This is a genomic window from Streptomyces sp. NPDC093109, from assembly GCF_040701725.1.
In the GTDB taxonomy this organism is placed as follows: Bacteria; Actinomycetota; Actinomycetes; order Streptomycetales; family Streptomycetaceae; genus Streptomyces.
In genome coordinates, this window is record NZ_JBFBEZ010000006.1 from 113,518 (window position 1) to 227,870 (window position 114,353).

At 69.0% G+C, this 114,353-nt stretch carries 104 protein-coding genes, 1 tRNA gene, 1 pseudogene and 1 riboswitch (2 of these 107 only partly in view); of the genes and pseudogenes, 57 read left to right on the plus strand and 49 right to left on the minus strand.

The features are described from left to right. A protein-coding gene (locus tag AB0389_RS08760; RefSeq protein ID WP_366394603.1) for an AI-2E family transporter crosses the window boundary here: on the minus strand, window positions 1-154 show its 5' portion. Its footprint begins 899 nt before the window's first position; only the first 154 of its 1,053 coding nucleotides appear in the window; its start codon is at window positions 152-154; its stop codon lies beyond the left edge, outside the window. 127 nt (window positions 155-281) lie between these two features. Between AB0389_RS08760 and AB0389_RS08765 the strand changes: the two genes are divergently transcribed. After that, the gene (locus AB0389_RS08765; RefSeq protein WP_366394604.1) at window positions 282-977 is read left to right on the plus strand and encodes an RDD family protein; all 696 of its coding nucleotides are present in this window, start codon (window positions 282-284) and stop codon (window positions 975-977) included. 13 nt (window positions 978-990) lie between these two features. On the opposite strand, the gene AB0389_RS08770 is transcribed toward AB0389_RS08765, so the two are convergent. Further along, entirely contained in the window at window positions 991-1,938 is a 948-nt protein-coding gene (locus AB0389_RS08770; protein ID WP_366394605.1) for a pirin family protein, read from the minus strand. Between the two features lie 146 nt (window positions 1,939-2,084). Continuing rightward, entirely contained in the window at window positions 2,085-2,555 is a 471-nt protein-coding gene (locus AB0389_RS08775) for an SseB family protein (RefSeq protein ID WP_114660136.1), read from the minus strand. Between the two features lie 217 nt (window positions 2,556-2,772). On the opposite strand from AB0389_RS08775, the gene AB0389_RS08780 reads away from it, so the two are divergent. After that, window positions 2,773-4,599 (plus strand): acyl-CoA dehydrogenase, encoded by a 1,827-nt coding sequence (locus AB0389_RS08780; protein ID WP_366394606.1) that lies wholly within the window; start codon window positions 2,773-2,775, stop codon window positions 4,597-4,599. A 323-nt stretch (window positions 4,600-4,922) separates the two neighbouring features. Beyond that, window positions 4,923-6,242, plus strand: coding sequence for a M18 family aminopeptidase (locus AB0389_RS08785; protein ID WP_366394607.1), 1,320 nt, complete (start codon window positions 4,923-4,925; stop codon window positions 6,240-6,242). Window positions 6,243-6,292: 50 nt separating this feature from the next. Here the strand turns inward: AB0389_RS08785 and AB0389_RS08790 are convergent, their stop codons facing one another. Next, on the minus strand, window positions 6,293-8,185 hold the full coding sequence (locus AB0389_RS08790; protein WP_366394608.1) for an NHL domain-containing thioredoxin family protein: 1,893 nt from the start codon (window positions 8,183-8,185) through the stop codon (window positions 6,293-6,295). 140 nt (window positions 8,186-8,325) lie between these two features. Between AB0389_RS08790 and AB0389_RS08795 the strand changes: the two genes are divergently transcribed. Beyond that, window positions 8,326-8,820: an LURP-one-related family protein gene (locus AB0389_RS08795; protein WP_366394609.1), complete on the plus strand. Its 495-nt coding sequence runs from the start codon at window positions 8,326-8,328 to the stop codon at window positions 8,818-8,820. Window positions 8,821-8,948: 128 nt separating this feature from the next. On the opposite strand, the gene AB0389_RS08800 is transcribed toward AB0389_RS08795, so the two are convergent. Continuing rightward, window positions 8,949-9,803 (minus strand): carbon-nitrogen family hydrolase, encoded by an 855-nt coding sequence (locus AB0389_RS08800; RefSeq protein ID WP_366394610.1) that lies wholly within the window; start codon window positions 9,801-9,803, stop codon window positions 8,949-8,951. A gap of 357 nt (window positions 9,804-10,160) precedes the next feature. On the opposite strand from AB0389_RS08800, the gene AB0389_RS08805 reads away from it, so the two are divergent. Further along, on the plus strand, window positions 10,161-10,985 hold the full coding sequence (locus AB0389_RS08805) for a maleylpyruvate isomerase family mycothiol-dependent enzyme (protein ID WP_366394611.1): 825 nt from the start codon (window positions 10,161-10,163) through the stop codon (window positions 10,983-10,985). Between the two features lie 139 nt (window positions 10,986-11,124). On the opposite strand, the gene AB0389_RS08810 is transcribed toward AB0389_RS08805, so the two are convergent. The 4 genes from AB0389_RS08810 to AB0389_RS08825 form a co-directional block, all read right to left on the minus strand. Continuing rightward, the gene (locus tag AB0389_RS08810; RefSeq protein WP_366394612.1) at window positions 11,125-12,438 is read right to left on the minus strand and encodes an MFS transporter; all 1,314 of its coding nucleotides are present in this window, start codon (window positions 12,436-12,438) and stop codon (window positions 11,125-11,127) included. Then, on the minus strand, window positions 12,435-13,130 hold the full coding sequence (locus tag AB0389_RS08815) for a GntR family transcriptional regulator (RefSeq protein ID WP_366394613.1): 696 nt from the start codon (window positions 13,128-13,130) through the stop codon (window positions 12,435-12,437). The genes AB0389_RS08810 and AB0389_RS08815 overlap by 4 nt, the downstream gene beginning before the upstream one ends. Window positions 13,131-13,284: 154 nt before the next feature. Beyond that, window positions 13,285-13,695, minus strand: coding sequence for a hypothetical protein (locus tag AB0389_RS08820; protein ID WP_366394614.1), 411 nt, complete (start codon window positions 13,693-13,695; stop codon window positions 13,285-13,287). A 383-nt stretch (window positions 13,696-14,078) separates the two neighbouring features. Then, window positions 14,079-14,810: a hypothetical protein gene (locus AB0389_RS08825; RefSeq protein ID WP_366394615.1), complete on the minus strand. Its 732-nt coding sequence runs from the start codon at window positions 14,808-14,810 to the stop codon at window positions 14,079-14,081. 1,220 nt (window positions 14,811-16,030) lie between these two features. On the opposite strand from AB0389_RS08825, the gene AB0389_RS08830 reads away from it, so the two are divergent. Further along, window positions 16,031-16,882: an FkbM family methyltransferase gene (locus tag AB0389_RS08830; protein ID WP_366394616.1), complete on the plus strand. Its 852-nt coding sequence runs from the start codon at window positions 16,031-16,033 to the stop codon at window positions 16,880-16,882. Window positions 16,883-17,173: 291 nt separating this feature from the next. Here the strand turns inward: AB0389_RS08830 and AB0389_RS08835 are convergent, their stop codons facing one another. Then, the gene (locus tag AB0389_RS08835; RefSeq protein ID WP_366394617.1) at window positions 17,174-17,578 is read right to left on the minus strand and encodes a hypothetical protein; all 405 of its coding nucleotides are present in this window, start codon (window positions 17,576-17,578) and stop codon (window positions 17,174-17,176) included. Then, window positions 17,575-18,312 (minus strand): GntR family transcriptional regulator, encoded by a 738-nt coding sequence (locus tag AB0389_RS08840; RefSeq protein WP_366394618.1) that lies wholly within the window; start codon window positions 18,310-18,312, stop codon window positions 17,575-17,577. The genes AB0389_RS08835 and AB0389_RS08840 overlap by 4 nt, the downstream gene beginning before the upstream one ends. A gap of 911 nt (window positions 18,313-19,223) precedes the next feature. On the opposite strand from AB0389_RS08840, the gene AB0389_RS08845 reads away from it, so the two are divergent. The 3 genes from AB0389_RS08845 (at window position 19,224) to AB0389_RS08855 (ending at window position 21,787) form a co-directional block, all read left to right on the plus strand. Beyond that, entirely contained in the window at window positions 19,224-19,979 is a 756-nt protein-coding gene (locus AB0389_RS08845; RefSeq protein ID WP_366394619.1) for a GntR family transcriptional regulator, read from the plus strand. Window positions 19,980-20,261: 282 nt separating this feature from the next. Further along, complete coding sequence (locus AB0389_RS08850; RefSeq protein ID WP_366394620.1) at window positions 20,262-20,738, plus strand: hypothetical protein; 477 nt, start codon at window positions 20,262-20,264, stop codon at window positions 20,736-20,738. Between the two features lie 5 nt (window positions 20,739-20,743). After that, window positions 20,744-21,787 carry a hypothetical protein gene (locus AB0389_RS08855; protein ID WP_366394621.1) on the plus strand — a complete coding sequence of 348 codons (1,044 nt, stop codon included), beginning with the start codon at window positions 20,744-20,746 and terminating at the stop codon, window positions 21,785-21,787. Window positions 21,788-22,159: 372 nt separating this feature from the next. Here AB0389_RS08855 and AB0389_RS08860 read toward each other — a convergent pair whose 3' ends face one another. Next, a complete protein-coding gene (locus AB0389_RS08860) occupies window positions 22,160-22,930 on the minus strand; it encodes a glycosyltransferase (protein WP_366394622.1) in 771 nt (256 codons plus the stop codon). Beyond that, a complete protein-coding gene (locus tag AB0389_RS08865) occupies window positions 22,927-23,715 on the minus strand; it encodes a GntR family transcriptional regulator (protein ID WP_366394623.1) in 789 nt (262 codons plus the stop codon). The genes AB0389_RS08860 and AB0389_RS08865 overlap by 4 nt, the downstream gene beginning before the upstream one ends. Window positions 23,716-23,953: 238 nt before the next feature. Between AB0389_RS08865 and AB0389_RS08870 the strand changes: the two genes are divergently transcribed. From AB0389_RS08870 to AB0389_RS08925, 12 genes are all read left to right on the plus strand, one after another. Continuing rightward, window positions 23,954-24,229: a hypothetical protein gene (locus AB0389_RS08870; protein WP_366394624.1), complete on the plus strand. Its 276-nt coding sequence runs from the start codon at window positions 23,954-23,956 to the stop codon at window positions 24,227-24,229. Continuing rightward, on the plus strand, window positions 24,226-25,191 hold the full coding sequence (locus AB0389_RS08875; protein WP_366394625.1) for a DUF2637 domain-containing protein: 966 nt from the start codon (window positions 24,226-24,228) through the stop codon (window positions 25,189-25,191). Before AB0389_RS08870 ends, AB0389_RS08875 begins: the two co-directional genes overlap by 4 nt. A gap of 95 nt (window positions 25,192-25,286) precedes the next feature. Further along, window positions 25,287-27,470, plus strand: a complete 2,184-nt coding sequence (locus AB0389_RS08880) for a cell division protein FtsK (RefSeq protein WP_366394626.1) — start codon at window positions 25,287-25,289, stop codon at window positions 27,468-27,470. Between the two features lie 141 nt (window positions 27,471-27,611). Continuing rightward, the gene (locus tag AB0389_RS08885; protein ID WP_366394627.1) at window positions 27,612-27,866 is read left to right on the plus strand and encodes a hypothetical protein; all 255 of its coding nucleotides are present in this window, start codon (window positions 27,612-27,614) and stop codon (window positions 27,864-27,866) included. A 42-nt stretch (window positions 27,867-27,908) separates the two neighbouring features. Next, window positions 27,909-28,103: a hypothetical protein gene (locus tag AB0389_RS08890; protein WP_365390269.1), complete on the plus strand. Its 195-nt coding sequence runs from the start codon at window positions 27,909-27,911 to the stop codon at window positions 28,101-28,103. Window positions 28,104-28,152: 49 nt separating this feature from the next. Further along, complete coding sequence (locus tag AB0389_RS08895; RefSeq protein WP_366394628.1) at window positions 28,153-28,410, plus strand: hypothetical protein; 258 nt, start codon at window positions 28,153-28,155, stop codon at window positions 28,408-28,410. 102 nt (window positions 28,411-28,512) lie between these two features. Further along, a complete protein-coding gene (locus AB0389_RS08900) occupies window positions 28,513-28,896 on the plus strand; it encodes a hypothetical protein (protein ID WP_366394629.1) in 384 nt (127 codons plus the stop codon). Window positions 28,897-29,089: 193 nt separating this feature from the next. Further along, window positions 29,090-31,051, plus strand: coding sequence for a DUF3987 domain-containing protein (locus AB0389_RS08905; protein ID WP_366394630.1), 1,962 nt, complete (start codon window positions 29,090-29,092; stop codon window positions 31,049-31,051). Between the two features lie 289 nt (window positions 31,052-31,340). Further along, the gene (locus AB0389_RS08910) at window positions 31,341-31,481 is read left to right on the plus strand and encodes a helix-turn-helix domain-containing protein (RefSeq protein ID WP_114625163.1); all 141 of its coding nucleotides are present in this window, start codon (window positions 31,341-31,343) and stop codon (window positions 31,479-31,481) included. Continuing rightward, window positions 31,475-32,899: a site-specific integrase gene (locus AB0389_RS08915; RefSeq protein ID WP_366394631.1), complete on the plus strand. Its 1,425-nt coding sequence runs from the start codon at window positions 31,475-31,477 to the stop codon at window positions 32,897-32,899. Before AB0389_RS08910 ends, AB0389_RS08915 begins: the two co-directional genes overlap by 7 nt. Window positions 32,900-33,251: 352 nt before the next feature. Next, window positions 33,252-33,917 (plus strand): hypothetical protein, encoded by a 666-nt coding sequence (locus AB0389_RS08920; RefSeq protein WP_366394632.1) that lies wholly within the window; start codon window positions 33,252-33,254, stop codon window positions 33,915-33,917. Between the two features lie 24 nt (window positions 33,918-33,941). Further along, window positions 33,942-35,030 carry an XRE family transcriptional regulator gene (locus AB0389_RS08925; RefSeq protein ID WP_366394633.1) on the plus strand — a complete coding sequence of 363 codons (1,089 nt, stop codon included), beginning with the start codon at window positions 33,942-33,944 and terminating at the stop codon, window positions 35,028-35,030. A gap of 604 nt (window positions 35,031-35,634) precedes the next feature. Here AB0389_RS08925 and AB0389_RS08930 read toward each other — a convergent pair. Together AB0389_RS08930 and AB0389_RS08935 are read right to left on the minus strand one after the other, a co-directional pair. Then, a tRNA-Ser gene (locus tag AB0389_RS08930) sits at window positions 35,635-35,721 on the minus strand. Window positions 35,722-35,776: 55 nt separating this feature from the next. Further along, the gene (locus AB0389_RS08935) at window positions 35,777-37,243 is read right to left on the minus strand and encodes a trypsin-like peptidase domain-containing protein (protein ID WP_366394634.1); all 1,467 of its coding nucleotides are present in this window, start codon (window positions 37,241-37,243) and stop codon (window positions 35,777-35,779) included. 217 nt (window positions 37,244-37,460) lie between these two features. Between AB0389_RS08935 and AB0389_RS08940 the strand changes: the two genes are divergently transcribed. The 3 genes from AB0389_RS08940 (at window position 37,461) to AB0389_RS08950 (ending at window position 40,397) form a co-directional block, all read left to right on the plus strand. Continuing rightward, window positions 37,461-38,405 carry a glycerophosphodiester phosphodiesterase family protein gene (locus AB0389_RS08940; protein ID WP_366394635.1) on the plus strand — a complete coding sequence of 315 codons (945 nt, stop codon included), beginning with the start codon at window positions 37,461-37,463 and terminating at the stop codon, window positions 38,403-38,405. A 107-nt stretch (window positions 38,406-38,512) separates the two neighbouring features. Then, a complete protein-coding gene (locus AB0389_RS08945) occupies window positions 38,513-39,283 on the plus strand; it encodes an ATP-binding protein (protein WP_366394636.1) in 771 nt (256 codons plus the stop codon). A 148-nt stretch (window positions 39,284-39,431) separates the two neighbouring features. Beyond that, window positions 39,432-40,397 (plus strand): DUF5926 family protein, encoded by a 966-nt coding sequence (locus AB0389_RS08950; RefSeq protein WP_366394637.1) that lies wholly within the window; start codon window positions 39,432-39,434, stop codon window positions 40,395-40,397. A gap of 447 nt (window positions 40,398-40,844) precedes the next feature. Here the strand turns inward: AB0389_RS08950 and AB0389_RS08955 are convergent, their stop codons facing one another. After that, window positions 40,845-41,531 (minus strand): bifunctional DNA primase/polymerase, encoded by a 687-nt coding sequence (locus AB0389_RS08955; RefSeq protein ID WP_366394638.1) that lies wholly within the window; start codon window positions 41,529-41,531, stop codon window positions 40,845-40,847. 660 nt (window positions 41,532-42,191) lie between these two features. Between AB0389_RS08955 and AB0389_RS08960 the strand changes: the two genes are divergently transcribed. Both AB0389_RS08960 and AB0389_RS08965 read left to right on the plus strand, forming a co-directional pair. Next, window positions 42,192-43,925: a PP2C family protein-serine/threonine phosphatase gene (locus AB0389_RS08960; protein WP_366394639.1), complete on the plus strand. Its 1,734-nt coding sequence runs from the start codon at window positions 42,192-42,194 to the stop codon at window positions 43,923-43,925. Between the two features lie 130 nt (window positions 43,926-44,055). After that, entirely contained in the window at window positions 44,056-45,528 is a 1,473-nt protein-coding gene (locus tag AB0389_RS08965) for an aminopeptidase P family protein (RefSeq protein ID WP_366394640.1), read from the plus strand. Between the two features lie 111 nt (window positions 45,529-45,639). Here the strand turns inward: AB0389_RS08965 and AB0389_RS08970 are convergent, their stop codons facing one another. After that, on the minus strand, window positions 45,640-46,140 hold the full coding sequence (locus tag AB0389_RS08970) for an ATP-binding protein (RefSeq protein ID WP_366394641.1): 501 nt from the start codon (window positions 46,138-46,140) through the stop codon (window positions 45,640-45,642). A gap of 283 nt (window positions 46,141-46,423) precedes the next feature. Between AB0389_RS08970 and AB0389_RS08975 the strand changes: the two genes are divergently transcribed. The 9 genes from AB0389_RS08975 (at window position 46,424) to AB0389_RS09015 (ending at window position 56,666) form a co-directional block, all read left to right on the plus strand. After that, complete coding sequence (locus AB0389_RS08975; RefSeq protein ID WP_366394642.1) at window positions 46,424-47,248, plus strand: hypothetical protein; 825 nt, start codon at window positions 46,424-46,426, stop codon at window positions 47,246-47,248. A gap of 227 nt (window positions 47,249-47,475) precedes the next feature. After that, a complete protein-coding gene (locus AB0389_RS08980; RefSeq protein ID WP_366394732.1) occupies window positions 47,476-48,213 on the plus strand; it encodes a YcnI family protein in 738 nt (245 codons plus the stop codon). Between the two features lie 113 nt (window positions 48,214-48,326). Next, window positions 48,327-48,983, plus strand: coding sequence for an SCO family protein (locus AB0389_RS08985; protein WP_366394643.1), 657 nt, complete (start codon window positions 48,327-48,329; stop codon window positions 48,981-48,983). A gap of 50 nt (window positions 48,984-49,033) precedes the next feature. Beyond that, window positions 49,034-49,459 carry a copper chaperone PCu(A)C gene (locus AB0389_RS08990; protein WP_366394733.1) on the plus strand — a complete coding sequence of 142 codons (426 nt, stop codon included), beginning with the start codon at window positions 49,034-49,036 and terminating at the stop codon, window positions 49,457-49,459. Window positions 49,460-49,479: 20 nt separating this feature from the next. Continuing rightward, a complete protein-coding gene (locus tag AB0389_RS08995; protein ID WP_366394644.1) occupies window positions 49,480-51,543 on the plus strand; it encodes a copper resistance protein CopC in 2,064 nt (687 codons plus the stop codon). Between the two features lie 126 nt (window positions 51,544-51,669). After that, window positions 51,670-52,929: an iron uptake transporter deferrochelatase/peroxidase subunit gene (gene efeB / locus AB0389_RS09000; RefSeq protein ID WP_366394734.1), complete on the plus strand. Its 1,260-nt coding sequence runs from the start codon at window positions 51,670-51,672 to the stop codon at window positions 52,927-52,929. A gap of 41 nt (window positions 52,930-52,970) precedes the next feature. Next, window positions 52,971-53,906 carry a prephenate dehydratase gene (gene pheA, locus AB0389_RS09005; protein ID WP_366394645.1) on the plus strand — a complete coding sequence of 312 codons (936 nt, stop codon included), beginning with the start codon at window positions 52,971-52,973 and terminating at the stop codon, window positions 53,904-53,906. Between the two features lie 613 nt (window positions 53,907-54,519). Then, entirely contained in the window at window positions 54,520-55,797 is a 1,278-nt protein-coding gene (serS, locus tag AB0389_RS09010) for a serine--tRNA ligase (RefSeq protein ID WP_366394646.1), read from the plus strand. After that, a complete protein-coding gene (locus AB0389_RS09015) occupies window positions 55,794-56,666 on the plus strand; it encodes an HAD family hydrolase (RefSeq protein ID WP_366394647.1) in 873 nt (290 codons plus the stop codon). The genes serS and AB0389_RS09015 overlap by 4 nt, the downstream gene beginning before the upstream one ends. A 326-nt stretch (window positions 56,667-56,992) precedes the next feature. Here the strand turns inward: AB0389_RS09015 and AB0389_RS09020 are convergent, their stop codons facing one another. The 5 genes from AB0389_RS09020 to AB0389_RS09040 form a co-directional block, all read right to left on the minus strand. Next, window positions 56,993-57,688 carry a hypothetical protein gene (locus AB0389_RS09020; RefSeq protein ID WP_366394648.1) on the minus strand — a complete coding sequence of 232 codons (696 nt, stop codon included), beginning with the start codon at window positions 57,686-57,688 and terminating at the stop codon, window positions 56,993-56,995. Between the two features lie 273 nt (window positions 57,689-57,961). Next, the gene (locus tag AB0389_RS09025) at window positions 57,962-58,681 is read right to left on the minus strand and encodes an ABC transporter permease subunit (protein ID WP_366394649.1); all 720 of its coding nucleotides are present in this window, start codon (window positions 58,679-58,681) and stop codon (window positions 57,962-57,964) included. A 25-nt stretch (window positions 58,682-58,706) separates the two neighbouring features. Continuing rightward, on the minus strand, window positions 58,707-59,618 hold the full coding sequence (locus AB0389_RS09030) for an ABC transporter ATP-binding protein (protein WP_366394650.1): 912 nt from the start codon (window positions 59,616-59,618) through the stop codon (window positions 58,707-58,709). Further along, window positions 59,615-60,514 carry an ABC transporter permease gene (locus tag AB0389_RS09035; protein WP_366394735.1) on the minus strand — a complete coding sequence of 300 codons (900 nt, stop codon included), beginning with the start codon at window positions 60,512-60,514 and terminating at the stop codon, window positions 59,615-59,617. The genes AB0389_RS09030 and AB0389_RS09035 overlap by 4 nt, the downstream gene beginning before the upstream one ends. A gap of 25 nt (window positions 60,515-60,539) precedes the next feature. After that, complete coding sequence (locus AB0389_RS09040; RefSeq protein WP_366394736.1) at window positions 60,540-61,580, minus strand: ABC transporter ATP-binding protein; 1,041 nt, start codon at window positions 61,578-61,580, stop codon at window positions 60,540-60,542. Window positions 61,581-61,932: 352 nt separating this feature from the next. Between AB0389_RS09040 and AB0389_RS09045 the strand changes: the two genes are divergently transcribed. The 5 genes and pseudogenes from AB0389_RS09045 (at window position 61,933) to AB0389_RS09065 (ending at window position 66,474) form a co-directional block, all read left to right on the plus strand. Beyond that, window positions 61,933-62,490 carry an RNA 2'-phosphotransferase gene (locus tag AB0389_RS09045; protein ID WP_366394651.1) on the plus strand — a complete coding sequence of 186 codons (558 nt, stop codon included), beginning with the start codon at window positions 61,933-61,935 and terminating at the stop codon, window positions 62,488-62,490. Window positions 62,491-62,526: 36 nt separating this feature from the next. Next, complete coding sequence (locus tag AB0389_RS09050) at window positions 62,527-63,429, plus strand: LLM class flavin-dependent oxidoreductase (protein ID WP_366394652.1); 903 nt, start codon at window positions 62,527-62,529, stop codon at window positions 63,427-63,429. A 540-nt stretch (window positions 63,430-63,969) separates the two neighbouring features. After that, a pseudogene (locus tag AB0389_RS09055) lies at window positions 63,970-64,314 on the plus strand (helix-turn-helix domain-containing protein); the annotation flags it as partial. Between the two features lie 341 nt (window positions 64,315-64,655). Then, window positions 64,656-65,450: a VOC family protein gene (locus AB0389_RS09060; protein WP_366394653.1), complete on the plus strand. Its 795-nt coding sequence runs from the start codon at window positions 64,656-64,658 to the stop codon at window positions 65,448-65,450. Window positions 65,451-65,559: 109 nt separating this feature from the next. Beyond that, the gene (locus AB0389_RS09065; RefSeq protein WP_366394654.1) at window positions 65,560-66,474 is read left to right on the plus strand and encodes a Cof-type HAD-IIB family hydrolase; all 915 of its coding nucleotides are present in this window, start codon (window positions 65,560-65,562) and stop codon (window positions 66,472-66,474) included. Between the two features lie 49 nt (window positions 66,475-66,523). On the opposite strand, the gene AB0389_RS09070 is transcribed toward AB0389_RS09065, so the two are convergent. From AB0389_RS09070 to hisC, 5 genes are all read right to left on the minus strand, one after another. Next, window positions 66,524-68,356 (minus strand): GAF domain-containing protein, encoded by a 1,833-nt coding sequence (locus AB0389_RS09070; protein WP_366394655.1) that lies wholly within the window; start codon window positions 68,354-68,356, stop codon window positions 66,524-66,526. Window positions 68,357-68,376: 20 nt separating this feature from the next. Next, window positions 68,377-71,922, minus strand: a complete 3,546-nt coding sequence (cydD, locus tag AB0389_RS09075; RefSeq protein ID WP_366394656.1) for a thiol reductant ABC exporter subunit CydD — start codon at window positions 71,920-71,922, stop codon at window positions 68,377-68,379. A 66-nt stretch (window positions 71,923-71,988) separates the two neighbouring features. Beyond that, a complete protein-coding gene (gene cydB / locus AB0389_RS09080; RefSeq protein ID WP_366394657.1) occupies window positions 71,989-72,993 on the minus strand; it encodes a cytochrome d ubiquinol oxidase subunit II in 1,005 nt (334 codons plus the stop codon). Between the two features lie 14 nt (window positions 72,994-73,007). Then, on the minus strand, window positions 73,008-74,516 hold the full coding sequence (locus AB0389_RS09085; RefSeq protein ID WP_366394658.1) for a cytochrome ubiquinol oxidase subunit I: 1,509 nt from the start codon (window positions 74,514-74,516) through the stop codon (window positions 73,008-73,010). A 255-nt stretch (window positions 74,517-74,771) separates the two neighbouring features. Further along, complete coding sequence (hisC, locus tag AB0389_RS09090) at window positions 74,772-75,851, minus strand: histidinol-phosphate transaminase (RefSeq protein ID WP_366394659.1); 1,080 nt, start codon at window positions 75,849-75,851, stop codon at window positions 74,772-74,774. Between the two features lie 418 nt (window positions 75,852-76,269). On the opposite strand from hisC, the gene AB0389_RS09095 reads away from it, so the two are divergent. The 3 genes from AB0389_RS09095 (at window position 76,270) to AB0389_RS09105 (ending at window position 79,797) form a co-directional block, all read left to right on the plus strand. Then, window positions 76,270-77,382: a LacI family DNA-binding transcriptional regulator gene (locus AB0389_RS09095; protein ID WP_366394660.1), complete on the plus strand. Its 1,113-nt coding sequence runs from the start codon at window positions 76,270-76,272 to the stop codon at window positions 77,380-77,382. A 282-nt stretch (window positions 77,383-77,664) separates the two neighbouring features. Further along, window positions 77,665-78,804, plus strand: coding sequence for a metallophosphoesterase (locus tag AB0389_RS09100; protein WP_366394737.1), 1,140 nt, complete (start codon window positions 77,665-77,667; stop codon window positions 78,802-78,804). A 168-nt stretch (window positions 78,805-78,972) separates the two neighbouring features. Next, window positions 78,973-79,797, plus strand: coding sequence for a hypothetical protein (locus AB0389_RS09105; protein WP_366394661.1), 825 nt, complete (start codon window positions 78,973-78,975; stop codon window positions 79,795-79,797). 122 nt (window positions 79,798-79,919) lie between these two features. Here AB0389_RS09105 and thiC read toward each other — a convergent pair whose 3' ends face one another. Next, window positions 79,920-81,806 (minus strand): phosphomethylpyrimidine synthase ThiC, encoded by a 1,887-nt coding sequence (thiC, locus tag AB0389_RS09110; RefSeq protein WP_366394662.1) that lies wholly within the window; start codon window positions 81,804-81,806, stop codon window positions 79,920-79,922. Further along, window positions 81,799-81,943, minus strand: a riboswitch (TPP riboswitch). Its footprint overlaps the gene before it by 8 nt. A gap of 71 nt (window positions 81,944-82,014) precedes the next feature. Between thiC and AB0389_RS09115 the strand changes: the two genes are divergently transcribed. Further along, a complete protein-coding gene (locus AB0389_RS09115) occupies window positions 82,015-83,523 on the plus strand; it encodes a YibE/F family protein (RefSeq protein WP_366394663.1) in 1,509 nt (502 codons plus the stop codon). 50 nt (window positions 83,524-83,573) lie between these two features. On the opposite strand, the gene AB0389_RS09120 is transcribed toward AB0389_RS09115, so the two are convergent. The 4 genes from AB0389_RS09120 to AB0389_RS09135 all read right to left on the minus strand — a co-directional run bounded on the left by AB0389_RS09120 (window position 83,574) and on the right by AB0389_RS09135 (window position 85,910). Continuing rightward, complete coding sequence (locus AB0389_RS09120) at window positions 83,574-84,008, minus strand: SsgA family sporulation/cell division regulator (protein ID WP_114660181.1); 435 nt, start codon at window positions 84,006-84,008, stop codon at window positions 83,574-83,576. Window positions 84,009-84,109: 101 nt separating this feature from the next. Continuing rightward, on the minus strand, window positions 84,110-84,880 hold the full coding sequence (locus tag AB0389_RS09125) for a helix-turn-helix domain-containing protein (protein WP_366394664.1): 771 nt from the start codon (window positions 84,878-84,880) through the stop codon (window positions 84,110-84,112). A 321-nt stretch (window positions 84,881-85,201) separates the two neighbouring features. Next, on the minus strand, window positions 85,202-85,423 hold the full coding sequence (locus AB0389_RS09130; RefSeq protein WP_366394665.1) for a DUF5326 family protein: 222 nt from the start codon (window positions 85,421-85,423) through the stop codon (window positions 85,202-85,204). Window positions 85,424-85,592: 169 nt separating this feature from the next. After that, window positions 85,593-85,910 carry a cupin domain-containing protein gene (locus AB0389_RS09135; RefSeq protein ID WP_366394738.1) on the minus strand — a complete coding sequence of 106 codons (318 nt, stop codon included), beginning with the start codon at window positions 85,908-85,910 and terminating at the stop codon, window positions 85,593-85,595. Between the two features lie 15 nt (window positions 85,911-85,925). On the opposite strand from AB0389_RS09135, the gene AB0389_RS09140 reads away from it, so the two are divergent. The 4 genes from AB0389_RS09140 (at window position 85,926) to AB0389_RS09155 (ending at window position 89,065) form a co-directional block, all read left to right on the plus strand. Continuing rightward, window positions 85,926-86,306, plus strand: a complete 381-nt coding sequence (locus tag AB0389_RS09140) for a phage holin family protein (protein ID WP_366394666.1) — start codon at window positions 85,926-85,928, stop codon at window positions 86,304-86,306. Next, complete coding sequence (locus AB0389_RS09145) at window positions 86,299-87,435, plus strand: cystathionine gamma-lyase (protein WP_366394667.1); 1,137 nt, start codon at window positions 86,299-86,301, stop codon at window positions 87,433-87,435. The genes AB0389_RS09140 and AB0389_RS09145 overlap by 8 nt, the downstream gene beginning before the upstream one ends. A gap of 204 nt (window positions 87,436-87,639) precedes the next feature. Then, a complete protein-coding gene (locus tag AB0389_RS09150) occupies window positions 87,640-88,533 on the plus strand; it encodes a LysR family transcriptional regulator (RefSeq protein ID WP_366394668.1) in 894 nt (297 codons plus the stop codon). 52 nt (window positions 88,534-88,585) lie between these two features. Beyond that, entirely contained in the window at window positions 88,586-89,065 is a 480-nt protein-coding gene (locus tag AB0389_RS09155; RefSeq protein ID WP_366394669.1) for an NUDIX hydrolase, read from the plus strand. 32 nt (window positions 89,066-89,097) lie between these two features. On the opposite strand, the gene AB0389_RS09160 is transcribed toward AB0389_RS09155, so the two are convergent. Both AB0389_RS09160 and AB0389_RS09165 read right to left on the minus strand, forming a co-directional pair. After that, complete coding sequence (locus AB0389_RS09160; RefSeq protein WP_366394670.1) at window positions 89,098-90,987, minus strand: globin domain-containing protein; 1,890 nt, start codon at window positions 90,985-90,987, stop codon at window positions 89,098-89,100. Between the two features lie 319 nt (window positions 90,988-91,306). After that, complete coding sequence (locus tag AB0389_RS09165) at window positions 91,307-91,948, minus strand: HAD-IB family phosphatase (protein ID WP_366394671.1); 642 nt, start codon at window positions 91,946-91,948, stop codon at window positions 91,307-91,309. A gap of 140 nt (window positions 91,949-92,088) precedes the next feature. On the opposite strand from AB0389_RS09165, the gene AB0389_RS09170 reads away from it, so the two are divergent. Together AB0389_RS09170 and AB0389_RS09175 are read left to right on the plus strand one after the other, a co-directional pair. Further along, window positions 92,089-92,994, plus strand: coding sequence for a GNAT family N-acetyltransferase (locus AB0389_RS09170; protein ID WP_366394672.1), 906 nt, complete (start codon window positions 92,089-92,091; stop codon window positions 92,992-92,994). A gap of 68 nt (window positions 92,995-93,062) precedes the next feature. Next, the gene (locus AB0389_RS09175) at window positions 93,063-93,515 is read left to right on the plus strand and encodes a GNAT family N-acetyltransferase (RefSeq protein ID WP_366394673.1); all 453 of its coding nucleotides are present in this window, start codon (window positions 93,063-93,065) and stop codon (window positions 93,513-93,515) included. Between the two features lie 51 nt (window positions 93,516-93,566). Here AB0389_RS09175 and AB0389_RS09180 read toward each other — a convergent pair whose 3' ends face one another. The 5 genes from AB0389_RS09180 to AB0389_RS09200 all read right to left on the minus strand — a co-directional run bounded on the left by AB0389_RS09180 (window position 93,567) and on the right by AB0389_RS09200 (window position 97,153). After that, window positions 93,567-94,949, minus strand: a complete 1,383-nt coding sequence (locus tag AB0389_RS09180) for a serine hydrolase domain-containing protein (protein ID WP_366394674.1) — start codon at window positions 94,947-94,949, stop codon at window positions 93,567-93,569. A gap of 42 nt (window positions 94,950-94,991) precedes the next feature. Further along, the gene (locus tag AB0389_RS09185; RefSeq protein WP_366394675.1) at window positions 94,992-95,717 is read right to left on the minus strand and encodes a VOC family protein; all 726 of its coding nucleotides are present in this window, start codon (window positions 95,715-95,717) and stop codon (window positions 94,992-94,994) included. Between the two features lie 248 nt (window positions 95,718-95,965). Then, window positions 95,966-96,361, minus strand: a complete 396-nt coding sequence (locus AB0389_RS09190) for a hypothetical protein (protein ID WP_366394676.1) — start codon at window positions 96,359-96,361, stop codon at window positions 95,966-95,968. A 103-nt stretch (window positions 96,362-96,464) separates the two neighbouring features. Then, window positions 96,465-96,821, minus strand: coding sequence for a hypothetical protein (locus AB0389_RS09195; protein WP_366394677.1), 357 nt, complete (start codon window positions 96,819-96,821; stop codon window positions 96,465-96,467). Then, a complete protein-coding gene (locus tag AB0389_RS09200; RefSeq protein ID WP_366394678.1) occupies window positions 96,818-97,153 on the minus strand; it encodes a hypothetical protein in 336 nt (111 codons plus the stop codon). The genes AB0389_RS09195 and AB0389_RS09200 overlap by 4 nt, the downstream gene beginning before the upstream one ends. Before the next feature lie 199 nt (window positions 97,154-97,352). Between AB0389_RS09200 and AB0389_RS09205 the strand changes: the two genes are divergently transcribed. After that, on the plus strand, window positions 97,353-98,594 hold the full coding sequence (locus AB0389_RS09205; protein WP_366394679.1) for a hypothetical protein: 1,242 nt from the start codon (window positions 97,353-97,355) through the stop codon (window positions 98,592-98,594). A 325-nt stretch (window positions 98,595-98,919) separates the two neighbouring features. Continuing rightward, window positions 98,920-99,069 (plus strand): hypothetical protein, encoded by a 150-nt coding sequence (locus AB0389_RS09210; protein WP_366394680.1) that lies wholly within the window; start codon window positions 98,920-98,922, stop codon window positions 99,067-99,069. 80 nt (window positions 99,070-99,149) lie between these two features. On the opposite strand, the gene AB0389_RS09215 is transcribed toward AB0389_RS09210, so the two are convergent. The 4 genes from AB0389_RS09215 to dnaB all read right to left on the minus strand — a co-directional run bounded on the left by AB0389_RS09215 (window position 99,150) and on the right by dnaB (window position 102,922). Next, window positions 99,150-99,602: a TniQ family protein gene (locus AB0389_RS09215; protein WP_366394681.1), complete on the minus strand. Its 453-nt coding sequence runs from the start codon at window positions 99,600-99,602 to the stop codon at window positions 99,150-99,152. Further along, the gene (locus tag AB0389_RS09220; protein WP_366394682.1) at window positions 99,599-100,480 is read right to left on the minus strand and encodes a helix-turn-helix domain-containing protein; all 882 of its coding nucleotides are present in this window, start codon (window positions 100,478-100,480) and stop codon (window positions 99,599-99,601) included. Before AB0389_RS09220 ends, AB0389_RS09215 begins: the two co-directional genes overlap by 4 nt. Window positions 100,481-100,551: 71 nt before the next feature. Next, complete coding sequence (locus AB0389_RS09225) at window positions 100,552-101,259, minus strand: TnsA-like heteromeric transposase endonuclease subunit (protein ID WP_366394683.1); 708 nt, start codon at window positions 101,257-101,259, stop codon at window positions 100,552-100,554. Window positions 101,260-101,458: 199 nt separating this feature from the next. Next, window positions 101,459-102,922, minus strand: coding sequence for a replicative DNA helicase (gene dnaB, locus AB0389_RS09230; protein ID WP_366394739.1), 1,464 nt, complete (start codon window positions 102,920-102,922; stop codon window positions 101,459-101,461). A gap of 440 nt (window positions 102,923-103,362) precedes the next feature. On the opposite strand from dnaB, the gene AB0389_RS09235 reads away from it, so the two are divergent. Continuing rightward, the gene (locus AB0389_RS09235; RefSeq protein WP_366394684.1) at window positions 103,363-104,700 is read left to right on the plus strand and encodes an MATE family efflux transporter; all 1,338 of its coding nucleotides are present in this window, start codon (window positions 103,363-103,365) and stop codon (window positions 104,698-104,700) included. Window positions 104,701-104,833: 133 nt separating this feature from the next. On the opposite strand, the gene rplI is transcribed toward AB0389_RS09235, so the two are convergent. The 4 genes from rplI to rpsF all read right to left on the minus strand — a co-directional run bounded on the left by rplI (window position 104,834) and on the right by rpsF (window position 106,552). Then, window positions 104,834-105,280 carry a 50S ribosomal protein L9 gene (gene rplI / locus AB0389_RS09240; RefSeq protein ID WP_114660199.1) on the minus strand — a complete coding sequence of 149 codons (447 nt, stop codon included), beginning with the start codon at window positions 105,278-105,280 and terminating at the stop codon, window positions 104,834-104,836. Between the two features lie 18 nt (window positions 105,281-105,298). After that, window positions 105,299-105,535, minus strand: coding sequence for a 30S ribosomal protein S18 (rpsR, locus tag AB0389_RS09245; RefSeq protein ID WP_003967857.1), 237 nt, complete (start codon window positions 105,533-105,535; stop codon window positions 105,299-105,301). 43 nt (window positions 105,536-105,578) lie between these two features. Beyond that, the gene (locus AB0389_RS09250) at window positions 105,579-106,187 is read right to left on the minus strand and encodes a single-stranded DNA-binding protein (RefSeq protein WP_366394685.1); all 609 of its coding nucleotides are present in this window, start codon (window positions 106,185-106,187) and stop codon (window positions 105,579-105,581) included. Window positions 106,188-106,261: 74 nt separating this feature from the next. Continuing rightward, window positions 106,262-106,552, minus strand: coding sequence for a 30S ribosomal protein S6 (gene rpsF, locus AB0389_RS09255; protein ID WP_006604399.1), 291 nt, complete (start codon window positions 106,550-106,552; stop codon window positions 106,262-106,264). Between the two features lie 277 nt (window positions 106,553-106,829). Here rpsF and AB0389_RS09260 point away from each other — a divergent pair, with 277 nt between their 5' ends. The 3 genes from AB0389_RS09260 to AB0389_RS09270 all read left to right on the plus strand — a co-directional run bounded on the left by AB0389_RS09260 (window position 106,830) and on the right by AB0389_RS09270 (window position 109,502). Further along, complete coding sequence (locus AB0389_RS09260; protein WP_366394686.1) at window positions 106,830-107,144, plus strand: hypothetical protein; 315 nt, start codon at window positions 106,830-106,832, stop codon at window positions 107,142-107,144. A 131-nt stretch (window positions 107,145-107,275) separates the two neighbouring features. Continuing rightward, a complete protein-coding gene (locus tag AB0389_RS09265; RefSeq protein ID WP_366394687.1) occupies window positions 107,276-108,394 on the plus strand; it encodes a peptidoglycan bridge formation glycyltransferase FemA/FemB family protein in 1,119 nt (372 codons plus the stop codon). Between the two features lie 76 nt (window positions 108,395-108,470). Further along, window positions 108,471-109,502 carry an alanine racemase gene (locus AB0389_RS09270; RefSeq protein WP_366394688.1) on the plus strand — a complete coding sequence of 344 codons (1,032 nt, stop codon included), beginning with the start codon at window positions 108,471-108,473 and terminating at the stop codon, window positions 109,500-109,502. A 77-nt stretch (window positions 109,503-109,579) separates the two neighbouring features. Here AB0389_RS09270 and AB0389_RS09275 read toward each other — a convergent pair whose 3' ends face one another. Continuing rightward, window positions 109,580-111,070, minus strand: coding sequence for a glycosyltransferase 87 family protein (locus AB0389_RS09275; RefSeq protein WP_366394689.1), 1,491 nt, complete (start codon window positions 111,068-111,070; stop codon window positions 109,580-109,582). Window positions 111,071-111,206: 136 nt separating this feature from the next. Beyond that, window positions 111,207-113,867, minus strand: coding sequence for a transglycosylase domain-containing protein (locus tag AB0389_RS09280; RefSeq protein WP_366394690.1), 2,661 nt, complete (start codon window positions 113,865-113,867; stop codon window positions 111,207-111,209). A gap of 368 nt (window positions 113,868-114,235) precedes the next feature. On the opposite strand from AB0389_RS09280, the gene AB0389_RS09285 reads away from it, so the two are divergent. After that, window positions 114,236-114,353 carry the start of a PadR family transcriptional regulator gene (locus AB0389_RS09285; protein ID WP_366394691.1) on the plus strand. The gene runs 599 nt beyond the window's last position, so the window shows 118 of its 717 coding nt (coding positions 1-118); the start codon lies at window positions 114,236-114,238; the stop codon falls past the right edge of the window.

The window sequence follows — 114,353 nt, forward strand, 5'->3', positions numbered from 1 at the left end:
TGGCGAGCAGGACGGGGGTGACGGCCGTCTTGAAGGTGACGCACAGCCAGACCGCCACCGCGACCACACCGGAGACCAGCAGCAACACCCCGCACCAGGCGGCGAGCCGCCGAGCACTCTCGGGCAGAAGGGAGGGCGTCGACGGCGTCCGCATCCCCCCACCCGAGCACGCCACCACGCCCCTGTCCTCCGGGACAGCGCCGCCCGGGTGACGTGCCGTCACACGGGCCGGGGGAATATCCGCTGGAACCGGGGACGCGGCTCCTGATCTCCTAGCCGACGTGAGCGACGACCCAGCGCAGATACCTCCGCAGCCGCCGACCCCACCGCGGCACCCGCCGCAGGACGGGCACCCGGCGCCCCCTTCGCCCCCGTACGCCGCGCAGCCGTGGACCGGCTACGGTCCACAGCCGTACGCCGCGCAGCCGCCGTACGCCGTGCCGCCGCCGTATCCCTCGTCCCCGTACGCCTCTCAGCCCTGGACGGGCTACGGTCCGCCCGTCATGCAGCCGCCCCCGCCCGGTCAGGGGCCGCCGCTCTCGCTGCTTCCGCCGCCCGGGGTGCGGCTCGGGGCGCGGCTCGTCGACGGCGTCATCCTGCTCCTCGCGCTGGCCGTGCTGGCGGGAGGCGCGGGGCTGGTTCAGTACGCCGTCGGGATGGACAGCGGGGCCTCCAAGGCGGTCGCCGTGGTCATCTACGCCGCCCTGCTCGCGCTGCTCCTCGGCTACGAGCCGTACATGACCTGGCGCTACGGCGGCACGTTCGGGAAGCGCCTCTTCAAGCTGCGCGTGGTCCGGCTCCAGGACGGCGAACGGCTGTCCTTCCTCCGGGCCCTGGGGCGGTACTGGGTGACGTTCCCCATGGCGCTCGTGCCGTTCCTCGGCACGCTGAACGTCCTGTGGTGCTGCTGGGACAAGCCGTACCGCCAGTGCCTGCACGACAAGGCCGTCTCCAGCGTGGTGATCACCCAGCGGTAGCGGGCGGCACCACCTACGCCGCCGGGACCGTCCCCAGACGCCCCGCCTGGAAGTCGTCGAACGCCTGCTTGAGCTCGGCGTGGCTGTTCATCACGAACGGGCCGTAGTGCGCCATCGGCTCCCGGATCGGCCGCCCGCCGAGCAGCACGACCTCCAGGTCGGGCGTGTTCGCGTCCTGCGTGCCGTCCGCCCGTACGGTGATGGCGCCGCCCGCGCCGAACACCGCCGTCTGCCCGGTGCGCACCGGGCGCCGGTCCGTACCGACCGAGCCGCGGCCGGCCAGGACGTACGCGAGGCCGTTGAAGTCCTCGCGCCACGGCAGCGTGACCTCCGCGCCGGGCCGCAGCGTCGCGTGGATCATCGTGATCGGGGTGTGCGTGATGCCGGGGCCCTCGTGCCCGTCCAGCTCGCCCGCGATCACCCGCAGCAGCGCGCCGCCGTCGGGCGAGGTCAGCAGCTGGACCTGGCCGCCGCGGATGTCCTGGTAGCGGGGGTCCATCATCTTGTCGGACGCGGGGAGGTTCACCCAGAGCTGGAGCCCGTGGAACAGCCCGCCCGACATGACCAGCGACTCCGGCGGGGCCTCGATGTGCAGGAGGCCGGAGCCGGCCGTCATCCACTGGGTGTCGCCGTTCCTGATGGTCCCGCCGCCACCGTTGCTGTCCTGGTGGATGAAGCTGCCGTCGATCAGATACGTGACGGTCTCGAAGCCGCGGTGCGGATGCCAGGGGGTCCCTTTCGGCTCGCCCGCCGCGTACTCCACCTCACCCATCTGGTCCATCATGATGAACGGGTCGAGATGTTCGTACCGTATGCCCGCAAATGCGCGCCGCACCGGGAAGCCCTCGCCCTCGAAGCCGCTGGGCGCGGTGGTGACGGCGAGTACGGGACGGGCCACGGCGTCGGCCGGAGCCGCCACGCGGGGCAGGGTCAGCGGGTTGTCGACGGTCACTGCGGGCATGGTGGGCCTCCTCGGTCTCACCACCAATTTAGTTGAATGCTGAACATCCTGCAAGCGGTCCCCCGGGGCGCACCCGCGCCCGGACACGCAGAGGGCCCGCTCCGGCGTGCGCCCGGAGCGGGCCCTGAGAAACGAGAAGGGAGAGGTCAGCCGTACATGCGGCGCATCGCGAAGTCCACCATCTGCTCGACCGCCTTCGCGTCGAACACCATCCGGTGATCGCCCTCCATGTCGAGCACGAAGCCGTACCCCGTCGGCAGCAGGTCGATCACCTCCGCACCCGTGATCACGAAGTACTTCGACTCCTTGCCCGCGTACCGCCGCAGCTCCTTGAGCGTCGAGAACATCGGGATCACCGGCTGCTGGGTGTTGTGCAGCGCAAGGAAGCCCGGGTTGTCGCCGCGCGGGCAGTACACCTTCGAGGTGGCGAAGATCTGCTGGAAGTCCTCGGCCTGGAGCGACCCCGTCGTGAACGCCCGGACGGCGTCACCCAGCGACGGAGGCGACGGCTCCGGATACAGCGGCTGCTCGCCGTAGCCACCCATGGGCTGCTGCGGCTGCTGGGTCTGCTGCGCGTACTGCTGCTGGGCGCCAGGGCTCTGGTCGTAGCCGTACATGAGCGCAAGAGTAGCCGTCGGGCGCGTCACAGAAACCCGGACGGGGTTGCATCTTATTACCCATGGGTAGCATCATCGTAGCTACTACCCAGTACCTCTCTCGGTACTGCCGGGTCCATGCCGGATCCACCCGACCGATCACCGACCGATCACTGACCGATCACTGACCGATCTGACCGGTCTTCCTTACCTTCCCGGACCATACGGAGTCGTCGCCATGGGGCACTACAAGTCGAATCTCCGCGACATCGAGTTCAACCTCTTCGAGGTTCTCGGGCGCGACAAGCTGTACGGGACGGGCCCGTTCGCGGAGATGGACGTCGAGACCGCGAAGAGCATCCTCGAAGAGGTCACCCGCCTCGCGGAGACCGACCTCGCCACGTCGTTCGCGGACGCGGACCGCAATCCGCCGGTCTTCGACCCGGAGAGCAACACCGCTCCCGTACCGGCCGCCTTCAAGAAGAGCTACCAGTCCTTCATGGACTCCGAGTACTGGCGCCTCGGCCTCCCCGAGGAGATCGGCGGCACCCCCGCCCCCCGCTCGCTGATCTGGGCGTACGCGGAGCTGCTCCTCGGCGCGAACCCCGCCGTGTGGATGTACGCGTCCGGCCCGGCCTTCGCGAGCATCCTCTTCGAGGAGGGCAACGAGGCGCAGAAGAAGGCCGCCGCGATCGCCGTCGAGAAACAGTGGGGCTCCACGATGGTCCTCACCGAGCCGGACGCCGGCTCGGACGTCGGCGCGGGCCGCACGAAGGCCGTCGAGCAGGAGGACGGCAGCTGGCACATCGAGGGCGTGAAGCGCTTCATCACCTCCGGTGAGCACGACATGTCGGAGAACATCCTTCACTACGTGCTCGCCCGCCCCGAGGGCGCCGGACCCGGCACGAAGGGCCTCTCGCTCTTCCTCGTACCGAAGTACGAGTTCGACTGGACGACCGGCGAACTGGGCGCGCGCAACGGCGTGTACGCGACGAACGTCGAGCACAAGATGGGCCTCAAGGCGTCCAACACCTGCGAGATGACCTTCGGCGACCGCCACCCCGCCAAGGGCTGGCTGATCGGCGACAAGCACGAGGGCATCCGCCAGATGTTCCGGATCATCGAGTTCGCCCGCATGATGGTCGGCACGAAGGCCATCGCCACCCTCTCCACCGGCTATCTGAACGCGCTGGAGTACGCCAAGGAGCGCGTCCAGGGCCCCGACCTGGCGCAGTTCATGGACAAGGCCGCGCCCAAGGTCACCATCACGCACCACCCGGACGTGCGCCGCTCGCTGATGACGCAGAAGGCGTACGCGGAGGGCATGCGCACGCTCGTCATGTACACCGCCTCGGTCCAGGACGAGATCGCCGTCAAGGAGGCCGAGGGCGAGAACACCAAGGCCCTGCACGGCCTGAACGACCTGCTGCTGCCGATCGTGAAGGGGTACGGCTCCGAGCGGTCGTACGAGCAGCTCGCGCAGTCCCTCCAGATCTTCGGCGGCTCCGGCTACCTCCAGGAGTACCCGGTCGAGCAGTACATCCGGGACGCCAAGATCGACACGCTCTACGAGGGCACCACGGCGATCCAGGGCCAGGACTTCTTCTTCCGGAAGGTCGTCCGCGACCAGGGCCAGGCGCTGAACACCCTCTCCGAGGAGATCAGGACGTTCCTCGCGGTCGGCACCGGCGGTACGGAGCTGGCCCCGGCCCGCGAGGCGCTCGCTACCGCCGCCGGCCACCTGGAGGCGATCGTCGGCGCGATGCTGGCCGACCTGACCGCCACCGGCGACGACGTCAAGAACATCTACAAGGTCGGGCTCAACACGACGCGCCTGCTGATGGCCTCGGGCGATGTGGTCGTCGGCTACCTGCTGCTGCGCGGTGCCGCGGTGGCCGCGGAGAAGCTGGAGACGGCCGCGGCGAAGGATGTGGCGTTCTACCAGGGCAAGATCGCCGCGGCGAAGTTCTTCGCGGCGAACGTGCTGCCGGGGGTCGCGACGGAGCGGGCGCTGGCGGAGAGCGTCGACAACTCGCTGATGGAGCTGGACGAAGCGGCCTTCTGAGACGGCCGGTCACGGCCCCGTCGGTCTCATCGGCCTCGTCAGTCCCATCGGTCCCGTCGGTCTCATCGGCCTCGTCAGTCCCATCGGCCCTGTCGGTCCCGTTGGCACCCCGAGTGCGGGCGCTCCTCCAGGGGAGCGCCCGCACCTCCGCCGTATCCGCACCACTTGCGCACCACTTGCGCACCACTCGTGCACCGCATCCGCACCGTATCCGCACCGCGGGCGCACGATGTCGGCCCGCGACCGCCGCGTACCGGCCTTGGCACATGCCGTTACCGCCGGTGCCAAGGCCGCTGTCCGACCCCGTCGTTATGGTGAACCCCATGAGCACTTCCGTCCGCTTCGACCGCGGCCACACCGACGACCTCATGACCTTCCTGGCGGCGAGCCCGACGCCGTACCACGCCGTGGCCAACGCCGCGGAGCGCCTGGAGAAGGCGGGCTTCCGCCAGGTGCGGGAGACGGACGCGTGGGACGGGTCGACGGGCGGCCGGTTCGTACTGCGCGGCGGGGCGCTCATCGCCTGGTACGTCCCGGAGGGCGCCGAGCCGCACACCCCCTTCCGGATCGTCGGCGCGCACACCGACTCACCGAATCTCCGCGTGAAGCCGTTGCCGGACACCGGTTCGTACGGCTGGCGCCAGATCGCCGTCGAGATCTACGGCGGGACGCTGCTCAACACCTGGCTCGACCGCGATCTCGGGCTGGCGGGCCGGATCAGCCTGCGGGACGGCACGCACCGGCTGGTGAACGTCGACCGGGCGCTGCTGCGCGTTCCCCAGCTGGCCGTGCATCTGGACCGTTCGGTCAACACCGAGGGCCTCAAGCTGGACCGGCAGCGGCACATGCAGCCGATCTGGGGGCTCGGGCAGCCCGAGGAGGGCGATCTGATCCGCTTCGTGGCCGAGGAGGCGGGGGTCGACGCGGAGGACATCACCGGCTGGGACCTGATGCCGCACGCCATCGAGCCGCCCGCGTATCTCGGCCGCGACCGTGAGCTGCTGGCCGGGCCGCGGATGGACAACCTGATCTCGGTGCACGCGGGTACGGCGGCGCTGGCGGCGGTGGCGACGGCCTCGGAGACGGCGGGCGCTGCCGCCACCGCGCCGCTTCCGTACATCCCGGTGCTGGCCGCGTTCGACCACGAGGAGAACGGCTCGCAGTCGGACACGGGCGCCGACGGCCCGCTGCTCGGCACCGTGCTCGAACGTTCGGTGCTGGCGCGCGGCGGCTCCTTCGAGGACCGCGCCCGGGCCTTCGCAGGAACGATCTGCCTGTCGTCGGACACCGGCCACGCCGTGCACCCCAACTACGTCGACCGACACGACCCGACGCACCACCCGCGCGCCAACGGCGGCCCGATCCTCAAGGTCAACGTCAATATGCGGTACGCGACGGACGGCAGCGGCCGGGCCGTCTTCGCCGCCGCCTGTGAGCGGGCGGGCGTGCCGTGGCAGACGTTCGTCTCCAACAACTCGATGCCGTGCGGCACGACGATCGGCCCGATCACCGCGGCGAGACACGGCATTCAGACCGTCGACATCGGGGTGGCGATCCTGTCGATGCACAGCGCGCGCGAACTGTGCGGCGCGGACGACCCGTTCCTGCTGGCGAACGCGCTGGTGGCGTTCCTGGAAGCCTGAGCAGCACCGGCCGCCACGGACAAGCCTCCCGAACACGGGGAGCCGGGCGGCTACGCGTCGAGCCCGGCGAGAACAAGCCCGAGCCGGGAGACCCCGTCGCCGCTGACAGTGACCGGAACGCCCCAGTCCTGCTGGTGGACATGGCAGGCCGGGTACTCGTTCAGCGGGTCGTCGTCGCAGGAGGCCGCCATCGCGGAGACGTGCAGCACCCCTTCCGTGACGCCGTCGGCGAGGACGAGGTCGCGGCTCAGATCCGTACCGGCGCCCGAGCCGTCCGCCAGCAGTTCGGGCGGGGTGGCGGAGACGAGCAGCCGGGTCGAGGGGCCGTAGCGGGTGTCGAGCTTCTGGCCGGTCGGCGCGGTGAAGACGATGTCCAGCCGGAGCGCGCCGGGGGCGACCTCGGTCGCGGCCCGCCGGGTGCGGTGCGCGACGGACTCGACGCGTACCGCCTCGTCGGGCAGCCGCAGCCGGGTCAGCCGGTGGCGGGCGGACTCGACGACCAGGATGTCGTCGCCGACAAGGACGGCGTCGCTCGGCTCGCGCAGGTCGGTCGCCAGCGTGGACACCTCGCCGGAGGCGGGGTCGTACCGCCGCAGGGCGTGGTTGTACGTGTCCGCCACGGCGACGGAGCCGTCCGGGAGCGCCGTGACGCCCAGCGGGTGCTGGAAGAGCGCCTGGCCGGCGGCGCCGTCGCGGTGCCCGAAGTCGAAGAGCCCGGTGCCGACGGCGGTCCGCACGACGAAGGTGTCCCCGTCCCTCTCGTCCCCCTGGTCCCTCTCATCCCTCTGGTCCTTCTCGTCCCTCTGGTCCCTCTCGATGTACCGCAGCGCGCTGGTCTCGGAGTCGGCGACCCACAGCCGGTCGGCGGCCGGGTCGGCCGCGAGCCCGGACGGCTGCGCGAACCACGCCGCGTCGGCCGACCCGTCCACCAGGCCCTCGTTCGTCGTACCGGCCGCGACCTGGACCGTCCCGGTCGCCGGGTCGTACGTCCACAGCTGGTGGACCCCGGCCATGGCGATCCACACCCGGTCCGCCCACCAGGCGACGTCCCACGGCGAGGAGAGATCGACCTCCCGCGCGGGCCCGGCGGACGGCGAGCCCTGCCACCACTGCCGGCCGGTCCCTGCGACGGTCTCGATCGCGCCGCTGACCGGGTCGTACGTACGCAGCGCGTGGTTCACCGTGTCGGCGACGATCACCTTGCCGTCGGGCAGCAGCGCGAGCCCCTGCGGCTCGCTGAAGGCGTCGGGCCCGAAGCCGCGCTCCCCGCTGCCGATCCGCCGTACGACGCTCTCGCCGTCCGCCGCCAGCTCGACCAGCTGATGCCGGGTGGAGTCCGAGACGAGGAACGTCCCGCCCGGCAGCGCCAGCACCTTCCCCGGGAACCGCAGATCGCTCGCGACGGGCTCCGGCGGCACATACGGCCCGTCCCCGCGCCGCAGCGTCCCCTTGGCGGCGTGCTCCGCCTCCAGCTCCTGGACGAGCCTCTCAATGGCGTGCGCATGCCCCTCGCCCGCGTGCTGCGCGACGACGTACCCCTCGGGATCGATCACGACCAGCGTGGGCCAGGCCCGCACGGCGTACTGCTTCCAGGTCGCCAGCTCGGGATCGTCCAGCACGGGGTGGTGCACCTCGTACCGCTCCACGGCATCGACGACGGCCCGGTGCTCGGCCTCGTGCACGAACTTCGGCGAGTGGACACCGATGATCACCACCGTGTCGCGGTGCTTCTCCTCCAGCTCCCGCAGTTCGTCGAGCACATGCAGGCAGTTAATGCAACAAAACGTCCAGAAATCCAGAATGACGATGCGTCCCCGCAGGTCGGCGAGGGTGTAGGAGGCGTCACCCGTGTTGAGCCAGCCGCCCTTGCCGATCAGCTCGGGGGCACGGACACGGGCGCGGCGGGACGCGGAGGGAGCGGGGGCGGGAGTCGCATCGGTCATGGAACAAGGGTGCCACCCACCACCGACAGCCGCCGCGCCCCCTCCGCGCACCCCACACCCCACACCCCGCGCCCTGCGCCGTCCGCGTGCACCTGCCCCGGGGCGGCCATGACCGCCCGCCGCCGGGGTACCCGTACCGCATGAAATATCTCGTACGCGACAAGATCTTCGCGATCGGCGACGACTACTGGATCGAGGACGAGCACGGCCGGCACGCCTATCTCGTCGACGGCAAGGCGCTGCGGCTGCGTGACACCCTGGAGCTGAAGGACCCCGACGGCCGGGTGCTGGTCACGCTGCGGCAGAAGCTGCTCAGCCTGCGGGACGCGATGACCATCGAGCGGGACGGCGAGACGCTCGCGACCATCCGTAAGAAGCGCCTGTCGCTGCTGCGCAACCACTACCGCGTGAGCCTGGCCGAGGGCACCGAACTGGACGTCAGCGGCCGGATCCTGGACCGGGAGTTCGCGGTCGAGTACGACGGCGAGCTGCTGGCACACATCTCGCGGCGGTGGCTGCGGGTGCGGGAGACGTACGGCGTGGATGTCGTACGGGAGGACGCGGACCACGCGCTGCTCATCGCGGTGGCGGTGTGCGTGATCCGGATGGCGGAGAAGGAGCGCGAGGAGGGCTGAGCGCGGAGGAACAGGGCGCAGAGGAACCGCACTCGGAGGAACAGCCCCTGAGGACCCCACACAGCCTCAGCGCGCCACTTCAGCTCCGGCTACGGCTCCGGCGCCCGCGCCCGCGCCCGCGCCTACGCTTACGCCGTCGTCCCGGGCGCGGCCAGCCCCAGCCGTCGGTCCCTGAGCACCGGGAACCGCTCGCGGGTGCGCGCGACGTTCGCCAGGTCCAGCTCGACCGTCAGCACCTCCTCGCCCGTCCCCGCCTCCGCGAGCACCTCGCCCCAGGGGTCCACGACGACGCTGTGCCCGGACTGCTCCACGCCCGCGTGCGTGCCGGCGGTGGCGCAGGCGAGGACGTACGTCTGGTTCTCGACGGCGCGCGCCCGCGTCAGCAGCGACCAGTGCGCGCGCCGGCGGGCGGGCCAGCCGGCCGGGACGACGAGGACCTCGGCGCCCGCGTCGGTGAGGCCGCGGAAGAGCTCGGGGAAGCGGAGGTCGTAGCAGGTGGCGAGGCCGAGGGTGGTGCCGGGGCCGCGCGGGGTCGGCGGCAGCGCGACGGTGACGAGTTCCTCGCCGGCGTCCATCAGCGTGGCCTCGCCCTTGTCGAAGCCGAAGCGGTGGATCTTGCGGTACGTACGGACGAGTTCGCCGGCGGGGGAGATGACGAGCGAGGTGTTGAAGAGCCGCCCGTCGGCAGTCCGTTCGACGACGGAGCCGGCGTGCAGCCAGACGCGGGCGTCGCGCGCGGCGGCCGACATCGCTTCGTACGTAGGCCCATGGACCGGTCCGTCAACCGCTACCGCTTCCGACACCGCTACCGCTTCCGCTTCCTCGGCGAAGGACTCGAACGAGAAGGCGCCGACCGGCCAGAGCTCCGGCAGAACGACGAGATCGACGCCACGTTGGCCGCGTACCAGCGAGGCGACCCGCGCCCTACGGGAATCGACCGATTCGTCCAGGTCTACCGCGATCTGAAGCAACGAAGCGCGCACAGTACCACCGTCCTGGCATTCGAGCCGTCAACACGGGCCTACGATCGTCACACGAAAGCACTGCCGGGGTGCCATCGGGCAGCGTAACTTGGACCGACCGTCACATGGGGGGTGGGTAAAGGAGCGGGGGTGGGTGCGTGTGGCTGCAAGGCGGAGGATTGAGGCATGGCGGAGCCATGGTGATTGACGACAACGCCGCAGACGCGCGTGACCGGCCCCGTGACGCCGCCCCCCATGTGACGGTCGGTCCAAGCTGCCGAGCCTCCCCGCAGCAGCCGACGCCGCAAGCCGTAGCCAGCAGCCCGCCAGCCCGCCTGACAAGCCAGCCCGCGTACCGCAGAACCGCCGAGGGGTCCCGTGACCGTCCATCCCAGCCTTCAAAACTACGCCGATGCCTGGGCCCATTCCATCGAGGCCATATTCGAGTTGGTGAAGCCACTCGTCGACAGCGACTGGAACCGGCGCACACCATGCCCGAGTTGGTCCGTGCGGGACGTGGTCTCTCATGTCATCGGCATGGAAAGCGAGATGCTCGGGGATCCACGGCCCATCCACTCCCTGCCCCGCGATCTCTACCACATCCAGAGCGAGTCGGCCCGCTACATGGAGCTCCAGGTGGATGTGCGGCGCCATCACACGGCGCTGGAGAACGTCTCCGAGCTGGAGTACACGATCATCCGGCGCAACCGGCAGTTGCGGAACGAGAGCCGCTCCCCCGACACGATGGTCCCGGCGCCGCTGCGCAAGCAGCAGACGCTGGAGAACGCGATGCGGGCGCGGGCGTTCGACGTATGGGTGCACGAGCAGGATCTGCGGTACGCGCTGAACCGGCCCGGCAACATCGACTCCCCGGGCTCGCTGATCGTCCGGGACGCGCTGCTGGCGGCGCTGCCGAAGGTCATCGCGAAGGACGCGGGCGCGCCGCCGAATTCGGCGATCGTGATCGATGTGACGGGCCCGCTGGAGTTCCTGCGTACGGTGCGGGTGAACGCGGACGGGCGCGGCACGATCGACGGTTCGCCGTCGCTCGGTCCTGTGGTGACGCTGGCGACGGACTGGGAGACGTACTACCGGCTGGCGTGCGGGCGGGTGCGGCCGGCGGCGGTGGCGCATCTGGTCAAGCTGGACGGTGACGAGGAGCTGGGGGCCGCGATTCTGCGCGAGTTCGCGGTTACGCCGTAAGGACGGGGCAGAACAGGGCGACGAGAGGGGGCTGCACGCACCCGGCCTCACACGGGTACGTGCACGACCTCGCACAGGTGCAGGCGCCGCGACCTGCGCCGCTACCTGCACTGCTACCTGCACTGCTACCTGCGCCCCCTCACACAGGTACGTGTACGGCCTCCACCCGGCTCGCGACCAGCCGTTCCCGCTCCCTGCGCGCTGTGCGGGAGCGCAGCCGCAGAATCTGTACGACCCCGACGGCTTCGAGGACGAAGACGGACGAGAAGGCGATCCGGTAGTTGTCGCCGGTCGCGTCGAGCAGCACCCCGACCGCGAACAGTGTCGTCATCGAGGCCGTGAAACCACCCATGTTGACGATTCCGGAGGCCGTTCCCTGACGCTCCGGCGGGTTGGCGGGCCGGGCGAAGTCGAAGCCGATCATCGAGGCGGGGCCGCAGGCGCCGAGGACGGCGCAGAGGGTGATCAGCAGCCACATGGGGGCGTGTTCGCCGGGGTGGAGGAGCGTGATCGCCCAGGCGAGCGCGGTCGCCGCGACCGTACCGAGGGCGAGCGGGGCTCTGGCGGCGTGGTGCCGGGCGATGACCTGCCCGTACACGAGCCCGACGACCATGTTGGAGAGCACGATCAGGGTGAGCAGCTCGCCCGCGACGGCGCGGGACAGGCCCTGGGCCTCGACGAGGAACGGCATCCCCCAGAGCAGCAGGAAGAACATGGCGGGGAACTGGGTGGTGAAGTGCACCCACATCCCGAGCCGGGTGCCGGGTTCGCGCCAGGACGCGGCGATCTGCCTCCGTACGAAGGCGACGCCCGCGTGTTCGGCCGGCGGCGGCTCGTGCCCTTCGGGGTGGTCCTTGAGGAAGGCCAGCAGGAGGACGAGCACCACGACCCCGGCGAAGGCGCTGCCGGCGAAGGTGGTGGTCCAGCCGAGGCCGTGCAGGGTGCGGGAGATGAAGATGGTGGAGACGAGGTTGCCGGCCATCCCGAAGAGCGCGGCGATCTGCGCGATCATCGGGCCGCGCCGGGCGGGGAACCAGCGGGTGCCGAGCCGCAGCACGCTGATGAACGTCATCGCGTCACCGCAGCCGAGCAGGGCGCGGGAGGCGAGGGCCGTGCCGTACGAGGGGGAGAAGGCGAAGCCCAGCTGTCCGGCGGTGAAGAGCACCACGCCGAGCGTGAGGACCCGGCGCGTGCCGAACCGGTCGACCATGAGGCCGACGGGTATCTGCATGCCCGCGTACACGAGCAGCTGGAGTATCGAGAAGGTCGACAGGGCCGAGGCGTTGACCTGGAACCGGTCGGCGGCGTCGAGTCCGGCGACGCCCAGGCTCGTACGGAAGATGACGGCGACGAAGTAGACGGCGACGCCGATGCCCCAGACCCAGACGGCGCGCCGGCCGCCGGGGGGATCGCCGGGCAGGCTGACGGCGGCGGAACGGTAACCCGAACTCACCGGTCCTCACCCCGGACCAGCACCTTGACCCGGCCGACATGGCGCCGTACGCACGCGGCGGCGCCGTCCGCGTCGCCCGCCCGGATGGCTTCGAGGAGCTCGGCGTGTTCGGTGACGTTCTTGGCGATCCGGTCGGGGTGCGCCTCCATGACGGCGACGCCCATCCGCAGCTGCCGGTCCCTGAGCTGGTCGTACAGCTTGGAGAGAATCTGGTTGCCGGCGTTGCGCACGATCTCGGCGTGGAAGCTGCGGTCGCTCACGGCGACGGCCGCGAGATCCCCGTCCTCGGCCCGCCCGCGCTGCTCGTCGAGCAGCTCCTCCAGCCGCGCCAGAAACGGCGCGGACGCCGGCACGGCCTTCCGTACGGCGAACTCCTCCACCAGCAGCCGCGTCTCGACCACGTCCGCGATCTCCTGCGCCGACACGGCGAGCACGAGCGCGCCCTTCTTCGGATAGAGCTTGATCAGCCCCTCGACCTCCAGTTTCAGCAACGCCTCCCGCACCGGCGTACGCGAAACCCCCACGGCCTCGGCCAGCTCCCCCTCGGTCAGCAGGGTCCCCCCTTCATACCGCCGGTCGAGCACGGCCTCCTTGATATGGCTGTAGACACGGTCGGCGGCGGGCGGTTGCTTGACGGAGACGACGGGAACGGCGACGGGAACGGCGGGCGCGGGCGCAGGCGCGGATGGCATGCGCACAGCATAGATACAACACAGGTACAACAGAAATCCCCGTCCGCCATCCGGACATCCAGGCGACCGCCCCCGTACGCACGGAGCCGCCGCCCACGAGAAGTGAGCGGCGGCCCTGTGTCGCGGACCTGCTTCAGCCGGTCAGTCGACCGAGTCAGTACCAGGCACTGCAGATGGTCCGGTGACCGCTGGTGTCACCACACGCCCGCACCTTGTGCGGTGAGCCGTCGTACAGCAGGTTGTTCTGCGGCGTCTGCGTCGACCTCGACGAACTGGTCGTGTACTGACGCGCGGTCCAGTTCTTCCCGCCATTGATCGAATCGTCCAGCCACACCCGCGCCTTGGAGGCACTGGCGCTGCCGGAGATGATCCCCTTGACGTAGTCGTGCCCGTCCGGGCACCGCCAGACCTGAAGGATGACGGTGTCCCCGCTGCCCGAGGCCGTCCTCTCCTTCGAGTACGAACACTCCCCGGTGGAGTACGCACTCGCCGTACCCCCGGCAGCCACCACGCCACCAACGGCCACAGCGAAAGCTATGGCGATCCTGCCGATTGCCCTCTTCATCTCGACCCCGTTCCTCATCACACATCGCGCGAAACCCCCGGGCCAACTCCCGGACCACCTGAGGGGCTTCGCCCGATCGTAACCCCCAGAAATCATCCAATTGCCCCCGGGCCTCAACCAAAGCCACCTCGTACGACAACCCCCGGCGATAAAACACAGAAGGGGCACCCCTCACCGAGGGGCACCCCTTCTGACCTGCGCCTACGTTGACCTGCTGCGGTGGGTGTGGGATTTGAACCCACGGTGACATCGCTGCCACGACGGTTTTCAAGAGGATCCAGCGCCCGACTCCCACGCGCCCCTGACCAGCACGAACACCACGTCACGGGCGGCTCCGAACCCCCGTGGGGGACAACAGGGGGACAGCCAGGCGCGGTACGGCCTCACCCCGCCGCCCCTTCACCTGCCGACCGCTCCCCCTCGCGCTCACCCTCAGCGCGCCGAGCGGTCGGCAGCAGGAGATCCCGCTCGGGATGGTTCTCGCCGGTGACCTTGCCCTGAACCCCGAGGTCCACCCGAGCCGCCTCATGGAACTCGTTGATCTCCCGGAACGCGACCCGGTTCCGCTCCCGCCACTCGTCAAGGGTGCCCTCGATCTTCCCGGTCGCCTGCCAGTCAACGGCACGGACCGCGGCATGCAGCTCATGAGCCGCTTCCACCACCTCGTCACCACCGAGCAGCATGATCTGCTCGAACGACCGCCCACGCTGCCGCTCGGCCTCCGCCAGCTCCGCCCGCATCTCCACCTCGGGCTGCTCGCTCCGCCGGAGCCCCTCCCTGTGCTCGTACAACTGCACAGCCAGAAAGATCCCCGCCCGCACCCGGTCGACGTATCCCCCGTACGCGTCCAACTTCCGGTCGTCCCACCGGGTCAGCAGCTCCCGCTGATGCCGGCTCCGCTCCATCACGTAGTTGGTCAGATGCGTCGTGAACGCGCCCAACAGCACGGCAGCGATGGTCACGAGCTGCTCGCCGGTCCCCAACCTGTCCCCCCAGCCAACCGAGTCATCTAGATCTCTGGAGGATTTTAGGAGTACGGCAGACAGGCGCAAGTGGGCCTCATCCACCGACGCCCGACGGACAGGCTTTTCCCTGTCGAACTTCTCCTCAAGCACATGTCAACTGGCGAATTGACGGATCCCAGCTCTCCCGCCAGAAGATAGGAGAGGATTCAACATTCTCGCCAAAGAGGGGGCGCAAAGGGCGCATTGATGGGGCGCATTGATGGGGCGCAAAGGAAGGGGGATAACTGCGAATTAACCTTTCGCCTGTGATTTAGGCAACGTTGGCGCCGGGAACCGGGTACCAGAAGCGGACGTCCCGTCAGGTCGCACACCCGCAAGGCTGTTGGCGCACTTGGGATTTGAGCCAACAGCGATCTTGGCGCTCTCCTTGGCGGCACATCCGTGCCCCACACACTCTTTAGCGCACAGAAGTTACGCCATCCATGCACCCCCCACCGCCCGGGTACAGTACGCGTACCAAACCACCTCATGGGATCCGGACGCGTTTCGCGAGCCCGTCCCGCGGGAGCTCACGAATGGCGTGACTCCGGAACCGGAACGAGGTGGGCCGGATGGCCTGTTGGCCTGACGGACGGTGCTGCTGTGGCAAAGCCGGGCGTAACTACAAGTGGATTCGCCTGCCAGGTCTGATCTACGCGATCTACAAGATCGTGCGGGATCTTCTGGACCTGTAAAGCGAAGACCCCGACCTAACGGCCGGGGTCACGCCACAGACAGCGGATTCAAAGAGGGCCCCACTCAGAGCTTGCCGGCGACGGGTGGGGCCTTCGCCATGTCCGCCCAATGGTTACTGTCGCGTAATTAAGACAGATTAGCAATATGTGACTGTCGCCACATAACGGCTACGCGACGGTCCCCATCTTGCCCTGCACAGCCGCACTCTCGCGACCGACGTCCCCATATTGCCCCCTGCCCAAAAACGCACACCCCCAAGAGTCCAGCTCAGCGCCCTAAGGTTACCCTCGGCGTGATGTACGTCACTCACCGTAGGTGACTCAAAGCACATGCGACCGAATTCCGGAATGCACCTTTTGTTGAAAATTAATGCTCACGCGAGGCTAATTTCCAAGTGCGCGGAGGCAAGATAACGGGTGGGTCCGACAACGACGATCGCGCCTCCTGCGTTGTGCCCGGTGCCGAGGAACCGGACAGCCACAGCTGCCCGCACAAGCAATCGCCCATCGCACCTCTGGCAGATGGGCGCTACCGTTCGCGGAGACCAAGCGGAGGGCAAACGGATGAGCAACCCCACGTCACGGGCGATCAGTCTGGGAAGCCGCTACATACGTCGTGCGCCTGATGTCCTGAGCATGCCTTCACCGCTCGTTGTTGGTCTCAATCGCTCGCTGCGGAAGCACCCGCTACGGCGTGGTGTCCGCTCGCGGTTCGGGGCTCGGTTCGCCGTGGACACTCGGGATCTGATCCAGCGGTACCTGTACCTGTTCGGAGTGTGGGAGCCGCACATGACGCGGTGGCTTCAGGCGCGGCTGCGGCCCGGGGACACGTTCGTCGACGTGGGCGCGAACATCGGGTACTACAGCGTGCTCGCGGCTGGGCTGGTCGGGGCCGAGGGCCGGGTCGTGGCCATCGAGGCGTCCCCGGCGTTCCATGAGCGGCTGCTGCAACACGTACGGCTCAACGACTTTGGCGACAACGTGCGGGCGGTCAATGGGGCGGTGTCCGACAGCCGGAAGACGCTGACGTTCGTGTTGGCCAGTTCGGCGAACATGGGGGCGAACAGCATCGTCCCGTACGACGGGCCGGCCGAGTCGTCGTTCGAGATTGAGGCGCTGCCGCTGCCCGAGCTGCTGACGGCCGAGGAGATCGCGAGCGCCCGCGTGATCAAGATCGACGTCGAGGGGGCCGAGGGGCCGGTCGTGCGCGGGTTGGTGCCCCTGCTCGACCGGCTGCGGCCCGACGCCGAGATCACGGTCGAAGTGACCCCCGACCGGATGGCGCTCCTCGGCGACTCCGCCGAGGAGCTGCTGCGGACGATGCGAGACCACGGTTTCCACGTCTACCGGCTCGCCAACGACTACGCGCCCGAGAGCTACCCGGCTGCGATGCGGGACACGGCCGTCGTGCCCGTGCGGTGGCGGGGCCCCCTCGACGGCGAGAGTGATCTGATCTTCTCCCGGATCGACGCGGAGACGCTCCGGTGACTCCCCAAACTCCCCAGACGTACGCACCACGCGGCAACGTGACTGCGGGCCGGCTCCCTCCGTACGAGGGAACCGGCCCGCAGTCATCAGGGTGGCGCTGTCACCAGCGGATGGGTTCCAGCGTTCCGCCCGCGCATACCGGGCAGGGGACTTGATACGTGCCGAGGCACGTATCGCAGCCCGTGAAGCCGAAGCAGCCCGGGCACCAGACGACTTGGTGTCCGATGCAGCATCCGCAGTAGGTGGTGGGGCGTTGCCTCTCAGACGGGGACCGGGCTGCCGCGGCGGCGGTCATACGGCGGTCGCCGTCGGCATCTCGGGGCCGCCGTCCTGGTCCGCGTCGTCGTCATCGTCCGGCAACGGCAACCGCGCCCCTCGGCTCTCCGCCACCCGCAGCACATCCCCCAGCGCCTCCGTCACCCGCGCCAGCGCGAGGCGGAGGTCACCCGCGCGCGCCTTCCGGTTGGTGAGAACGGCGATGGCGTCGTCCCGCATCTCCGCCGCCACGCTGGTCTGTGCTTCCTCCACATCGTCAGCGAGGCGGGAGACCGTGCCACCGCGGTCGTCGGTGCTCAAGAAGCACGGTTTCCCATCGGGGCCGGACCACGGGAGCAGCCGAAGGGAGTTGCCGCGTAACGGCGTCGGCGTCGGCTCCACCATCGGCGTCGGCGTGTTGTTGTCCTGCTGGTCGGTCATCCCGTCGCCTCCAACTTGTCGGCCGCGGAACGGCCCGTGTACAGAATTTCGCTGCGGTCGCCGGGCAGTACGAGGAGCGCCCCCTCGACCACGCGCCCGTCCACGTCGGTCGCGACGCGTTCCAGGGCGAGCACCGGCGACCGCCGGGTGATGTGCAGCAGCTGCGCTTCGTCGCCCGTGGGGAACCGGGCCGTGGCGCGCTCGGTCGTGGCCGCGACCCGTACGCCGGCTGCGGCGAGCAGATCGCGTACGTCGTCACCCCACGGCGACGTTCCGACCGGCCCCACCGCGCCGAGCCGCGCCACCGCGTACGGCACGTACACCCGGGCCAGACTGCGCGGCGAGGCGCCCTGGTAGCCGACGAAGATGTACTCCGTCACCGGGCTGTCCACCCGTACCGCCAGGAGCCGCGCCAACCGGGCGTCCGCCTTCGCCGCACTCCAGTCGTGGCTGACGCTGAGGCCGGAAGCGACGCCGACACCCGCGTCGGCCGCGCGTTCACTCGCGTACGTGAGGCGCTGCCCGGGGCGGCGGACGAAGTTGCCGGCGCCGTGGCGCTTCTCGACCAGACCCTCGCTCTGGAGAACTTCGAGTGCGTTGCGCAACGTCGGCGTACTGACCCGGTAGCGCGCGGCGAGCTTCTGCTCGGCCGGCAGCTTCTCGCCGGTCGGCCACGTACCCGCAGCGATCAGGCGGCGGAGGTCGTCCGCGATGTGGTGGTATCGATTACCCATGCGTGCGCTCCTCAACAGCCCGCAAATGGCACGCGCAGACGCACGCCTCATAGACGATCGGCACGTCCACCGGCGGTGTCTTGGGCTCCGCCTCCCCGCAGTCGGTGTGCGTACCGACGCGGCAGGCGCGCGAGTAGTACGGCACCACCGCGGCCCGGGACGGCGCTTGTTGATGGCGGATGGACTTCACCGGACCTCCGCGACATCAAAATGCGGGCGAACCAGGAGCGCGCGGTGGCGAGGCGTGCGCCACAGGCGCGCTCGTTCCTCGCTGGTCAGTACGTACGGGCGGACGAGGAGGTTGTCCTCGGCCCGGAGCGGTGCCGCGTGCTTGGGGTACCGCGTGGGACGTGACGGACGATACGGACGAGGAGCGGGCGGTGCCGCATGCGGCACGGGCGGCCTGTTGGAGACGCGCGCCCCTGCCCGATGCACGGACGACGGCCGTCGCCGCCGATGCCGCGAAGGTGGAACGAACTGCCGTCTAGTCCAAGCGGCAGCACGCCGGATAAAGTCGAACACGCTGATCAGCTCCCTATAGCTGATGGCTGTGCCCCCGGACGCCGCTGGCTGTCGCGGGGGCATTTTTGCTGACTGCGGCCCATGCGATGCGGCCCCCGGCGCTGGTGACGGCAAGCCCGAACCAGTCGGCCGTCTCCAGTACCGATAAAAGCTCCTGCCAGGAATCGGCCCTGGTCAGGACCGATTCCGGTACCTCCGTCTCCACACACAGGTGGCCGGAGTGATCCAGCACGCGTACGGCAAGCCCGAGCCCAAGCCCGGCGTCGGAGAGACGTGCGGCCATCCGGTCAGCACGAATTCGAGGTGAGGGCACACGGCCTCCGTCGCCACGGGATCACTTTACGTGAAGCTAGTTAACTAGATTAGAGCTAGTGGACTAGATTTTCCATATGCGAGAGCAACCGCCCTACCTCCGGATCGCCGACGTGCTGCGGCAGCGCATCGCCGACCAGGAGTGGACGCCGGGTGACCGGCTCCCGTCCCGTGCTCAGCTCGCACAGGAATGCGAGGTGGGAGAGAACGTCATCCGCCGCGCGCAGGAGCTGCTCATCTCGCTGGGCGTCCTCGAAGGGCGTACGGGATCCGGTACGTACGTGGCCGAGCCGCGCGAGCGGCTGCGCATGGTCCGCTCGCAGTACCGCGAGCAGCGCGGCGGCTCACCGTTCCGCGCGGACATGTCGGCGCTCGGCAAGCGAGGTACATGGGAGAGCCGTACGGACGCGAAGGTTCCGGCCCCGGCCGACATCGCGGCGCGGCTCGGCATCGCCGAGGGGGACCTCTGCGTCCGTACGTCGTACGAGTTCCTGGTCGACGGCAAGCCGGTTCAGGTGTCGACCAGTTGGGAGCCGTACGACCTCACGTCCGGCACGCTCATCGTGCTGCCCGAGGGCGGACCGCACGCCGGCGCGGGAGTCGTCGACCGTATGGCCGAGATCGGCATCACGGTCAGCCACGTAGTGGAACAGCCCGAGCCCGGACAGGCGGACGCTGAGGAAGCAACGCTCCTCGGCGTACAGCGCGGCGCGCTCGTGACGCGCATCCGGCGGACGTACTACAGCGACGAATCGCGACCGGTCGAGACGGCGGACATCGTCATCCCGGCCGCCACCTGCGAGATCGTGTACGAGGTGCCGGTCCGGAACTGAGGCACAGGCAGCCTGCACTCTCCCGGCCAAGCTCCAACTCGGCGGTGGCCAAGCCGACGTGGACGTGAAACGCATTGCCCCGACCACGCCGACGCGTTTTTGGCAGCCTCCACCGGCCGGAGCAGCCTGGACCGAGTGATTCATGGCCTATCGCTCACTCCACATCCAGTCCAGTTCCTCACTCGTGCACTGCTGCAGAGACTTTGACCGTGCGTCACCCAGGGGAGACGCATGGGTTAGCGTGGAAGATTCGCGGAGTCGCCAAGAACGGGGAGGGAAATCATGTCCTTCGATCAAGAGTGGGCTGAACTCAAGAAAAATGCCGCAGCACGCACTCGATTGAACAGCGCCCCGATGCTGGAGACCAACCCCACACAGACCCTCAACGAGGATCTCATCGTCAACGACGAAGAGTTGGGAAAAATCGGACACGCCGCATATGTGCTGCACGGAAAGCTCATGGCCGATGGAAAACATGCCCAACAACAGAGCGAGACAGCGGGCGATAGCTTGCAGTCTGACGGATTCGCTACAGGCGTCGCACTGAACAAGTTCAGCAAAGCATGGAAAACGCAAGTCAAGACACTACTCGATGGATGCGCCCATATTTCCAATCATCTGGACTACTCAATCAAGTCGAAAAGAGAGGAGGACGAACAGATCGGAACCACCATACGCGCATCCAAGATTGCCGACTATTTCGACGTGCAGAATAAAGAGAACACAACAAGGACGCAAAGTGACGGGCCGATAATGTAATAACTATGGAAGATACCATTGCGTCTGGATTCGGGATCGCGAAACGAGACAGGATGCCCATGCTGTCATTTGAATCACTTCTCAACGTAAAACTCGACCCGCTCAAATCGGCGTACGACGACTGGTCCGAGGTGGTGAGAAGGCTCAAGCAACTCGCAGAAGAGGCCCAGGACATGGGCACCTACGCCCAGGGGACAAGGTGGAAGGGGGAGAATGCAACCATCACAAAACCCTTCGTGGTGCGAATATCACAGGAATTTCAGGACGCAGCCACCGAGGCCGAAAGCGTTCGAAACCTCCTGAGGGAGGCCTACCGAGAGATAAAGGCAGCCCAAAGTGAGCTGACAGAAATATACGAGAATCCACCCAGGGGCATCAATATATCTCCCGACGGGCTTTTGCGAAGTGCAATATATCCTTCTCCTAAAGGTGAGGGCACGACGGACACCGGCCCCACAGAAGCGGAAGTCAACGCTCTCCTGAAAAGAATAGAAGCTATCCTTAACCGTGCAGCCGAGGCAGATGAGGCATGCGCCTGGGCCCTCGGAAATCTGGCAAAGGAAACTCACGAATTCAGCAGCACATACTACGGATCACTGCAGGACGCGGGCGCCACCGCCAGACTGGCGCAGAAAACTGAAATCAGCTCTGTGGAGTACACACGCCCGGAAAAGTTCGGCAGCAAAATCATCAAACCCGTCGCCGAGTTCCTCAGCTACCGTTCCTGGATGAACGCAGGCGAAAAGTTTGTACTCGGCGATTTCAACAAATCATGGAAGTACTTCGTCGGAGGCACCCCGGCTGCTGCAGCAGGGGAAGCCAGCAAGCATCTCGAAAAGGGATCCATTCTGAGTGACGTAAAGGGAGTTCATCACAAGCCGACGTTCGTGAACGGTATCGGAAAATTTGGCGGAAAAATATTTGGGGCACCGGTGGCAATCGTGGCTACAGCTGTCGATTTCTATTACACTCCGCCCGGCCAGAACAAGGAAGAGGGAAGTACTCGGGTAGTCACTCCCAAGGAAACCGGACCAGTGAGGTACAAGTGACACATTCTCGCGATGATCACTCCCGACGGAATTACCAGTTCCGCCCTTGGCACTGGTTCAAACCGCGTGGATCACGCATGTTCGTCCTCGGAATATGCGCGTCTGTCGGCGGTATTGCCGGATCGGTAAGGGGGGCAGCAGAGGGGATAGGAATCATCAAGGTCCTCGGACTGCTCGGAATAGGAATTCTTGGAATACTGCTAACCGTCGCTTACATCATAAATTACTCGAAGGAAAGGTAAGGGTCGACTACGAAGAAACAGCACGACGCAAAACCGATCCGCCGCAGGGAGCCACCGCCCGGTTTCCTGGTTGGCTCCCCCAGGTCGGTGGAACCGCGCCTCAAAGCCATACACGCGGGACAGCGTCAGCTCAGTCGACCGGTGGGTAACTCCACCGCAGAGCGGTGAGCGCCCGCGCCCGCGCCTCCACCACCGCCATCCGCGCATCCCGCTCCGCCGGGTCCACGTGCGCGGCCTGGCCGGTCGCCTGGCCGGGCCACTTGCGGTAGAGGAGCCCCACCTCGGGGGTGAACCAGCCGCGGCTGACCGCGTCCAGCGCGAGCAGGAGCCCGGTGTCCTCCGAGGCCGGCAGCGCCATCCACCCACCGAGCGCGAGCACCAGCTCGCGGCGCGCGAAGAGGGTCGCCGGGTGGACGGGGGCGCGGTAGTTGTTGGCCGACCAGTACGCCAGCACGGCGCCGCGGGCGAGGGGGCCCGCGTCGGGGTCGCCCGGGAAGCCGGCCGTGGAGCCGTCCGGCAGCAGGTCCAGTACGCGCGACGTCGCCCAGCCGATCGTGGGGTCGGCTTCGAGCGCGGCCAAGTCTCGGGCCAGCGCGCCCGCCGGCAACTGATCGTCGGCGTCCAGGACCTTCACGTACTCGCCGTCCGCGTGCGCGAGCGCGAGCGTACGGGCGGTGCCGGGGCCGCCGGGCCGTCCCTGCGTGAAGGTCACGCGCGGATCGTCGGGTACGTGCGGCGCGACGTCGTCACTCCGGCCGTCCTCCTGGATCAGCCAGTGCCACTCCCACCCCTCCGGCAACTCCTGCACGCAGAGAGACTTGTACGCGTCCGGCAGGAAGTGGGCGGAGGGCGCGTGGACAGCAGTGATGACGATGATGCGCCGGTTGCTCACGGCACTCACCACCTTTCCAGGGGAGTGACGAAGAGCATTTCCGTACGGTCACCGGGGAGCGTGACGTCGGACATCTCAACGACGCGGTCGTTGAGGTCGAACGAGGTTTTCCGGAGAAGCAAGACCGAGGTTCCGGGGGGTAGTTCCAGCTCCTCCGCCTCCTCCGGGGTCGGCGGACGCGCGGTGACGCGTTCCTCTATACGGTCCAACTCGATCCCGACCGAGAGCAGTTGGCTCTGCGTGCCGCCGGGCCAGGGCTCGTTGGCCGCGTCCAGGAGGTCAGGGTTCGACTCGACCAGCGCGCGGACGAGATACGAGGTGACCAGCGCGAACGGCGCTGTCTCGGCCGCGTACCGCGTCCGGTAGGTGCGCTCCACCAGGGCGCTTCCCTCGGCGACGCCGAGCGCCTCGGCGATCTCCTTGTCCGCCTCGGTCTCGCGGTACGACGCGTGGAAGACGAGATCATTGACGCCGAGGCCGGTGTCGTGCTCGGTGGAGCCGGTCTCCAGCCGCTTGGCCTCCGGCTCGCGCGCCCGGTCCTTCTCCCACTGATGCCGGTCGTTGGTGCGCAGCACCCTCGTACGGGCCCGGCGGACGAAGTTGCCGCGTCCGTGCTGCTTCTCGACCAGCCCCTCGTCCTGAAGCAGTCGGAGCGCGTCCCGGATCGTCGGAACGCTGCGCCGGTACCGCTCCGCGAGCTTCGTCTCCGAGGGCAGGCGGTCGCCGGGCTTCAGCTCACCTGCGCGGATGGACTCCCGTAGCTCGTCCGCGATCCGCTCGTACGCCTTGGCCATGCGTGCTCACCGTCCTCTCGTTCGACGGCGCCAGCATACGACTCCTAAAGAGGTCTTGACGACTTGGGGGCAGCTGAGTCATAGTCAGTAACTCCTAAAGAGGAGTTGAGGAGAAGACCTCTTTAGGAGTTACTTGACGTTGCTTCGCTACGAGTCGCCCGTGGCGGTCGACGGGTCACACGATGCCCGCCGCGAGCCAACTCACCCCCGTCCCATCCAGCCCCCAGGAGAAACCCCCGTGCGTATGCGTATGTACGAGCCGGATCCCTACGAGCCGGATCCCGAGGACTTCCGCGCCCTGTTCCTCGGCGAGTGCGGCGAGTCCGCCGAGGAGCGCCGGATCCGGGAGGCAGCGGCCCGTGACGTACTGGCTGAACTGATCGAAGAGGCCCAGACCGACGAGATCGGCCGGCTGAACGCCGCTTACGCGACGCTGCTCAGCAGCAGCGGCGCCGTACGGCTGACGACGCGCCCAGCACCGACGACGCCGGACGCCGAGGGAAAAGCCGCATGAGCGCCGTCTCGACCGTCCCCAGCGCGAGCACGGCGCCTCCCCCGCTCAGCACGGCGGAGAAAGCATTCCTCGGTGCCGTACTGCCCGCCGGCGCCGGCGTGGGCAGTCTCGGTCTTGTCGCATCCTTCGACTCCGTCTCCTCCGCCGCGAGCGACTGGGGATTCACCGAGGCGTGGATGCTGCCGGTCGGTATCGACATCGCCATCCCGGTCTTCACAGCGGCCAATCTGCTGCTGATCAGGCTCGACATGCCGTTGGCGTGGGTGCGCTTCGTACCGTGGGCCCTCACCCTTGTCACCTGCTGGCTGAACATCGCGGCGGGAACGTCGGTCTCGGCGAAGGTCGCCCACGGCGCCATGCCGCTGCTGTGGGTCGTGCTGAGCGAGATCGCCGCGCACGTCTACGCCGTACGGATCGGGGTCGCCACCGGCGCCCGGATGGAACGTATCCGCCGCTCGCGCTGGCTCTTCGCGCCCCTCACCACGCTCATGCTCTGGCGCCGGATGGTGCTGTGGGAGACGACCGACTATCGCGAGGCGCTCGCGCTGGAACGGCAACGGCTCATGGTCCGGGCCGAGTTGCGCGAGAGGTACGGCCGTAACTGGCGACGTACGGCGCCGCGCCGCGATCTCGTCCTCCTCAAGCTGGGCGAACTCGCGCCGGACGGATACCTCCCAACCGACGCGGACGAGGAACCCCCGGCCGACTCCGAGGCCGACGGTCGGGGCAAGCCCGAGAAGTACCGCCCCCGTCTGACGTGGGACGAAGCGATTGCCAGAGCCCGGGAGAAGACCGCGGATTGGCCGTACGAGCGGCTGGACGCCGAGCCGATCCGTAAGGCCGTCGGCTGTAGCCAGGGCCGGTCGCGGCAGCTGCGCGACGCGCTGAGGGCCGAGCGTCGCCCGAGCCGTCCCGCACCGCCCGGATCCGGACTTGAACCGGCACGCCCGGCCGCCGGCTGAGGCGAAGAACCCACCACGAACTGAGGCCCGGCCGCTGCTTTGGCGGGTAGGGCCGGGCCTCAGCTCTCTCCATCCCTCTCAGGAAGGAAGTGCCAGTGAAGCACGGAGATAACGACGATCAGGAGCGCGAACTCTTCGCGCGCTTCGAGAAGGAGTTGGCTGCCGACTCCGGCGAGTCCCCCAACGATTCCCCGCACGACAAGACGCCGACCGAGTCGGCCGACCCTGCCGCGACGCTGACGGTCGACCGCCCCGGTGGACCCTCCGGCCCCGGGCTGCTGGATCGGGTACGGGACGCCAAGCGCCGGTCGGTCATCCCCGCATGGGCCACCTCCCGCTCCGAGTTCCGGGCCGCCGGCCTCGGTGTAGCTACGTACGCCTGGCACGTCACCGCGTACCACGCGGTGCGCACGCCCTGGTACACGTTCCGCCTCGCGCTTCAGGCGCCGCGCGGCGCCGCCCGCTTCGTCGGCGGTTCGCTGCGGTGGCTGGTCGACTCCGAGGGGGAGCCGTTCCGGCAGTCGGCCGCCGCGAACGACGACATCGACGACTATCTGAAGCTCTCGCGGCAGCGCGACCGTCGGGTGCGGTGGCGCGCGGTCGTCGCCGTCGGCGCGTCGGTCGTGGGGGTGGCGTCCAGCCTGGCCCTGTACGTACTGGCGCCCAGCTGGCTGCTGACGCTGTGCGGCGCGGTCACAGCCCTGACTCTGGGCCGACTGGGCCAGCCGACCGACAACCCAGTCATCCACCGCGCCGTGGAAATCCCCAAGGCAACCAAGCTGACCAGCGACATCGTGTTGCGCGCGCTCGGCTCCCTCGGTCTCGCGGCGATCAATCAGGCGCAGTCGAAGGGCGGCCCGGGGTTCACCTTCACCGCTCCCATCACCCGGGACGGCCCGGGGTGGCTGGCCGTGGGGGATCTCCCGTACGGCGTCACGGTCACCGACGTCGCCGACCGGCGCGACAAGCTCGCTTCCGGTCTGCGGCGCCCGCTGGGCTGCGTCTGGCCCGAGGCCGTACCCGACGAACACACCGGGCGACTGCGCCTCTGGGTCGGCGACCAGGACCTGTCGCAGACGGGCCAGGAGCCGTGGCCGCTCGCGAAGTCCAGCGCCACGAACACCACCGATCTCTTCAAGCCGGTCGTGTGGGGCACTGACCAGCGCGGTCGGTGGGTCGGCGTCACACTGATGTTCATCGCCGGTGTCATCGGCGCGATTCCCCGGATGGGCAAGACGTTCCTGCTGCGTCTGCTGCTGCTCATCGCCGCGCTCGATGTGCGCGCCGAGTTGCACACGTACGACCTGAAGGGCACGGGCGATCTGGACGCCGTCGGCGACCGCGTCGGCTACCGGCACCGCGCCGGCGAGGAAGACGCGGACATCGAGTACGCCATCGCCGATCTGCGCGAACTTCAGGGCGAGTTGAGGCGGCGCGCGAAGGTGATCCGGTCGCTGCCACGGGACATCTGCCCGGAGTCAAAGGTGACCACCGAACTCGCCTCGAAGCGCTCCCTCGGTCTGCACCCGATCGTCGTCGGCGTCGATGAGTGCCAGGTGTGGTTCGAACACCCCAAGTACGGGGGCGAGTTCAAGGACATCTGCACGGACCTGGTGAAGCGCGGGCCGGCCACCGGAATCGTGCTGCTGCTCGCCACGCAGCGGCCGGACAAGGACAGCATCCCGACGGCGATCAGTGCCAACGCCTCGGCGCGGTGGTGTCTCAAGGTCATGGGACAGGTCGAGAACGACATGGTCCTCGGCACCGGCGCGTACAAGCGCGGCGTACGGGCGAGCATGTTCGCCTGGGGCGACAAGGGCATCTGCTACTTCCTCGGCGAGGGGGCGGACGCCCGTATCGTCCGCTCGGCGTTCATCGACGCCGTACAGGCCGACGTCATCGCGCTCCGCGCGCGGGCGCTACGGGAGCGAGCCGGCACCCTCGCCGGACACGCGCTCGGCGAGCAGCCCGAGCCGGATCCGGCCGCGTCGTACGACCTGCTCGCCGACCTCAGCGCGGCGATCCCCTCCGACAAACCGAAGCTCTGGAACGAGTCCGTGGTCCCGCGCCTCGCCGAACTCCGTCCGGACGTCTACGGCGGCTGGACGCCGGAGCAGCTCACCAGCGCGCTGAAGCCGTACGGGATCCGCACCGCGCAGGTGTGGGGCACGACGGAGGACGGCAAGGGCGCCAACCGGCGCGGGATCAAGCGCGCGGATGTGCTCACGGCACTCGCGGAACGTGACGGAAAGCGCGACGGAAAGACCGACGCCGCGTAGCCGAACGGGGTGCCGGACCTAGCAGGAACCCGCGCTAGGTCTAGCACCCCCGCTAGCGGCCAAAACCTCCCCTGAGCAGGCAACTAGCCCCTAGCGGCCTGCCTCGCTCATGCCCTGTTCCCTGCCCTGGAAGGGGTTGCGATGCCCTCCCTGCTCTCTGCTGTGCCGATCCTGATCGTTCTCACGCTCTGCTACGCGCTGCTGTGCGCGGCGAGCCCGTACGGCACCTGCCGCAAGTGCGAGGGATGGGGCCACGCCATCGTCCGCGCCCGCCGCTCGGGACGGCTGAAGCGGGGCAGGCAGTGCCGCCGGTGCTCGGGGTACGGGACGCGGCTGCGCGTCGGCCGGCGCGTCTACAACGGCGTCACGCGGCTCCACGACAACGGCACCCGCTGACCCACACCCCGCCCATCCACACCGTTCGAGAGGACCAGCCACATGCTCTTGACGATCTCCGCACTCGCGCTGTTCGGGCTCTTCCTGCTTCTGCTGCTGCGCTTCAAGGCGCTGGGGGCCGGGGCCGCCGTGGTCGCCGTGCTCTTCGGTTTCTACCTCGCCCGAACAGGGGCGGCCGAGTCCATCGACCAGATCATGACCGCGCTCGGCAGCGCCATCCGCGACATAGGCAACTGACGCAAACCTCACCCATCTCACCGTCACTGTCATCGAGAGGAACCCAGCCATGTCCGAACAGCACGCGACCACCACCCCGCCCCGTATCTCGCTGATGGCCGCCGCCGAACTCCGCGACGCGCTCAGGGCGATCGGTGAGGGCCGAGGCCCCGCTGCCATCGCGTCTCTGATGGCCATCGACGCCGCTTCGTGGGATGCGGTCGAGGAGCGCCTCGCCGCCGTGGTCGGCAGCGACCTCCGGGCGCTCCTCCTGTCGGCCGCGAGCAGCGGTACCGCCGGTACGGGTACGGCCGAGTTCCTCGGCTGACGGCCCCCCGTGCGGCCTCAACCCCAGCGCCACGTAGCGGGGGTTGAGACCGCGCGGAGGACCGGACAGCCCGGTCCGTACCCCGACTTCGGAGGACCGCCCGTGCACACCGCGCACACGCACGACCACGTCACCACCGCGACCACCGCCTACGCGGATGCCCCGAGCATCATCACTGAGATCTCCTGGGTGACCCGCGCCACGACCAACCACTTCGCCGGCCAGGAGCCGGACCGCGAGTTCTGGCTCCGCAAGGCCGCGGTCATGGACCGCATCGCGCTCAACGAGTCCGCCCTGTACGCCCCGGAGGCCGCCGCCTCGGCGGTATCGGCGGCGGCCCTGGCCGCGCGCCGACTGGTCGAGGCGGACGTGACGCACTCCGGGCTGAGCCTCAAGGGCTCCGAGCTGGTCACCGACGACGACCACCGCGCCTACGTCCGGCACGCGTACCGGGCGTGGTGCCTCGCCCAGACCAACCAGCGCTGACTTCGCCCGGGGCAGCGGTCGACGGGTCAAGGAAGCCCGCTGCCCCGGTTCCTCCCCCCATCCCATCCACGGAATCAGGAGGTGCCACAAAAATGCACCACGTCCGCTCTCACCACCGTGCGGTTGCCCGTTTGTCGGATCGCGGCACCGCTCACCGGAACAGCGCCACCCCGCGTACGCGAGGGGTCATCCGATGAACGCCAACAACGACACCGGCACCACACCGCCGAACGACCAGGACGCCGAGCAGGCAGCCCTCGGCGCAATGCTGCTCTCGCAGGACGCGATCAGCGCCGTCAGCGCCATCGTCGTTCCGGACGACTACTACCGTCCCGCGCACGCGACCATCCACGCCGCGATCGCCGAGATGCACACGGCGGGCCACCCCGCCGACCCCATCACCCTCGCCGCCCGTCTCCGCGATGCGGGAGACCTCAACCGCGTCGGCGGAGCGAGCTACCTGCACACCCTCGTACAGGCCACGCCCACGGCGGCGAACGGTTCGTACTACGCGCAGATCGTCGCCGATACGGCCAAGCAGCGCCGGCTCATCGAGACCGGCGTCCGCCTGATTGCCGAGAGCCGCCAGGGCACGACCGACGCGGCGCAGATCGCCGCCCGCGCCACGACCGCGCTGACCACCATCCACACCTCCGAGCAGTGGCCGGCGCCCGTCCCCCTCGGCACCCACGCCCCACTGCCCACCTTCCCGGTCTCGGCGCTGACCCCCTGGATCGCCGAACACGCAGCGGCTGTGGCCGAGTTCACGCAGACACCACCCGATCTCGCCGCGACGATGGCCCTGGCCGCCGTCTCCACCGCGGCCGGCGGTCGCGTCCATGTCGAGATCCGCCCGGGGTGGCGCGAGCAGGCCAACCTCTATCTCGTCTGCGCGATGCCGCCCGCTTCCCGCAAGTCCGACGTCTTCGCGGCCATGACCGAACCCATCTACGACGTCGAACGCCAGATGCAGGAGGAATCCCGCGCCCGGATCATCGAAGCGGAGACCGAGAAAGAAGCCGCTCTCGCCGAGGCCGAGGGCCTGATGGCCAAGGCGCGCAAGCCCGGGGGCACGATCGACCGTACGGCGCTGGTCGCCGAGGCGTCGGCGGCGAAGCTGCTCGCCGAGGAGATCCACGTACCCCCGCGACCGCGCCTGACAGTCTCCGGCGACATCACCCCGGAACCGCTAGCCCAACAACTGGCGATCCACCGATGCCTCGCGGCCCTGTCCCCCGAGGGCGACCTCTTCGACATCATCGCCGGCCGCTACAGCGCGAAGCCGAACCTCGGCGTCTTTCTCCAGGCGCACAAGGGCGAACGTCTCCAGACCGACCGCATTACCCGCGAGCAGCCCAGCGTGGACAAGCCCGCGCTGACCATCGGCGTGACACCCCAACCGGCCGTACTCCAGGACTTGGCCGGAGCCCCTGGCGCCCGCGACCGAGGACTCCTCGCCCGCTTCCTGTACGCGCTGCCACCCTCGAACCTCGGCTACCGCCGCACCCGCACCACTCCCGTACCGCCGCCGGTATCCCAGCGCTACCACTCTCATCTCACCCGGCTCCTCCGCACCCTCTGCGCACTGCCCGAGCCCGTAACGGTCCCGCTCACACCACAAGCCGACCGAGCGGTAGAAGCGCTCCAAGACACCCTCGAAGCATCGCTCCGCCCGGGCCAGCCGCTCGCTCACGTCCCGGATTGGGCGGGAAAGCTGGTCGGCCATACGGCGCGGGTCGCGCTCCTGCTGCATCTCGCGGACCGGATCGCCGCCGACAACTGGGGCGCCCCCGTCGGCGAAGACGCGATCACCAGGGCTTCGTCCATCACGGACTACTACACCCAACACGCCCTGGCCGTCTTCGACCTGATCGCAGCCGACCCGGCCACGGACTCGGCCCACACCATCCTCGAATGGCTCAGGCGCCCCAGGACCGACGGCACATGGCGCACGACCTTCAAACGCCGCGACGCGGTCGCCGCCTCCCGCCGCTTCCGCACGGTCGCCCAGGTGGAACCGGCACTCGCGCTCCTCGAAACCCACGGCTACCTCCGCACCGACACCCCACCCCGAACTGGCCGCGCCGGCCACCCCGCGACGGCGACGTACCGCGTCCACCCCTCGCTACAGGAGGGAAACGAGGATGCGCACTGATCGTCAGCAGAGTCAGCACAACCGGCTGACCAGCAAAAACAACGGAAGACACAAGGTCAGCGGAAGTCAGCAGGGTCAGCACCAGCCCACCGGATTCAAGCTGACGCTGCTGACAACCGCTGACCCTCGTCAGCACCCCAAAACCCCTGGTCAGCGGATTCCGCTGACGCTGCTGACCCCGGCCCACGCCACCACACCCGCGTCAAAGCTCCACCACGCACCGAGGGGATGGACCACCCTGCGCCGCGAACCCCACCTCAAGCTCGCCGACCTCCTGACCGAACTGGACATGTCCCGCGCCGCGTTCTACCGCATGCGCGCCCGAGGCAAGGGCCCTCGGTCCATCAAGCTCCCGAACGGCCAACTCCGCTTCCGCCGGTCCGACTTCGAAAAGTGGCTCAACGACCACGAAGAGGTGCCTGCATGCTGACCTTCGACGTGCGCATGTACGCGATCGAGGTACGTCCCGATCGCCGGAAGCCCTTCCGCGTACGGTGGCGCGTCGGCACCCGGAAGCACTCGGAAAGCTACGTGCTCAAAGGCCAAGCGGACGGACGCCGGTCCGAGTTGATGGCCGCGCTCCAGCGTGGCGAGCAGTTCGATACCGAGGAGGGACTCCCGGCGTCGGAACTGCGCGTGCTCGACTCCATCACCTGGTACCAGCACGCTCAGGACTACGCCCGGATGAAGTGGCCCCGCGCTGCCGCCAAACACCGGGCGAGCATCGCGGACGCCTTGGCCACGGTGACACCCAAGCTGATCGCCGCCGGCGTTCGCGGCTACCCGAAGCCCCTCGTTCTTCGGGCCGCGCTCTACGCGTGGGCCTTTCGGTTGGTCCGCGACGACGACGGCGAACTCGTACCGCGCTCAAAAATGGAGACCCCACCGACCGAAATCACCCAAGCCCTGGCCTGGATCACCAAGAACTCCCTCCCCATCGCCGAGGCTTCGAAGCCCGAGCATCTACGCAAGGCACTCGGCGCGATCTCGGTCAAACTCAACGGCAAGAACGCTGCCGAGAACACCACCCGGCGCAAGCGGATGATCCTCAACAACGCCTTCATGTACGCCATCGAGCGCGACCACCTGGCCGCGAACCCCCTCAAGCGCATCGACTGGCAGCCCCCGCCCACAGACGACGAAGTCGACTTCCGTTACGTCCCGAACCCCCAACTCGCCCGAGCCCTGATCGCCGCCGTAAAGACCCAGAGCCCCCGCGGCGAACACCTTGAAGCGTTCTTCGGCTGCGTCTACTACGCGGCGATGCGACCGGGCGAGATCGCGGCGCTGAAGAGCAGCGACTGCATCCTTCCGACCAACCAGGCGGACGAAGACGCATGGGGCGAACTCATCCTCGCCGAGAGCCACCCCGAAGTAGCCTCAGGCTGGACGGACGACGGCACCCCGTACGAAAGACGCGGCCTGAAACGCCGGGCCCGCAAGGCCACCCGCTCGGTCCCCATCCCACCCGCGCTCGTACGGCTGCTCCAAGAACACAAGAAGCGCTACGGCGCCGCCCCTGACGGCCGACTCTTCCGCGCAACCCACGGTGGCCGCGTCCGCTCCACCGAGTACTGCGAGGTATGGAAGGAAGCACGTAAACAGACCCTCACCCCCGAGGACGCCAAGACCCCCTTGGCCGAAGTCCCGTACTCACTCCGCCACGCGGGCATCTCCCTCTGGATCAAGGCCGGCGTCGAACCGCCGGAGGTAGCCCGCCGCGCCGGCCACAGCCTGGCAGTGATGTACAAGGTCTACGCCAAAATCCTCCGAGGCCGCCAAGCCCACGCCAACCAACTCATCGCAGCAGCGCTACACGAAGGCGAGGAGCTTCTCGGCTCTCCGTAATCTCGAAGGCACGCCACAGGGGCCCACCGGATCGGTGGGCCCCTTCGGATGGTTATCAACATCTGGTCCGGTAGCTCAAATCCAGATCAGTCGCTGACAGCCATACAGGCTGCCACGCAGCCTCTGAGGGACGGCAGTGGACCGGGGCAGTAGAGCACGAGAGGGCACGAAGGGGATGCAGCCGCCCCGCCGATTGGTGACTCCGGCCATACGGCTGCCGCGCGAGCCTGCGGCCCGGATCAACGTAGCAGTTGACGATCCAGATCATGCGAACTAGTGTTCGATGCGTGCCGAGTTCCAAAAAACAGCCCTCATGTGAGGTAGGATTTTTAGAACCTACTCGGGAGGTCCCATGGAACCGGTATGCCACGTCGGCATCAGCGCCGTGCAGCGGCTCGCGGAACTTGACCTGACACCGAAAGCCCTCCACAAGGGCCTGGCCGGCGGTTCCGCCGAGGCCCGCATGTGCACTGACATGGACGCACCGGGCATGGCTGGCTATGCCTTCTGGTCGCGATCCAATCGTGCGCTTCGCGAGCATTTGACCCGCGAAGGCTGGACTTTCTCTAATTCACAGTCGATTCTCCGATGCATCCATCCCTCCGGTACCTTCGCGATCACGGCAGTGAGCGGCTCGGGTAGAGTTGGGGACGAAAATGCCGACTTCTCGGGATCCGTTCGGACCAAGAACCCCAAGGGCCCTGCCATGGCAAAGCTGGTTCAGCGAAACCATGAGCAACTGCCCTTGTTTGCACTTGCCGATAATCGAAAGCAAGAGGAGCCGGAAGTCAATGATTTGCCGACATGGTTCCTTCTTTACAAATCGAGCAGAGATGGCCTCTCGTTCGAGCTCTCCTTGCCCGTGGAAATGCACGGAAAGAACGTTGACACATGGCGAGAGCGGGTAATCCTTTCGGAAAATCCGTTCCTTGGCGCCGAGTTCGACATCAAGCGCCTGGACGAGGTGGCCAGCATCATTCCCGTTGAGGTTCCTGTGAAATTCAAGGGAGCCCTGTAAAACCAACCAGTACAGGAGAAAGTCATGCTCACCGCTTCGCGACTGGTGCTAGCGCGAAAGAGAAGGCGCATGACCCTATCTAGCCTAGCTAAGGAGTCGGGAGTTTCAGTAAGGAGCCTTACGGCTTTCGAGAACGGCCATAAGACTCCTTCACCTGAGACAATCGACGCTCTGTCTGAGGCTCTAAAACTTCCTGTCAATTTCCTCACTGCACCTGACTTGGATGAAATCTCGACCGACGCGGTAAGTTTTCGCGCTCTCTCAAAGATGAGCGCCCTGGACAGGGACTCCGCTCGTGGTGCTGGCCGGATCGTAGTAGAAATCAACGACTGGATTGAGGAGCGATTCGGTCTCCCCAAGCCCGACGTGCCAACGTTGCCACACTTGTCACCTGAAGAAGCCGCCGAGCGCGTGCGCGCCTTGTGGGGTCTTGGAGAAGCACCCATTCCGAACATGATTCATCTGATTGAGTCGCATGGAGTTCGAGTCTTCTCTCTAGCATCCGATTGCTCTTCGGTGGACGCCTTTTCCTTCCGTTGGGAGCGGACCCGCCCATTCATTGTTCTGAACTTGCAAAAAAGCGGAGAGCGTGGCCGCTTCGACGCAGCTCACGAACTGGGACATTTGGTCATGCATGCTGAGCATAGAATTCCGCATGGAGTCGAAGCAGAGCAAGAGGCGCAGCAGTTTGCATCCGCCTTCCTAATGCCTAAGGCTGGCCTGCTGGCACAAAAACTCTACAGTGCCGACGCTCGGCGCATTTTGACTGCGAAGGTTAAATGGCAAGTCGCAGCCGTGGCACTGGCTTACAGACTCCATGACATCGATCTACTAAGTGACTGGAATTACCGAACGACGGTTAAGCTACTCTCACAAATGGGGTATCGCAGCGGAGAACCTGGTGGAATTTCACGAGAGAGCTCTCAGCTCCTAAGCAAGGTATTCTCAACTCTTAGAGCTGAAAGCATTCCAGCTTCGGTGATGGCAAAAGATATCAATCTAACTCTTGAAGAGCTCAATCTTCATGTATTTGGGCTAGTGCCGACTGTGTTTGAGGGCGGCTACCGTTCCTCCCCCCCTGTGCGTCCCGACTTGCGTGTGGTTGGCCCCTAGACGACAGCCTCATCGTCATCGGCTGTCACCACAACTCAACCGGTCCCCCATCTTGTTCGCTGTCGCCCGCACACCGTGAAGTCGGCGTGGTTCAGGGCGTCAAGGCCTGGGGCGATGGCAGATGGAACGGGAACTCCCACACCGCCACTCACGGTCAGCAACTCGCGAACGGTGCTCCATCCATCCCAAAGCCTGAGTGCCCCTGGCGGACGCATATCTTGGGCCTGCGGCTGGCTACTCCCGCTGCACATAGCGCACCGCCGGGCGCGGACAGCCTGTCGGCAGCGGGTGAACTCACCCGTTGCCGACACAGCCGGGGCAACGAGCGGGAAGCAGGCCGCGCCGCAGAGGCGACGCGCGCCCGCGCCATGCACGGGTTTTGGAACTGTGAAGGAAGTTGCAACTCAGGCCCTCGTGATCATTGACACATGGGCTCGGCCGACTCGGTCCACCCCAAAAACTGCCCCCTTCTGGGGGACGGCTGGGGGACGAACACTGATCCCGGGTGATCCACAAGCGAGACAGGGTGAGACAGGCCAAACGCAGAAGGGGTGCCCCGCACTGCGGGGCACCCCTTCTGACCTGCGCCTACGTTGACCTGCTGCGGTGGGTGTGGGATTTGAACCCACGGTGACATCGCTGCCACGACGGTTTTCAAGACCGTTCCCTTAGGCCGCTCGGGCAACCCACCTTCGCGTCGGCCCGGTGGTTGCCGGGGGTGGTGACGCGGGGGACAGCCTAGCCGGTCAGTTGTCGCCTTCGCGTTTGCCCAGGGTTACTTGGGCGGTGGATTCCTTGCCGTCGCGCTTGTAGGTGAGGGTGACCGTGTCGCCGGGCTTGTGGGTCCAGATCTGGCCGATCAGGGTGGGGCCGCTGTCGATCGGGGTGTCGTTGAACTTGGTGATGACGTCGCCCGCCTTGAGGCCGGCCTTGGCGGCGGGGCCGTTCGGGGAGATGGCCGGGGTGCCGCCCTCGCCCTGGGGGGAAATCGTGGCGCCTTCGCCCTCGGCGTTCATCGTGACCGTGGCGCCGATCAGGGGGTAGACCGGCTTGCCCGTCTTGATGAGTTGTTCGGCGACGTTCTTCGCCTGGTTGATCGGGATGGCGAAGCCCAGGCCGATCGAGCCCGACTGGGACTGGCCGATGCCGCCGCTGCCGGCCGACTGGATCGCCGAGTTGATGCCGATGACCGCGCCGCGCGAGTCCAGCAGCGGGCCGCCCGAGTTGCCGGGGTTGATCGAGGCGTCGGTCTGGAGGGCGCTCATGTACGAGCTGCTGGAGCCGGAACCATCGCCCGAGGCGACCGGGCGGTTCTTGGCGCTGATGATGCCCGTGGTGACGGTGTTGGAGAGGCCGAAGGGGGCGCCGATCGCGATCGTCGTGTCGCCGACCGCGACCTTCTCCGAGTCGGCCAGGGGAAGCGGCGCCAGACCGGAGGGCGCGTCCTTGAGTTTCACCACCGCCACGTCGTAGCCCTCGGCCCGGCCGACGACCTCCGCCGTGTACTTCTTGCCGTCGGAGAACGTCGCGGTGAGTTCACCGCCGTCGGCCGCGGAGGCCACCACGTGGTTGTTGGTGAGGATGTGGCCTTCCTTGTCGTAGATGAAGCCGGTGCCCGTACCGCCCTCGCCGTTGCCGCCCTTCGCCTCGATGGTGACGACGCTCGGCAGCGACTTCTGCGCCACGCCCGCGACCGTACCGGCATCGCGCTTGAGGTCCTCCGGGGTGCCCGCCGAGACCGTCGTCGAACCGATCGAGCCGCTGTCGTTGTTCTTGGCGCCCCAGTAGCCGATCCCGCCGCCGATCCCGCCCGCGACCAGCGCGGCCACGACCACGGCGGTGACCAGGCCATTCGAACGCTTGCGCGGCTGCGGCTGCGGCTCCAGCGGCAGCCCCAGCCCCAGCTGCTGCGTCTCGTGGCCGGCGACCGGCGCGCCCCACGCGGGCGCGGCACCGTACGCGGGGAGCGCGGGCGGGGGCGGCGGCCATCCGGCGCCCGCCCCTGCCGGGACCGGCGCAGGTGCTTCCGGGGGCGCCGGAGCTACGGGAGCCGCTGCCGCAGCCGTCGGCTGCTCAGGCTGCTCGGGGTGCTCCGGCAGGTCGTACGCGGCATCTCTCGGAGCGGACGCGGGTGTGCCCTCAGGAGCGGCATCCGGCACAGGAGGTACGGACGGGGCGGCGGGGACCGCGTTGCCCTCGTTCTCGGTGCTCACAGCTCTTTCTCCTCGGTTCCACGTCGTCTTCGGCAAGAGTTCCGCTATGGGATTGTGCGGTCAGCTTTTCCCACGGCACGTCAGGCCACTGTAAGCGGGACCTGTGCATCCGGCCGCCATCCTTTATTACGGACATAACGAACGCGCCCGGCAGTGACCGGCAGTGTGAGGACCGCCACCCCGCCCGGCCGCTCCGTCACGATGACACCATGGCCCCGTGACTCAAGCACGACAGCGCAGCATCCAGGTCATCGCCCACCGCGGAGCGTCGGAGGACGCCCCCGAGCACACCCTGGCCGCGTACGTGAAAGCCATCGAGGACGGCGCGGACGCGCTCGAGTGCGATGTACGGCTCACGGCGGACGGCCATCTGGTCTGTGTGCACGACCGGCGCGTGAACCGCACCTCCAACGGGCGCGGCGCCGTCTCCGCCCTGGAGCTGGCCGATCTCGCGGCGCTCGACTTCGGCTCCTGGAAGGACAGCGAGGAGAGCCCGGACTGGCGGGATCCCGGCTTCACCTCCGTACTGACCCTGGAGCGGCTGCTCGAACTGATCGCGGACGCGGGCCGGCCTCTTCAGCTCGCCATCGAAACCAAACATCCGACACGCTGGGCCGGTCAGGTGGAGGAGCGGCTGCTACAGCTGCTGCGGCGCTTCGGACTCGACAACCCTGGGACGGGGGCGGGGACCGGGACGGGGGCGGGGACCGGGACGGGGGCGGGGACCGGGACGGGGGCGGGGACCGGGACGGGGGCGGGGACCGGGACGGGGGCGGGGGAGGGCGCCGGAACGGGTGTGTCCGTGGGGAGTGGGGGGCCCGGCGGCGAGTCCTCTGTACGGATCATGAGCTTCTCCGCACGCTCCCTGCACCGGATCGCCTCCGCCGCGCCCCAGCTGCCGACCGTCTACCTCATGCAGTTCGTCTCGCCCCGGCTGCGCGACGGGTGGCTGCCCGCGGGCGCGCAGATCGCCGGACCCGGAATCCGGATCGTACGGAACCACCCCGGCTATATCGCCCGGCTGCACCGGGCGGGGCGCCGCGTACACGTCTGGACGGTGAACGAACCGGAGGACGTCGAGCTCTGTGTCCGGCTCGGTGTGGACGCGATCATCACCAACCGGCCCAAACAGGTTCTCTCGCAGCTCGGCCGGACCGTCTGACCTGCGTCCGGCCCGCGTCCGGCAACCGGCCGACATTGCTCGGTACGGCGGCGCCCACCGTCACGGGGAGTGCACCGGCGCACGTGTCCGGCGTTCCACCGCGACGAGTGCGTCAATGGCCTCGCTCCGTACGGTTTCCGGTCCGGGCCCTCGGGGCATCCACACCGTGGCGTGGGGCAAAGGAGGTCTCGGGGGTGGCGTTTGTGGTGGCACAGGAAGTGCCCACGTCGTCGAGCATGGCCGTTCCTCATGGCCCTGCGGGCGTGGGGAGAGCAAGGCGCCGGATGCGTGAGCAGTTGAGCCGCAGCGGGGTCTCGGACTCGGTCGTCGATGATGCCGTACTGATCCTTTCCGAACTGCTCAGCAACGCCTGCCGGCACGGCAGACCGCTGGGGCACGGCGAAATCGGCGACGGCGACATCCGCGCGGCCTGGCGTGTCGACAAGGCAGGTCGGCTGACCGTCGAGGTGACGGACGGTGGCGGGCCGACCCGGCCCATTCCGGCCACCCCCTCGGTCACGGCCAGAGGCGGTCGCGGGCTCAACATCATCACGTCCCTCGCGCAGGACTGGGGCGTACGGGACGGCGCGTCCGGGGAGGTCACGGTCTGGGTCGTTGTCACGGAGGGGCACCGGCGCGACGATTTCGCTACGCGCGTCACAGGTCCGGGGGCACCGAGTGCGGGGGCAGGTGCAGGTCCGGGTCCTGGTCCGGGTCCCGGGCTGGCCGTCGCGCTCGCCGGCATGGGTGGGCTGGACAGTCTCGGCAGCATGGACGGGCTGGACGGACTGGACGGACTGGACGAGTTGAGCCGGCTGGAGACACTCGATCGGTTCGACGGGCTGGGCTTCACAGGAGCGTTCGACGACATCGGCTGACGGCGACAGGCGACGGGCGAGGGCATCGGCTCGCCGTCGTACGGCACCCGGCGACGGCCCCGATCCGCTCGCCGCGCGGCACCCGGTACCGGCGGGGCACTAGGCTCACGCCGGTACCGCATCGCCGCTCCCGGGAGAAAGCCACACCATGGCCAAGAAGCGCCCCCAGACGAAGGCCGCGAAGCCTCAGCTCACGGACGGACAGGTTCCGGTGGTGGGGGCGCGCGAGCCCTGCCCGTGCGGTTCGGGCCGTCGTTACAAGGCATGTCACGGCCGGGCCGCCGCGCACGCCGTGGCCGAACTGGTCCAGCGCCCCTTCGAGGGCCTGGCCGGCGAGTGCGACTGGGTCGCGCTGCGCGAGCTGGTGCCCGCCGCGACCGTCGAACTGACCCTGAAGGACGGGCTGCCGGAAGGCGTACCGTCCGTGACCCTCGCGACCGTCCTGCCGATGGCCTGGCCGGCGCTGCGCCGCGACGACGGTTCCGTACTCCTCGCGCTCCAGAACGACACGTCGTCGGGCGATCTGAGCCGGGACCTCGCCGATACGCTCCGGCGTGCGCTGGTGGCGGAGCCGGGCAGTCCGGTCGCGGCCCACCGGGTGGAGGCCGACGGTCCGCGGCTCCAGGACCTGCTGGACCCTGAGGCCGCGTTCACGCCGGTCGTCCACCCCGGTTTCGAGTTCTGGGTGCCGGACGCGGAGAACGCGTCGGCCGAGGTGGCGGCCTCCCTGGAGCGCGCCAACGCCGCCGCGATCCCGACCGCCCTGCTCACCGGCACGGACGCCGCGTACTGGTGCGAGACGCCGGAGAAGAACCACCTGCGCTGGGTCATGCCGTACCCGGAGGAGAAGCTGCTGGACGCGCTCGCGCGCCTGCACGCCGCGGGCACGTCGAGCCTCGGGGAGGGGACCCGGCTGGTCGGTTCCTTCCGGGCGCACGGGCTGACCGTACCGGTGTGGGACCTGCCGAGCGCCATGGGCGCGGAGGAGTGCGAGAAGCCCGCGGCGGAGTTCGCCGAGCGGCTGGCGGCGGCACTCGCGGTCGACGCGCCGCTGACCGGCGAGGAGCGCCGGGCACGCGGAGGGCTCACCAACCGGCAGATCACGCTGAGCTGATGGCGCAGGCCACCGGTGCCCACCCGGCGCCGGTGGCCGGTCAGGCGGTCAGGCGGTCAGGCGGTCAAGCGCAGGCCGTTACCCGGCCACCCGGTCACCCGGTCAAGCGGTCAGTGATCCGGCGGTCGGTCAGGTGATCGACCGCCCCCGCGGCGCCCGGCAGTCCGTGACACTTGGGACACCTGGCACAGCACTTGCCTTACCGGCAAGTAATTCATTGCCTGAATACGCCAGATCGAATTTGCTAACCGCCGAACTCTTGTTACCGTTCTAGAAGCCCGGTCGCTGGTGCATCCCCCGTCGCCAGCGACCGGGCGTTCGCGTTCCCGGCTTCCCGTCCGTTCTCCGCCCGTTGCACACGACAACGCGGCAGCGGATGCGCCCCTGACGCGCCCCCAGCGCACGCTGGGCACACACACTCCCAAGAGGCCCGCTCCGGCGCGTACGTCAGTACGCGAGCCGGCTGCCACCGTCCGGCGCGCCCGTGCTCGCCTCGACGAGTGCGTCGACGACCGCCTCCACATCCGGCAGCCACGGCGCCGCCGAGCCCTCCAGCGGGGCCCGCTCCCAGCGGACCTGTCCGCCCGCCGCCTCGGACGGCGGCAGTACGAGATAGCCGCCCTCCCCGTGGAAACGGAGCGAACTGGGCACCCAGTCCTTGCTGTAGAGCAGCTCACCGAGCTGTTCGAGGCTGTACGGCGCGACGAGCAGCGACCAGCGGGTGGGGGTCGCCACGACCGGTCCGAGCCGCATGCCCATCCGGTCGAGCTCCACCAGCGCGCGGGCGCCCGCGACGGCCGGCAGGCTCACCGCGCACGGCGCCGTGCCGCCGGTGGCGAGCATGATGGGGGCCGTGGGGCGGTTGTTCCACCACCAGCGCACCATGCGCGCGTCGGTGGTCGCCGTGAGCAGCCCCGGGTCGAAGGGGTGCGCGCCGGGTACGGCGCAGTCGGGGTCCGGGCAGGAGCAGCCCCGGCCACGGGTCCCGAGTCCGCCGGCCGCTTTGAGCCCGGCGCCCGGGAGTACGGGCCAGTTCCACGCGGTGGCGCAGGTGAGCGCCGCTTCGAGCTGGGCAGGCCGCCGCCCGTTGCGCCGGAACCAGAGCCTGCGTCGCCTTCCGGGGATCTCGCGCATGAGCGCTCGTTCCTTTCCGTTGAACGCCGAGGTCCACATGACACTGACACCATGTGTGTGCATCACTTCGCCGTGCGTACATCGTGCGCGGACGTGCGTCGACGTGTGCGTAGACGTGCGTTGATGTCCATTGGCGTGCGGTTGACGTGCGTTGATACGTGCGTTGTCGCGCATAACAGGACGTGCATAACACTGCGGTACTTCGATGCGTACTGCTGCGTACTACGGCGGCGGGCCCTCAGATCCACGACGCGCGTCGCACCGTACCTGAGATGGCTCACGGACTGTCTTCGTCCAACGAGTGGCGAGGGGTGGCGTGCGCATGGCGCTTACTGACCTGCTGCTGTCCCGCTACTGTCCCGCTGTACTTTTCCCGCCACTCCGGGGGATGGGGCGCGACCTACGGCGGTTAAGACGCCCGGTCCCGTCGCCAGGTTCCGGGGCGGTCGCAACTGCCCCTGTCCGTCACCGTTTACGTACCCATCACGTTCGGAATGACGCTCCACCCGGACCGTATGGGAAACCGGCCCCGGAGGATCCACCGGTCAAGCGCCCTCAGTCGATCGCAAAACCCAGGACAGCAGGTCATTTTCCAGCCAAACTCAGGAATCCATGGATACCCGCGCCTGCCGCCCGCGATCCCGCCGGTCCGCCGGGACAATGCTGGACATTGCATCCGGTGTGCGTGTACATGTGGATGCGTTGCTGATCGCACAGAATGACATGGGGGTTCGCCATGCTATTGAGCGAAACACACCAGTCGAACAGCCGGTTGCCATGAGCGCCCGGCACCCGCCGAAAGTGGCTGGAATCAATCCAGTTTCCCCCGCTCCCACCCACACTGGCCCGCCGTCCGATCAACCGACGGCCACCGATCAGCCGGCAGCGGCTGCCCGACCGACCGCCTCCGCCGCCGCCGATCGGGCAGCGGACCGGATCGCGGATCAGGCCGCGGACCGGATCGCGGATCTCACCACCCTCAGCGCGCTCACCGAGCGCCTCGCCGGGACCCGCTCCGTGGACGGCGCGCTCCATGAACTGCTCCGCGCCGGCGCCGCCCTGCTGGGAGCCCGCCGGGGGCTGGCCGTGCTCGAACCGGCCGACGGCCGCGGACCGGTCAGTACGCGCGGCCTGGGGCTCTCGCACGCCGATCTCGGCCTCCTGGAGACCATTCCGCGCCACGCCGCCTCGTACGGCCGGCACCTCACCGAACCCGCGTGCGTCCCCGATCTGCTCGCGGACGCGGAGCTGGACCCTCGCCGGCGCGAGGTCGCGGTGCGGCTCGGATACCGCGCCAGTTACGCCGTACCCCTGGCCGGTACGTACTCAGCGGCCCTTGCTGATGACGACACCGACGCCGACGCTGGCGCCTCGACCGACGCTTCGGCCGAACAGCTCGGCTCGGCGGTCTGGTTGTACGACGAGCCCACCGAGCCGGCGCCGAGACAGCGCCACCTCCTCGCCCGCTACACCCGGTTCGCCGGCGAGCACCTCGCCCGGCTGCTGGAGCTGGAGCGGTGCCGGGCGCGGACGGCCGCCCTCACCGAAGAACTGCTGCCCGGACGGCTGCCCCGGATGCCGGGCGTACAGCTCGCCGGACGCCGCCGCGCCGGCACGTCGAACGGCGGCGCGGACGGCTACGGCCCGGACGGCAGCGGCGCAGACGTCCGCAACCCGGGCGGCTACGGACCCGGCGACTACCGCCCGGGCGGCTACCGCCCCGGCGACCCCGGCCCCGGCAGCACCGTCTGGTACGACGCCCTCCCGCTGCCCGAAGGCGCCCTCAGCCTCGCCGTCGGCTCGGTCAGCGGCTCCGGGCCGGGCGCGGTCGCCGCGTCTGGGCGGCTGCGCGCCTGCCTGCGGGCGTACGCCGTGATGGAGGGCGAGGACCCCGTCGCCGTACTCTCCGATCTGGAGCTCCTCCTGCGGCTGACGGAACCGGCCCGCACCGCCACCGCGCTCTTCGCGTACGCGGAACCCGACCGGCGCCGGATCGTGCTGGCCGGAGCCGGTCACGCGCCGCCGCTGATCGTCGGGGACCGGCGCGCCGAGTACGTCGAGACGTCCCTGTCCGCGCCGCTCGGGATGCTCGCCTGCTGGGAGGCGCCGAGCGTGGTGCTGGCGCCCGCGCCCGGCGAAACGCTGCTCCTCTACACAGAGGGTCTGCTCTGGCGCACCGGTGACGCCATGGACCGCGCCTTCTCCCGGCTGCGCGCGGCGGCGGCGAGCGTGCCCGCGGCGGCGCGGGCGGATCCCGGGGCGGTCGCCGACCACGTACTGCGCACGCTCCTGCCGGGGGACGGGACCGGCCCGCGTACGTACGAGGACGGCACCGCCACTGAAGAGACCGACGAATCCGACGACTTCGTGCTGCTCGCCGTACGTTTCGACTGATCCGCACCACATAGGACCGCACTCCACCGCACGGCTCTTGCGAGCTACCCCCCGAAACCCCCTTCCCCTCACACATACGATGGAATTGGACCAGTGCCGTATGTCGTATGCCGTATGAAGGAGAGAAGACGTGGCTGAGGACGCGGAGACCCCAGAGACCGAAGAAGAGGAACCGATCAAGCCGAGGAAGAACGGTCTGTACCCGGGCGTGTCCGACGAACTCGCGGAGAACATGAAGTCCGGCTGGGCCGACACCGAGCTGCACGGTCTGGCGCCCCTCGCACAGGCGCCGTACACCGCCGCCCGCCGCGCCGCGCTCTCCGCGCGCTTCCCGGGCGAGCGCCTCGTCATCCCCGCGGGCAACCTCAGGACGCGGTCGAACGACACCGATTACGCCTTCCGCGCCGCCACCGAGTACGCGTACCTCACCGGCGACCAGACCCAGGACGGCGTCCTCGTACTGGAACCGCGCCCCGACCAGGAGGGCCGCGACAGCCACGAGGCGACGATCTACCTGCTGCCCCGCTCCAACCGCGAGAACGGCGAGTTCTGGCTCGACGGCCAGGGTGAGCTGTGGGTCGGCCGCCGGCACTCCCTCGCCGAGGCCGAGCAGGTGCTCGGGATCCCCGCCAAGGACGTACGAGAGCTGCCCGCCGCGCTCAAGGAGGCCACGGGCCGGGTCCGCGCCGTACGCGGCCATGACGCCGGCATCGAGGCCACGCTCGCCGACAAGGTCACCGCCGAGACGGACGAAGAGCTGCGCGTGTACCTCTCCGAGGCACGCGCGGTGAAGGACGAGTTCGAGATCGGCGAGCTCCAGAAGGCCGTCGACTCGACCGTGCGGGGCTTCGAGGACGTCGTACGGATCCTCGACAAGGCGGAGGCGACCAGCGAGCGCTACATCGAGGGCACCTTCTTCCTGCGCGCCCGCGTCGAGGGCAACGACATCGGGTACGGCTCGATCTGCGCGGCGGGCCCGCACGCCACCACGCTGCACTGGGTCCGCAACGACGGCGACGTGCGCCGCGGGGACCTGCTGCTGCTCGACGCCGGGGTGGAGACCCACACGCTCTACACCGCCGACGTCACGCGCACGCTGCCCATCGACGGCCGCTACAGCGATCTCCAGCGGAAGATCTACGACGCGGTGTACGACTCGCAGGAGGCCGGGATCGCGGCCGTGCGGCCGGGCGCGAAGTACCGCGACTTCCACGACGCCTCGCAGCGCGTGCTCGCCGAGCGGCTCGTCGAGTGGGGGCTGCTGGAGGGGCCGGTCGAGAAGGTCCTTGAGCTGGGCCTCCAGCGCCGCTGGACGCTGCACGGCACCGGCCACATGCTCGGACTTGACGTCCACGACTGCGCGGCGGCCCGCAGGGAGGCGTACGCGGACGGGACGCTGGCGCCCGGGATGTGCCTCACCGTCGAGCCGGGGCTGTACTTCCAGGCCGATGATCTGACCGTACCCGCGGAGTACCGGGGCATCGGCGTCCGGATCGAGGACGACATCGTCGTCACCGAGGACGGCAACCGGAACCTGTCGGCAGGGCTGCCGCGCCGGTCGGACGAGGTCGAGGCGTGGATGGCGGGCCTGAGGCAGGCCTGATCCCGGCTCGGGGCTCAGGACTCACAGCCCTGGGCCCCGGGGGCGGGAGAAACGGGAGGCGGTCTGCGCGCGGGCGGCTTCCTGGGATCCCGGATCTGGAAGTCGGCCGCGCTAAACCGTGACCAGCGGAGCGCCCTCACGCCATTTCAGGATCTTGTCGAAGCTGACCACCGCGCCGCGCCCCGGCCGGTTGCGGACATGGACATGATCGGCGAGCTGCTCGATGAGACCGAGCCCGCGCCCGCTCTCGGCGAGCGTCGGGGGCGCGGGCGCCGGAACAGGCGCCGGAACGGGCACCGCTGCGGGCACCGGCGTCGTCCGGCCCGCCGTGCGCCGGGCCGGGAAGCCGGGGCCCGAATCGGCCACCTCGATACGGCACAGCTCGCCGTCCAGATAGGCCGTCACCCGGTACGCGCCGGGCGCCTCGCCGGGGCCCTCGCCACCGCCGCCGTGCTCGACGGCGTTCGCGCAGGCCTCGCTGAGCGCGACCGAGAGATCGAAGGAGACATCGGGATCGACCCCGGCCGTCTCCATCGTGCCGAGCAGCAGGCGCCGGGCGAGCGGAACGCTCGCGGCTTCGCGCCGCAAGTGGAGAGACCACCAGATGCTCATGCTCCAGCCTCCTGGCTGCGGCTCGACATACCGTTACGTATTGCCCCTACGCTCCGGGTGTAAGCCCCTACTCGACGTGATATCGCTCATCCGGCGGACGCGCATGCGGCGCACAGAGGTGTATAGGGCGGCAGCGGTACGGTGCGCCCGCGCCGGACACGCCGGTGCGGCACCAGTGACGGCACCGGTGGCGGCACCGTACGGGCCCGCCGTACAGGACAGAGCGTGACCTTCCGGACCTGCCCCTCGGGGCCGGAGACCGCAGTGCGATGATGACCCGGCCATGTCCATTCCCGTGCGCGTCTGTGCCGCGGCCGCCCCGCGGCTGCTGAGGGCCGCGGTGTTCACCGCGGTCTGCGTCGTGCTGTCGGCGACGGGACATGCCATGGCGGCCTGCGCGCCCGTCCCGTGGTGGACGCTGCTCCTCGGGTTCCTGGGCGTGTTCGCGGTCGCCGCGCCGCTCTCCGGCCGCGCCCGCTCGACCCCGTCCGTCGTCATCGCCCTGCTGGGCGGGCAGTTCGCCCTGCACAGCCTCTTCGGTCTCGGGCAGCGGCACCTCACGGTGCCGACGGGCACGAACGACGTCCTGATCAGGATGGCGGCGAAGCTGGTCTGCGGGGCGGGGCCCGGCGCGATCAGTCATCTCGACGCGGAGCGGATCATCGTCAACGCGGGGCTCAGCCCGACCGGTTCCCTGGCGGGCGGCGCCGTCCACCAGCACATGGCCGCGACGGGTACGGCCGGGGACACGACGGGCACCGTGGGCACCCTGGGCGGGCTGCTGCCCTCGCTGCCCATGATCCTCGGGCATCTGCTGGCCGCTCTCGCGGCCGGCTGGCTGCTGCGGCACGGCGATCTCGCGCTGCTCCGGCTCACCCGGCTCTCGGCGCGCGGCATCAGCGATGTGGCCGAGAACGCGCCGCTGCGCGCCCTGCGCGTGGCGCTCACGCTCGTACGCGCCCTGCTCGCGGGGCTGCCCGGCGCGACCGCTCCCAGGCAGCACGCACCCCGCGGCTTCGACACGCCTGCCCCGGTGGGCGGCGGGGAGACACTCCAGCACTCGGTGATCAGACGCGGCCCGCCGGCCGTACTCGCTCTCGCAGCCTGACGCGACGCGCTCCGCACTCCGTACGGACGGGGGTGCCGTCGCCGTGCCGTCGCGCGACCGCGCGCCGCGGCGCCCTGCCCGATCGCCGCTTCCAGCTCATATCGTGGAGTGTTTCCGTGTTCTCAACGCCGTTCGCCTCCCCCGCTTCCCCGGCCTCGCCCGCGTCCCGCTCCTCCCGCTCACCGTTCTCGGCCAGAAGCGTCACGCGCCTCTCCGCCGCCGGCGGGATCGCCGCGACCGCGCTCCTGCTGCTGGCGGGCCCCGCCTCGGCGCATGTCAGCGTGCAGCCGGTGGGCGAGGCCGCCAAGGGCGGTTACGCCACGATCAACTTCAAGGTCCCCAACGAGCGGGACAACGCCTCCACCACCAAGCTCGAAGTGAACTTCCCCGCCGACCACCCGCTGGCGTCCGTCATGCCGCAGCCGGTGCCCGGCTGGGACGTCAAGGTCACCAAGGACAAGCTCACCAAGCCGCTGAAGGTGCACGGCAACACGATCACCGAGGCCGTCACCAAGGTCACCTGGACCGCGACCGGCGGCAAGACCGGACCAGGCATCGGGCCGGGTCAGTTCCAGCAGTTCCCCCTCTCGGTCGGACAGCTCCCCGAGGACGCCGACCAGTTGGTGTTCAAGACCCTCCAGACGTACGACAACAAGGAGGTCGTCCGCTGGATCGACGAGACCGAGGAAGGCGCCGAGGAGCCCGAGAGCCCGGCGCCCGTCCTGAAGCTCTCCGCGGCCACCGGCGACGGGCACGGCGCAGCGAGCGACAAGCCCACCGCCGAGACCGCCGCCACGCATAACGACGACGCGGCGGACGGCGACGGCACCGCCGCCTCGACGACCGCCTCGTCGTCCTCCGACAGCGACACCACGGCCCGCGTGCTCAGCGTGATCGCCATTGTCATCGGTGCGGCCGGGGTCGCCTTCGGAGTCCTGGCCGGCCGGCGCCGTACCACCGGCTGACCCACCACGCACCACCGTCCCACGCACTGTGCTCCGCGGCGCGCGGACCGGAACTCCCCGGTCCGCGCGGCGCGGGGCCCGCACCACACAACCCAGCACCAGGACATATCCCCATGCGCAAGAAGACCGTGACCAGCGCCGCCGCTCTCGCCGTGGCGGCCGCACTCACCCTGTCCGCCTGCTCCAGCGACGACGCCTCCTCGAAGCCGATCGCCGATGTCTCGGCCTCGGCGAAGACGCAGGCCGCGACCGTACTCGACCAGCCCTTCAAGAAGCCGAACCTCGTCCTCACGGACACCAAGGGGAAGTCCTACGACTTCCGCGAGCGCACCGAGGGCAAGCCCACCCTCGTCTACTTCGGCTACACCAACTGCCCGGACGTCTGCCCGCTGACGATGAGCAACATCGCCATCGCCATGAAGTCGCTGTCCGAGGCCGACCGCGAGAAGCTCCAGGTCGTCTTCGTCACCACCGACCCGGAACGGGACACCTCCGCCGAACTCGCCAAGTGGCTGCCCAGCGCCGGTGATCCGTCCTTCATCGGCCTGACCGGCGACTTCCCCACCATCCAGGCGGGCGCCCGTCAGCTCGGCATCGGCATCGACGCCCCCAAGAAGGAGAAGAACGGCACCGTCGTCTCCATGCACGGCACCCAGGTCATCGCCTTCTCCCCGAAGACCGACGCCGGATATGTCCTGTACGGCGAGGACGCCACCGCGGACGACTACGCCAAGGACCTGCCGAAGATCATCAAGGGGGAGAACCCGTGACCCGCCGCTCCTCTCCCGGGCTCTGCGGCAGCCTCGCGGCGGCCGCGGTCCTGGTGTTGACCGGCTGCTCCTCGTCATCCTCCTCCGTCTCCTCCTCTTCCGGAGCCGCGCCCAGCCTGAAGGTCAGCGGCGCCTACATGCCGAAGCCCGTCAGTGACATGGCGGCCGGCTTCCTCACCGTCACCAACAGCGGTCGCTCCGCCGACAGACTCACCTCCATCACCAGCACCATCTCCGACAGCGTCACCATCCACCGGACCGAGAACCAGGCCATGCGGGAGGTGAAGTTCTTCGACATCCCCGCCGGCGGAGAGCTGGTTCTCGAACGCGGTGGCAGCCACATCATGTTCATGAACCTCAAGGAACGGCCGGCACAGGGGCAGGAGGTCGGCATCGAGCTGCACTTCGAGAGGACCGACCCCATCAAGGTCGAACTTCCCGTGAAGGAGACCAACTTCAACCCGGCCACACGCTGACCGAGGGACTGAGAGACACCATGACAGCCACCGCCCCGCGCTTCGGAGTTACCGGCCCCACCAGAGCCGTCGCCCTGGTGCGACTGCTGCTCGTCACCACGGTGCTGCTCGGCACCGTCCTCACCGTGTCCTCCGGCACGGCGTCCGCGCATGCCGCGCTGACCGGCAGCACCCCCGAGGACGGGGCGGTGGTCGCCACCGCGCCCCAGGACATCGCCCTCTCCTTCTCCGAACAGGTCTCGCTGGGCGACGACTCGATCCGGGTCCTCGATCCCGACAGCAAGCGCGTCGACACCGGAAAGGTCCGCAACCTGAGCGGTGCCGGCGCCGTCCGGTACGGCGTCGATCTCAAAACCGGCCTCGCCGACGGCACCTACACCGTCGCCTGGCGGGCCGTCTCCGCCGACAGCCATCCCATCTCCGGTGCCTTCACCTTCTCCATCGGGGCACCCTCCAAGACCGTCGCCGTCCTGCCCGCCCAGAAGGCCGGCGGCGGGCTGGTCGGCACCCTGTACGACATCGCGCGCTACGTCTCGTACACCGGCTTCATCCTCCTCGTCGGCGGTATCGCCTTCATCCTCGTCTGCTGGCAGCGCGGCGCCTCCGTACGGCCGTTGCAGCGCCTGGTGGTCGGGGGCTGGCTGGCGCTGACCGGCGCCACCCTCGCCATGCTGCTCCTGCGCACCCCGTACACCGGCTCCGGCAACCTGGGCGACGCGTTCGACCTGGGCGGGCTCCAGGACGTCCTCACCACCAAGACCGGCGCGGCGCTCATCTCCCGGCTGCTGCTGCTCGGCGCCGCCTCACTGTTCATCGCCGTCCTCTTCGGCGCGTACACCAAGCACGAGGACAGCGAGAGGAACCGCGAGGACAACGAGGACAGCGCGACGCGCACGGACGGCGAGGAGAACACGGCGGCGGAGGAAGGCACGGCGAAGAACGACCTCACCTTCGGACTCACCCTGGGCGGCACCGTCGTCGCCGCCGGGATCGCCGCCACCTGGGCGCTCGCCGAACACGCCTCAACTGGGATCCAGACCGGACTCGCCATGCCGGTGGACGTCCTTCATCTGCTCGCCGTGGCGACCTGGCTCGGCGGCCTCACCGCGCTGCTCGTCGTTCTCTACCGGGCACCCTTCATAGAGAGCGCGGCAGTACGGCGCTTCTCCCGCACCGCCTTCATCAGCGTCGTGGTGCTCGCCGCGACCGGGCTCTACCAGTCCTGGCGTCAGGTCGGATCATGGTCGGCGCTCGGGGGAACGTCATACGGGCAGCTCCTTCTGGTCAAGGTCGGGCTCGTGGTCGTGATGGTCGGCATCGCCTGGTTCTCACGGCGGTGGACCGGTCGGCTCGGAGAATGGTCGGGGTCGGATTCGGAGTCGGGGTCGGATTCGGGGTCGGAGTCCAAGTCGGAGTCGGAGTTGAAGGGGGAGTTGAAGGGGGAAGAAGAGGCGACAGACCGTGACGGAACGACCGCCTCGACCACGATTTCCGTAACCGACAGTGACAGACTTACCCAGCTCGCCCGCCAGGAAGCCGCATTGGCGACAACACGCCAGAAGCGGAACCGGGATTCCGATCCCGAGCGGATCGGACTGCGCCGTTCCGTGCTGGCGGAGGCCGGGGTGGCCGTCGTCCTCCTCGCCATCACGACCGTGCTGACCTCCACAGAACCGGGCCGCACCGCCGAGCAGGAGGCGAGCCGTAACGGCGGCGCGTCCACGGCCGCCCCCGGCACCAAGGAACCCGTCAGCCTCACCGCGCCCTTCGACACCGGTGGCGCGAAGGGCAAGGGCACCGTCCGGCTGACCCTCGACCCGGCCTCCCCCGGCGCCAACGTCATGGAGATCTACATCGACGGCCCCGACGGAAAGCCGCTGGACATTCCCGAGATCAAGGTCGCCTTCACCCTCCTGGACAAGAAGATCGGCCCGCTGCCGATCACCCCCGAGCGCACCGGCGCCGGACACTGGACCGCGGACCCCGTGCTGCTGCCCATGCCGGGCGACTGGCAGCTCAGGCTGACGGTCCGGACCTCCGACATCGACCAGACGACCGTCGACAAGAACGTGAAGATCGGCTGACCCACCGTGAGCGACACCCGACAGAACCCCGAACAACGGAACGCCGACGACCGCGCCGACGGCCACTCCGCCGACCGGCCCGGCAGTGCCGCCGACGACCGCTCCGACGACCGGCCCGCACCCGTCATCTCGCGGCGGCGGCTACTCGGCACCGCCGGAGCCGCGGGAGCCGCCGGGCTCGCGCTCGGAGCGGTCGGCGGAGCCACCGGTTACGCGGCCGGCCGCCCCGAACCGGTGACCGCGCTGACCACCGTCGGCACCGACTATCTGCCCTTCCACGGCGTCCACCAGCCCGGCATCACCACCCCCGTGCAGGCCAGCGGCCATCTGATCGCCTTCGACCTGCTCCCGGGCGCGGGCCGCAAGGAGGCCGCCGCACTGCTGCGCCGCTGGTCGACGTCGGCGCGGGCGCTGATGGCGGGCGAGCCGGCCACGAACGGCGACGGCGGGTCCACCGGCCACGACACCGGCCACGACACGGGCATCGCGCTGGACGCCGGCCCCTCCTCCCTCACCGTGACCTTCGGTTTCGGCCGTACCTTCTTCGACCGTACGGAGCTGACCGGGCAGCGTCCCGAGGCCCTGGACCCGCTGCCCGCCTTCTCCAACGACCATCTCGACGCCGGCCGCAGCAATGGCGACCTCTGGATCCAGATCGGCTCCGACGACGCGCTCGTCGCCTTCCACGCGCTGCGCACCCTCCAGAAGGACGCGGGCTCGGCGGCCCGGGTGCGCTGGCAGATGAACGGCTTCAACCGTTCGCCCGGCGCCACCCCGCACCCCATGACCAGCCGCAATCTGATGGGCCAGATAGACGGCACCGGCAACCCCAAGCCGTCGGAACCCGACTACGACCGCCGGATCTTCGTCCCCACGACCCCCGCCGCCGGTACGCCCGGGTGGATGGCGGACGGCTCGTACGCGGTCGTACGGCGGATCCGTATGCTCCTCGACGACTGGGAGCGGCTCACCGTCAGCCGTCAGGAGCAGGTCATCGGCCGCCGCAAGGCCGACGGCGCCCCGCTCACCGGCGGTACGGAGACGACGGAGATGGACCTCGACAAGCTGGGCCCGGACGGCAGCCCCGTCATCGCGGCCAACGCGCACGCCCGGATCTCCAAGCCCGAATCGAACGGCGGCGCCGCCATGCTGCGCCGCCCCTTCTCCTTCCACGACGGCATCGGCGGCGACGGCACGCCGGACGCGGGGCTGCTCTTCGTCTGCTGGCAGGCCCATCCGCTCAAGGGCTTCGTCCCCGTACAGCGCAAGCTCGACCGCGGGGACGCGCTGTCGGCGTTCATCCGCCACGAGGCGAGCGGGCTGTTCGCGGTACCGGGGGGCGCACGGCAGGGGGAGTACGTGGGCCAGCGGCTGCTGGAGTCCTGAGGCGGGAAACGTGACCCCGGTCGGCCCATTAAGGTGACCGTATGTCGGCCATGCGCTATACGTATCTCGGCCCCGAGGGCACCTTCACGGAAGCCGCTCTCCGTACGCTCCCGGAAGCCGCCACGCGGGAACTGGTCCCGATGGTGTCCGTCCCGGCGGCCCTCGACGCCGTACGGAACGGGCAGGCCGCCGCGGCGTTCGTCCCGATCGAGAACTCGGTGGAGGGCGGGGTCACCGCGACCCTCGACGAACTCGCCTCCGGCGAGCAGCTGATGATCTACCGCGAAGTGCTGCTGCCGATCACCTTCGCCCTGCTGGTACGGCCCGGGACCGAGCTGTCGGACGTCAAGACGGTGACCGGTCACCCGGTGGCCCAGCCGCAGGTGCGCAACTGGCTGCGGTCCCACCTGCCGGACGCGCTGTGGGAGTCGGCCGCGTCGAACGCGGACGGGGCGCGGCTGGTACAGGAGGGCCGGTTCGACGCCGCCTTCGCCGGGGAGTTCGCGGCGGCGAGGTACGGGCTGAAGCCGCTGGTCAACGAGATCCATGACGCGGAGAACGCGGAGACGCGGTTCGTTCTGGTGGGCCGGCCCGCGCGCCCGTCGGCGCCGACCGGCGCGGACAAGACGTCGGTGGTCCTGTGGCTGGGCGACGACCACCCGGGCGCGCTGCTCGAACTGCTCCAGGAGTTCGCGGTGCGCGGGGTCAACCTGATGCTGATCCAGTCCCGGCCGACCGGTGCGGGCATCGGCAACTACTGCTTCGCCGCGGACGCCGAGGGGCACATCACGGACCGGCGTGTGGGCGAGGCGCTGATGGGGCTGAAGCGGATCTGCCCCAAGGTGCGGTTCCTCGGTTCGTACCCGCGCGCGGGAGTGTCCCCGGCGGAGGCAGGGGTGCCGCGCCCCGGGACCTCGGACGCGGAGTTCATCTCGGCGGCGGAGTGGCTGGCGCGCGTCCAGGACGGCCGCGTCTGAGCCGACAGGGGCGTCTGAGCCGACGGGGGGCGCGGGCGCGGCCGGAGCCTGGACGGCAGGCTGTGGATGTACGTCAAAGTTATCCACAGGCAAGCGCCTCACCCTGGGGACAAGTCGACACCCGCAGCCGACACAGTCGACAAATCGGCCCAGTCGCCCCCTTCCATCCACAGGGCACCGGACCGCCCCGTGTCACCTCAATTCCAGTGATCAACTCGTTAGAGCGAGTAATTCCCACCCGAATGAGTGCGCGAAGTGGGTTTAAGAAGGGAATTCCGCACCCCTCCCCCGGCGTTCATGGGAACCAATTCCGCGATCCACAGATCTCCCGCACAGCCTGTGGATAACTTCCCCCAGCACGCCCCCTCTGTGGACAACGAACCGCCACGCGCACCCCAAGTCCCGCCCCACGCAAGGGGCGTGAGTCAAGGCGGCAGCACTGGACTGCCTCATTCCGGGGAATTGCGCCCACTTTATTGACGAACGGCGGGCGAACTCCGAGGACCCTTCCGGGATTCCGCACCACCTTCCACAATTGCCTCAATTGGGACAAAGAGGCGCGCCTGCCGATATCGAGTGGGGTGGTGTCGGCGCACACCGGTAGCCTGGTGGGGTGATTGACCTTCGCCTGCTCCGTGAGGACCCCGACCGTGTTCGCGCCTCCCAGCGCGCCCGTGGAGAGGACGTCGCGCTCGTCGACGCCCTGCTCTCCGCCGACGAGCGGCGCAGGTCGTCCGGCGTCCGCTTCGACGAACTGCGCTCGGAACAGAAATCGCTCGGCAAACTGATCCCCAAGGCGACCGCCGAGGAGAGGGCGGAGCTGCTCAAGAAGGCGGAGCAGCTGAAGGCCGACGTCAAGGCGGCCGACGCCGAGCAGCACGAGGCCGACGAAGAGGCCAGGCAGCTGCTCCTCCAGCTCGGCAATGTCGTCCACCCCGACGTCCCGGTCGGCGGCGAGGAGGACTTCGTCGTCCTGGAGACGCACGGCACGATCCGCGACTTCGCGGCCGAGGGCTTCGAGCCCAAGGACCACCTGGAGCTGGGCGAGGCGCTGGGCGCCATCGACGTCGAGCGCGGCGCCAAGGTCTCCGGCTCGCGCTTCTACTATCTGACGGGCGTCGGCGCGCTCCTGGAGCTGGCTCTGGTCAACGCGGCGATCGCGCAGTCCACCGAGGCCGGCTTCATCCCCATGCTCACACCGGCGCTGGTCCGCCCGCGCGCCATGGAGGGTACGGGGTTCCTGGGCCAGGCCGCGGAGAACGTGTACCACCTGGAGAAGGACGACTACTACCTGGTCGGTACGTCGGAGGTCCCGCTCGCCGCGTATCACATGGACGAGATCATCGACGCCGACAAGCTGCCGCTGCGGTACGCGGGCTTCTCGCCGTGCTTCCGCCGCGAGGCCGGTACGTACGGCAAGGACACCCGGGGCATCTTCCGGGTGCACCAGTTCGACAAGGTCGAGATGTTCTCGTACGTCAACCCGGAAGACGCCCAGTCCGAGCACCAGCGGCTGCTGGAGTGGGAGAAGCAGTGGCTGACCTCCCTCGGACTGCCCTTCCAGGTGATCGATGTGGCCACCGGTGATCTGGGCGCTTCGGCCTCGCGCAAGTTCGACTGCGAGGCGTGGATCCCGACACAGGGCAAGTACCGCGAGCTGACCTCGGCGTCCAACTGCGACGGCTTCCAGGCCCGCCGGCTCTCGGTCCGGATGCGGGACGGCAAGCAGGTCAAGCCGCTGTCGACGCTGAACGGCACGCTCTGCGCCGTACCGCGCACGATCGTGGCGATCCTGGAGAACCACCAGCTGCCGGACGGTTCGGTACGCGTGCCCGAGGTGCTCCGTCCGTACCTGGGCGGCCGTGAGGTGCTGGAGCCGGTCGCCAAGTGAGCACCGACCCCGCCACGCCCGCGACCGCGCCCGCGTCCCCGGAGCCGCCGTTCCCGTCCTCGGAATCGCCGTTCCCGTACCGACTCGTCGCGACGGACCTCGACGGCACACTGCTGCGCGAGGACAGCACGGTCTCCGGCCGTACGCGCGAGGCCCTCGCGGCGGTGACCGCGGCGGGCGCCGCGCACATCATCGTCACGGGGCGGGCCGTGCCCTGGACCCGGCACATACTGGACGATCTGGGGTACGAGGGCCTGGCGGTGTGCGGCCAAGGGGCGCAGGTTTACCACGCGGGTGAGCACAGACTGCTGACGTCGCTGACCCTCGACCGGCAGCTGGCCAAGGTCGCGCTCGCCAGGATCGAAGCGGAGATCGGCGCGCCGGCGCTGGCCGTGAGCCGGGACGGGCTCGACGGTGAGGTGCTGATCGGCCCCGGCTACCGGACGCAGGGCGGCGCGCTTCCGGCCGTGGCCGTGGACGATCCGGCGGAGCTGTGGTCGGCGCCGCTCAACAAGATCTACATCCAGCACCCGGAGCTGGACGACGACGCGCTGGCCCTGGCGGCGCGGGCCGCGGTCGGCGGGCTGGTGGACGTGGTGATGGCGGGCGCGGGCGTGGTGGAGATCCTCCCGCTGGGCCTGACCAAGGCCACGGGCCTGTCACTTGCCGCGCGGCGCCTCGGCGTCAAGGCGGCGGACACGATCGCGTTCGGGGACATGCCGAACGACATACCGATGTTCGGCTGGGCCGGGTACGGCGTGGCGATGGCGAACGCGCACGACGAGCTGAAGGCCGTCGCGGACGAGGTCACGGCGTCGAACGAGGACGACGGCATCGCCGTGGTGCTGGAGAAACTGCTGCTCGGGTAGGGGTCCGGGAGGGGTGGCCCGCGCGGATGCGCGCTCGAAGCGGCCACCCCCGGGACAGCGTGCCGGCGGCACTCGGAGCGGTGATGGCTACTCCGGTGCCCGCGCGGGTGCCGCCCTGCTCGGAACTCGACGGACTCGGACTGCCGGTCATCGCCGTGTTCCGCTCCCGGTCTGTGGTGTGCGCGGAGCGTGTCCCGCACACAGCGCAACTGTGCCCCCGGCCACGGCCCGGCGCCACCGAATATCCGCCCAACGGCCCGCGTACGCCCCCGGAGAGACGGACGCGGGCCTGCGGCACGGATCAGCGGTGCTTACGACCGCACGGATCAGCGGTGCTTACGGCCGCGGCGCAGATCCCTCACCTGACGGGCGAGGTCATCGACCTTCGCGTCCACCCGGTCGATCCTGACGGACATGTCGCACAGCCGGTTGCTGAGGGCCGCGACCACCTGGTTGGTGGCGTCGAGCCGCCGGTCCAGGCTGTCGAGCCGCTGCGACATCCGGTTCAGGACGGGCCCCAGCTCCTGGAGCGCGAGCCCGACCCCGCCGAGGCAGGACTCGATCTGCGTCACGCGCCGGTCGAGGGACGCGTACGCCTCGCGCCGGCCCTCCTCGGCGTCGAGGAGATACGTACGGACGCGGCGCGCGATGTCGCTGTCGCGCAGGAGCATCGCGATGTTGAGCACGGCGCGGCGGCCGTAGAGGGTGAGCTGGGTGGCGGCCTGTGGATAACTTTCACCCTTGCCCCCGCCCCATAGTGACAACATGTCACTATGAAAGCGTCGCAGGTCAGAGCCTCGCAGCACCTGCATCCCGTTCTCGCGCAGCTCCGCACGATGCCGCGCTGTCAACTGCCTGATGACGCCTGTGGATACTTCGAAGTACCGCGCCACGTCCTCCGTACGGACATGGATGCCGTCCGGAAGCATCGCCAGGGCCTTGATCTTGTCGAGCGTCTCGACCCGCTCCATGACGCTGTCGCGCATCGTGCGCGATTCGAGCAGAGCACCTTCAGGTGGCATGTGAATGCCTTCTCTTTCCGCGAAGCCGAACCAATAACGACGGTCAGCCCTCTCCCCGGGCATCAGGGGTGGAGGTCGGCTCACGGTGGCTACTCACTCAATGACCGGTGCGGCTCTCGATCCGGCACCGGCAATCCCCAGATTCACGAACACTCGACGTAACGAACTCCAGTTGCCTCCACGCACCCTGACAAACGAACCGATAACCCTACAGTTACGCGGCAACCCCCGCCCATCGGACGGGGGTTGCCGATCGGACAGCGGATGGTCCGCTCACTCCTCGCCCGCGAGCTTCAGCGTCCGCAGCTTCTGACCCGCGTACCAGGTCGCCGCCACCGTCACCCCGGCCAGCAGGATCACCGCCAGCGGCAGCGTCACGTCCGACGTGATGATGCCGTCGCCGCCGATCTTCTTGGCGAGCGCCAGCGACCACTGCTGGACGCTGAGCGTCCGCGCGCCGGCCACCAGGCTGCCGAAGAACGTCTCCCAGACCAGCGCGTAGACCAGGCCGATGACGACCGCGTGGCGGCTGACCGTGCCGAGCAGCAGGAACAGCGCGCTGTACGCGATCGAGGCGACGAGCGCCGCGACCGTGTAGGCGATCGCGATCTGCTGGCCGTTGCCGTTGAGGATCCACCCGGCGATGAAGGTGGGGACGGCGGAGAACGCCATGGTCACGGCGATCGCCACGATCAGCTTGGTGAAGATGATCGACGACCGCTTCACGGGCTTGGAGAGCAGATAGACGATCGAGCCGTCGTCGATCTCGGGCCCGATCGCCCCCGTACCCGCGATCACACCGATCAGCGGCACCATCGTGGCCAGCGCGAAGCCGCCCAGCACGTCGGACGCGACCTGGTCGTCCACGCCGTTGAAGACGCGGACGGCCACCGAGATCATGATCAGCAGAGCGGGCAGTACGAAGAGGATCGCGGCCCGGCGCCTGCCGAGCAGGGCCCGCTGGGTGAGCCGGGCGACTGTGGGGTTGTACATGACGTCACAGCTCCTTTCAGGCCGCTCAGGCCGCTACGAGATAGGAGAAGACCGATTCGAGGGATTCGTCGGAGGGCGAGACGGTGAGCAGCCGGATGGAGTGCTCACGGGCGACACGCGGCAGCAGCTCGGTGAAACGGCCGAAATCGATCGCCTGCACCCGCAGCCCGCCCTCCACGAGATCGACCTCGATGCCGGCCGTCGACGGGTCGGCGATCAGCGCGGCGGCGAGCACGCGGTCGTCGCTGGACCGTACGAGATAGCGGTGCGGCCGGTCCGTCATCAGGCGGCGGATCTTGCGGAAGTCACCCGAGGCGGCGTGCCGGCCTGCCACGATCACCTCGATGTGCGAGGCGAGCTGCTCGACCTCCTCCAGGATGTGCGAGGAGAACAGCACGGTGCGGCCCTCGTCGCCCATCCGCCGCAGCAGCTCCATCAGCTGCATGCGCTGCCGCGGGTCCATGCCGTTGAACGGCTCGTCCAGCAGCAGTACGGACGGCTCGTGGACCAGCGCGGAGGCCATCTTCACGCGCTGGCGCATGCCCTTGCTGTACGTCGCGATCCGGCGGTCCTGCGCGTACTCCATCTCGACGGTGGCGAGCGCCGCCCGCGCCGCCTTCTTGCCGAGTCCGTGCAGTTCGGCGTTGGCGACGACGAACTCGAAGCCGGTGAGGAAGTCGTACATCGACTCCCGCTCCGGCACGATGCCGAGCTGCCGGTAGACGGACTCGTTGCGCCAGATCGGCTCTCCGTCGAGGGTGACGGTGCCCGTGGAGGGGGCAAGGAATCCGGCCATCATGTTGATCAGCGTGGACTTGCCCGCACCGTTCGGGCCGAGCAGTCCGGTGACGCCCGGGCCCACTTCCATGGAGACGTCGTTGACGGCCACCACATTGCCGAACCAGCGCGAGGTGTGATCGATATGGATGGTGGTCACAGCCCGACCTTCCGGTAGCGGCGCATCAGAACGGCGTACGAGCCGGCGATCAGCGCGAGAATGACCAGCAGATAGACAACGCCCGCGGCGGCCGAGGGGCCCGCCTCGCCCGGGAAGGACGATCCGGCGCCCAGGAACGCGCTCTGGAAGCCGTCGATCAGGGTGATCGGCGAGAAGAGACCGAGCCACTTGACGACCTCGGGCGAGCCCGCGGACCAGGCGATCAGCTGGACGGTGGAGACCGCGCCGTACGAGATGGTCAGCGTGGCGATCACGGCCGCGACGCCGAAGCCGCGGCGCGGGGTGAGCGCGGCCATCACCAGGCCGAGCCCGCCGAAGAGCAGGGAGAGCACCGCGACCGACACCAGTCCCTGCCCGAATCCCTTGGTCTGGTCGACGAAGTCCATCTTGGCCAGCAGCGAGCCGACGTAGAGGATCACGAGGGGCGCCGCGGTCAGTACGAAGAGGGCGGAGGCCATCGCTCCGTACTTCGCGAGGACGTAGTCGACGCGTTCGATCGGCCGCGAGAAGTAGAGCGGGACGGTCTTGAAGCGCAGGTCGCGGGAGACGCTCTGGGGCGCCTGCGAAGCGAGATAGAGGCCGATGACCGCCTGGGTGAAGATCGCGTAGCGCGTGTAGTCGAGCGGCAGGCTCTTGAGGTCGGTCGAGACGGCGACCGCGACGATGATCGCCGCGGGCAGGCACATCACCGCGAAGAGGATCATCGGCAGGACCTTGGACTTGGCCGAGCGGCCGAGTCCGTACGACCCGCGCAGGGACTGCGAGTAGAGGGAGCGGCGGGCGTAGGCGCGGCCGAGGCGCGCTCCTTCGTAATTGCGGTACCCGATGTTGTGGATACGGGTGGAACCCGCGCCGCTGCCGGCGCCGCTGCCCATGGTCGTCTTCGTGCCCGGCTGGATCTCAGTGCTCATCGCGGGCGCCTCCCGTCGGCTGCGGTGCGTGGTCCGTCGCGGCGGTGGCGGCCGGCTCGGCGGTGGTGGTGGCGGCGGTCTCGGCCGGCTCGGCGTGGTCGGCCGGCTCGGCCTGGTCGGCCTGGTTCGGGCGGAAGACCTCCGCGATGTGGTGGCGGCGCTGTTCCATCCGTACGAGCCCGAGGCCCAGGCCGGCCACGGTGTCGCGGACGGTGTCGAGCGTGTCCTCGCCCTTGGCCTCGACCAGGAGGATGTGGCCCGCGCCCGGCAGGCCCTGCTCCGTACCCGCCTGGAGCGTGACGCCGGCCGCCGTGAGGGCCTCGCGCAGCGCCTTCGTACCGTCGGGGTGCGTGTCCGTGTCGGTGACCTCGACCGCGAGGGTCGTGGTGGTCCGGGTGAAGTCGCTGGTGGAGCTGGAGCGCAGCAGGGTTCCGCCGTCGATGACGACGACGTGGTCGCAGGTGCGCTCCAGCTCGCCGAGCAGGTGCGAGGTGACCAGCACGGAGATGCCGAAGTCGGTGTGGACGCGGCGGATGAGGCCGAGCATCTCGTCGCGGCCGACGGGGTCGAGGCCGTTGGTCGGCTCGTCCAGCAGCACCAGCTGGGGGTCGTGGACCAGCGCCTGGGCGAGCTTGACGCGCTGCTTCATACCGGTCGAGTAGCCGCCGATGGGGCGGTACCGCTCCTCGTACAGGCCGACGTGGCGCAGGGTGTCGGCGGTCCGCTCGCGGGCGGCCGTGGCGGGGAGTCCGGACATGCGCGCCATGTGTACGACGAACTCGGTGGCCGAGACGTCCGGCGGCAGGCAGTCGTGCTCGGGCATGTACCCGACGCGCTCACGGATGGCGGCGCCGCTGGTAGCGACGTCGAGCCCGAGCACCTCGGCCCGGCCTTCCGTGGCGGGGGTCAGACCCAGCAGGATCTTGATCATGGTCGACTTGCCGGCCCCATTGGCGCCCACCAGCCCGGTCACACCGGGGCCGATGTCCAAGGAGAGCCGGTCAAGCGCGGTTACCCGAGGGAACCGCATACTCAGGCTTTCGGTCGCGATCACAGTCACGTTTCGAAGGTAGTGGTACGGGCCACACCGGTCGTCAGACCAGGAGGTTGTATCCGTGTCAGCCTCCAGATGTAGGGACCCGTAAGGGCCACGTAAGGGATGAGTACGCCGGGCCGGCCGCCGACGGAGCCGCCGTGGAGCCCTGCCGGACCCACCGACACAACGGGCACATTACCCAAAAGCCTTAACCCTGAGCCCACTTGTCCACAGATCCAGCAAATAGCCTGTGGATAAACCGAGTTGGCTGTGGATCAAACATGGAGTAGAGAACCGGATCGAAAAAAAGTGGCGGCCGGGGACGCCTCACCGGCACGCTGATCGGATGACTGGAGAATCCGATGAGAGACGCACCGTCAAGGTATCGAAATACCTCTCGAAACATCTGCGCCACCAGCCAGAACGCCTCGGCATCACCCTCGACGCGAACGGCTGGGTGGCGATCGACGACCTGCTCCGCGCCACCACCGCGCACCACTTCCGCCTGACCCGCGCCGAGCTCGATCATGTGGTGGCCGTCAACGACAAACAGCGCTTCACCATCGACGGCGACCGGATCCGCGCCAACCAGGGGCACACCGTCACGGTGGATCTGGACCTGGCTCCCGCGACACCGCCCGCGTACCTCTACCACGGGACCGTCGCCGGCAACCTGGCCGCCATCCGCGCCGAGGGCCTCCGTCCCATGCGCCGCCACCACGTCCATCTCTCCGCCGACCGCGAGACCGCCACCCGGGTCGGCGCCCGCCGCGGCCGGCCCGTCGTCCTCCCGGTGGACGCGGCGGGGATGCACCGGGAGGGGCTGATCTTCCGGGTCAGCGCGAACGGCGTCTGGCTCACCGACTCCGTACCCGCGCGGTACCTGCGCTTCGCCGGCGCCTGAGACGTCACCGCCCGGGCCGCACGTAGGCTCGTGGTCATGACCCTGCGCCTGAGCACCGTGATCCTCCCCATCGACCCCTGGCACAAGGGGGGCCGTGAGCGCTGGCAGCGTGCCGAGGAGCTGGGTTTCCACGCCGCGTACACCTACGACCACCTGTCCTGGCGGACCTTCCGCGACGGCCCCTGGTACGGCGCGCTGCCCACCCTCACCGCCGCCGCGACCGCCACGGAGCACCTGCGCCTTGGCACCCTCGTGACCTCGCCGAACTTCCGGCACCCGGTGCCCCTGGCCAAGGAGCTGATCTCCCTGGACGACATCTCCGGGGGCCGGATCACCCTGGGCATCGGCGCCGGCGGCAGCGGCTTCGACGCCACCGTCCTCGGCCAGGAGGCCTGGACGCCGCGCGAGCGGGCTGACCGGTTCGGCGAGTTCCTCTCCCTTCTCGACCGACTGCTCACAGAGGACTCGGTGAGCCACATCGGCACCCACTACTCCGCCGAAGAGGCCCGCAACCTGCCCGGCTGCGTCCAGCGCCCCCGGCTGCCCTTCGCCGTCGCCGCCACCGGCCCGCGCGGGCTGAAGCTGGCCGCGCGCCACGGCCGGGCGTGGGTGACAACCGGCGACCCGAAGCTGTTCGAGGAGGGCACTCCCGAGCAGTCGGCCGAGGCCATCCGCGGACAGGTCGACCGGCTCGGCAAGGCGTGCGCGGAGCTGGGCCGGGATGTCGCCGAGCTCGACAAGATCCTGCTCACCGGCTTCACCCCGGACCGCGGCCGGCCGCTGGAATCGGTCGACGCCTTCGTGGACTTCGCCGGCCGGCACCGGGATGTCGGCATCACGGAGATCGTCGTCCACTGGCCGATTCCCGGCTCCGACTTCGCCGCCGATGAGGCGGTCTTCGAGAAGATCGTCACGGAGGCCCCTGCCCAGCTCAGGTGAACCGCCTGCCCCTGCCCCTGCCCCCGCCGTCAGGCGGAGTCGGTGCCCGTCGTGCCGTACCGGTCGACCGGCCGGGTCAGCCGGCGCTGGCTGGAGCGATGTTCTTGTGGAAGCGGAGCAGGTTGTCCGGGTCCCGGGCGGCCTTGGCCGCGCGGAGGCGATCGCGGTCGGCAGGCCCAGCTCCCGGGGCGCGGTGGCCATCCGCGCGGGCAGCTTGGCGAGTACGTCGGCGGCCTGGCCGAACGGGAAGATCAGCTGTCCGGCGACACCATCGGGCCCGACCGGGTGCGCGCGGTAGCGGTACTCGAACGCGGTGACACCCGAAGTTCCCGCCACCGCCGCGCAGCGCCCAGAACGGCTCGGGGTTCTCGGCCTCGCCGACGCGGACCTTGCGCCCGTCCACGGTGACCGTCTCGCAGGCCGGCAGGATGTCGCCGGTGGCCCGTAGCGGCGCACCAGATGGCCGATGCCGCCGCCCGGGGTGAGTCCGGCGACACCGATGCCGCTGACCGTCCCGGCGGGGACGGCGAGGCCGTACGCCTGCCCGGCGGCGTCGAGTTCGCCGGGCTCGACGACGGCGGGCTGGTCTAGGGTCCGCGCAGACGCGCCCAGGGACCGCGCCGCGAGGAGGCCGCCGCTCTCGCCGTCATGTCCACCGACTACGTACGCCCGTCTGGAGCAGCAGCGCGACCCGCAGCCGTCCGTGCAGACCGCCGCCGCCCTCGCCCGGGCACTGCGGCTGACGCTGGACGAACGCGACCACGTCTTCGGCCTCATCGGCCACAACGCCCGGCCCGCTTCCAGCACTCCGAACACGTCAGCCCGACCCTGATGCGGATCCTGGACCGCCTGGACGACGCTCCGGGCCTGGTGCTGACCGACATGGCGCCCCGGCCGAGCGGCCTCGTGTACCCCGAGGAGGACCACCCGCGCCACACCCGCACCACAGCCGTACCCAGGCGGCACGCCTGCGCGCGGCGCTTACGGCGGGCAGCGGCACCCCGCGCGCCGCCCGGATCGTCTCGTCGCCGAGCTGCGGTCCACAGCTCGGCCGTATCAATGTCGACGGTATCGATGTCGACGGCCGGGACCGGTCGATGCGGGACCGGCGGATGCGAGATCGCCGGATGCGGGATCGGCGCGGCGCGAGCAAGGTGGTCGAGGGGGAGCCCACCGGCGCGGGCGCACGCCCCGGCCCGCCGCAGACCACAGCTTGGAGACGCGAGATGCCTGAGGTCACCACCCCGTACGAGCCCGGCACGCCCTGCTGGGTCGATCTGATGGTCCCCGACCAGCAGGCCGCCCTGGACTTCTACCGGGATCTGTTCGGCTGGCAGGGCGAGATCGGCCCCGACGAGTTCGGTGGCTACTCGACGTGCACCTTGAGGGGCAAGCCCGTCGCCGGGATCATGAAGGCGATGGCCCCGGAAGGCGCCGAGCCCCCGCCGCCACCCCACTGGAGTACGTACTTCTCCAGCGCGGACGCCACCGCCACCCAGAGCGCGATCAGCGCGAACGGCGGCTCGGTGATCTCCCCCGCCATGGACGTCGGCACGATCGGCCGCATGCTGATCGCCACCGACCCCCAGGGCGCGTTCTTCGGGGTGTGGCAGCCGCTGGACTTCCCCGGCGCCCAGATCGTCAACGAGCCCGGCGCGCTGGTCTGGAACCAGCTCAGCACCTCGGACCCGAAGGCCGCGGGCACCTTCTACCGCGCCGCGCTGGGCCTGGAGGCAGGACCGATGCCCGGCATGCCGGGGTTCACCGGCTTCCAGGTCAAGGGGCGTACGGTCGGCAGCCTCCAGGGCATGGAGAACCTGCCCGAGGGCGTCCCGCCGCACTGGCTCGTCAACTTCGCCGTGGACGACACGGACAGCACGGTGGACGCTCTCGTCCGGGCCGGCGGTTCGCTGCTGGTGCCGCCCTTCGACATGGAGAAGGTCGGCAGGCTGGCCATCGTCCAGGACCCCCAGGGCGCGACCTTCGCCGTGGTCGCCCTCAGCGGCACACCGGAGTCCTGAGCGCGCCCGATCCCCCGCGCGGTGGGCGCCGGGAGGCATCACACCCGACGCCCACTCAGATGTGCGCCCCTCCGCACGCCCGTGCGGATCCGTGCGCGAGAATGAGTCCGTGACCCTGCCCCGTGGATCTCAGACCCCGTCCGACGACGACTCCCCGCTCCCCGCCCGGCCGCGGCTGATCGCCACCGATCTGGACGGCACCCTGCTGCACGACGACAAGTCCGTCTCGGAACGTACGGTCAAGGCGCTCACCGCCGCCGAGGAGGCCGGGATCGAGGTCTTCTTCGTCACCGGCCGGCCGGCCCGCTGGATGGACATCGTCAGCGACTACGTACACGGTCACGGCATGGCGATCTGCGCCAACGGCGCGGCCGTGGTCGATCTGCACTCCGACGGCAAGCTGCTCAGGAGCCGCCCGCTGGACCGTACGGTCGCGCTGGACGTCGTACGGGCGCTGCGCGACGCCGCGCCCGGGACGACGTTCGCGGTCGAGACGGCCACCGGCATCCACTACGAGCCGCAGTACCCGCGCTTCGCCGAAGACCCGGCCGTGAGCCTGGGCACCGCGGAGGAGCTGCTGCGGGCGAGCGGCCCGGACGCGTACGCGGGCGCTGCGGACGCCGCAGACGCCGTGGACGCCGTCCCCGTGCTGAAGCTGCTCGCGCACCACACCGACCTCACCCCCGACGGCTTCCTCGCCCTGGCCCGTACGGCGGCGGGCGACCGCGCCAACATCACCCGCTCCAGCCCGTCCGCGCTGCTGGAGATCAGCGGCACGGGCGTGAGCAAGGCCAGCACGCTCGCCCTCTGCTGCGCCGAGCGCGGCATCTCCTCCGACGAGGTCGTCGCCTTCGGCGACATGCCGAACGATCTGGAGATGCTGACCTGGGCCGGCACCTCCTACGCCATGGGCAACGCGCACCCGGACGTACTGGCCGCCGCCTCCGGCCGTACGGTCACCAACAACGAGGACGGCGTGGCGGTCGTCATCGAGGAGATCCTGGCGCGGCAGCAGCGGCGATAGCAGCAGCGATAGCGGTAACGGGGAGCCCGGGAAGCCTCGCGACACGTCGTCACAGCGGGGCTTCCCAGATCACCCTCGTACCGCCGCCCAGTGCGTCGGCCGGGCCCGCCGAACCTTCCGCCGGCACCGGCCCGAGCCCGCTCTCGCACCTGCTCGACCCGCCCAGCGACTCCGCCCGCCGCACCAGATTGCGCAGTCCGCTGCGCCTGCCGCCCGCCGGAATGCCCACCCCGTCGTCGGCGACCGACAGCCGCACCGCGCCCCTGCCGTCGGGCAGCCGTACGGTGACATCCACCACGACCTCGATACGGGTGGCGCGCGCGTGCCGGAAGGCGTTCGAGAGTGCCTCCCGGAGCGCGGCGATCAGGTTCTTCCCGACGAGCTCCCCCACGGCGGCGTCGACCGGGCCGACAAAGCGGTGGCCCGGTTTGAAGCCCAGCGGCACCGCGGCCATGTTGATCTCCCGCAGGACCCGGGTGCGCAGCCCGGCCGGCGCCTCGGCCGAACCCTGCTGGAGCGCGAAGATGGCCGTACGGATCTCCTGGATGGTCACGTCGAGGGCCTCGACCGCCTGATCGATGCCCTGGTGGACCTCGGGCGCGACCGCGCCTCGGTGGGCGGTCTCCAGCATCAGCCCGGTCGCGAACAGCCGCTGGATGACGATGTCGTGGAGATCGCGGGCGATCCGGTCGCGGTCCTCCAGCACGGCCAGCCGCTCGCGGTCGCGCTGGGCCTCGGCCATCATCAGCGCCAGCGCCGCCTGCGAGGCGAACTGGGTGGCAAGGAGCCGTTCGCGCTCGCCGAAGCGGCGCGCGCCGCGCAGCCGGGGCGTGACGAGCGCGCCGAGCACCCGGCCGTCCGTGCGCAGCGGCAGCAGCATGCTGGGGCCGAACCCGGTGGCCAGCGCGTTCGTCATCCGGGGGTCGGTGGGAAAGTCGTCCACGAAGACGGGTTCGCCGGCCAGGAGGGTCACGGCAACGGGGTTGTCGGCCTGGATGATGTCGCCCGGCCGGGCGGCGGGATGCTCGGCGGAGACGGCCACGATCTCCAGCCCGCCCTCCGGGGTGCGCAGCAGCACCACCCCGACCGCGGAATCCGCCAGTCTGCGGGCTTGTTCGGCGACGACGGTGAGCGCGTCGCCCTCGTCGTCACCGCTGCCGGAGAGCAGGGCGGTGGTGACGGCGACCGAGCCGTCGATCCACCGCTCGCGCTGCCGGGCGGCCTCGTACAGCCGGGCGTTGCCGATTGCGGTGCCGGCCTCGTTGGCCAGGACGCGCAGCATCCGCAGGTCATGGTCGCTGAATTCGTCCCACGCACTGCCAGCACTGCCAGCACTGCCAGCACTGCCCGCACTGCCCGCACCACCCGTCCCGGCACCGTGCGGGTCCCCGCCGCCCGGCTTCTTCTCCGTCAGATAGAAGTTGCCGACGGTCTCGCCCTGTACGCGGACGGGAACGCCGAGGAAGCTCCGCATCGGCGGATGGCCCCGCGGGAATCCGACGGCGCGCGGGTCCGCCGTCAGATCGGCGAGCCGGATCGGGTCCGGATGCCGCATCAGGGCGCCGAGAAGCCCGCTGTGCCCGTCGGGCCGGCGCCCGATCCGCCGGGCCATGTCCTCCCCGGCCCCGTACGCGACGAAGTCGGCGAGGCGCTCGCCCGTCTCGTCGAGGATGCCGATCGCGGCGTACCGCGCCCCGATGAGTTCGGCCGCGGTCCCGCAGATCCGGTCGAGCGTGGCGTGCAGCCCGAGCCCCGCGCCGACGGAGCACATCGCTTCCAGCAGCTGCGGCACCCGAGCGGTGGTCTCGGCGGACAGGCCCTCCAGACTGCCGGCCGCGCGGGTGGCTGCTTCGAGGGGATCCAGAGGCTCGGGCACTTTCATACCCAAGAGCCTAGTAAGTCCTATTTGATGGGGAAAGTCGACTTCTGATCGCCGAGCAGATCCCCGGCCCGTTCCCGCTCCAGCATCCGCCGCAGCGGCCCTTCCCCGGCGGCCAGTTCGGCGTACGGACCACGCTGTACGCAGCGGCCCCCGTCGAGCACGATCACCTCGTCGACGGTGTCGAGACCCCGCAGCCGGTGGGTGATGAGCAGCGTCGTCCGCCCTTCGGTCGCGGCCAGCAGATCGGCGGTCAGGGCGTCCGCCGTCGCCAGGTCCAGATGCTCGGCGGGCTCGTCGAGGACCAGTACGGGGAAGTCCGCGAGCAGCGCGCGGGCCAGCGCCAGACGCTGCCGCTGCCCGCCGGAGAGCCGGGCGCCGTGCTCGCCGACGAGGGTGTCGAGACCGTCGGGCAGGGCGTCCACCCAGTCGAGCAGCCGGGCCCGGCGCAGGGCGTCGCGCAGCGCGTCGTCGGACGCGTCCGTACGGGCGAGCCGCAGGTTCTCCCGTACGGAGCTGTCGAAGAGGTACGCGTCCTGGGCGCACAGCCCGACAAAACGCCTGACCGTGTCCCCGTCGAGCGCGGCCAGCTCCGTACCGCCGAGGCTGCACTCGCCCGCGCGCGCGTCCAGGAAGCGCAGCAGGACCTGGGCGAGCGTGGTCTTGCCCGCCCCCGAGGGGCCGACGACAGCGACACGCTTCCCCTCGGTCAGCGTCAGGTCGAGCCCGCTGAGCGCGTCCCGCCGCTGCCCCGGGTAGCGCGCGGTCAGTCCGCGTACCTCCAGCGGGAACGGCGACACGGGGGCCGCGGCGGGCTCCGCCGGCTCCTGTACGGGCACGGGAGCGTCCAGCACCTCGTGCACCCGCTCGGCGCCGCGCGCGGCCCGCTGGCGGTGGCGTACGGCGAGGGGCAGCCCGGCCACGGCCTCGAACGCGGCGAGCGGCGTCAGTACGATCACGGCCAGCTCGACGCCCGCCAGCCGCCCGTCGCCGACGGCGGGGATCGCGACGAACGCGGCGGCGGCCACGGTGAGTCCGCAGATCAGGGCCGAGAGGCCACTGCCCAGCGCGTTGCCGCTCGCACCGCGCGACGCGATGGCCGTGAGCGCCCCGTCGGCCCGCCGCACCTGCTCCAGCCGGCCCCTGAGCGCACCCGCGACGGTCAACTCGGCCGTGCCGGCGAGCAGATCGGTGACCCGGGTGGCCAGCAGCCCGCGCGCCGGTGCCAGCCGCCGCTCGCTGCGGCGGGTGACCGCCGCGCTCAGCAGCGGTACGCCCACCCCGGCGGCGAGCAGCCCGGCGGCCAGGACTGCGCCCGCCTCTGGCAGCAGCCACGCGGTGAATACGACGGTGCCCGCGCCGACGAGCAGGGCGCTGCCGACGGGCAGCAGCCACCTGAGCCAGTAGTCCTGGAGCTCGTCCACATCGGCGACGAGCCGGGACAGCAGATCCCCGCGCCGGGTCTCGCGCAGCCCGGCGGGGGCGACGCGCTCCAGCCGCCGGTACACGGAGACCCTGAGGTCGGCGAGCATCCTGAGCACGGCGTCGTGGGACACGACGCGCTCGGCGTAGCGGAAGACGGCGCGGCCGATGCCGAAGGCGCGGGTCGCCGTCACCGCGACCATCAGATAGAGCACGGGCGGCTGCTCCGACGCGCGCGAGATGAGCCAGCCGGACACCGCCATGAGCCCGACGGCGGAGCCCAGGGCGCAGCTTCCGAGGAGCAGGGCAAGCAGGAAACGGCCCCGCAGCGCCCCGGCGGCGGCCCGCATCCGCGCGAGGGGCTTCCCGGACACCGCGAACCCGTCGTGCGCGGGATCGTCGTGCACGGGGACGTCGTACGCGCCGAAGCCGGCGTCCGGCTCGCGCGGGCCGGGCGCCGACGGCACCGGCGGCCCGTCGCCGGTCTCCCGTGCCGGCTGTGCCGCCCGTACCGCCCGCGGCGACAGCTCCACCACCCGGTCCGCCACCGCGAGCAGCGCCGGCCGGTGGACGACGAGCAGGACGGTGCGGCCGACCGCCAGGCGCCGTACGGCGTCGACGATGCCCTCCTCCGTCTCCCCGTCCAGCGCGGCCGTGGGCTCGTCGAGGAGCAGCACCGGCCGGTCGGCGAGGAAGGCCCGGGCCAGCGCGAGCCGCTGGCGCTGGCCGGCCGAGAGCCCGGCGCCGTCCTCGCCGAGCGCGGTGTCGAGGCCCCGGGGGAGCGCGGCCACGAAGTCGGCCGCGCCCGCGTCGCGCAGCGCGTCCCACACCGCCGCCGCCTCGGCGTCCGGCCTGGCCAGCCGTACGTTCTCGGCGATGGTCCCGGCGAAGAGATGGGGGTGCTGCGGCACCCAGGCGATCCGCTCGTGCCAGCGGTCCGAGTCGAGGGAGGCCAGCTCCCGGCCGTCCACCCGTACCCGGCCCTCGTCGGGCACGGCGAACCCGAGCAGCACCTGGAGCAGCGTGGACTTGCCCACGCCGCTCGGGCCGACCAGGGCGACCGTCTCGCCCGGTTCGACCGTCAGGGTGGCGGCGTCGAGCGAGGGCTCCGTACGGCCCTGGTGGCGGACCGTCACCCCGGTCAGCTCCAGCCTCGGCGCGCCGGGCACCGCGCCCGTACCGCGTGCCGGCGGCTCGGTCTCCAGGACCGTGAAGATCTCCTCGGCAGCGGCGAGCCCCTCGGCCGCCGCGTGGTACTGGGCGCCCACCTGCCGGATCGGCAGATATGCCTCGGGCGCGAGGACCAGCACCACCAGGCCGGTGTACAGATCCAGTTCCCCGTGGACGAGCCGCATTCCGATACCGACCGCTACCAGCGCCACCGACAGCGTCGAAAGCAGCTCCAGCGCGAAGGACGACAGGAAGGCGATCCGCAGGGTGCGCAGGGTGGCCTGCCGGTACTGCGTGGTGATCGTACGGATCGACTCGGCCTGCGCCTTGGCCCGGCCGAAGACCTTGAGCGTCGGCAGTCCGGCGACCACATCGAGGAAGTGGCCCGACAGCCGGGACAGCAGGCTCCACTGACGGTCCATCCGGGACTGGGTGGCCCAGCCGATGAGCGCCATGAACATCGGGATCAGCGGCAGCGTCACCACGATGACGGCGGCCGAGACCCAGTCCTCGGTGACGATGCGCGCGAGCACCGCCACCGGCACCACCACCGCGAGCCCCAGCTGCGGCAGATAGCGCGCGAAGTAGTCGTCCAGGGCGTCGACTCCCCGGGTGGCGAGCGCCACCAGAGAGCCGGTGCGCCGACCGCTCAGCCACGCGGGGCCCAGCTCGGCCGCCCGCGCCAGCAGCCGTCGGCGCAGCTCGGACTTGACCGCCGCGCTCGCCCGATGGGCCGCCAGTTCGGTGAGCCAGGCGACCAGACCGCGCCCGACGGCCACCGCCGCCAGCAGAAGCAGCGGGGTGCGCAGCGAGGAGCTGTCCAGTCCGTGCTGGAAGGCGCCCACCACCACCTCGGCGATCAGCATCGCCTGGGCGATAACCAGCCCGGCGCCGGCCAGCCCGAGCGCCACAACCGCCGCCAGGAAGAAGCGGGTCGCGCGGGCGTACCGGAGCAGCCGCGGATCGATTGGTTTCACGTGAAACACCCGCCTTGGTCAGTCAGTGCTGCGGCATCGGTGTTTCACGTGAAACACCCGCCTTCTTCAGTGCTGGGCGTCGGCGATGTGCTGCGTACCGATCCGCTTGCGGAAGACCCAGTACGTCCAGCCCTGGTAGAGCAGCACCACCGGAGTGGCGATGCCCGCGCACCAGGTCATGATCTTCAGGGTGTACGGGGTGGAGGAGGCGTTCGTGACGGTCAGGCTCCACGCGTCGTTCAGCGAGGACGGCATGACGTTCGGGAAGAGCGCCAGGAAGAACGTGGCGACCAGGGCCGTGATCGTCACCCCGGAGAGCGCGAACGACCAGCCCTCGCGCCCCGCCGCGATCGCCGCGATCGCCCCGGCCAGGGCCACGACGGCGACGATCACCGCGATCAGGCTGCCGCCGTCGCCGCTGTCCACCTGGGTCCAGACCAGGAAACCGAGCGTCAGCGCGGCGGTGACCGCGCCCAGGCCGAGCGCGAGCTTCCTGGCCCTGACCCGGATGTCACCGACCGTCTTCAGCGCGGCGAACACCGTGCCGTGGAAGGTGAAGAGGGCCAGCGTCACCAGCCCGCCGAGCAGCGCATAGGGGTTGAACAGGTCCCCGAGACCGCCGACGTACTCCTTGTGGGCGTCGATCTTCACCCCGTGCACGATGTTGCCGAAGGCGACGCCCCAGAGCACGGCGGGGAGCAGCGAGGTCCAGAAGATCGTGTGTTCCCAGTTGCGCTGCCAGCTCTCCTCCGACCGCTTGGCCCGGTACTCGAAGGCGACACCGCGCAGGATCAGACAGACCAGGATGAGCAGCAGAGGCAGGTAGAAGCCGGAGAAGAGCGTGGCGTACCAGTCCGGGAAGGCCGCGAAGGTGGCGCCGGCGGCGCTCAGCAGCCAGACCTCGTTGCCGTCCCAGACGGGCCCGATGGTGTTGATGAGGACCCGTCGCTCCGCACGGTCACGGGCGAGCAGCTTGGTGAGGATCCCGATGCCGAAGTCGAACCCTTCGAGAAAGAAGTAGCCGGTCCAGAGAACGGCGATCAGAACGAACCAGACGTCGTGGAGTTCCATGGCTCATCGACTCCTCAGTACGAGAAGGCCATCGGCCGGTCGGCGTCCGCGTGGTCGCCGCCGATCTTGGTGGGCGGGTTGAGGTCGTCGTCCGTCAGCTCCGGCGGCCCGGCCTTGACGTACTTCACCATCAGCCTGACCTCGATGACCGCGAGGACCGCGTACAGCAGGGTGAAGACGGTCATCGAGATGATCACCTCGGTCTGGGAGACGCCCGGGGAGACCGCGTCGGCCGTGCGCAGCACTCCGTACACGACCCAGGGCTGGCGGCCCGTCTCGGTGAAGATCCAGCCCCAGGAGCTGGCGATCAGCGGGAAGAGCATCGTCCAGAGGGCGGTGATCCAGTACCACTTGGCGAACTTCGGGCTGAGCGCCTTGTTCCGGAAGAGCACCAGATTCGGCACCTCGTCCTCCCCCGTCCGCAGCGCGGCCGGCAGCAGGAACTTCTTCCGGGTGAGCCAGAGCCCGAGCAGCCCGAGGGTGAAGGACGCCATGCCGAAGCCGATCATCCAGCGGAAGCCCCAGTAGGCGACGGGGATGTTGGGCCGGTAGTCGCCGGGCCCGTACTTCTCCTGCTCGGCCTTGTTGACGTCGTTGATGCCCGGGACGTACGAGGTGAAGTCGCTGTTGGCGAGGAAGGAGAGCAGTCCGGGGATCTCGATGGCGACGGAGTTGTGACCCTTGTCGACGTCTCCGTAGGCGAACACCGAGAACGGCGCGGGCCCCTCGCCGTCCCACAGGGCCTCGGCCGCGGCCATCTTCATCGGCTGCTGCTTGAACATGACCTTGCCGAGGGTGTCCCCGCTGACAGCGGTGAGCATTCCCGAGATCACCACCGTGATCAGGCCGAGCCTGAGCGAGGTGCGCATCACCGGAATGTGCTTCTTGCGGGCCAGATGGAAGGCCGCGATACCGACCATGAAAGCGCCGCCGACCAGGAACGACGCGGTCAGGGTGTGGAAGAACTGGGTGAGCGCGGTGTCCTGGGTGAGCACTTTCCAGAAGTCGGTGAGTTCGGCCCGTCCGGCTTCCTTGTTGATGCGGTAGCCGACCGGGTGCTGCATCCAGGAGTTGGCCGCCAGAATGAAGTACGCGGAGAGCACCGTACCGATCGAGACCATCCAGATACAGGCCAGATGGATCTTCTTCGGCAGTTTGTCCCAGCCGAAGATCCACAGTCCGATGAAGGTGGATTCGAAGAAGAAGGCGATCAGCGCCTCGAAGGCGAGCGGGGCGCCGAAGATGTCCCCCACAAAGCGCGAGTAATCGGACCAGTTCATTCCGAACTGGAACTCCTGCACGATGCCGGTGACCACGCCCATCGCGATATTGATCAGAAAGAGCTTGCCCCAGAACTTGGTGGCCCTGAGGTACTTGGGATTCTCCGTGCGCACCCACGCGGTCTCCAGCCCGGCGGTGAGCGCCGCGAGCGAGATCGTCAGGGGAACGAAGAGGAAGTGGTAGACGGTGGTGATGCCGAACTGCCAGCGCGCCAGGGTCTCCGGCGCCAGAGCGAGGTCCACGTCTTCTCTCCTTACATCACATCGCCATGGTCACAGCGGCGGCTGCTTGCCCCTTTCGCCCTGGACGTACCACCAGGAACGGGACACGCTTGTGAACGCGTTCACATTCACAAGCATTATGTCGCACACGCATTCCCGATCTTCGCGTGGGGGGCCTCCAACGGGTCGAGACAGACTGAGGGCGGCCTCTCAAGAGACCGCCCTCAGCAGAAACCTCACGCCGAACCACCGGACCACCGGCCCCCGGCGGCTCGCCTACAGCTCCTTGCGGAACGCCTCGGCCGTCCGCAGGAAGAGGTCATTGGCCTCGTGCTCACCGATCGTCACCCGGACCCCCTCACCCGCGAAGGGCCGTACGACCACCCCGGCCGCCTCGCAGACCGCCGCGAAGTCCTGGGTACGCGCGCCGAGCCGCAGCCAGACGAAGTTGGCCTGCGTCCCCGGCACCGTCCAGCCCTGCCCCACCAGCCCCTGCCAAACCCGCGCCCGCTCGGCGACCAGCGACCCGACCCGGCCCATCAGCTCGTCCTCGGCGCGCAGCGAGGCGATCGCCGCCTCCTGCGCGATCTGGCTCACCCCGAAGGGGACCGCCGTCTTGCGCAGCGCGGCGGCGACCGGCTCATGGGCGATCGCGAAGCCGATCCGCAGCCCGGCGAGACCGTACGCCTTGGAGAAGGTGCGCAGTACGGCCACGTTCGGCCGGTCGCGGTAGAGCTCGACGCCGTCCGGCACGTCGGAGTCGCGGTTGAACTCGCGGTACGCCTCGTCCAGCACCACCAGCACATCGCCGGGCACCCGGTCGAGGAACCGTTCCAGCTCGGCCCGGCGCACCACCGTACCGGTCGGGTTGTTGGGGTTGCAGACGAAGATCAGCCGGGTCCGCTCCGTGACCGCGTCGGCCATCGCCTCCAGGTCGTGCACGTCCTCCCCGGTCAGCGGCACCTCGACCGGGGTGGCCCCGGAGATCCGGGTGATGATCGGGTACGCCTCGAAGGAGCGCCAGGCGTAGACGACCTCGTCGCCCGGACCCGCCGTGGCCTGAATCAGCTGCTGGGCGACGCCCACCGAGCCGGTCCCGGTCGCCAGGTGGGAGACGGGCACGCCGAAGCGGTCGGCCAGTTCGTTCAGCAGACCGGTGCAGGCCATGTCGGGGTAGCGGTTGAAGTCACCGGCGGCCGCTATCGCCCGGTCCATCACACCGGGCAGCGGCGGATACGGGTTCTCGTTGGAGGACAGCTTGTACGCGACGGGCCCGTCGGACGCCGCCGGCCTGCCCGGCTTGTACGTGGGAATGCCGTCCAGCTCGGCGCGCAGCTTGGGGCTGGTCTCGCTCACCGCAGGTCCTCCTCGGCCGTTCACGGGTCCGTACAGGGGTACGCGGGCCGGTGTACGGGCCGCTCCGGGTCCTTAGAAGCTGTTGTCGGCTTCCTGCACCGTCCCCACCGCTCAGCTTATGAGGTTCCCGGTGCCCGCGAACGGGGGCGCCGACCGAGGGGCGCGTTCGCCGTCCTGGCGCGCGCCCGTGGCTCGCGCCGTGGCGCGCATCCCCCGTAGTGGTGAGTTGAGACCTCTTCGAAACATGGCCCCTTCAACAGGTCCAGACCGCTCCTCGCACAGGAGACCATGGAAAGATACATCAACTACCTTGTCTTCATTGGCAGTTAAGCTTTTTCGACCATGCAGAAACGTGCCTGCTGCCGGGTGCATATGCGACCGGCCCCACCGCCCGCCCGAGCCCTACTATCGGCTCGCCATGACAGCAGCAGGGAAACACCAGGTGAGCCGGACGGACACAACCCGCCGGGGAAACCGGCAAAGCCGGGCGGGCATCAGGGACGTGGCCGCCGCAGCCGGTGTCTCCATCACGACTGTCTCGGACGCGCTCAACGGCAAGGGCCGCTTACCCGACGCCACGAGACGCCATGTCCGGGAGGTCGCCGAGCGCCTCGGCTACCGGCCGTCCGCCGCGGCCAGAACCCTCCGTACGGGCAAGTCGGGCCTCATCGGCCTGACCGTGACCACGTACGGGGATGAACCTTTCACCTTTACCGAGTTCGCCTACTTCGCAGAGATGGCCCGGGCCGCGACCTCGGCCGCGCTCGCCCGCGGCTACGCCCTCGTCATCCTCCCCGCCACCTCCCGACACGATGTCTGGGCGAACGTCGCCCTGGACGGCACCGTCGTCATCGACCCCTCCGACCACGATCCCGTTGTGGCGGAACTCGTCCGCCAGGGCCTTCCCGTCGTCTCCGACGGCCGGCCCGCGGGCACCCTTCCCGTCACCGCCTGGGTCGACAACGACCACGAGGCGGCCGTCCTCGACCTGCTCGACCATCTCGCCGACGCCGGCGCCCGCCGGATCGGCCTCCTCACCGGCACCACCACCGACACCTACACCCGGCTCTCGACCACCGCCTATCTGCGCTGGTGCGAGCGGGTCGGCCAGGACCCGGTGTACGAGTCGTACCCCGCCCACGACCCCTGTGCCGGGGCCGTGGCGGCCGACCGGCTCCTGGCCCGCCCCGACCGCCCCGACGCCGTCTACGGGCTCTTCGACCCCAACGGCACCGATCTGCTCGCCGCCGCCCGGCGGTACGGTCTGCGCGTCCCCGAGGACCTGCTGATCGTCTGCTGCAGCGAATCCACGGTGTACGCAGCGACCGAACCGCCCATCACCACGCTCTCGCTCAAACCGCGCCGCATCGGCACCGCCGTCGTCCAGCTCCTCATCGACGCCATCGAGGGGATCGACAACGACCGGCCGGTGGAGCAGGTCATACCGACCGAACTGATCATCCGGACGTCGTCGCAGCGGCGCCCGCCGCGCACCACGGTCAGCCCGCCCCGCTCCCCCGCGGGCGACTGACCGTGCCCGGCTCCCGCGAGGTGGCGCGCCGGCCGGCCGTAGACTCTCGGGAATCGGCTGGAGGATCAGACCTTTCGCATTTCGGGCGATCGGCGCGAAAAACGCCGCCGAACCGGAGGTCCGCCGGGATTCACCACCCCTGGTGCGTCCCACAGGACCAGCGGCGTTCCTATGATGGGCGGACGACACCACGGACTTTCCCCTATGGTCGATGGGCAGATCCCCATCCCGGCCGGGCAGGCCCGAGAGGTGTACGGCGGCGCGACGGTGGTGGAGGGGTCGATGACACAGGGGGCCGGCCAGGGACCCGTGGTGCGGACGGCGACGTTGCGCGACTTCCGCGTACCGCCGTACGCGCAGGTGCCCGTGCAGTCCGGAGAGCCGGACCAGCACGAACAGCCGCACCAGCCCGGACCGGACGGACCACTCGCCGCGGCGCCGGACGGTCCGCCGTCCGGTCACCCCGGCAACGCCGTCCCGGCCGACGAGCTGCCCGCGGAGTACACACCCACCGTGCGCGACCTCCCGGTGATCAACCGGGGGGACACCGTCCTGGTGCGCGTCGACCCCGTCGAGACGCCCGCCGCCGACGGTCTCGGCCCGCTCTACGCCGTCGGTGACGTCCACGGCTACCTCGACGAGCTGATCGCCGCACTGGCCGAGCAGGGCCTCATCGACGCCGAGGGCCGCTGGGCGGCGGGCAACGCCCGTCTCTGGTTCCTCGGCGACTTCACCGACCGCGGCCCCGACGGCATCGGCGTCATCGATCTGGTGATGCGGCTCTCCGCCGAGGCCGCGGCCTCCGGCGGCTACTGCAAGGCCCTGATGGGCAATCACGAGCTGCTGCTCATCGGCGCGAAGCGCTTCGGCGACACCCCCGTCAACTCCGGCGCGGGCACCGCCACCTTCCAGGCGGCCTGGCTGCTCAACGGCGGCCAGCGCACGGACATGGAGCGGCTCCAGGACGTCCATCTGCAGTGGATGTCACGGCTCGACGCGGTCGTCGAGCAGGACGGGCATCTGCTGATGCACTCCGACACGACCGCCTATCTGGACTACGGATCCACGATCGACGACGTCAACGACACGGTCCATCAGATCCTGACCCGCAATGACGCCGACGAATGCTGGGATTTGTTCCGCAAGCTCACCAAGCGCTTCGCGTTCCGTGACGAAGGCGGCCCCGAGGCCGTTCGCGAACTGCTCTCCCAGTACGGCGGGCAGCGCGTCGTCCACGGCCACAGCCCCATTCCCTATCTCCTCGGGGAAGTCGGCACCGAGGAGACGGCGGACGGCGAAGAGGACTCCGGGCCCCTGGTGGAAGGGCCACACGTATATGCCGATGGCCTCGCCATCGCCATGGACGGCGGCGTCACCATGGCAGGAAAACTGCTGGTGGTACAGCTTCCGCTGGCCGGCTGAGCGACCGGCCCGGGAAAAGCGCCAACGGCGATTTCCGGAAACCCTCTGTCCCGTCCCGCCAAAACAGCTCTACCATCGCCTTATCCGTAGCAGGCTCTCCTCCGTTTCCGCCGATTGTCCGTGCCCGCACGGACGACGGCCCCACAGAGCATCGGGGGATGCACACACATGAATAGCGCTCCACACCTGCAGAGCGAGGATCGCGCGGATTTCGAGCGGATCCTCGACGATGTACTGAGCAATGCACAGGAACGCCCCGATCTCGCCGAGATCGGCCGCCGGCTCAATACCGCACAACTGCGCACCATGGCCCTGAACTCCACCGTGCTGATCACCTCCGCCGCGGCCCCGGAGTACCAGCACTACGCGAAGATCCGCGAGGACGCCCGCGCGCCGGCCCTCGCCGTCTCGGTCCAGGAAGCCGTCCTGGACGCCGAGGAGGACAGCACGCCGCGCTCCGGCGCCGGATTCACCGCTGTCGTCACGGTGCTCCTCCCGCTCCTGGGAGGCACCGCCGCCGCCATCTTCCTGCTCGTCGGCTACCTCCTCGAAGCACTCGACCCGCCACCCGCCTTCGCAGGCAGCATGATCGCCGTCGGCTGGTTCTTCGCGGCCGTCACCGGGCTCGGCATCCTCGCCGCCGCGATCGGCCTCGTGGTCACGGCGCTGCGCAACAGCTCGACGCAGCTCCCGGCGGAGGAGGCACCGAGCAAGGAGCTGCCGGACGAGGTGGCCCGCGCCCGGGACGCCTGGCGCCACGCCGTACGGGAGCGCGGCATCCTGCCGTTCCTGCGGTCCGCGCTGGCCGACCCGAGCGCCGACCCGACCTCGCCGGGGCCGCCTCGTACGACCAGAGGACTGCCCAAGATCGGCTACAGCCGTCCCGACTTCAGCAGCCCGGACGAGGGTTCCACCGCCGGCCGGCGCCCGACCTTCAGCAGCCCCGACTTCACCAGCCCCGACTTCGGCGGCCCGGAGCACCAGCCGGAGTAATCCCCTCCGACCGGTGCCCGCCGTACGCACCGGATCCGTCCCAACCCGACCAGCGCCGACCAGAGCCCGGAGCGCCCCCGGACTCCGGCCGCGGCCTGGCCGTCACGGCATCCGACGGCCGGTCAGTCGGCCAGCGGCAGATAGACGCGGTTGCCCGCCGCGGCGAACTCCCTGGACTTCTCCGCCATCCCCGCCTCGATGCCCGCTTCGGTCTCGGCCATCGTCTCGGCCCCGGTGTCGCCCCCGCCGCCGGCCCCGGTCTCCGCGCCGATCTCCGCGCCGTGCCGGCGCCTGATGTCCTGCGAGATCTTCATCGAGCAGAACTTCGGGCCGCACATCGAGCAGAAGTGCGCCGTCTTCGCCGGCTGTGCCGGCAGTGTCTCGTCGTGGAACTCCCGTGCCGTGTCCGGGTCCAGAGCGAGATTGAACTGGTCCTCCCAGCGGAACTCGAACCGGGCGTCCGACAGCGCGTCGTCCCACTCCTGCGCCCCCGGATGCCCCTTGGCGAGATCCGCCGCGTGCGCCGCGATCCTGTACGTGATGACGCCCGTCTTGACGTCGTCGCGGTCCGGCAGGCCGAGGTGCTCCTTCGGGGTGACGTAGCAGAGCATCGCGGTGCCCCACCAGGCGATCATCGCCGCGCCGATGCCGGAGGTGATGTGGTCGTACGCCGGGGCCACATCCGTGGTCAGCGGGCCGAGCGTGTAGAACGGCGCCTCCTCGCAGATCTCCTGCTGGAGGTCGATGTTCTCCTTGATCTTGTGCATGGGGACATGTCCTGGCCCCTCGATCATCGTCTGGACACCCAGCCGCTTGGCGGTCGAGTTCAGCTCGCCCAGCGTGCGCAACTCGGCGAACTGCGCCTCGTCGTTGGCGTCCGCGATGGACCCCGGCCGCAGTCCGTCGCCCAGCGAGTACGTCACGTCGTACGCCGCGAGGATCTCGCACAGCTCCTCGAAGTTCTCGTACAGGAACGACTCCTTGTGGTGCGCGAGGCACCACGCGGCCATGATCGAGCCGCCGCGCGAGACGATGCCGGTCTTGCGACGGGCCGTCAGCGGCACGTACCGCAGCAGCACACCGGCGTGCACTGTCATGTAGTCGACGCCCTGCTCGGCCTGTTCGACGACCGTGTCCCGGTAGATGTCCCAGGTCAGCTCCTCGGCCTTGCCGTCGACCTTTTCGAGCGCCTGGTAGAGCGGGACGGTGCCGATGGGGACGGGGGAGTTGCGCAGCACCCACTCGCGGGTGGTGTGGATGTTGCGGCCGGTGGAGAGGTCCATGACGGTGTCCGCGCCCCAGCGGGTCGCCCAGACCATCTTGTCCACCTCCTCCTCGATGGAGGAAGTGACCGCGGAGTTGCCGATGTTGGCGTTGACCTTCACCAGGAACCGCTTGCCGATGATCATCGGCTCGATCTCCGGGTGGTTGACGTTGGCCGGCAGTACGGCGCGGCCCGCCGCGATCTCCTCGCGGACGGTCTCGGGGGAGACGTTCTCGCGGATCGCGACGTACTCCATCTCCGGTGTGATCTCCCCGCGGCGGGCGTAGGAGAGCTGGCTGACCGACCGGCCGTCCCGGCTCCGGCGCGGGCGGCGCGGACGGCCGGGGAAGACCGCGTCGAGGCCGCGCAGATCGGCCGTACCGCTCCCACTCCCGCTTCCGCTCAGGAGGGTCCCGCCGCGCGGTGAGGTGTGCTTGAGGCCGTCGTCCTCGGGGCGGACCGGCCGCCCCTCGTACTCCTCGGTGTCGCCGCGCGCGATGATCCAGTTGGCCCGGACGGGCGCGAGACCGCGACGGACATCGGTCTCGACGGTGGGGTCGGTGTACGGGCCCGACGTGTCGTACAGCGTCACGTCCTCGCCGTTGGTGAGGTGCACCTGACGGACCGGCACCCGGAGATCGGGGCGTGAGCCCTCGACATATCCCTTGTGCCAGCCGATGGACTTCCCGGCCTCGCTCGGATTCCCCGAATCGGAGGCAGGCGTGCGTGCGTCCTGAACGGTCATGAGACCTACTCCCTACGCCGGCATTACCCGGTAACAGGTTCAGCGGTCGGCGCAGCTCAGGTACGCGGGGAACAGTCCCCGGGTGACCACGTCAGCGCCCTCTCAGCCCGGTGCTCCGAGCTCCCGCGTGTGCAAAGGTGTGCCCCACGCTAACGCCATTTCCGGCGTGCTGAACAGAGCGCCCTCTCCTTCTTGCGATGATCTGGCGGTGACCTCACCCCAGCAGACTCACGATCCGCACGGCCACGCACATGGCCACTCCCACAGCCATGGGCCCGCCGCACCGGTCTCGCAGCATCTCCGCAAGGTCATCGCGGCGGTTCTGATCCCGTTCGCGACCGCGGTCGTCGTCGGGCTCGCGGTGCTCTGGCCGGGCGGTGCCCCGGCGCACGAGCGCACCGGTGTCGGCTTCGACCGGCAGACCGTGCAGGGGCGGGTGGTCCAGCTCGAAAGCGTCGACTGCAAGGACGTGAACGCCTCACAGATCCCGTCGACGGGCGACACCTCCACACCGCAGGGGCGGGAGGCGGTGCAGGAGGAGACCGGGAAGTGCAAGAAGGCCACGGTCGAGCTGGAGAGCGGCAAGGAGAAGGGCCATACGTTCATCGAGGTCGTCCAGCCGGACGCGCCTCGGCAGTTTCACGTGAAACAGGGCGTCGTGGTGGCGTACGCGCCCGACGCGCCGCGTGATCTCCAGTACTCGGTGACCGATGTGGACCGCCGGTTTCCCATGACGCTGCTGGCCGCGATCTTCGCGCTCGTGGTGGTCGCGGTGGGGCGGATGCGCGGGGTGATGGCGCTGGTCGCGCTCGCCATCTCCTTCGCCATTCTCACGCTGTTCATCCTGCCGGCGATCCTTCAGGGGTCGAACCCGCTGATCGTGGCGGTGGTGGGGGCCAGCGCGATCATGCTGATCGCGCTGTACGCGTGCCACGGTCTGACGGCCCGTACGTCGGTCGCGGTCCTCGGCACACTGATCTCGCTTCTGCTGATCGGGCTGCTGGGATCGCTCTTCATCGGCTGGGCGAGCCTGACCGGCAACACCGACGACAACACGGGCCTGATCCACGGTCTCTACCCGGAGATCGATATGAGCGGTCTGCTGCTGGCGGGCGTCATCATCGGTTCGCTCGGGGTCCTCGACGATGTGACGGTGACCCAGACCTCGGCGGTCTGGGAGCTGCGCCAGGCGGATCCGACGATGGGACCGCGCGACCTGTACCGGGCGGGCATCAGGATCGGCCGCGACCACATCGCGTCGGTGGTCAACACGCTGGTGCTCGCCTACGCGGGTGCCGCGCTGCCGCTGCTGCTGCTCTTCTCGATCGCGCAGTCGAGCGTGGGCTCGGTCGCCAACAGCGAGCTGGTCGCGGAGGAGATCGTACGGACGCTGGTGGGCTCGATCGGGCTGGTCGCCTCGGTGCCGGTGACGACGGCGCTGGCAGCGCTCGTGGTCTCCGCCGACCGGCCGGCCCCGGGGAACCCGCCCCGGCCGGCTCCCGCGCCGGGAGCGCCCGGCCCGGGAGCCACCGGCACGCCGGGAGCACCGGGGGCGCCGGGAGCGGCTCAGGCAGGCACGGCGGGCACCGGAACCGGCGAGTGGGACGACCGGTCGGGTGCCACGGCCGTGGGACCCGAGGAGACGCTCTCCACGCCGCTGCCGGGCCCCTCGGCGCGCGGTCTCGGCGGCGGCAGAGGCCGTCGCCGCAAGAAGTAGTTCCGTCCTCAATCACCCGGACGGCTCTGCCCGGCCGGCGTCCGGCCCGGTCAGCCGGCGTTCTCCTCGGCGAGGATGCGGCCGAGCGCCTGTTCCAGATTGCCCTCGAAGTCACTGAGGGCGCACTCCTGGCCGAGCGGGACCAGCCGGTCCGTACGGTCGAGGAAGGCCACCAGCGGGGCGGCGCTGACCCGGAAGAGCGCGTGGTCGTCGCCCACCTGGAGCCTCATATGGACATCGGAGAGATCGTCGGGCGTGGTCGGCGAGATGTGCACATCGCCGTCCCCGCTGGGGGTGTTGATGCCGTCGAGCAGCAGTTCGCGACCGAACGTCCAGGTGACAGGGGCGTCGCCGGGCAGATGAAAGGTCATCCGTACCGCGTAGGGATCCCTCACCTCGTAGTGAAGTTCCACCGGGATACGGAACGAGAGCTCCTCGGAGACGAGGAAGCTCATCAGGACCTCGGCCTGGACCGACTCGCGCATCGTTTTCTCCGGAGTAGATGAATCGTGGCTGGGAATGATCCCCATGGACCCTCTTGACGCCATCGTGCTGTAAGCGCTAGCAGATCACAAGGAGTAATTTTTCAGATACTGATAGAGAAGGCCAGCGAGGTCAGCAGCGTGCCGATCTCTCTCCGTAACCATTCGACGGCCGGCAGCAGCCGCGCCTCCTGGTCGAGTGGTAGAGAAATGGCCAATGCGGCAGCGGTGGATCCGGCGGTTACGGGCACGGCGGCGCTGACGGTGCCGAGCGCGTACTCCTGCCGCTCGACGACCGGCTCCATCCTTCCCAGCGAGCCCAGACGTGCCAGCAGCGCGCCCCGGTCCGGCAGGGAGTAGGGGGTGCGCGGGCGGACCGGATGGCGGTCGAGATGATCGCGCCGGGCCGCGGGACCGAGCTGGCTCAGCAGACAGTGCCCGATCGCGTGGGCGTGCGCCGTCTCGCGGAAGTCGGCCCCGTCGTCGACCGCGGGCGCCGCGGGGCTGTCGGCGACGGCGACCAGACAGATCTCGCCCTCGTGGTAGACCGCGAAGTACACGGGGGCTCCGACGGCATCGCGCCAGTGGCCGAGAGAATCGGCGATCCCGTTGCGACGGCTGCCGAGCGCTTCGCCGCACGCCAGCCGTTCCACGGCGTCGCTCAGGACGAAGACCCCCCGCTCGCGGCGGAGATAGCCCTCGTAGGCCAGCGTCCGCAACAGGTGGTAGGCGGTGGGCAGCGACAGTCCGGCCTCACGCGCCAGCTGTTTGGCCGTGGCCCCGTCCTGATGGGAGCCCACCGCTTCCAGCAGTCTCAGCGCCCGCCGTACCGAACCGATCAGGGTGGGGACTGCGGTGGATGTAGCTGTGGCCAAAGGTCACCCCCAGGCATGCCGACGGGCATATGCCCGCCCGCGGGGGCCGCCCCCGCGCGCCCGCCGCACCCCTGAGGAGACCGGGGCCCGGCATCCGGAGAACCGGAAGCGGACCCGAGATTCCGTGAGACCCCGCCCGGACAGATCGCACAAACCCATGGTCATGGCGATCGCTGAGGGTGTTTTCCCAGGGTGCGGCAGCGGTTTGCCACTCTAGGGGCAGGTAGGGGCCCGGGATGGTTTCCCGTTCACCTTTCCCTCGCGCGGGCTAACCGTCATACGGGACGACAGCCCTACCAGTCGCCCCTACCCCAGTCGCCCCTACCAGTCGCCGCGCGAGGACGAGGATGACGACATGAACTTCCGTACGACATAGATCAGCCCGCCGACCAGCGCCACGAAGACCAGCACCTTGAACAGCAGCCCGATCACGAACGCGAGCACGCTGGCGATCAGCCCGCCGAAGACGACGATGGCGATCACGGGCACCGCGATCCACTTCACCCACCACGGCATCCCCGTGAATATCTCCTGAACCGCCATCGCTCCTACCTCGCTTCACCGAGTGCCACAGGTATCTCCTTACGCCTTCGATGCTAGAACGCGCGGACCGCCGACGGGGGCCCGGCGATCCCCCGCTCTTCCCTGATCCGACCCTGAGGACCGACTGAGGGTCGGAGGGCGGATCACTCAGGGGAAGAGCCCGGCGGCATCAGCCCTCAGGAGGGGAGAACACCACCATGACCCGCAGATCCTCCGAAATATGGTGGAACTTGTGCGGCGTTCCCGCCGGCACATAGACCACGCTGCCCCGCGCCACCTGAGTCGTTTCCGTGCCGACCGTGATGGAGGCCCGCCCGCTCACCACGAGATACACCTCGTCCTGCGCGTGCGGCCGCTGCGGATCGGTCGATCCCGCGTCCAGCGCGTACAGGCCCACGGACATGTTGCGTTCGCGCACGAACTGCAGATACGCGCCGTCGTTGGCGGCACGCTCCGCCTCCAGCTCATCCAGTCGGAATGCCTTCATGCCACGATCAGACACATGAAGAATTTCCTAGTCAAGACGATCGCCAACGCCGCTGCCCTGGCAGTGGCGGTCTGGCTCTTCCAGAACATCACCCTCACCGGCCACAGCACCGGCAAGAAGGTCCTGACCCTGGTCCTCGTCGCGCTGCTCTTCGGCGTGGTCAACTTTGTCGTCAAGCCCGTTGTGAAGCTGCTGACACTGCCCCTGTTCGTCCTCACCCTCGGCCTGTTCACCCTTGTGATCAACGCCTTGATGCTGCTGCTGACCTCATGGCTGGCGGACAAACTGAGCCTGAGTTTCCATGTCGAGGGTTTCTGGACAGCGGTCCTAGGCGGCCTGGTCATCTCCGTGGTCTCCTGGGCCATGAACGTCGTGCTCCCCGACGACAATGACTGATCCCCGCGCGAGCGTCGGGGACGGCACCCGAGCGGTACGGGCCGGACTGCCCGACCCCGTCGCATACGAACCGACCCTGCCGGGACCCGTCTTCGCCGCCCACTTCCATCTGCCGGGCGAGCCGACGGGCCCGTACACCTACGGCCGCGACGAGAACCCGACCTGGACCCATCTCGAACGCGCCATCAGCGAGCTCGAAGCGCCGGGGCGGACCGTCGAGACCGTCACCTTCGCCTCCGGGATGGCCGCGATCTCCGCAGTGCTCTTCTCGCAGCTGAAAGCCGGCGGGACCGTCGTCCTGCCCGACGACGGCTACCAGGCCCTGCCCCTGCTGCGCGAACGGCTCGAAGCGTACGGCGTGACGGTACGGACCGCGCCGACCGGCGGCGACGCCCAGCTGCGCGTGCTGGACGGGGCCCGGCTGCTGTGGATCGAGACCCCCTCCAACCCCGGGCTCGATGTCTGTGACGTACGCCGGCTGGTGCGCGCGGCGCACGACGCGGGCGCCCTGGTCGCCGTCGACAACACCCTCGCCACCCCGCTCGGCCAGCGGCCCCTGGAGCTGGGCGCGGACTTCTCCGTCGCCAGCGACACCAAGGGCATGACCGGCCACGGAGACATCCTCCTCGGCCATGTGACCAGCGGCGATCCTGAACTCGTGGCAGGCGTACGGCGCTGGCGCAAGGTCGTCGGCGCCATCCCAGGCCCCATGGAGGCCTGGCTCGCGCACCGCTCCCTGGCCACGCTCCAGCTCCGCGTCGGCCGGCAGTGCGCGACCGCGCTGGAGCTGGCCCGGGCGCTGGAGAAGCACGGCGCGGTGACCGGGCTGCGCTACCCCGGGCTGCCCGGCGACCCCTCGTACCCCGTCGCCTCTGTACAGATGCGGCGCTTCGGCTCCGTCGTCTCGTTCGTCCTGCCCGACCGGGACCGGGCCGAACGTTTCCTCGGCGCACTGCGGCTGGTGGACGACGCGACGAGCTTCGGCGGCGTACGGTCCACCGCGGAGCGGCGCGGGCGGTGGGGCGGCGACGCGGTGCCGGAGGGCTTCATCCGGTTCTCCGTCGGGGCGGAGGACCCCGAGGACCTCATCGCGGACGTCCTGCGCGCCCTGGACGAGACGGCCGGCTGACCCGGGGACCGCACGCACGGACGGTCCGAGCCTCCCCCCTCATGGCTCGGACCGTCCCAGGTTCCACGCGCGGAGAACCATTTGCCCAAGGCTAGTTGACTCTGCGTCAGTGTCCAATCACAGTAGCGACAGCGACCTATCGACTTATTTATAGTTGACGGTCCGGAGGTGGCCCTGGGGCGGGACGAGAGGGGAGCGCGGCACATGGACCTGGCCCTGCTGCGCACCTTCGTGACCGTGCACCGCGCTGGCTCCTTCACCCGCGCCGCCGCGCTGCTGGGCCTCTCCCAGCCCGCCGTCACCGGCCAGATCCGCACCCTGGAACGCCAGCTCGGCCGCCCGCTCTTCCTGCGCCAGGCCCGCGGCGTGACCCCCACGACGATCGGCGACGAACTCGCGCACCGCGCCGCTCCCCATCTCGACGCACTCGTCGAGATCGCCGAGACCGGCCTCGACGAGGAGTCCGGCGTACGCACCCTCCACCTGGCCGGACCGCCCGAATTCACCTCCCTGCGCGCGCTCCCCGCCCTCACCCCGCTCACCGCACAGGGCCTCGCCCTGCGCGCCTCGTTCTTCGCGGACACCGAGGAGACCCTGGAGGGGCTGGCCGCCGGTCACCACGATCTGGCCATCACCACCGCCCGCCCCCGCGGCGGACTCCTCACCGCGACTCCGCTCTGCGACGAGGAGCACGTACTGATCGCCGCGCCCCGCTGGGCCGCCCGGCTCGGCCACACCGTGCTGCGCGAGGGACAGGTGGTGCTGGAACAGCTGCCCGTCGTCGAAGTGCACGAGTCCCTCCCCCTCGTCTCGCGCTACTGGGCCACCGTCTTCGATTCCCGGCCCGCCGCCGCGGGCACCGTGATCGTCCCCGATCTGCGGGCCGTCCTGGAGTGCGCCGCCGCCGGCGCCGGACTCGCCGTACTCCCCCGCTATCTGTGCGAATCCGCGCTCGAACGCGGCGAGGTGGTCGCGCTCCTCGACCCGCCCGTGCCCCCGCTGCGCACGTATTTTCTCGTCGTACGCACCGGCACCCTCGCCCTGTCGCCCATCGCACGCGCGCACGAGTGGCTGCTGCGCGCCGCCGTCGGCTGGTGACCGCGGCGTCCCGGAACGTTTCAGACGGCGTGTCGCGGGCGAACCTCTTCCCATGACCGAACGGCCCGTGGTCAAGCGCACCGCACGCGCCATCCTGCTGGACGGCGCTGACCTGATCCTGATCAAACGCACCAAACCCGGAGTGGACCCGTACTGGGTCACCCCCGGCGGCGGGGTCGAGAGAAGCGACGCCACCGTCGTCGACGCGCTCCACCGCGAGGTCGACGAAGAACTCGGCGCCAAGATCATCGATGTCGTGCCCTGCTTCGTCGACACCGTTGAGCACATCGCGGGCGGCGGCGTGACCGGCGTGAAGGTGCAGCACTTCTTCGTCTGCCGGCTGGAGTCGATGGATCTCTCCCAGCGGCACGGCCCCGAGATCGACGAGCCGCACGGGGAGTACGAGATCGTCCGGGTGCCGTTCACCCGCGTCGGCATCGCCGCCGTCCATCTCGTACCGCTGTCACTGCGGCACTACCTGGACGGCAATATCGAGGGCGTACGCGCGATGCACGCCCCCGACCTGGGCTGACACACCCCGGCCGGGGTGACGGCGGCCGAGGCCTAACTCGCCGCGGCCAGCAGCTGCTCCAGGGAGTCGTGCCGGATCCGCTCCGACGGGATGCCGACCCCCCGGAGCGCGTCCAGACCGCTGCGGATCAGTCCGGGCGGCCCGGACAGATACCCGTCGTACTCATGCCACGGGCCGTAGTCGCGCACCGCCTCCGGAAGCTGCCCCGTAAGCCCCTGGCTGGGCCCCTCGGCGACCACCGGCCGCACCGCCAGCCACGGATGCTCGCTCTGGAGCCGCAGCATCGTCTCGATGTCGTACAGATCCTGGTCGCTGCGCGCGCCGTAGAAGACCTCGACCCGGCGCCGGTGACCGTGCTCCGCGACGTCCTCGATGAGCGCCTTGATCGGCGCGATGCCGGTGCCGCCGCCCAGGCAGAGCAGGCCGTTGTCCGTGCTGTGGTCGACGGTCATCGAACCGGCCGGCGGACCGAGCCGCAGCACATCGCCGACGGCGGCCTTGTGGACCAGCGCGTTCGAGACCCAGCCGGCCGGGACGGCCTTGACATGGAAGGAGAGCAGACCGTCCGGCCGGGGCGCCGAGGCGAAGGAGTAGTGCCGCCAGACCCGGGGCCACCACCGCGTCTCCAGGCTGGTGTACTGCCCGGCGCGGAACGGATACGGCTGGTCCGGCCGGACCGTCACGACGGCGATGTCCGGCGTACGGCGCTCGTGCGAGACCACCTCGGCCTGCCACCAGGCCGGAGCGTGCGCCTCGTCCTCGGCCGCCGCGTCGATCATGATCTGCGAGATCGTGGTGTACGTCCTGACCCAGGCGCCCTCGGTCTCCTCGTCCCAGATGTCGGCGGTGTAGCGGGACAGCGCGCCCAGCAGCGCCTCGCCCACGGCCGGGTAATGCGTCGCCTGCGTACCGTACTTGCGGTGCCCGCGCCCCAACTGCCGTAGATAGCCGGTGAGCACGGCCGGGGAATCCATGTGCTCCGCCGCGGTCAGCAGCGCCTTGAGCAGCCTGTCGCGCTGCGCGTCCATCGCCACGGGGAAGAGGCTCCGCAGATCCGGGTGGCGGACGAAGAGCAGCGAGTAGAAGTACGACGTGACCTGGTCGGCGACGGGACCGATCACGGCGAGCGTACGACGCACCAGAACGGCGTCGGGGGAGGCGTTCGGGTCGATGTCCGCGGCGGCCGGGAGCGCGGCCAACGGCTCCGCGGCCGGAACCTCGGGCGGCAGCTCGGCCGGCACCGGCGCCTCGGGCGGCAGTGACGCGGAACCGCCACCGGGCGGGGCGGCGGCGGACGGCCCGGGATCGGCTTCCTGCGCTACGGGATGGGGCCGTACGGCGTCGGGCGGCAGCTCCCCGGGCGGCGCCACGACGGACGGCGGCGCCACGACGGACGGCGGCGCCACGACGGACGGCGGCGCCACGACGGACGGCGGCGCCACGACGGACAGGGCGGCGGACGGGGCGGCGGTCACCGCGGCGTCCACTAGCGGCAACTCACCGGCGCTCTCCACCGCGGCACCGAGCCCCTCGGGGACCTCTGGGTGGGGAATCGGCCCCTCGGCGGCCTCCGGCCCCTTGGTGCGCGGCTGGAAGGCGTCGGGGACGCTGTCCGCGGGGGCCGACGGCCGGGGTCCGGCGGCAGAACGGTTCTCCTGCCCCTCGGCGCCCTCGCGCGGCGGCGGCGCGGGACGGGTCCCGCCCGAACCCACCGGGCGTATGGAGGCAAGCGAGCGGCCCGGGACGGGTATTCGGCCCCGGCCCGTCGCCTCGGCACCGTCTGCCGTCCCGGAATCCGGTCGGCCGCCGCTGCCGCCCGGCGTCTTGCGGGGAGCGAACCAGCCGCCCCCCGAGCCGTCCCCGGAGGTACCACCGTCTCCGGAGGAGCCGTTGTCGGCCGACGTGGTGGTCGGAGCGTCCATGGTGTGCCTCGCCTCGAACATCTTTCAGTCGGTCTGCGTACATCCGCTGGCCCGGAATACGCTGATGAATCCCCCACTCCGATCGGACCTGCCGGCCGCCGGTGTCAATCCCCGCCGTACCCCGAGTCGGGACACGAGGCCACGGAACACGACGCGGCCCGCAGTACCTGCCGTCGCAGCATGACAGGCCCCGCCGCCGCACGGGACAAAGAGCGCGAAGTCCGGCCATCCGTACCGGATTTACCGTTAGGCTGCATTGCTCCCGTCTTCATCCGGCGGATTCCGACCATGTTTCCCGTGGCATCACGGGGTCAGAGTATTACTGCTGAAGGCGCGCCAGTTCATAGACCTCACGCAGATCGCCTCCCGTGTACGCGTGGGTCGCGAGCCCCGACAGGTGGTGATCCGCATTCACCGCCACCGACCTGGGCACCACGGCGAAGATCTCCGCATCGGACATGGAATCACCATAGGCAACGCAGTCGTCCATCCTCACCTCGAACTCCGCACACAGACTGTTCGCGATCTTCACTTTGGCGGACGGGGTGAGAATGCCCGCCCGGTCGACCGGTTCCGTGAAGGGCAGCACGGGCCAGCGCGAACCATGCGTCGCGTGTGCGCCCCAGTCCAGCAGCCGCGACACAAAGAAATCGGGCGAGAGGGAGATAACGGCGCAGTAATCCCCACGCGCCCGAATGTCCGACCAGACCTCCCTGATGCCGGTCATCCACGGAGCGCCTTCGAAAGCGGCCGCCACCTGCTCCGTCGTGAGTTCGGTCCACAACTCCCGTGCCCGGACGGCGAAATCCCCCGGCTCCAGCCTCCGAGACAGGAACTCCCGCTCCAGCTCGGCGATTTCGGCGCTCAGCCCCAACTGCCGGGAGATCTCCACCGCGGCCGCCGATCCACGGATGAGCGTCCCGTCAAGATCGAAGAGATGAAGCCTGCGCAGGGTAGCCATGTTCACCGAGGTTAGTACGGACGGATGTCGCCGACACCCACACGTCTCACCCCACTGGAAGCCACCACGTTTCACGTGAAACATCCCGTTTCCCGTAAAACGGTGGACGCACCCTCATCCACTCCGACAGCCTGACCACCATGTCGACATTGCTCTCCACACTGCCCATCCGCCCCCTGACGATGGGCGACCTCACCGCCTGCGCAGACTTGGCCGAAGATCGCGGCTGGGCCCGCGAGGAACACAAATGGAGCCTCCTGCTCGCCGCCGGCACCGGCTACGGGATCACCGACCCCGATGATCCCGACGGCAAGCGCCTGGCCGCCACCTGCGTGGTCACCCCCTACGGGACCCAACTGGCCGGCGTCGGCATGATGCTCGTCGCGGGACAGCACGCCCGAAAGGGTCTCGGGCGGCGGTTGATGACCCATGTCCTGCACGAAGCGAACGGCACCCCGCTCATGCTCCACGCCACCTCGTACGGCCGACCGCTCTACCAGCAACTGGGCTTCAAAGAAGTCGGCGAAGTCGCAACGGTGGCCGGACTCTTCTGCTCATCCGGCACCGGCACGGAAGCGACGACCGAGACGCCCGACGACGCGACTGAGGCGACCGAGGCAGCCGTCCGCGCCGCGACCGCCGGCGATCTGCCCGCCGTCATCGGCCTGGACACCGAGGTGTTCGGAGTCGACCGCACCTCCATGATCGCCCGCCTGCCCGCCTTCGCCGACCGGCTCAGCGTCGCTGAGGAGGACTCCGCCCTCACCGGATACGCGGCACGCTGGCCCACCGCCGCGGCGGATGTCATCGGCCCACTGATCGCCCGCGACACCCGCACGGCGAAGGCCCTGATCAGCTCGCTCATCACCAGCCCGGACCGTCCGATCCGCATCCACATCGATGTACGCCACCAGGAGCTGCTCAGCTGGGTCAAGGAACACGGCCTCGAACAGGTCACACTGACCACCGTGATGGTCCACGGAATCCCCGATCTCCCTGGTGATCGCACCCGGCACTTCGCGCCACTGAACATGGCGACGGGCTGACCACCGCCGAGGAGCCGGCAGCGGCCGGGCCGGCCGACGGCCGCCCGCTCCGGCATAGTCTTCAGCCCATGAGTGATCCGCAGATACGGCCCGCGGGCCAGGACGACATCCCGGCCATCGTGGCCATGCTCGCGGACGACGCCCTGGGCACGGAGCGCGAGTCCCCCGACGACCTCGCCCCGTACACCACGGCCTATCGGCGGCTTGCCGACGACCCGAACCAGCACCTGGTTGTCGCCGTACGCGACAGCCGGGTGGTCGGCACGCTCCAGCTCACCGTCATCCCCGGACTGTCCCGGCGCGGCGCCACGCGCGCGGTCATCGAAGCCGTGCGCGTCCACACCGACGAGCGCGGCAGCGGACTCGGCACCCTGCTCATCACATGGGCGGTCGAGGAATCACGGCGCCAGGGCTGCCGACTTGTCCAGCTCACCTCCGACGCCACTCGCACCGACGCCCATCGCTTCTACGAGCGACTGGGCTTCACCGCCTCCCACGTCGGCTTCAAGCTGAGCATCTGACAGGCTGCCCAGCCGCCCTGCCGCGGTTTCACGTGAAACATCACCGTCGCCCTAACCCCGCAGACCACGCCAGCCCTCCGGGTCGACCCCGCCAGGAGTGGCGCCACCCGGTTCGTACGGCTCGCGGGTGAAGACGAACGAGCCGAGATCGAGATGGCTCACCGAACCGTCCGGCCGCCGCACCACCCGCAGCGTCTCTCCCGCGTAGTAGCCGTCGAGCCCCGCCCAGGTGCCCTCCGGCCGCGCGGCGAAGCGTGAGCCGCGCCCGGCACCAAGCAGCGGATACAGCTCCAGCCCGCGCTCCGCCACCAGCTTCAACCCGAAGGCGGACGTACCCCAGTACCACGGCCCGGTGAGGGACAGCAGCTCCTGGTCGACCTCGGTCAGTGGCCGCCACGGCTCCGGGATCCGGGGCTCGGCATCGGCCACGATGCCGACGAGATCCGCGGCCACCGCGCTGATCCGCGGCCCCGACGTGGCATTGGCGAGTGCCACCGCCGCCACCCCGTCCGCCACGCTCAGCCACAAGGAGGCGACAAAGCCCGGCAGCGAACCCGTATGCCCGGCCAGCGACCGCCCCGCCCGGCGCGCCAACTGCACTCCGAGCCCGTAGCCGCCGTCCCAGTCATCCCCCTCGGGCGGTACGGACGGGGTCCGCAGCTCCGCCACGGACGCGGCGCTCAGCACCCTCTCGTCACCCTCGGCGAGGAACGTCGCAAAGCGGCACAGATCCGCGGCCGTCGACCAGAGCTGACCCGCCGGCGCCATCAGCCCCAGATCCTCCATCGGCTCGGGCAGCACCACATCGGCCCATGGATGCACGGCCCAGCCGCGCGCGTGCGGAGCGACCGGCTGCGGCCCCGTACGGTCCATGGCGAGCGGCGCGAGAACCTCGCGCCGCAGCGTCTGCTCCCACGGAGCTCCACGCACCGCCTCGACCAGTGAACCGAGCACGGTGTAGCCGGTGTTGGAGTAGTGGTGGCGCCGCCCCGCGGGATGCACCACGGGCCGCTCGCCGAGGACGTCCGCCAGCCCAGGGCGCACGGTGCCGGGCGTACGCTCCCACCACGGCGCCGGGGACTCGGCGCTCAACCCCGCCGTGTGGGCCAGAAGCTGGGCGATCGTCGCCTCGCCCACGCCGGTGCCCGGCAGATGCTTCTCCAGGGGGTCGCCGAGGTCGAGCAGTCCCTCATCGTGCAGCCGCAGCACCAGAACGGCGGTGAACACCTTGGTGATCGACCCCACCCGGTACTGCGTCTCCGCGTCCGGCTCCCGTCCGTCCACGCCACCACGCGAGCCAACCCACACCATCCGCCCTTCGCGCGCCACCGCCGCCACCAGCGAAGGCGCACGGCCCTCGGTCTGCGCGAGGGCGATGCGATGCGTCAGGGCCCGCTGTGTACCGGGCAGCAGTTCTTCACCGAGTGAGGTCATGCACCACATCTACCGGTGACATCTCACCGGGTCGAACCCATTTCACAGAGCGGCGGGCAGCACACAGAACTCGTGACCGTCGGGGTCGGCCATCACCACCCGGTCGACGTCCCCCTGGCCGATGTCGATGCGCGTCGCCCCGAGGGAGACAAGCCGCTCGACCTCCGTCCGCTGGTCACTTCCGGCCGGCGGAACGAGGTCGAAGTGCAGCCGTTCCTTCCCCGCCTTCGGCATCAGGGGCGGACCGCCCCATGTGACCTTCGGACCACCGTGCGGTGAGCGGATCGCGGTCTCCTGATCCTGGTCCCAGACCAATGGCCAGCCCAGCGCCCGGCTCCAGAAGTACCCGGTCTCCTGCGAACCGTCGCCCGCCAGCGCTCCGATGAATCCGCACTCGGCGAGGAAACTGTTGCCCGGCTCGATGACACAGAACTCATTGCCCTCGGGGTCGGCGAGCACCACATGCCCCTCCTCCGGGCGTTGGCCGATGTCGATGTGCCGGGCGCCGAGTTGAAGCGCCCGCTCCACCACCTGCCTCTGGTCGTCGAGGGACGTGCTCGTCAGATCGAAGTGCATGTGGTTCTGGCCTGTCTTCCGCTCCCGCGTCGGGAGGAAGCGGAGCCGGAACCCGGTGTCATCGCTGGGAAGCAGTGTGGTGCCGTCGGACGAGTCCTCGGCCGTCTCCCAGCGGAGAAAGTCCGCCCAGAAGCGCGCGAGACGGAGCGGGTCGTGCGCGTCGAAGCAGAGCGCGTGCAGCTGAGAAGTCATCCGTAGGTCTTCCCGTAGGGCCGGCGGGGCGTGCAGGAGCCTGCCCAGCCGTTGCCACCCGGTCAACCGATTTTCGAAGCATCCCCACTCGTCCGCTGCCGAGCGGGCCCGAATGTAGGTTCTCACTTTCGGTGTCATGCGCCGACGCTATGACCTGGACGTTCCCCTCCAGTCTCACGACGTGTCGGCAGGCGGCTGTCTCAAATCGGTGTCATTTCCTCAGACTGCCCAGCCGGCTGCGCCGGACCTCATGAACCTGCATCGGCGGCCGTCCGTTCCGTCCACTCCCGCACCGTCACTGCTTGCTCGATGCAGTTGACGATGTCCTTCTTGGACGCCGTGTCCAAGGTCTCCGAGATCTTGTCGAAGGTGTCGGGAAGGACATCGATCAGACCCCAGATCTGTTCGCCGGTGCTGACGGTCAGCAGTTGCTGGCACCTCCACTGCAGCGGCGTCTCGGGACGGTGCGTGAGCCGCTGCACGAGTGTCGGGAACAGGTAGTGCGTCGCCTCTGCGGCGAGGTGCTCTTGGAGCCAGTCGACCGGGAGACGCTGGCTGAAGCTGTGCGTGGCGGCCTCTTGGGCCAGGTCCAGGAGCTGAGCGGTGTCGACGGCCCGGACGGTGCGGGGAAGGGTCGGGGTCATGTCGCGATGATGCCAAGAAGCCCTCGGAACACCGAGAGGTCGGCGGGGTCGGGTTGCAATCTGTCAAGGAACTCGGCCCAGGCTTTGTCGAACTCGCCGGAGGTCACCCTTCCACGGACGGTTCGCCCTTTATGCGGATCCATTCGTGGATGGTCTCGATGGCGTCGAGGAGGTCCTGGAAGGTGCAGAGATCCCGGTGCTGTTGTCGGACCTGGCCTGTTGCCATGTCCCCGTACTCAAGCTCGGCTTCCCCGCTGCTCCAGACGATGAGCACGGCGACGAAGTCATCGTTTTCGAGCGTCATCCAGGTGCTGTTCTTGGTTCGGCCGTCCTCGGGCGACTGCTGGACCGCACCCGTGATTCCGCAGGATTGCAGGCGTTCCTCATGCTCGGCGAACCAGGCCTGGAGCCTCTCCGGCAGTTCGACCGATATGGGCTGCTTTTCTTCGCTTTGTCTCATGGCTGGGCGATGAACCCTGCGGATCGGTCGAGCTGGAAAGGAGATCCGGCCTTGGTTGGTTCCCAGCCTCGGTCCCGTGCTTCTCGGATGCTGGCAGCAACGTGGGCTGGGCGGATGGGCACTGCCTCAGCACCCACCCAGTTGCTGGGATGGGCCTGGCCGCCGGCGACGATCAAGGTCGTGCCCGGCTGGCTGCCGCTGGCTGCTTCAACCGCATAGGTCAGTGGTGTCCAGCAGAGTCCCTGCATGTAGGAGGGCTTCCTGCGGATCCGCCAGCGGTACTCGATCCCGTCAACGGTTATGCGCCGGGAACCCTTCTTGTTCAGCGCCATCTTCGCCTCCTGCGCCGTTGAAGTCTGATGTGTCGCCGCGGTCGCGAAAAGCAGGTTGCACGCGAACGTACCGAACGTTATCGCCGGCAAGCACCTTCGGGCTACGGATGGGTTGATCAGCCCATAAGTTGGTGTCAGTGCCGAGCGACCCGGCGCATCGCACCCGCCCCGGGTGCACTCACCGCGATCGGAGAGCACCGTGAAGGACAGGGCATTGTGGCGTGTAGTTGACAACGAAAGTGGTAGCCAGTCCATCGTCAGCACGCCCTCCGAGGCGGTCGCGTTCGTCAACAGCCGGTTCGACACCGATGACGACGACGAGCCGTTCAGCATCACCGAGGTCGGTCCTCTCCTTCCGAAGCCGCTCGGGGTCATCACCGCATGGGCCGCCGAGAAGGACGGCGAGCGAACCGACGGGCGTACTGCCCCGATCACCATCAGGCCGGTTGTGACGGACAACGCCAGCGAGTGCGATGACGTCGTGCTCTGGGGCGATGTGTACGTCTCCTGGGACCACGACATGTACACCGTCGAGGAGCCGGACAGCTCCGAGTACAGCGAGGCTTACAGCGCAGCCGAGTTGAGCGCGATCCTCGACGAGTACGCCGACGACTACGAGTACGCGCCTGAAGAGCCCGACAGCCACAGGTGGCCGAAACCGGAAGAGTTGATCACCTACGGCGCCCAGGAGTGTGCCAAGCGGTTCGGGCACCTCGACGACGACGCCCTGCTGTGGCTCGCTGCCACCCGCATCACGCTCGCCGTGTGGCGCAACACACCCGTCGAGAACTGGCATGCCGGGAAGAGTCCGCTCCACGACGGCACAATGATGCGGATCAACACGGCAACCACCCGACTCGTGCGCTCGATGCTGTCGTTCGACCATGTCGACTGGATCGGCCTCGGTCTCGCGATCGTCAACCCGTCCCGGGTTCTACCGACCAGGCAGTCTGTTCTCGAGCTCGGGCTGGCCTGCCACAACCCTGACGACCCGGCACACGAGGTTGATCCGCGCGTAGAACTCGCGGGGATGGCACAGGTCGCGATCTCATGGGGGCGAAGGTACTGCCTTAGCGAGAAGGAGTTCGGTCTGCGAACCCTGATCGAATCCTTCTGCGCGTCCGACAACGGCTGGTTCGGAGAACCGAGTTGGGAGCGCATCGTCGATCGGTTCCTTACGGCTGTCGACGACCGGGAGAATGCGCACTGGCGCATACACCGGGAAAAGCCTTGGTTCGACGAGTGGTTCACCAACCGGCCGGCCGACATTGCGGACACCACGGAATTTCGTCGGCTGCTCCTTGCCGGGCCCGACCTGCTTTCCGAGGAGGCCGCCGAATGGTGCGTGGATGGTGCCATCGGCTACGTCTGCCAGGACGACCACGCGAACGACTGCTGGCGGTGCGGTATCCCGCTGGCAACGGAGTCCCCCAACGAGTGAATTTGTGCACCAGCATAGAAAAGCAGCAATCCACTGAACGCGCTCTCTCCCGCCTACTCGGCGGCCTCCCCTGCTTGGGGAGCCAGTCGCGGCTCCACTGACTGGAGATGTGCGGGTGCTTCTGACGGATCTGTGGCAGCAACGCTGGCCCGGCTGCCCGCCGGTCGGCCACAAGCTCCGTGAGCCCTACAGGAATGTCTGGGTCCGCTTCCACAGTCCGTCGGGTCTTTGACATCAGCATCACCGGCCTGCCGGTTTCTTGATAACCACGGCTTCCACGACACGGAGGACGAGCAGGTCGCCGGATCTCCGGGATCATGACGCCATGCAACTCCGATACTTCAATCAGACCGGATGGACCGCCATCTTCAATGGCACTGAGACCGAGATCGGTCGCATGGTGCGCGTGATTGCCGGGCGGGTGGCATCAGGCGAGTTCGACGGGGTGTTTCGGCACATTGCCGACCCGGAATGATCATGCCACGTCTCAGGGCATCGTGTTGTCCTGCATCTTTCGAATGGCCTTGAGCACCTTCTTCCCCAGGGGAGTGAGCGTCATGGGCCTACCGCGTTCCGCCCGGACCAGGAGTGGTCCACCGAGTTCTCGTTCGATCCGGTTGATCCAGTGGCAAGAAGGCACTCCGGACAGAACCGGGATCCCCCTCCGCGGCCCCAAAGGACGTGCCGTGACACGGCCCGGCCCCCGGCACTCAGGTGGAGGGCCCGCCCGTCGTAATGAGCCAGGGTCAGGGCAGCAATTGTCTCCGGGGACGTCCCGGTGGCGTGCGCGACAGCATTGGTCTGCTGTTCGTCGAGGACGATCGTCCAGTCTGCCGGGATGCCCCTGAACTGGTTTCCGGCCCGGTGCCGGACCGGGAAGCCGAAGTGCAGCAGGACATCACCGAGTGCGGTGTCCATCCGCCTGGCCGTCGCCTCCAGCCATGAGTCCAGGGCCTCGCCGGGCAGTGGAGGCAGCCGGATCGGCGGGGTGCGGACCGGCGTACTCATGTGGGTCGCCGGCTCCGGGGCCGCGGGCGGCTGGTCAGCCGTTTCTTCTCCAGCGCGGCCTGCAGTTCGAGGCGGGCGGCCTCGGATGCCTCGTCGTTCTTCACCCGGTCCATGAGCTCCTCCAGGCGCGTGGAGTCCATCAGCAGATACTCGCCCGGCCGCGTCGGCCTCAGCTTCCCGTACGGACCCTCCGGCCGATCGGCGATATCCCGGTTGCGCTTCGTACTCAGCCGGAACAGTGGATGGCGTCGCTCCAGCTCCTCCAGCAGCCGAAATGCCGTCGCCCGACTCGGTTGCGGCACCACCCCCTCGCCGAACCGCGCAATCACCCGAGCTCGGGTCCGATCGATCACCATCGTCCGCGACGGCTTCGACTGGTCGGCGTGCTCGACCATCACCTCCACCGCGGTCTCCACCCACCGGTCATCGACCGAGGTCTGTGACCGCTCCGACCGCAACCTCCTCGGTGCAAGCCCGGCCTCGCCATGCTGGAGAAACCCAGCGACCCAGCGCTCAATGGTCCGGATCGTCACGCCAAGTTCTGTCGCCTTTGCTGCCTTCCTCGCCTCCATCGGCACGGCCGTGGCATAGGCGGCTTTCGGCTCGTCATCGGCCGCCAACTCCCCGCTGCCGGAGCGATAACCGGTCAGCACCTCGCGGACGTGTCCAGCTCGCTCCAGGACTTTCTGTCTCTCCTCCGCATCGAGCTGACCGAGGACCACGGAGGCGACCTCGCCTTCGTCATCCGCGGACGGTCCCGGGCCATCAGGACTGATCGCTGCGCGGTCAGAGAACAGCAGTTTCTTGAGCGACAGCCGCAGAAGCCGCCCGTGGCCATCCTTCAGAACTACTTCGTTGCCCGCCGTGGTCGCGGCCATCTCCACAACCTCGACGGATTCCCCGTCGTAGCGAAAGCGCGTACCAACTCCGACTCGATTCGCCGCCCTGCTCACGCTGACCTCCGCAGGATGTGCGAAGGGCCGAGGGGCCGGTCGAGATCGGTTACGAAATCCTGCGTCCAGAGCAAATGGTGGATAGCGGAACGAACTTGAGGTTCTGGATGATCCGGCAGACACCCCGTGGCCGGTCCCAGAAGGAGCCCGTCGAGATCTGCGTCCCGCAGCGCGTCCAAAATCTCGGGGTTGAACAGCCAATCCCTGCGGTAGCCCGCGAGGAACCGGATGTTCTCCAGCTCTGCGGCCGGAGGCTCACTCCAGACCTCGTACTTCCAGCCCCGCGATTCCACCGCCCTCCGAGTCCAGGTGAAGGTGAATGCCACCTCCGGCTTGGACAACCACTGCAGCGGCTTGACGTCGACCACCACCGGCACCTGCCTGGTGAGCAAAAGATAGTCCGGGATGTGCCGACGCACCTTCCCCTCCAGCACCGTCTGCAGCAAAAAGGGCTGGGCCACGATGGCGCGTACGGACGGATCAAAATCGGCGAAGAGCAGACGCGACAGCTCAAGTCGTGACTCGTAGATCACGTGGTCGCGCGTAGTCGCCGACCAGTAGGTACCCGAGTAGTGCGTCTGGTCCCTGTACCAGCGGAACGTCCGCCACGGATGAGCCGTCTGCAGCGACGCCAGCGCCACAGACGCCCAGGAACACTCTTCAACCTCGCCACCGTGCCCACGAAAGCTGACCGTCGCTTCCATCCCCACTCCCGAGTTGGAGTTGCCCCCCGGCAGCACGATGCTCCCGCCAACACGCCGACGGGAGCACACCAGCAACGCCTTCACCCGAATGAGGTACAGCAGCGACCTGCAAATCTCAGGTCATTGTCGGATCCGACTTCTATCCGACATCGACCATGAGATTCCGACACGAAATTTGAGACCCTACAACAGAAACGGATCAGGTCTGCGCCATGTCGACGAAGCGCGAATAGTGGCCCTGGAACGCCACCGTGATCGTCGCCGTGGGGCCGTTACGGTGCTTGGCCACGATGAGGTCCGCCTCGCCGGCGCGGGGGGATTCCTTTTCGTAGGCGTCCTCGCGGTGCAGCAGGATCACCATGTCGGCGTCCTGCTCGATGGAGCCCGATTCACGCAGGTCGGAGACCATCGGTTTCTTGTCCGTGCGCTGCTCGGGGCCACGGTTCAGCTGCGACAGGGCGATGACCGGCAGCTCCAGCTCCTTCGCCAGGAGCTTGAGGTTTCGGGACATGTCCGAGACCTCCTGCTGGCGGTTCTCGGCGCGCTTCGAGCCACCGGACTGCATCAGCTGCAGATAGTCGATGACCACGAGCTTGATGTCGTTCCGCTGCTTGAGGCGGCGGCACTTCGCGCGGATCTCCATCATCGAGAGGTTCGGCGAGTCGTCGATATACAGGGGGGCCTGTGAGACGTCGGGCATGCGGCGGGCGAGCCGGGTCCAGTCCTCGTCCGTCATCGTGCCGGAGCGCATGTGGTGCAGTGCCACCCGCGCCTCGGCCGAGAGCAGGCGCATCGCGATCTCGTTGCGGCCCATTTCCAGGGAGAAGATCACACTGGGCAGATTGTTCTTGATGGACGCGGCACGGGCGAAGTCCAGAGCGAGCGTCGACTTGCCCATGGCGGGACGGGCGGCGATGACGATCATCTGGCCGGGGTGGAGACCGTTGGTGAGGGAGTCGAAGTCGGTGAACCCGGTCGGCACACCGGTCATCTCCCCGTTGCGCGAGCCGATCGCCTCGATCTCGTCGAGCGCGCCTTCCATGATGTCGCCCAGCGGCAGATAGTCCTCGCTGGTCCGCTGCTCGGTGACGGCGTAGATCTCGGCCTGGGCGGAGTTGACGATCTCGTCGACGTCCCCGTCGGCGGCGTATCCCATCTGTGTGATCTTGGTACCGGCCTCGACGAGCCGCCGGAGCACCGCCCGCTCGTGGACGATCTCCGCGTAGTACGACGCGTTGGCCGCCGTGGGGACCGACTGGACGAGGGTGTGGAGGTACGAGGGGCCGCCGACGCGGGAAAGCTCGCCGCGCTTGGTCAGCTCGGCGGCCACCGTGATCGGGTCGGCCGGTTCGCCCTTGGCGTACAGGTCGAGGATCGCCTGGAAGACCGTCTCGTGCGCGGGCCGGTAGAAGTCATGGCCCTTGATGATCTCCACGACATCGGCGATCGCGTCCTTGGAGAGCAGCATGCCGCCGAGAACGGACTGTTCGGCGTCGAGATCCTGCGGGGGGACCCGCTCGAAGCCCTGGGATCCACCGCCGTCCCAGGAGCCGCTGTCGCCGCCTCGGTCGTGCTGTTCCCCCCTGCCCCGGCCCTCGCCTCTGCGCTGCCGGGAGACCGGCAGCCGGTCGCTGGGACCGGCGTCGGTCCAGGGGTCGTCCAATGGCTCGGGGATGCTCACCGGCCACCTCCTCACGTCCGCTCAGCGGACCTCGCCGTGCCACTCTTTGTACGGCACGACACTGACAAAACGAGAGGTCTGACTCCGGTTCCGGCGCGTCGGACGCCGGTCCACGGTAGGCCCGCGAGCGACGTCAGCCAATCTTGTTATCCACAGGCCATGTGGACGAAGGGCGAGATGCTGTGGAGAACCCCCGAGAACCTGTGCACGGACCGGGGGACGGCACTGTGGACAAAGTCATACCGGCCTTAGCGCAACCCTTCTGAGCTGGGCTTTTTTCATCCACCGGCTGTGGGGAAGAAAAACTTTCCCAACTGGACCAAGATCAGAACAAACGGTCCGCCGCGCAGGCCCCACCACGACGTTACGTAAGGATCAGGAAGGGATTGTGTCTCTTACCTGTGGAAGATTAGATTGAGTGCATGACACAGGCTCCCGCGCCCTCCCGCAAGGACCGGCGCCGGCATGACCGCGAGATCATCGCGCTCGCCGTCCCCGCCTTCGGCGCCCTCGTCGCCGAGCCCCTCTTCGTTCTGGTCGACAGCGCGATTGTCGGCCATCTCGGCACCCCTCAACTCGCGGGGCTGGCGGTCGCGGCCGCCCTGCTGACCACCGCGGTGAGCATCTTCGTCTTTCTCGCCTACGCCACCACCGCGGCGGTCGCCCGTCGCGTCGGCGCGGGCGATCCGAAGGCGGCGATCCGTCAGGGCGTGGACGGAATCTGGCTGGCCATACTGCTCGGCGCCGGGGTCGTCGCCCTCACACTGCCGTCCGCGCCATGGCTGATCGGCCTCTTCGGAGCGTCGGACACCGCGGCCCCGTACGCGATCACTTATCTACGCATATCCAGCCTCGGCATCCCGGCCATGCTCGTCGTGCTCGCCGCCACCGGGGTGCTGCGCGGACTCCAGGACACCCGGACACCGCTGTACGTCGCCATCGGCGGGTTCGGCGCCAACGCCGCGCTCAACGTCGCACTGGTCTACGGAGCCGGGCTCGGTATCGCGGGCTCCGCCTGGGGCACGGTGATCGCCCAGTGCGCGATGGCCGCCGTCTATCTCGTGGTCGTCGTACGAGGCGCACGACGGCACGGCGCGTCCCTGCGCCCGGACGCCGCAGGTATACGGGCGAGCGCCCAGGCCGGCGCGCCACTGCTGGTCCGCACACTCTCACTGCGGGCGGTTCTGCTGATCGCCACCGCGGTGGCCGCCCGGCTCGGGGACACGGAGATCGCCGCCCATCAGATCATTCTGTCCCTGTGGAGCCTGACGGCCTTCGCGCTCGACGCCATCGCCATCGCGGGGCAGGCCATCATCGGCCGCTTCCTCGGAGCGGGGGACACCGTGGGGGCCCGGGAGATCTGCCGCCGCATGGTCCAGTGGGGCATCGCGTCCGGAGTGCTGCTCGGCGCGTTGATCGTGCTGACGCGCCCACTGTTCATTCCGCTGTTCACGGGCGACCCGGCGGTGCGCGACACCCTGCTGCCCGCACTGCTTGTCGTGGCCGCGACCCAGCCGGTCGCCGGGATCGTCTTCGTCTGGGACGGTGTGCTGATGGGCGCGGGAGACGGCCCCTATCTCGCCCGGGCCATGCTGGTGACGCTGGCGGTGTTCGCCCCGGTCGCCCTGCTCGTTCCCCGCCTCGGCGGCGGGCTGACGGCTCTCTGGTGGACGATGGGGATGATGATGGCGGTCCGCCTGCTGACGCTCTGGCTGCGCACGCGCTCCGGCCGCTGGCTGGTGACGGGGGCGACACGCTGATCCAACCGAGACATTCGGACGGTTTCACGTGAAACCAGGCTGGTTTCACGTGAAACCAGCCTCCGCGCACATCACGAAAAGAGCCGCATCCCAGTGGGATGCGGCCCTTTCCATGCTCTGCCGAGCGCAGCGGTTACGCGGCGATGACCTCGATGCCGAGCTTCGCGGCGACCTCGGGGTGCAGGCGCACGGACACCTGGTGCGAGCCCAGGGTCTTGATCGGCGAGCCCAGCTCGATGCGGCGCTTGTCGACATCCGGGCCACCGGCGGACTTGATCGCCGAAGCGAGGTCAGCCGGGGTGACGGAGCCGAAGAGGCGGCCGGCGTCGCCGGAGCGAACGGCCAGACGCACCTTCACGCCTTCGAGGCGGGCCTTGATCTCGTTGGCCTGCTCGATGGTCGCGATCTCGTGGATCTTGCGGGCGCGGCGGATCTGCGCCACGTCCTTCTCGCCGCCCTTGGTCCAGCGGATCGCGAAACCGCGCGGGACCAGGTAGTTGCGAGCGTAGCCGTCCTTGACGTCCACGACATCGCCTGCGGCACCGAGGCCGGAGACCTCGTGGGTGAGGATGATCTTCATGATTCGGTCACCCTTCCCTTATCGCGCGGTGGACGTGTAGGGCAGCAGCGCCATCTCACGGCTGTTCTTGACGGCCGTGGCGACGTCACGCTGGTGCTGCGTGCAGTTGCCGGTGACGCGGCGGGCACGGATCTTGCCGCGGTCGGAAATGAACTTCCGCAGCATGTTCGTGTCCTTGTAGTCCACGTACTGGGTCTTGTCCTTGCAGAATGCGCAGACCTTTTTCTTAGGCTTGCGCACAGGCGGCTTCGCCATGGTGTTTCTCCTGTGTGATCAAGAAGTGGGGTGCGAGCCCGCCCTAGAAGGGAGGCTCGTCCGAGTAGCCGCCGCCGGAGCTTCCGCCCCAGCCGCCGCCGCCGTTGCCGCCGCTCTGCGGCTGCTGGCCGCCGGCCGCCGGAGTGCCGGTCGCCCACGGGTCTTCGGCGGGAGCACCGCCGCCACCCTGCTGGCCACCGCCACTGCCGCCGGAGCCACCGCCCCAGCTGCCGCCGCCCTGCTGGCCGCCGCCGCTGTAGCCACCCTGGCCACCCTGACCGCTGCGGCCGGTGGTCTTGGTGACCTTGGCCGTGGCGCTCTTGAGACTGGGGCCGACCTCTTCGACGTCCAGCTCGTAGACCGTGCGCTTGACGCCCTCACGGTCCTCGTAGGACCGCTGCTTCAGCCGGCCCTGCACGACGACGCGCATGCCTCGCTGGAGCGACTCCGCGACGTTCTCCGCCGCCTGACGCCAGACCGAGCAGGTGAGGAAGAGGCCCTCACCGTCCTTCCACTCATTGGTCTGCCTGTCGAAGATGCGGGGAGTGGACGCGACACGGAACTTCGCGACCGCCGCACCGGACGGGGTGAAGCGCAGCTCGGGGTCGTCGACGAGATTGCCGACGACCGTGATCACGGTCTCGCCTGCCATGGGTGAACCTCTCGGCGGGGATTGCTTCTGGCTGCTTGCTGCTACTCGGACCCGATGACCTCTGAGCTAGACGCTCAGTGGGTCTCGGGGCGGAGGACCTTGGTCCGGAGGACCGACTCGTTCAGGTTCATCTGTCGGTCGAGCTCCTTGACGACCGCAGGCTCGGCCTGAAGGTCGATGACCGAGTAGATGCCCTCGGGCTTCTTCTTGATCTCGTAAGAGAGACGACGACGGCCCCAGGTGTCGACCTTCTCGACCTTTCCGTTGCCCTCACGGACGACGGAGAGGAAGTTCTCGATCAGCGGGGAGACAGCTCGCTCCTCGAGATCGGGGTCGAGGATGACCATCACCTCGTAGTGACGCATGTGGAACCCACCTCCTTTGGACTCAGCGGCCACGGTCGTTCCGTGGCAGGAGGGTCGTGATGCGTAGCAACGGTATCGGCCGACACTGACAATCCGGCTCGGAATACGAGGGATTACATCCTGGCCTGGGCAGACACCGGTGCAGACGGTACAGACTACCCGCACACCGGCTTCCGGTTGAAATCCGGCTGCCCTTGGCCGCAATCTGTACACATCGGGTGTGCGCGGCGCCACGAGGCGCCGCCGCCGGCAGGCCCACAGGGCCAGGAGGTGCCACATGGCACAGGCAATGCGACCGAACTCCTCCAACTCTCTCCTCGCCACCGACGGGAAGCCCCATCCCCTCCAGGACACTCTGGTGGCGGTAACGCTCACGCTGGGTCTTCTCGCCTTCGTCTCGGCGTTCTTCCCGGATCTGCATCTGCTCAGCTCGTGGGCGGGGCTGGTCGGGATCCTGACGGGCGCGTACGGCCAGTTCATCTCCGTGACCACCCGGGAACGGTTCCTGACGATCATCGGGCTGGGGGCCTCGGCCGTCGGCTTCTTCCTCGGTATGGCCCACGGCGGTCTCTTCGGCGGGGTCATCGGGTAGCGGACGGCGCCGTACGAGCCGTCCGCTCCGCCCCAGGGCCAAACGGGGCGCTCCCTCCGGCGCAGTAGGCTTCGGCGCGAGAGCCGGAGCCCCTGTATCCATGGGGACACACCTGCCGAGGAGCGCCCCGTATGAGCCTGACCCTGAGGACCATCAGCCGTGAGCAGCATCTGGCATACATCCAGAGCCTGCCCGCGGCGAGTCACTGCCAGGTCCCGGCATGGGCTGACGTCAAGACGGAGTGGCGCTCCGAGAACCTGGGCTGGTTCGACAAGAACGATCAGCTCGTCGGTGCCGGACTCGTGCTCTACCGTCAGCTGCCCAAGATCAAGCGGTATCTGGCCTATCTGCCCGAGGGCCCGGTACTGAACTGGTACGCGCCCAATCTCGACGAGTGGCTTCAGCCGATGCTCGCGCATCTGAAGCACCAGGGCGCCTTCTCGGTGAAGATGGGGCCGCCGGTGGTCATTCGCCGCTGGAACGCGGCGGCGATCAAGTCGGGTATTCAGGATCCGGATGTCAAGCGGCTGCGCGATGTGGAGGCTTCGCACATCGAGCCGCGCGCCTTCGAGGTGTCGGACCGGCTGCGCAAGATGGGCTGGCAGCAGAGCGAGGACGGCGGCGCCGGATTCGGTGACGTGCAGCCGCGCTACGTTTTCCAGGTGCCGCTGGCGAACCGCTCGCTGGATGATGTCCTCAAGGGCTTCAATCAGCTGTGGCGGCGCAATATCAAGAAGGCCGAGAAGGCCGGCGTCGATGTGGTCCAGGGGAGTTACGAGGACCTGGCCGAGTGGCAGCGGCTGTACGAGATCACGGCCGAGCGTGACCATTTCCGGCCGCGCCCGCTCTCGTACTTCCAGCGCATGTGGTCGGTTCTGAACACCGAGGACCCGAACCGGATGCGCCTCTACTTCGCCCGCCACGAGGGCGAGAACGTCGCGGCGGCGACCATGCTGATCGTCGGCGGCCATGTCTGGTACTCGTACGGTGCCTCCGCGAATCACAAGCGTGAGGTGCGGCCGTCGAACGCGATGCAGTGGCGGATGCTGCGGGACGCCTATGCGATGGGCGCGACGGTCTACGACCTGCGCGGCATCTCGGACTCGCTGGACGAGACTGACCATCTCTTCGGCCTGATCCAGTTCAAGGTGGGAACCGGCGGCGAGGCCGTCGAGTACATCGGTGAGTGGGATTTCCCGCTCAACAAGCTGCTTCACAAGGCGCTCGATATGTATATGTCGCGCCGCTGACGCTCAAGACCCTCCTTTGCTCAAGACTTCTCCTTTTCTGAATACATCGCAGCCGAGAGAAAGGTCCCGGACCGGCATGGCGCTCTCCCTCTACGTCGACACCGCGCGCTGGCGGGCGCACCAGAAGTCGGTCATCGAGCAGTTTCCGGGACTCGTCCCGGTCTGCAAGGGCAATGGTTACGGCTTCAGTCATGAGCGCCTCGCCGACGAGACCAATCGCTTCGGTTCCGACACGCTGGCCGTCGGGACCATTTATGAGGCCGCTCGGATAAAGGACTGGTTCAGCGGGGATCTGCTGGTGCTGACGCCCTTCCGCCGGGGCGAGGAGCCGGTGCCGCTGCCGGACCGCGTGGTGCGTTCCGTGTCGTCCGTCGACGGTGTGTTCGCGCTGGTGGGCGCCCGCGTGGTCATCGAGTGCATGAGTTCGATGAAGCGTCACGGGGTGAAGGAGGAGGAGCTGGGCCAGCTCCACGCGGCCATAGAGGACGTGCGGCTGGAGGGCTTCGCCCTGCATCTTCCGCTCGACCGTACGGACGGTTCCGACGCGGTGGAGGAGGTCATCGCGTGGATGGACCGGCTGCGGGCGGCCCGGCTTCCGCTGCACACGATGTTCGTGAGCCATCTCGCGGCGCCGGAGCTGGCGCGGTTGCAGCAGCAGTTCCCGCAGACCCGGTTCCGCGCGCGGATCGGTACCCGGCTGTGGCTGGGTGATCATGACGCGACCCAGTACCGGGGTTCGGTGCTGGATGTGACGCGGGTGGCCAAGGGGGACAGGTTCGGTTACCGCCAGCAGAAGGCCGCTTCGGACGGCTGGCTGGTGGTGGTGGCGGGCGGTACGTCGCACGGGGTGGGCCTGGAGGCTCCGAAGGCGCTGCACGGGATGATGCCCCGGGCGAAGGGCGTGGCCCGGGCGGGTCTGGCCACGGTGAACCGGAATCTGTCGCCGTTCGTGTGGGACGGCAAGCAGCGGTGGTTCGCCGAGCCGCCGCACATGCAGGTGTCGATTCTGTTTGTGCCGTCGGACGCCCAGGAGCCGAGGGTGGGCGACGAACTGGTGGCGCATCTGCGCCATACGACGACGCAGTTCGACCGTCTCGTCGACCGCTGAGCCGCTCTCTCCGCACGCTCTCCCGGGCCCTGGGGCCCTCGGCGGCCCTCACCGGGCCCCGGGGGCCCCTCGGCGGCTCAGAGGGCCTCTGGGGGCCGTACGCCCCACTCCACCCGCTCCCGCTCGACCTGCTGCGCCTCGTGCGGGGCCGGCCGGCGGGCCTGGCCGAGGACGAATCGGTCCTCGGCGCCGTCCAGGATGCCGCCGGACGGGTCGTCGGAGCCGTCGGCCCGTACACCGTCCCGTTCTGGCATCAGGATGTCCCGTACGACGAGCGCGCACAGATAGAGCGTGCCGGCCAGGTGCAGGGCGATGGCGAGTTGGTAGCCCTCGGCGGGCAGTCCTTTGTGCGCGTCGCCGCTGGTGGTGTAGGCGAGGTACATCCAGATGCCGAGGTAGTACAGGACCTCGCACGCCTGCCAGATGAGGAAGTCGCGCCAGCGCGGCCGGGCGAGGGCGGCCAGCGGGATCAGCCACAGGACGTACTGCGGTGAGTAGACCTTGTTGGTGAGGATGAACGCGGCGACGACCAGGAAGGCGAGCTGGGCGAAGCGCGGGCGGCGCGGCGCGGTGAGGGTGAGGACCAGGAGGCCCGCGCAGGCCAGGAGCATCAGCAGCGTCGCGTACGTGTTGACGACACCGACGTCGATGGAGGTACCGGTGCGCTGGGTGATGATCAGCCAGAAGGAGCCGAAGTCGATGCCCCGCTCGCGGCTGAAGACGTAGAAGCGCTTCCATCCCTCGGGGGCGAGCAGCATGATCGGCAGGTTCACCGCCAGCCAGGCGCCGGCTGTCGCGAGAAGGGCCGTGCCGTACTCGCGGAACTTCCCGGCGCGCCAGCAGAGCAGGAACAGCGGTCCGAGCAGCAGTACGGGGTAGAGCTTGGCGGCGGTCGCCAGACCGATGAGGATGCCGAACGCCAGGGCCCGGCCGCGGGCCCACATGAGCATCGCCGCGGCGGTGAGCGCCACCGCGAGAAGGTCCCAGTTGATGGTGGCGGTGAGCGCGAAGGCGGGGGCGAGGGCGACCAGCAGGCCGTCCCAGGGGCGGCGCCGGTGGGTGCGGGTGACACAGACCGCGATGACCACGGCGCAGATCATCAGCATGCCGGCGTTGACCATCCAGTACATCTGCTCGCGGTACTGCATGGATCCGCCGGGAGTGAGCCAGGATGCGGCTTCCATGAAGAGGCCCGTCAGGACGGGGTACTCCAGGTACTGCATGTCGCCGCTGATGCGGTCGAAGTACGGGACGAGGTTGTCGGCGAAGCCGCGTCCGAGGTAGAGGTGCGGGATGTCCGAGTAGCAGGCGTGCGTGTACTGGGAGCTGGCGCCGCGGAACCAGGCCCAGTTGTAGCAGGGCATCTTCTGCACCATGCCCAGCGCAAACATCCCGATGGCCACCAGTGCGACGACGTGTACGGGGGTGAGCCGGCTGCTGCCGATCCAGGCCCAGCGGCCGATCGGACCGCCGATCAGCTCGCTGCCGGCCGCCGCCACCTCGTCCCGCCGCGTGGGCGGTACGTCCGGCCGGTCCTGGTGCACGGTTGTCTCTTCTGCGCTGGGCATGGCGCCCATCCTGCCGTACGCCTCTGTGGACGCGGCGAGGGCCGCCGCACCGTACGTACGTGTTTCCGTACGTGTCCGGTGCGACGGCCCTCGTGGCGGGTTCCGCGGGATTCCGCGGGTTCCTCGGCCCTGAGACCTAACTCTCGCCTCTGCTGCCTCCGAAGATTCCTCCGGCGGCGGCTTCGCTGTCGGTCTCCTCGTCGGTCGGTGTCGGAGAGACGGATTCCCCTGTGCCGCCACCGTTGTCGCTGCCCTGGTCGGTGCCGGTGTCACCGCCACCACCACCGCCATTGCCGCCACCGCCGCCACCACAACCGACCAGGGGGAGACAGGTATTGGTCGGGGAGGTCTTCGGGGACTCCGGTGCCGTCGGCGTCGACGGCGTCACCGAGGGGGTCTCCGAGGGGTCCTCGGACGGCGTCTCGGAGGGGGACTCCGACGGGCTGGGGCTCGGGCTGGCGCCGCCGCCGTAGACGGCCTCGCCGATGGGCTCGGGCTTGGGGAACCTGAGGACCTTCTCGCCCTTGAGCGCCTCGCTCATGTAGTCGTGCCAGATCGTGGAGGGGAAGGACGCTCCGTGGATCGAGTCCTGGTCGCCGGTTCCGTACATCTCCAGGAACTCGCGCTTCTTGTTGTTCTCGTCGTCGTCCATGCGGTACATGTCGATGGCGGTGGAGAGCTGCGGGGTGTACCCCACGAACCAGGCCGACTTGTTGCCGTCGGTGGTGCCGGTCTTGCCTGCGACGTCGCGGCCTTCCAGCTTGGCGTTGCTTCCGGTGCCCTTGTCGACGACGGTCTTCAGTACGTCGGTGACGTTGTCGGCGACCGCTGCGGAGAAGGCCGTCTTCTCCTTGCCCAGGTGCTTGTAGATGGTCTTGCCGCGCTTGAACACCTCGTCGACGGAGTAGACGTCACGCTGTTTGCCGCTGGCGGCGAAGGTGGCGTAGGAGCCCGCCATCCGGATGGCGCTGGGGGAGGAGATACCGATCGAGAACGACGGCACTTCGGACTTCGAGAGCGTGTCGTCGTCCCGAAGGCCGGCGTCGATGGCCGCCTCCCGTACCAGGGGGACGCCGACGTCCATGCCCAGCTGGACGAAGGGCGAGTTGGCCGACTCCCGCATGGCCTCGCGGAGGTCGATGGGCCCGTAGGACTTGTCGCCGTCGTTCGGCTGGAGCCACTCCTTGCCCTCTTCGTTGGTCCAGACCGAACCGTCGTAGTTCTTGATCTTCACCTTGTTGTCGCCGTTGTAGATCGTCTTGTCCGGCGAGACCTTCGTGCGCTGCTCGTCGGACTGCTCCCGCCCGAGCGACTTGTCACGGACACCGTGAGTCATGGCCGCGGCCAGGACGAACGGCTTGAAGGTCGAGCCGACCTGCGCACCCGTCTTGTCGGCGTTGTTGGTGAAGTGCTTGGTGGCGTCCTCGCCGCCGTAGATGGCGACGATCTTCCCGGTGTCCGGTTCCACGGAGGCGCCGCCGAACTGGACATGGGTGTCGGTCTTCGGACGCTTCTTGGGGTCGATGTTCGCCTTCTGGACCTTGACCACAGCCTCTTCCAGCGCCTTGACCTTCTTCTTGTTGAAGGTCGTGTGGATCTCGTAGCCGCCCTTCGCGAGATCCTCGACGGTCGTGCCGTCCTTGGTGCTGTTGACGAAGTTCGCCCGGGCGAGGTCGACCAGGTAACCGATCTGACCACCGAGATCGTCGTTCTGCGTCAGCTTCTTCGGCATCGGGAACTTGGTGAACTCGGCGCGCTTGGCCGCGTCGAGGTGGCCGTCCTTCACCATCTCGTCCAGGATCCATCCCCAGCGCAGGGTGGCCCGCTCGGTGTTCTTCTGGGGGGTGGCGTTCGTGTTGTACGCGACGTTGCCGGCCGGGTCGTAGAAGGTGGCGCCCTTGAGGAGCGAGGCGAGGAAGGCGCACTCGCTCGCGCTCAGCTTGACCGCGTCCTTGCCGTAGTACGTACGGGCGGCGGCCTGGATCCCCCAGGCACCGCGCCCGAAGTAGGAGGAGTTGAGATAGCCCTCCATGATTTTGGGCTTCTCCATCTGGGCGTTCACCTTCATGGCGATGAACAGCTCTTTGAACTTGCGGTCCAGCGTCTGGCTCTGGTCGCCCAGCATGGCGTTCTTGACGTACTGCTGGGTGATGGTGGAGCCACCCTGGGTGTTGCCGCCCTTGGCCATGTTGAACAGCGCGCGGCCCATGCCCATGAAGTCGACTCCGGGGTCGTCCTCGAACGACTTGTTCTCGGCGGAGATGACCGCGTACTGCATCGCCTTGGGGATCTTGGCGATGCCGACCTCCTGCCGGTTCTTCGTGCCACCGGTCGCGGCCATCTGGGTGTTGTCATCCCAGTAATAGACGTTGTTCTCGGCCTTGGAGGCGAGCTGCGGGTCGGGGACCTTGACGAGGGCGTAGGCGACGGTACCGGCGGCGAGGACGCAGCCGACGACGCCGACCCCCAGAGCGGTCGTCTGCTTCCACGACGGCATCCACCGCTGCCAGCCGTCCTTGTTGTGGCGCGGATAGTCGATCAGCCGTTTCTTGGACGGCTCGCCGCGGCCGGGGCCGTCGTTCCCCCCACCACCGCGCCGCCCGCCGCGCTGGGCGGCCCGTCTGGCTTCGGCCCTGCTGCTGAAGGAGCGCTCCTCGCTGTCATGCGATGCGGAGGGCGACTCGGTGGTTTCTCGGGACGGCGCGGCGCGACGGCCTGACGACTGCTGGGATGCACGCCTGGCCGCGGCACGACCGCCGCCCTGTGGCTCTGGCGGCTTGCGACGGTGCTCGCTCATCGAACGACTACTCCTCGGGCAGGCGCGTAACGCCTGGAAACGGCAGGTGAGTTCCGGTCCCCCGATATGAACACGGACCGGCCCGGCATCGGACTCATCCGGCATGCGGCCGGTAAGCCGGCAGACCTGGCGGTCACCGGTGTCTCTCGGGCCCCGGTGGTCTGCATGCCGCACAGACTACGCACGGTCAAAACCAACCGAGAGCTGAAGTTCACCCTAAAACAGGCAAGTTGCTTCATGAGAATTGTGGATGTGACGCCGTTCACCATGTGCCCCCTTGTTCCCACCCGCACTCCGTTCTATCGTCGAGATGTATCGAGTCGATACATCAGTACGGCATAAGGTCCCGGAGAGCGGAGGAGGCGAGAGTGAGCAGACGCTCGGGCATCCTTGAGTTCGCCGTCCTCGGCCTGCTCCGCGAGTCCCCGATGCACGGCTATGAGCTGCGGAAACGGCTCAATACGTCGCTGGGGATCTTCCGGGCCT

Excerpts from the sequence above, each read along its gene's own strand:
- AB0389_RS08855 (WP_366394621.1), top strand. The coding sequence starts at position 20,744 with ATGGAAGATACCATTGCGTCTGGATTCGGGATCGCGAAACGAGACAGG.
- AB0389_RS08790 (WP_366394608.1), bottom strand. The coding sequence starts at position 8,185 with ATGACCGATGCGACTCCCGCCCCCGCTCCCTCCGCGTCCCGCCGCGCC.
- AB0389_RS09275 (WP_366394689.1), bottom strand. The coding sequence starts at position 111,070 with ATGCCCAGCGCAGAAGAGACAACCGTGCACCAGGACCGGCCGGACGTA.
- AB0389_RS08875 (WP_366394625.1), top strand. The coding sequence starts at position 24,226 with ATGAGCGCCGTCTCGACCGTCCCCAGCGCGAGCACGGCGCCTCCCCCG.
- AB0389_RS09020 (WP_366394648.1), bottom strand. The coding sequence starts at position 57,688 with ATGCCACCTGAAGGTGCTCTGCTCGAATCGCGCACGATGCGCGACAGC.
- AB0389_RS09155 (WP_366394669.1), top strand. The coding sequence starts at position 88,586 with ATGACCGAACGGCCCGTGGTCAAGCGCACCGCACGCGCCATCCTGCTG.
- AB0389_RS08795 (WP_366394609.1), top strand. The coding sequence starts at position 8,326 with ATGAAATATCTCGTACGCGACAAGATCTTCGCGATCGGCGACGACTAC.
- AB0389_RS09195 (WP_366394677.1), bottom strand. The coding sequence starts at position 96,821 with ATGAGACAAAGCGAAGAAAAGCAGCCCATATCGGTCGAACTGCCGGAG.
- AB0389_RS08815 (WP_366394613.1), bottom strand. The coding sequence starts at position 13,130 with ATGCCATCCGCGCCTGCGCCCGCGCCCGCCGTTCCCGTCGCCGTTCCC.
- AB0389_RS09225 (WP_366394683.1), bottom strand. The coding sequence starts at position 101,259 with ATGGAAGCGACGGTCAGCTTTCGTGGGCACGGTGGCGAGGTTGAAGAG.
- AB0389_RS09220 (WP_366394682.1), bottom strand. The coding sequence starts at position 100,480 with ATGGCCGCGACCACGGCGGGCAACGAAGTAGTTCTGAAGGATGGCCAC.
- AB0389_RS09140 (WP_366394666.1), top strand. The coding sequence starts at position 85,926 with ATGAAGAATTTCCTAGTCAAGACGATCGCCAACGCCGCTGCCCTGGCA.
- AB0389_RS08955 (WP_366394638.1), bottom strand. The coding sequence starts at position 41,531 with ATGCGCGAGATCCCCGGAAGGCGACGCAGGCTCTGGTTCCGGCGCAAC.
- AB0389_RS08995 (WP_366394644.1), top strand. The coding sequence starts at position 49,480 with ATGACAGCCACCGCCCCGCGCTTCGGAGTTACCGGCCCCACCAGAGCC.
- AB0389_RS08835 (WP_366394617.1), bottom strand. The coding sequence starts at position 17,578 with ATGACCGACCAGCAGGACAACAACACGCCGACGCCGATGGTGGAGCCG.
- AB0389_RS09185 (WP_366394675.1), bottom strand. The coding sequence starts at position 95,717 with ATGACTTCTCAGCTGCACGCGCTCTGCTTCGACGCGCACGACCCGCTC.
- AB0389_RS08890 (WP_365390269.1), top strand. The coding sequence starts at position 27,909 with ATGCTCTTGACGATCTCCGCACTCGCGCTGTTCGGGCTCTTCCTGCTT.
- AB0389_RS08905 (WP_366394630.1), top strand. The coding sequence starts at position 29,090 with ATGAACGCCAACAACGACACCGGCACCACACCGCCGAACGACCAGGAC.
- AB0389_RS09145 (WP_366394667.1), top strand. The coding sequence starts at position 86,299 with ATGACTGATCCCCGCGCGAGCGTCGGGGACGGCACCCGAGCGGTACGG.
- AB0389_RS09095 (WP_366394660.1), top strand. The coding sequence starts at position 76,270 with ATGACAGCAGCAGGGAAACACCAGGTGAGCCGGACGGACACAACCCGC.
- AB0389_RS08920 (WP_366394632.1), top strand. The coding sequence starts at position 33,252 with ATGGAACCGGTATGCCACGTCGGCATCAGCGCCGTGCAGCGGCTCGCG.
- AB0389_RS08915 (WP_366394631.1), top strand. The coding sequence starts at position 31,475 with ATGCTGACCTTCGACGTGCGCATGTACGCGATCGAGGTACGTCCCGAT.
- AB0389_RS09170 (WP_366394672.1), top strand. The coding sequence starts at position 92,089 with ATGTCGACATTGCTCTCCACACTGCCCATCCGCCCCCTGACGATGGGC.
- AB0389_RS09040 (WP_366394736.1), bottom strand. The coding sequence starts at position 61,580 with ATGCGGTTCCCTCGGGTAACCGCGCTTGACCGGCTCTCCTTGGACATC.
- rpsF (WP_006604399.1), bottom strand. The coding sequence starts at position 106,552 with ATGCGTCACTACGAGGTGATGGTCATCCTCGACCCCGATCTCGAGGAG.
- AB0389_RS09120 (WP_114660181.1), bottom strand. The coding sequence starts at position 84,008 with ATGCGCGAGTCGGTCCAGGCCGAGGTCCTGATGAGCTTCCTCGTCTCC.
- AB0389_RS09150 (WP_366394668.1), top strand. The coding sequence starts at position 87,640 with ATGGACCTGGCCCTGCTGCGCACCTTCGTGACCGTGCACCGCGCTGGC.
- AB0389_RS08775 (WP_114660136.1), bottom strand. The coding sequence starts at position 2,555 with ATGTACGGCTACGACCAGAGCCCTGGCGCCCAGCAGCAGTACGCGCAG.
- AB0389_RS08985 (WP_366394643.1), top strand. The coding sequence starts at position 48,327 with ATGCGCAAGAAGACCGTGACCAGCGCCGCCGCTCTCGCCGTGGCGGCC.
- cydB (WP_366394657.1), bottom strand. The coding sequence starts at position 72,993 with ATGGAACTCCACGACGTCTGGTTCGTTCTGATCGCCGTTCTCTGGACC.
- AB0389_RS09175 (WP_366394673.1), top strand. The coding sequence starts at position 93,063 with ATGAGTGATCCGCAGATACGGCCCGCGGGCCAGGACGACATCCCGGCC.
- AB0389_RS09100 (WP_366394737.1), top strand. The coding sequence starts at position 77,665 with ATGACACAGGGGGCCGGCCAGGGACCCGTGGTGCGGACGGCGACGTTG.
- rpsR (WP_003967857.1), bottom strand. The coding sequence starts at position 105,535 with ATGGCGAAGCCGCCTGTGCGCAAGCCTAAGAAAAAGGTCTGCGCATTC.
- AB0389_RS09105 (WP_366394661.1), top strand. The coding sequence starts at position 78,973 with ATGAATAGCGCTCCACACCTGCAGAGCGAGGATCGCGCGGATTTCGAG.
- AB0389_RS08925 (WP_366394633.1), top strand. The coding sequence starts at position 33,942 with ATGCTCACCGCTTCGCGACTGGTGCTAGCGCGAAAGAGAAGGCGCATG.
- AB0389_RS08895 (WP_366394628.1), top strand. The coding sequence starts at position 28,153 with ATGTCCGAACAGCACGCGACCACCACCCCGCCCCGTATCTCGCTGATG.
- AB0389_RS08950 (WP_366394637.1), top strand. The coding sequence starts at position 39,432 with ATGGCCAAGAAGCGCCCCCAGACGAAGGCCGCGAAGCCTCAGCTCACG.
- AB0389_RS09050 (WP_366394652.1), top strand. The coding sequence starts at position 62,527 with ATGACCCTGCGCCTGAGCACCGTGATCCTCCCCATCGACCCCTGGCAC.
- AB0389_RS08885 (WP_366394627.1), top strand. The coding sequence starts at position 27,612 with ATGCCCTCCCTGCTCTCTGCTGTGCCGATCCTGATCGTTCTCACGCTC.
- AB0389_RS09165 (WP_366394671.1), bottom strand. The coding sequence starts at position 91,948 with ATGGCTACCCTGCGCAGGCTTCATCTCTTCGATCTTGACGGGACGCTC.
- AB0389_RS08780 (WP_366394606.1), top strand. The coding sequence starts at position 2,773 with ATGGGGCACTACAAGTCGAATCTCCGCGACATCGAGTTCAACCTCTTC.
- thiC (WP_366394662.1), bottom strand. The coding sequence starts at position 81,806 with ATGACCGTTCAGGACGCACGCACGCCTGCCTCCGATTCGGGGAATCCG.
- AB0389_RS09045 (WP_366394651.1), top strand. The coding sequence starts at position 61,933 with ATGACTGGAGAATCCGATGAGAGACGCACCGTCAAGGTATCGAAATAC.
- AB0389_RS09250 (WP_366394685.1), bottom strand. The coding sequence starts at position 106,187 with ATGGCAGGCGAGACCGTGATCACGGTCGTCGGCAATCTCGTCGACGAC.
- AB0389_RS08850 (WP_366394620.1), top strand. The coding sequence starts at position 20,262 with ATGTCCTTCGATCAAGAGTGGGCTGAACTCAAGAAAAATGCCGCAGCA.
- AB0389_RS09260 (WP_366394686.1), top strand. The coding sequence starts at position 106,830 with ATGGCACAGGCAATGCGACCGAACTCCTCCAACTCTCTCCTCGCCACC.
- AB0389_RS09265 (WP_366394687.1), top strand. The coding sequence starts at position 107,276 with ATGAGCCTGACCCTGAGGACCATCAGCCGTGAGCAGCATCTGGCATAC.
- AB0389_RS09280 (WP_366394690.1), bottom strand. The coding sequence starts at position 113,867 with ATGAGCGAGCACCGTCGCAAGCCGCCAGAGCCACAGGGCGGCGGTCGT.
- AB0389_RS08975 (WP_366394642.1), top strand. The coding sequence starts at position 46,424 with ATGTCCATTCCCGTGCGCGTCTGTGCCGCGGCCGCCCCGCGGCTGCTG.
- AB0389_RS09135 (WP_366394738.1), bottom strand. The coding sequence starts at position 85,910 with ATGAAGGCATTCCGACTGGATGAGCTGGAGGCGGAGCGTGCCGCCAAC.
- AB0389_RS09270 (WP_366394688.1), top strand. The coding sequence starts at position 108,471 with ATGGCGCTCTCCCTCTACGTCGACACCGCGCGCTGGCGGGCGCACCAG.
- AB0389_RS09160 (WP_366394670.1), bottom strand. The coding sequence starts at position 90,987 with ATGGACGCTCCGACCACCACGTCGGCCGACAACGGCTCCTCCGGAGAC.
- AB0389_RS09235 (WP_366394684.1), top strand. The coding sequence starts at position 103,363 with ATGACACAGGCTCCCGCGCCCTCCCGCAAGGACCGGCGCCGGCATGAC.
- AB0389_RS09190 (WP_366394676.1), bottom strand. The coding sequence starts at position 96,361 with ATGACCCCGACCCTTCCCCGCACCGTCCGGGCCGTCGACACCGCTCAG.
- AB0389_RS09200 (WP_366394678.1), bottom strand. The coding sequence starts at position 97,153 with ATGGCGCTGAACAAGAAGGGTTCCCGGCGCATAACCGTTGACGGGATC.
- AB0389_RS08785 (WP_366394607.1), top strand. The coding sequence starts at position 4,923 with ATGAGCACTTCCGTCCGCTTCGACCGCGGCCACACCGACGACCTCATG.
- AB0389_RS08820 (WP_366394614.1), bottom strand. The coding sequence starts at position 13,695 with ATGAAGAGGGCAATCGGCAGGATCGCCATAGCTTTCGCTGTGGCCGTT.
- AB0389_RS09180 (WP_366394674.1), bottom strand. The coding sequence starts at position 94,949 with ATGACCTCACTCGGTGAAGAACTGCTGCCCGGTACACAGCGGGCCCTG.
- AB0389_RS08970 (WP_366394641.1), bottom strand. The coding sequence starts at position 46,140 with ATGAGCATCTGGTGGTCTCTCCACTTGCGGCGCGAAGCCGCGAGCGTT.
- AB0389_RS09210 (WP_366394680.1), top strand. The coding sequence starts at position 98,920 with ATGCAACTCCGATACTTCAATCAGACCGGATGGACCGCCATCTTCAAT.
- AB0389_RS08845 (WP_366394619.1), top strand. The coding sequence starts at position 19,224 with ATGCGAGAGCAACCGCCCTACCTCCGGATCGCCGACGTGCTGCGGCAG.
- AB0389_RS09070 (WP_366394655.1), bottom strand. The coding sequence starts at position 68,356 with ATGAAAGTGCCCGAGCCTCTGGATCCCCTCGAAGCAGCCACCCGCGCG.
- AB0389_RS08960 (WP_366394639.1), top strand. The coding sequence starts at position 42,192 with ATGCTGGACATTGCATCCGGTGTGCGTGTACATGTGGATGCGTTGCTG.
- AB0389_RS09215 (WP_366394681.1), bottom strand. The coding sequence starts at position 99,602 with ATGAGTACGCCGGTCCGCACCCCGCCGATCCGGCTGCCTCCACTGCCC.
- AB0389_RS08910 (WP_114625163.1), top strand. The coding sequence starts at position 31,341 with ATGTCCCGCGCCGCGTTCTACCGCATGCGCGCCCGAGGCAAGGGCCCT.
- AB0389_RS09060 (WP_366394653.1), top strand. The coding sequence starts at position 64,656 with ATGCCTGAGGTCACCACCCCGTACGAGCCCGGCACGCCCTGCTGGGTC.
- AB0389_RS09035 (WP_366394735.1), bottom strand. The coding sequence starts at position 60,514 with ATGGGCAGCGGCGCCGGCAGCGGCGCGGGTTCCACCCGTATCCACAAC.
- rplI (WP_114660199.1), bottom strand. The coding sequence starts at position 105,280 with ATGAAGATCATCCTCACCCACGAGGTCTCCGGCCTCGGTGCCGCAGGC.
- AB0389_RS09025 (WP_366394649.1), bottom strand. The coding sequence starts at position 58,681 with ATGTACAACCCCACAGTCGCCCGGCTCACCCAGCGGGCCCTGCTCGGC.
- pheA (WP_366394645.1), top strand. The coding sequence starts at position 52,971 with ATGTCGGCCATGCGCTATACGTATCTCGGCCCCGAGGGCACCTTCACG.
- AB0389_RS08840 (WP_366394618.1), bottom strand. The coding sequence starts at position 18,312 with ATGGGTAATCGATACCACCACATCGCGGACGACCTCCGCCGCCTGATC.
- AB0389_RS08830 (WP_366394616.1), top strand. The coding sequence starts at position 16,031 with ATGCCTTCACCGCTCGTTGTTGGTCTCAATCGCTCGCTGCGGAAGCAC.
- AB0389_RS08770 (WP_366394605.1), bottom strand. The coding sequence starts at position 1,938 with ATGCCCGCAGTGACCGTCGACAACCCGCTGACCCTGCCCCGCGTGGCG.
- AB0389_RS08865 (WP_366394623.1), bottom strand. The coding sequence starts at position 23,715 with ATGGCCAAGGCGTACGAGCGGATCGCGGACGAGCTACGGGAGTCCATC.
- AB0389_RS09130 (WP_366394665.1), bottom strand. The coding sequence starts at position 85,423 with ATGGCGGTTCAGGAGATATTCACGGGGATGCCGTGGTGGGTGAAGTGG.